Below are 115,343 nucleotides of genomic sequence, written 5' to 3' on the forward strand. Positions count from 1 at the left end.
GAGCACGAACACCCCCGCCACGAGCACCGGTGGCACCGCCGCCGACCGCACTGCCGTGACCGTACGGCCCGGCACTGACATCGACGGAGCCGGGGGCCGCTCAGGAGGGCCCGAACGGGTCGGAATCGCTCGAACGGGTGAATCAATCACAAATCGCTCGACAATCCTGCGCCGAGGGCTACGATCGTGGCCGATCGCTCTGCTGATCCTGCTCCTTGTCGCCCCATACAGTGCGCTTCCCGTCCCGGGACTGCTCGACGGCCCGCTCGGCAGCCCCGGGAGTCTCCAACTCATCGCCCTGTGCCTGCTCTACGGGGCCCTGGCCTCCGGGTACGACCTCCTGCTCGGCCGTACCGGACTGCTCTCCTTCGGCCACGCGCTCTACTTCGCGACCGGCCTCTACACCACCGACCTCGCCATGCTGGAGCTCCGGCTGCCGTTCGCGGCGGCGGCCGTCTTCGGCGTCGCCTGCACCGTCGCGCTGGCCCTGCTGCTCGGCTCGGTCAGCCTCCGCGTCACCGGCATCGGGTTCTCCATGGTCACCCTGGCCTTCGCGCAGGCCGGTTCGATCCTCGTCCAGCGCAACCCCGGCGGCCTGACCGGCGGCGAGGAGGGCCGGTCGGCGCCGGCCGACCGACTGCCGGCCGCCCTCCTGGGCATCGAGAACACCGCCAACCTCTACTGGATCGCCCTCGCCTACCTGGTCCTGACCCTCGCCGCCGTCCACTGGGCCGTCAGCTCCCCGGCCGGCCGGGTCTGGGAGGGCATCCGGGAGAACGAACGCCGGGTCGAGGTACTCGGACTGCGGCCCTACGGCTACAAGCTGATCGCCTTCGTGCTCGCCGGCGGCCTCGCCGGGGCGGGCGGGGTGGTCTACCTGCTGCTCACCGGCGGCGCGACCCCCCAGGCCGCCACGTCGGACGCGACCCTCTCGCTGCTGGTGATGGTCGTGCTCGGCGGATCCGGTACACGCTGGGGTCCGCTGCTCGGCGGGGTCATCTACACGTGGGCCGGCCACCGGCTCGGCGACCTCGCCAACTCCGCGGCCGTCGCCGACCTGCCGGCGATTCTGCGGGTCCCGCTCTCCCAGCCGCTCTTCCTGCTGGGCGGCCTCTTCGTCGCCGTGGTCTACGTACTGCCGGGCGGCCTGGCCAGGCTGCCCGCCCGGATCCGTGCGGCCCGCGCCACCCGTTCGGCCCGGCCCGCCGGCCGGTCCGCCGTTCCGCCCAGTGCCAGCCCCACCGGAGGTAGTCCCGCGTGAGCCAGTCCGAGAGCCCGTCGATACACCGGACGACCGACCGGTCGGCCCGGCCCGCACCGCCGTCCGAGCTGTCCGCGCCGTCCGGTGCCCCCGGCGGGCCGGCGGCCCCGGAACAGCTGGGCGTCCCGGTCCCCGGCGGGGAGCTGTCCGTGCTCCGCTGGCCGGCCACCGTGCCCGGCGCCCCGACCGTCGTGGCCGTGCACGGCATCACCGCCAACGGCCTCGCCTGGTTCGAGGTCGCCCGGCGGCTCGGCGGCCGGGCCACCCTGCTCGCACCGGACCTGCGCGGGCGCGGTGACAGCCGCGACCTCGGAGGGCCGTACGGACTTGCCCGCCACGCCGACGACGTGGCGGCCCTGATCACCGGGCTCGGTCTGGGGCCGACCGTCGTGGTCGGCCACTCCATGGGCGCGTGGGTGACGGCCCTGGCGGCCGTCCGCCACCCGGACCTGGTCAGCCGGGTGGTGCTGGTCGACGGCGCGGTCACCTTCCCGCTGCCCGAGGGCGTGAGCGAGCACGACGCCCTGGCCGCCGTGCTCGGGCCGGCGCTGGCCCGGCTGTCGATGACCTTCCCCGACCGGCAGGCGTACCGCGAGTTCTGGCAGCGGCATCCGGCCTTCTCCGCCGACTGGTCCGACGAGATCGACGCCTACACCCAGCGCGATCTCGTCGGCGACGAACCCGAGCTGCACTCCTCCTGCGTGCTGGCGGCGGTCGAGACCGACGGGTCGCAGGTCCTGCTGGACCGCGAGGCGGCCACCGCCGTGCACCGGCTGCCCTGCCCGGGCGAACTGATCCGGGCGGAGCGCGGCCTGCTCGACGAGCCGCAGGGCCTCTACGACGAGAAGCGGCTCGCCGCCGTCGGGCTGGATCACACCCACCCGGTCCCGGTGTCGGCGGTGCCGGACACCAACCACTACTCGATCCTCTGGGGCCGCGCGGGGGCCGAGGCGGTGGTCCGCGCTCTGCTCGGCACGGCCTCCACCGGCCCCGCCGACGGGTAGCCGCCGCGACGGGTTAGCCGGCCGCGCCCAGGAAGGACTCCCATCCGCCGGCCGGCGCCTGTCCGACGTTGAGGGTGCGCAGCTTGCGGAGGGTGGATTGGTCCTGGACGTCCAGCCACTCGACGAGCTGCTTGAAGGAGACCAGCCGGACGTCGGGCTTGCCCGCGATGGTCTTGAGCGTCTCCTCGACGGCGTCCATGTAGATGCCGCCGTTCCACTGCTCGAAGTGGTTGCCGATGAAGAACGGTGCACGGTTGCCGTTGTAGGCGCGGTCGAAGCCGGCCAGGTAGGCGTCCCGGGCCTGGGTGCGCCAGTCGTTGTACTTGGCCGGGTCCCCCTTGGTGCTGCCGGCGGACTGGTTGGCCAGGATGTTGTAGTCCATGGAGAGCACCTGGTAGGTGTGCCCGGGGAAGGGGATGCTCTGCAGCTGGAGGTCCCAGATCTTGCCGTCCTGCACCTTCTGGGGCCAGATCTGCAGGCCGCCCGAGGAGCTGGCGTCGTACTTCCACCCCAGGTTGGCGATGGTCGGCAGCAGGGCCTTCTGCCCCTCCAGGCAGGGGGTGCGGCCGCCGATCAGCTCCTTCTTGTAGTCGAAGGGGAGCGGGTCGACGTCGGTGAAGCCGGTGTTCGTCCGCCACTGGGTCACGAAGCCGACGGCCTGGTCTATCTCGCTCTGCCAGTCCTCGGGGGCCCACTTGTTGACGCCGTTGCCGTCCGAGCGGGTCGAGCAGAAGTGGCCGTTGAAGTGGGTGCCTATCTCATGGCCTGCCGACCAGGCCTGGCTGATGAGCTTGAGGGTGGCCTTCACCGCGCCGTCCGACAGATAGGGGATGTCGGAGGCGCCGACCGCGTGCTTCGGCGGGTGGTAGAGGTCCGCCTTGCCCTTGGGCAGGGCGTAGATGCCGGAGAGGAAGAAGGTCATCGAGGCCTTGTGTTCCTCGGCGAGCTTGAGGAACCGGGGGAACTGGCCGTCCTCGGTGCCACCGGCGCCGTCCCAGGAGAAGACCACGAACTGCGGCGGGCGCTCGCCCGGCTTGAGCTTCTCCGGCTTGGGCTGGTTCGGCTGGGGGCCGGTGTCGGAGGTCGAGCCGTCCCCGATCGGGGTGCCCTTGGCCGGGGTCGTGGTGGGGGACCCGGTGGCCGGTCCGGAACTCCCGGTGCCGGTCGTGGGGGCAGGGGCGGATCCGGTGGGATCGGTCGATCCCGAGCTGCCCCCGGAACACGCCGCCACCGCTCCGAGAGCCGCAGTCGCGGCGGTGGCTGTGAGCACGGTCCTGCGCGAGATGGCGGCCATCGTCTCCCCTGGGGTCCGGACCGGGTAATGGTCGCAACTCAGGCCGCGCCGGTCATATCGGACAATTGATTGATTATCCGTCGTTAGCATGTCACGCGAACGCGGAGGCCACCAAGGGCCCGAGGTTCGTCGGCACTGAACACGCCGGGTACGCCTGTGCGGGATCCGAAGGAATGTCTTCTGTTGCCGTCCTGTGACGCTTCGCCCGTTTCGCGGAGAGGGCGTTTCGAGGGCGCTGCCGTCGTGGTGTCAGCCGAGGGGGATGCGGCGACTGCGGCACGCGACCCGCGCGATGGCGGTACTCACCACGGTGGCGGCCGTGCAGGAGACCGCGAGGCTCAGCCAGGCGGTCTCGAACCAGTGGCTGTTGAGCCAGCCGAGGGTCACGATGTAGGCCGCCCAGATCAGCGCGGCCAGCGCCGACCACCGCAGGAAGCGGTGGGGGTGGGCGGGGGAGTGGCCGATGGCCAGGTCGAGGATGGTCCGCCCGGCCGGTACGAACCGGGCGACCACCACGATGGCGGCCGCCGCCCGGGTGGTGCGCCCGTCCAGGGCCTGCTGGACCCGTGCCACGCTGGCCGCCAGCTTCGGGCGGTGCTCCAGACGCCGGTTGACCATCGGCGCACCGCGGCGCGCGAGCTGGAGCAGCAGCAGATCGCCGAGGAAGGAGGCCGTGGCCACCCCGAGCCCGAGCAGTACGGGGGCGCCGTCTATCTGGGCCGTCTTGAGCACCGCGAGTATGACGAGGGTCCCGCTGGGGAGGAAGGGGAGGAAGGCGTCGCCGAGGACGGCGCAGAGCGCCAGGCCGCAGATCCATGAGGATCCGACCAGTGTCGCGATGTCCATGTCCTTACTCCCTCCAGGCTGCCCGGGGGAGCAGTGGTTGCAAGGGACAACGCTAGCGCCTCGACTATTCATGCCATGAAGCACCCCGGGGATGCGGTGGGCACAGGTGTCGGATCTCACATCGGCTCCGGCCCGGCCGGGACATGGCGCATCCCGTCCGGGCGGAACGTGGCACGAGCCCCCGGGGCGGGGTGCCGCTCCGAGGGCTCGCGGGGATCGGTCGGCGCTGGTCCAGCCCGACGATCTTGCTGGTGAGTGCGGATCCGGTTGGGTGATCCGCCTGAGCCCTAGCCTGCCGGATGGCGGCGGCCGACCGCGAGCCCCGGGCTGGCGACTTCCCGCGCTGGCGTGAAGTCGCCACGGGTGTTCGTCCGCTGGCTCTGCGTCAGCCTCTCCGTCCGCGGCCGGAGTCGCCCGCGGCGCACGGGAACGTGGTCGGGCTGTCGGGGGAGGACGGCCGGCAGCCGCCCGCGCGGCGGCCGGGCCGGACCGCCGTCCGGGGAACAAGGGGACCCGGGTGCGGGGTTGACCAGTGTCGGCACCGGCAGCGGCACCGACCGCCTCCGGTGGGCAGCGCCGGTGAACCGCACCGGCGGACGGTACCGACCACGGCCAGGAGGACGGACGGCATGACGACCGAGGACAGGCAGGAGAGCCGGCGGGAGAACGGGGCCGGCTCGCACGTCGCGGACGCGATCCGGGGCACCGCCAGGGGAACGGCGCCCGCCCCGCTGTCGATTCTCGACCTGGCCACCGTCGGGGTCGGCTACACACCCGCGCAGGCGCTCGCCGCGACCACCACCCTGGCCCGCAGCGCCGAACAGTGGGGTTTCCACCGCTTCTGGGTGGCCGAGCACCACGGCATGCCCGGTGTCGCCAGCTCCACGCCCGCCGTCCTGCTGGCCCACCTCGGGGCCCACACCACCACCCTGCGCCTCGGGTCCGGCGGTGTGATGCTGCCCAACCACGCCCCGCTGGCGATCGCCGAGCAGTTCGGCCTGCTGGAGGCGCTCCACCCCGGCCGGATCGACCTCGGCCTCGGCCGGGCCCCCGGCACCGACCAGGCCACCGCCCGGGCCCTGCGCCGGGGCCTCGGGGAGGGCGCCGACGACTTCCCCCGGCAGCTCGTCGAGCTGACCCACTTCCTCGACGGCAGCTTCCCCGCCGGGCACCCGTACGAGCGGCTCACCGCCGTTCCCAAGGGGGAGGGGCGGCCGCCGGTCTGGCTGCTCGGCTCCTCCGGATTCAGCGCCCAGCTGGCCGGCCGGCTCGGCCTGCCGTTCGCCTTCGCGCACCACTTCAGCAGTGCGAACACCCTCCCGGCCCTCGACCTCTACCGCTCGGAGTTCCGCCCCTCGGCCGTTCTCGACGAGCCGTACGCGCTGATCGGGGTGAGCGCGGTCGCGGCCGAGGACGAGGCCTCCGCCCGCCGCCTCGCCCGCTCCGCGGCGCTCGGCATGCTGCGTCTGCGCCAGGGCGATCCGGGCCCGATCCCCACCCCCGGGGAGGCCGAGTCCTACCCGTACAGCCCGGTGGAGGCGGACTTCGTCGACGACTGGCTGGGCAATGTCGTCCTGGGTGCCCCGGGCGACGTGGCCGACGGGCTGGAGGCGCTCCGCAAGCGGACCGGGGTGGACGAGCTGATGGTGACCTCGCACATCCACGGCAACGAGGCGCGGCTGCGGTCCTACGGGCTGATCGCCGAGGCCTACGGCCTGACCGCGGGCCGCACCGTGACCGCCTGAGGGAAGCTGCGACCGAGGCCGGGACGCCCCGGGTCAACGCTCGCCCGGGGTGTCCCGCCGATCCCGGTCCTCCCGGTCCTCCCGGTCCTCCCGGTCCTCCCGCTCCTCGCGGCCGTCGCGGAGTATCGCGGCGACCAGCTCCGCCTCGCCGGGGCGGGCGAAGTACCAGCCCTGGGCGGTGTCGCAGCCGGTGAGCCGCAGCCGTTCGGCCTGCGCGGCGCTCTCGATGCCCTCGGCGGTCACGGTCAGGCCGAGCGTGTGGGCCAGCTGCACCATCGCGCCGACGATCTGCTCGTCGGCGTCGCTCCGCCGCGAGCGGAGCTCGGGGAGCTCCGGCCGGCCGCCGGTCGGGGCCGGGTCGCGGAACCCCTCGATGAAGGTGCCGTCCAGCTTCAGCACGTGCACCGGGAGCCGGGAGAGGTAGGCCAGGTTCGAGTAGCCCGTCCCGAAGTCGTCGATCGCGATGCGCACGCCCATGTCGGCGAGCGCCTGGAGCGCCTGGAGCGGGCGTCCGCCGGGGCCGAGCAGCGCGCTCTCGGTGATCTCCAGCTGCAGCAGCCGCGCCGGCAGGCCGGTGCGGTCGAGGGCCTGGGCGACGTCGGCGACTACGTCGGAGTCCCAGATCTGGCGGGCGGCCAGGTTGACGCTCACGAAGGTCTCGGTCTCGGGGAACTCGGTGAGCCAGCGGCGCGCCTGGCGGCAGGACTCCTCCAGCACCCACTTGCCGAGCGGCACGATCGCCCCGGACTCCTCGGCGAGCGGGATGAAGCGGTCCGGCGAGAGCGTCCCGTAGCGGGGGTGGCGCCAGCGGACCAGGGCCTCGGCGCCGTGCACCGCGCCGTCGGCCAGGCCGACCAGCGGCTGGTACTCGATGGTGAACTCGCCGCGCTCCAGTGCCGGGCGCAGCGCGGTGGCGAGCAGCTGACGGGTCAGCTGGTGGGCGCCCCGGTCGGGGTCGTAGAGGGTCCAGCGGGCCCGGCCGTCGGCCTTGGACCAGTACAGGGTGGCGTCGGCGTCCTTGACCAGGTCGGTGGGGGTGGTCTCGTGCACGGAGCGTTCGACGACGCCGACGCTGGCGGTGACCACCAGCCGGTGGCCGGCCACGTCGAACGGGCGTTCCAGGGCGTCGAGGATCCGGGCGGCCAGGTCGGTGAGCTGGTCGCTGCCGCTGCTGTCGGTCACCAGGACGGCGAACTCGTCGCCGCCCATCCGCGCGACCAGCTGGGTGCCGTGCGCGGAGAAGCCTCGCCGCAGCCGGGTCGCGACGGCGATCAGCAGTTGGTCGCCGATGTGGTGGCCGAGGGCCTCGTTGATCGCGGCGAACCCGTCGAGATCCAGGTAGCAGACGCCGACCCTGGGCCCGACCCCGGCGCCGGCGCCGGCCCCGGGCCCGTCAGCCGCGACACCGTAGCCGTTGGCGGTCCCAGTGCTCCCAGCGCTCCCAGCACCCCCACTGCCCCCGCCCACCGGCCCCGTCGCCCGGTCGGGGGTGAGGCAGGCGGCGTCGAGGCGTTCGAAGAAGTACGTCCGGTTGGGCAGTCGGGTCAGCGGGTCGTGCAGGGCCTGGTACTCGAGGCGGTCGCCGAGCCGGCGCTGCTCGGTGATGTCCTCGACCAGGGCGAGCGTGTACAGCGGGCCGCCCTCGGCGTCCCGGATCAGCGAGACGGTCACCTTGCTCCAGACCGTCCGCCCCGCGCGGTGCTTGAGCTGCTTCTCGACCCGGAGCCGGTCGTGCTCGCCGTGGACGAGTGCGCGGAACAGCCGGCGCGGCATGCCCTCGGGGTCGACGATCTCGTGGATGTGGGTCCGTACCAGCTCGTCGACGGTGCGGCCGGTCAATGCGGCGAAGGCCGGGTTGACCTCGATGATCCGGTCCTCGGGGTCGATGAGGGCCATGCCGATGGCGGCGTCGGAGAAGGCGGCCCGCAGCCGGGACTCGCTGGCCCGCAGGGCGGCCAGCTGTCGGCCGTCGCCCTCGGTCACCGGCCGGCCGTTCGCACCGCCGCCGTCCGGCTCGTGATGGGTGCCGTCACCGAGCGGCGCCGAGCAGGTGGGGCAGCGGAGGTCGGTGTCGTCGACCGGGGTCTCCCGGGGGTCGGCCAGGGCGGCTCGGGCCGCGCCGTTGGCCGTGCCGTTGACCGGGGCGGGGTGGAGGGCGGGCGGCGGGAGGCGGCGTGGCCGCGGTTCCTCGTGCCGCACGCCTGGGTGGTGTGCGTCGGCCCCCTCGTTCTGGCCCGGCACGGCATGCTCCCGTCCGCTGCTGACGCTTGACGCTTGACGCTGGTCCGGCCGGCCACCCGACTTCGGCGGCCGGCTCCGCACTCTGCCGGACTCGCGGAGAAGGGACTCCGGTGCGGGACGCTCGGGACGGAGCGGCCGGGTGGGAGCCCGCCTGAGGAACCGTGAGGAACAGGGCGCTGCGGCCGATCATAGGACGCGATGGCAACGCGCGGTGACCGCCGCCAGGGTGATTCGTCTGGTTTGGGGTTAAGTGTGGTGATACATGCGGACGCCCCTGGTGCACATCACATGATGTGCACCAGGGGCGTGTGCTCCGGGAACGCGCCCTCGGGACCCGGTTCGGCGCCGACCGCGCGTTGTGCCTGCGCCGACGCCTGCGCCGACGCCTCTGCCGATGCCTGTGCTGAGGCCTGGGCCGGGGCCGGGGGCGGGACGCCCGGGGAGGTCAGCCGGCCAGATTGGCCGTGAGGGTGATGGTGGTGCCGGTCAGGGCCTGGCTCACCGGGCAGTTCGCCTTGGCGTCCTCGGCGGCCTTCACGAAGCCGGCCTCGTCCAGCCCGGGTACCACGCCGGTGACCGTCAGGTGGATGCCGGTGATGCCGGTGCCCGGCTGGAAGGTGACATCGGCCTGGGTGTCGAGCGTGGTGGGCGGGGTGCCCGCGCCGGTCAGGCCGTGCGAGAGGGCCATCGAGAAACAGGCGGAGTGCGCGGCGGCGATGAGCTCCTCCGGGCTGGTCTTGCCGTTCGGGGCCTCGGCGCGGGCCGGCCACGAGACCGGGTACTCGCCGATGCCGGACGACGCGAACGTCACCTGGCCCTTGCCGTCGACCAGGTTGCCTTCCCAAGCGGTGCGGGCGGTGCGGGTGGTTGCCACGATCGGTACCTCCGTTACTGAGGAACTGCTGATTCGTCACGTCCGGTTATGCCGCGGCCCAGCCTACGTGCAGGTCGGGGGCGTGCCACAAGTAGCGCACCGGTCCGCCGCGTCCGAAAATCCCCCGGCCGCCCGGGCGGGTCGGGCCGTCCGTGGACGGACCCCGGCAGCTCGGGACGCCGTCCGGCGGTCGGTCCGTGTGCCGTCCGTATCGTGGACGGTTAGGCCGAATGGTGCGGGCCCGTGCCGGGCGCCCTGTTAGATTGGCCCGGGCCCGGGCCCGGCCGCCGCGCGGTCGGGCGCACCACCGAGAGAGCCGCGGAGCCGCCCCGATGACGGACCACCCCACGACCCCCGATGCCGGACTGCCCGAGGGGGTCGACGACGCCGTGCGGGCCGAGCTGACCAGCCTGCGCGAGAGCATCGACAACATCGACGCCGCGGTGGTCCACATGCTGGCCGAGCGCTTCAAGGCCACCCAGCGGGTCGGCCGGCTCAAGGCCGAGCACAAGCTCCCGCCCGCCGACCCCGCCCGCGAGCGCACCCAGATCAAGCGCCTGCGGGAGCTGGCCGCCGGGGCGCACCTGGACCCGGTGTTCGCGGAGAAGTTCCTCAATTTCATCATCGCCGAGGTCATCCGCCACCACGAGGCCATCGCGAGCGACGCCGTGATCAGCGGGAACGCCTCCGCCTGACCGGCATCGACCGGCCGGGCCGGGAGTATCCGGGGGAGGTGTGCCCGGACCGGCGGGATGTCTGGCGCGGGTAAACACCCGATTTCGCCTCGATCCCCGGTTGGCGTAGCGTGCAGGTTCCCCCGCAGCCGGAGAGTGGAGCAGCGACGATGGCGGTGAACCTGCCCGATACGCACGGCGGCGACGCCGAGGCAGGGCCGGCCGCCCCGGTCGGGGGCCGGGCCGAGGCACGGCGGGCGCGCCGCGCGGCCGAGGGGCGCCGGAGCAGGCCGCCGAAGGACCGCCGGTCCGGCCGGCGGCCGCGGCCGTGGTGGATCGAGATCCCGGCGATGGCGGCGGTCGGCCTGGTGGTCGCGCTGCTGATCAAGACCTGTCTCTTCCAGGTGTTCACCATCCCCTCCGGTTCGATGGAGAACACCCTGCGGGTCGGTGACCGGGTCGGCGTGAACAAGCTGGCCCCGCTGACCGGCTGGGAGCCGGAGCCGGGCCAGCCGGTGGTGTTCAAGGACCCGGGGGACTGGCTGCCGCCGCAGCCGAGCGGCGGGAACCCCGTCGCCAACGCGCTGGGCTCGGTGCTCTCCTTCGTCGGCCTGGTGCCGCCCAAGGACGACAACTACCTGGTCAAGCGGGTCATCGCGACCGGCGGGCAGACCGTGCAGTGCTCGGGCACCACGCTGACCGTCGACGGCGCCAAGCTCGACGAGCCGTACCTGCACCCCGGGGACGACTCCTGCGCCGGGCTGGACTTCGGTCCGGTGACGGTGCCGCAGGGCTACGTCTGGGTCGAGGGCGACCACCGCAGCGACTCGGCGGACTCGCGCTACCACCAGCGCGGCCCCGGCGGCGGGGCCGTGCCGGTGGACAACGTGGTCGGCCCGGTGTCGGGCGTCGTGTGGCCGCTCGGCCACCTCGACTGGTTCGGCTGGGTCGGCCGCTGACCCCGGCCCGGACGACCGCACGTCGGCCCGCTCACCGCCCCGCACACCGGCCCGGCCGGTGCCCCGGGCAGCACCCCGGGCAACACCCCGCCCCCCGCACCGGGCAGGCCGGCTAGCGCCGGTCCCGCTCCCCGCCCCGGCGGCCCTCGGCCTCGGCGGCCCGGGCGAGCCGCTCGCCGAGCGCCGTCGCCCCGGCCGGCACCGGCGCGGCCGGGGCCGGCTCCGGCCCGGGCGCCTCGGCGGGCTTGCCGGCCTGGGCGGCGAACGCCCCGGCCAGCACCAGCAGGCCGCCGGCCATCTGCGGCAGGCCGAGGTGCTCGCCCAGCAGGACCCAGGCCAGCACGGTGGCCACGACGGCCTCCAGGTTGGCCACCACCCCGGCGACCGGCGGCGACAGGTGCTGGACGGCGACGACGCCGGTCAGATAGGCGAGCACGGTCGCGACCAGGACCATCCAGGCCGCCGGGAGCAGCGCGGGCACGGCGTGCCCGTTCATCACCACGTCCCCGCCGAGCTTGCCCCAGTCCGCCTCCCAGGGGCGGGTCAGGGCGGTGAGCACGATCGAGCCGATCAGCAGGCCGTAGGCGCTGACGGCGATCGGGTCGACCGGGCGCTCGCCCCGGCTGCCGGCGTCGGCGAGCACGAAGTAGCCGACCTGGCAGCAGGCCGCCCCCAGGGCGAACAGCACGCCGAGCGCGTCGAAGCTCAGCCCGTTCCAGGCCTCGACCACGCAGGCGAGTCCGGCGACCGCGACGCCGGCACCGATCGCCGAGCCCCGGCTGATCGGCCGGCGCTGGACGAACCGCACGTAGCCGATGAGCAGCGGCGGGCCGAGGTACTCGATGAGCAGGGCGACGCCGACCGGGATCCGGGAGATCGCCGCGAAGTAGCAGGCCTGGACGCCGGCCACGGCGAGCAGGCCGAAGCCGATCAGCAGGCCGGGCCGCCGCCGGACGGCCTCGCGGTGGCGGTAGGCCAGCGGCAGCAGCACGACGGCGGCGCCGGTGACCCGGAGCCAGACCACGTGGAGGGGGGAGAGCCCGGCCTCGATCAGTGGCTTGGCCGCGGTGCCGGAGCCGCCGAAGGCGAACGCGGAGACGAGGGCGAGGGTGAGACCGAGGGTCCGGCCGCGCGAGCGGCCGAGCAGGGGGTTGGAGCTGTGCACCGACGAATTGTGACAGTGTTACCGGTATTCGGTAAGGGGTCATTCCATCATTCGGTCCTGCCCGGTGCTGTGCGCGAGCGCCCGCTACCCGGCCGATCCGGCCCCGGCCCCGGCCAGCGCACTCGTCCCGCCGCCGGTGGCGTCCGTCCCGCTGCCGCCGCCGGATCCCGACCCCGATCCCGAGCCGGAACCGCCGGACCCGGTGCCCCCGGTCGGCGGCGGTGGCGTGGTCGGCCCGGTGGTGGGGCCGGTGCTCGGCCCCGTCGGCTTGGTCGGCTTGCTGCTCGGCGGCGGGGTGGCCGGCTGGGTCGGCGCGGTGTTCCCACCGCCGGACCCGGACCCGGACCCGGACCCTGACCCGGAACCGCCCGAGCCCGAGCCGCCGGACCCCGAGCCGCCGGTGCCGCCCGAAGGCTGCGGGGCGGTGGTCGGGCCGGTGGACGGCGCGGTGGACGGCTCCGAGCCCGCACCGCCGGAGGAGCCGGAACCGCCCGGGGACGACGCGCCGCCGGACGGCGTCGCGGACCCGTCGGGGGCGGTCGGCGGAGTGCTCGAAGGACCGGACGAGGAGCCCGAGGAGCCCGAGCCGCCGCGGGCGTCCTCCGCACCCGAGGGAGCGGGGAAGTCGCTGACCGGCTGGCCCTTCAGGGCGGCCTTCATGTAGGTGGTCCAGATCTGCGCGGGGTACTGGCCGCCCGCCGCGCCGTCGATCCCGCCGGTGCCACTCAGGCTGACCTGCGCGCCGGTGGTCGGATCCTGCCCGAACAGCGCGACCGAGGTGACCAGCTCCGGGGTGTACCCGATGAACCAGACCGACTTCTGGTCGTCCGTCGTACCGGTCTTGCCCGCGGCGGGCCGGCCCAGCGCCTTCGCGCGCCAGCCGGTGCCGCCCTGGTCGCTGACCACGCCCTGGAGCATCGCCGTGACCTCGCGCGCGGTCTGCTCGCTGATCGCCTGGGTGGTCTTGTGCGCGGGCAGCGCGACCGGCTCGCCCTCGTGGCTCACCGCCTGCACCAGCCACGGGGTGATCTGCTTGCCGCCGTTGTCCAGCGTGGCGTACACGCCCGCCAGGTCGAGCACGCTCGGGGTGGCGGTGCCCAGCGGGATCGACGGCACCGGGTCCAGCCCGGGGGTGTTGCCGGGCAGGCCGAGCGCGATCGCGGTCTCCCGCACCTTGGCCAGCCCGGTGTCCTGGGCGAGCTGGGCGAAGGCCGAGTTCACCGACCAGTCGGTGGCCTGCTGCAGGGTGATCTGGCCGTAGCTCTTGTCGCCCTCGTTCGGCGGTGCGTACGGGGTGCCCTTGCCGCCGCGGACCTTGCGGCCGCTGGTGCCGTCGTAGACGGTGCGCGGGGTGATGGTCTGGCCGGACTGCGTCTTGGCGTCGTTCTCCAGCGCCGCGGCCAGCGCGATCGCCTTGAACGTCGAGCCCGCCTGGTAGTCCCGCCGGGTCGCGTTGTCGACGTAGTGCTTGGTGTAGTCGACGCCGCCGTACAGGGCGACCACGGCACCGGTCTTCGGGTCCACGGAGACGGCGCCGGGCTGCGCGGCGGCGTCCTTCTTCCGCTTCTCCGGGTTCAGGGTGTCGTGCAGCTGGCCCTGGACGGCGTCCTCCAGGGCCTGCTGACGGGTCGGGTCGACGGTCAGCTTGATCGTGTAGCCGCCCCTGGCCAGCTCCGACTCGCTGATGATCTGGTTGCCGGTGAGGTACTCGGTCGCGGCGTTGACCAGGTAGCCGGCCTGGCCGGAGAGCCCGAGCTGCGCCTGCGGGTCCTTGACCTCGGGGAAGGTGGTGGCGGCCCGCTCCTCGGCGGAGAGCCAGCCCTCCTTCACCATGCCGTCGAGCACGTAGTTCCAGCGGTTGACGGCGTTCTGCTTGCCCGCCGGGGTGGCGGTGGCCACGTCGTAGGCGCTCGGGGCGTTCAGCAGCGCGGCCAGGTAGGCGCCCTGGGCGGCGTTCAGCTCGGAGGCGTCGACGCCGAAGTACTGCTGCGCGGCGGCCTGGATGCCGTACGCGCCGCGCCCGTAGTAGGAGGTGTTGAGGTAACTGGAGAGGATCTCGTCCTTGCTCTCGGTGGCGTCCACCTTGATCGCTATGAAGAGTTCCTTCACCTTGCGGGTGAGCGACTGCTTCTGGTTCAGGTACGTGTTCTTCACGTACTGCTGGGTGATCGTGGAGCCGCCCTGGGTGCCCTCGCCCTTGGCGGTCTTGAGGGCGGCGCGGACCAGGCCGGGTATGTTGACGGCGCCCTCGTGGTAGAAGTTGCGGTCCTCGGCGGCCAGCGTGGCGTGCTGCGCGGCCGGGGAGACCTTGTCCAGCCCGACGTTCTGCCGGTTGGTCTGGCCGGTCCGGGCGATCACCGAGCCGTCCTGGTAGAGCCAGGTGTTGCTCTGCGCGGTCGCGGCGGCGTGCGCGTCGGGCACCTTCACCAGGGCGATGCCGAGGGCGAAGAGGCCGACCCCGAGCAGCAGCGCGGTGGCGAAGCCGACCAGGGTCATCCGCCAGGTGGGGATCAGTCTGCGCCAGCCGGTGCGGCGGGGCCTGCGGGGTCGACGGGCCTTGGGTCTGCGGGTGCGCGGCGCGCCGCTCAGGGCGATACGGGACAAAGCGGCGGCCTCTCCTGCGGGCGGGCGGCTGCGCGGGCGACAGGAGGCACGGGGACCGTGCCGGCTCGCGCAGACGGGATCGTCGGCGGTCGGGGACCTTATGCCCCTTTTCCGGTTTACAGCCCAGAACGCGCCGAAGGTACCGGTTGGCTCCACGGCGTCGGGAAGCGAGACCGACATCACACACAAATCGGACGTCAATGGGCAGCGAAAAGCCGGAGAGCCCCTCGTGATGTACGAGAGGCTCCCCGGTGTCGGTGCGCCGCCAGGGACTCGAACCCCGGACCCGCTGATTAAGAGTCAGCTGCTCTAACCAACTGAGCTAGCGGCGCCTGCTGACGGGGGAAACAATACACGCTTCCGCGGGCTGCCTCGCGCCACCTGGGAAGTCACCGGGGTCGACCTGTCCGTTTTCGACCGGTTGGGGCGGGGTTTGCTGCCGGTTAGGGTGGAATCGTGCCCAGCTCCCACCCCGGTCGCCGGAGCGCTCGGCTCACCCCCGCCCCTGCCTCCGCCCCCGCCCCCGGCGTCACCCGCGCCGTCGCCGCCCTGCTGCTGCTCAGCGCGGTCGCGTACACCGCGTGGGTCCTGGAAGTGGTGCTCAGTACCGGGCTCGACCCGGTCCAGGCGTACCTCAGCGAGCTGGCCGCCGAGGACCAGCCGCTGGGCGGCCTCTTCCGGGCCACCGACCTGGTCGCCGGACTCGCGGTGCTGGCGGCCGCCGTCCTCGCCCTGGCCGCGTTCCACGGTCCGGTCCGGGTGCGCGCCGGATCCGGTGGCGGGCGGCCCTGGGCGGTGACCGGATGGGCCGCGCTCGCGCTGTTCGGCGCGGCCACCGCCGCCGACTCGCGACTGCCGCTGAGCTGCGCGCCCACCAGCGACGAGATGTGCGCCGCCCGCGAGACCGCCGGTCTCGTCCCGGCCACCCACACCGCCCACGCCGTGACCAGCAGCCTGGCGGTGCTCGGCGCGCTCGGCGGGCTGACCGCGCTCACCGTCGCCGCCCGGCGCCACGGCTGGTGGCCGCCGGTGCGCCGGTACGGGCCGTGGCTGCTGGGCGCCGAGCTGCTCGCCACCGGGTGGAGCCTCGGCGCGATCGCGGCCTTCGAGGCAGGCCGCGGCACCTGGGCGCTGGGCGCCGGCCAGCGGCTCCAGGTGCTGCTCGTCGCGCTCTGGCTGGCCCTGCTCGCGGCCGCCCTCCGCCCCGGCGCGAACTCCGGCGTGAACTCCGGCGCGGACTCCGGCGCGGACTCCGGGGAGGCCCACGCCGCCCCCTCGGCCGCCACCACCCGCCCCCGGCCCGACCGGCTGGATCCGCAGCCCGACCAGCGGGACCCGGTATGACCGGCGCGCACCCGTACCGCGAGCGCGGCGCCGACCCGGTCTTCCTGCGGATCGACGGCACCCCGCTGCACGTGCGCGTCGAGGGGCAGGGCCCGGTGTGCCTGCTCACCGGGGGGCTGGGCAGCAGCTGGTTCGACTGGGACCTCGTCGTTCCCTTCCTCGCCCCGTACCGCACCGTGGTCCGCTTCGACCGGCCCGGCTACGGCCTGAGCGCGCCCGAGCCGGCCGACCGGCCCCTGCCGACCGCCGTCGGCGAGGCGCGCCGGATCCGGGCCGTCCTGGACGCGCTCGCCCTGCCCGGGCCGTGCACGGTGGCCGGGCACTCGCTCGCGGCGTTCCACGTCGAGGCCTTCGCCCGGCTGTACCCGGAGCGGACGGCCGGGCTGGTCCTGCTGGACGGCAGCGTCGAACCCGAGCCGCGCCCGCGCCCGGCCCCCGGCCTGCGCGACCTCGCGGCGCGCGCCGCCGCCGGGGCGGCCACCGCCGCCGCCGTGCCGTACCTGCTCGGGCCCGCCGCGCGCCGGCTGGCCGCCCGGGCCACCACGGTGCGGCGCGAGGACCTCGCCCCGGCGCCGCTGGTCCGGCGCTGCTACCGCACCGGGCGCTCCCTGCGGGCGCTGCTCCGGGAGAACACCCGCTACCTGGACATGGCCGCCGAACTGGCCGGGCTGCGCCGCACCGACCCGTTGCCGGCGGACCTGCCGGTCACCGTGCTCGCCGCCGACGACGGCCTGCGCGGCCGGCGGACCGAGGAGTGGCTGACCGCGCAGCGGGAACTGGCCGCGCTGCTCGGCGCCGAGTACCGCAGCACCGCCCCGGCCGGGCACCTGGTGATGTTCGACCGCCCGGACGCGGTGGCCTCGGCGGTGCTGGACACGGCGCGCTGATCGGGCGGGAGCGGGCTCGGCCCCCGTCTCGGCCCGGCCTCGGCCTCCGCCCCCGTCGGAGTTGTCCGCCGCGATCACCCGTCGGACGGCCTGGGCGATCGGCAGGTTCCGGGCCGCCCGGCGCGCGGCGTTCCGGAGCGCGGTGTGCTCCCGGCCGGGATGGATCCGGCGGTCCATCCGGCCCGCCCGGAGCAGTCCCGTCGGCTGCCGGTCCCGCTCGCCCGTCCCGGGCGGCGCCCGCATCGGCCATTCCCGCAACGTCCCCGGCCCCGGTCCGGGCCGAGGTCGCGGCGACCCGGTCGGTGATCTCCTGCCCGGCGGCGGCCCGCACCGGCAGCAGCATTCCAGCCGGGCGAGCACGGCCGCGCCGATCCTGTCGTGCGCCCCGAGCGGCTGGAACCCGGTGATCCGCCGGCCGTCGACGGCGATCCGCCCGGTGAGCAGCAGCTCCGCGAGCACGGCGCCGGCGATCACCCGCTGGAAGGCGGCCGAGGAGACCCGCAGCCGCCCGCGCGCCGGGTCGGTGCGGAGCAGGAGCAACTCCTCCGGGAGTGGAGGACCCGACGGAGGCCCGCACCGTCCACCCTGGCGCCGGGAAACGCCGAAGGGCCCCCTCGCTGCTGCGAGAGGACCCTTCGACCGTCGGTGCGCCGCCAGGGACTCGAACCCCGGACCCGCTGATTAAGAGTCAGCTGCTCTAACCAACTGAGCTAGCGGCGCCTGCTGACCTGGAAGACATTACACGCGGTCGGGCCGATCCGCCGAATCGGCGCCGTCCGGTGGCTCTGGGTGACGAACGGGCCGGCCTCAGCGGCTCGCCGGGAGCCGGCTCAGGAAGACCTGGAAGGCGTCGGGCTGGACGGCGTTCACGCCGTCGAAGGGGTAGTTCATCTCCTTGATCACGATCAGCACCACGCAGATCATCGCGGTCATGGTCAGCACCATCGCGAGGTGCAGCCGGATGCTGGAGATGCCGAACACGAAGGCGAAGCCGATGGTCAGCACCGCGCCGGCGATCAGCGGGATCCAGAGCAGCGGCGGCACCGCGTCCTGGACCTGGGTGAGCCGGGCGCGGCGTTCGCTGGCCAGGCCCTCGACGTGCTGGAGGGCGTTCTGGAACTGCGCCTGCTGGCGGAAGTCGAGGGGTTGCAGGGCGTTGGTGGTGTCGCGGATCCGGTACACCAGTTCGGTGGTGTTCGGGTCGGTGCGGTGGTTGGCCATCAACTGCCACTCGGCCCCGATGACGTTGTGCGCGTACTGGAGGGTGAGGTTGGTCAGCTCGACGCCCGCGGGGCTGTCGAACTGCCGGGACGTCCAGTAGAGGCCGGCCAGTTGGTCGGCCTCGCGGAAGGTGGTGGCCCGGGCGGAGTCGGCGGCTTCCCAGACGACGATCACCACGAAGGCGAGCAGGACGGCGTAGAGGACGCCGACCATGGCGAAGATGGCCGCCGTCACCTCGTTGTGCGGTTCCCGGTCCTGGGTGGACACGAAGCGGGGCAGCAGCAGGAGCACCACGGTGACGATGGCCATCGAGCCGAACAGGATCGTCAGGTTGGACCAGGTCATAGCAGCAGTTGTCGCACGGCGGCCGGGGGCCCGCCAGGCGGGTGTCCGCTGTTCGGAGGCGCCCGGCCAGCGGGTTCCGTCACTCCTGCGGGAAGTGGCAGGCGGCCTGGTGATCGGCGCTCACCGGATCGGCGGCGGCCGCGAGCGGCGGCGCCTCGTTCGCGCAGCGGTCGCGCGCCGCCGCGTCGAGCCCGGGGTGGACGGGGCAGCGGGCCCGGAACGGGCAGCCGGTGTGCCGGACGGTGGGGGAGGGCGGGTCGCCGGCCAGCAGGACGCGGGCGCGGGCGCGTTCGGCGGCCGGGTCCGGCAGCGGGACGGCGGAGAGCAGGGCGCGGGTGTAGGGGTGCCGGGGCCGCTCGAAGACGGCGGACACCTCGCCCTGTTCGACCGTCCGTCCCAGGTACATCACGCTGACCCGGTCGGCGAGGTGCCGGATCACCGAGAGGTCGTGCGAGACGAAGAGGTAGGACAGGCCCAGTTCCGCCTTGAGCGACTGGAGCAGGTTGAGCACCCCGGCCTGGATCGAGACGTCCAGGGCGGAGACCGGCTCGTCGAGCACCAGCAGCCGGGGGCGGACGGCCAGCGCGCGGGCGATCGAGATCCGCTGCCGCTGCCCACCGGAGAACTGGTGCGGGTAGCGGACGGCGTGCGCAGGGTCGAGGCCGACCTGGCGCAGGAGTTCGGGCACCCGGCGGGCGATCTCGCCCTTCGCGGCCCGCTGGGCGCGCAGCGGTTCGGCGACGATGTCGCCGACCGGCATCCGGGGGTCGAGACTGGCCATCGGGTCCTGGAAGACGATCTGCAGACGGGACCGCATCCGGTGGGCCTCGGCGCGGGAGAGCCCGGCGGTGTCCCGGCCGAGCAGCTCGATCCGGCCGGACTCGGGGGCGGCCAGGCGCAGCAGTTCGAACAGGGTGGTGGACTTGCCGGAGCCGGACTCGCCGACCAGGCCGAGCGTCTCGCCCTCCCGGATCGACAGCTCGACGCCGTCCACCGCGTGGACCGAGCCGACCCGGCGCTTGAAGACGGTCCCCCTGAGCAGCGGGAAGGTCCTGGTGAGCCCGGTGACCTCGAGGACCGCCGGGCGCTGCGCCCGGGGGAGCGGCGGGCCGGCCGCCGCCGGGAGTTCCGGCACGGGGTACACCTCGCCGGGCGCGGGCCGCCGTTCGGCCAGCTCGCCGGCCCGGACGCAGGCGGCCAGGTGCCCGTCACCGGCCAGCGGCGGTTCCACCGTGCGGCAGCGGTCCTCGGCGAGCGGGCAGCGGGCGGCGAACGGGCAGCCGTCCGGCAGTTCGGCCATCGGCGCGGGCGTGCCGGGGATCGGGACCAGCGGTCCGCGCCGGCCGTCCAGCCGGGGGACGGCGCCGACCAGGCCGAGTGTGTACGGGTGGCGCGGCGCGGCGAACAGCTCGTCGACGCCGGCCGTCTCGACGACCCGCCCCGCGTACATCACGGCGACCCGGTCGGCCATTCCGGCGATCACCCCGAGGTCGTGGCTGACCAGGACGAGCGCGGCGCCGGTCTCCCGCCGGGCGGTGCGCAGCACGTCGAGCACCTGCGCCTGGATGGTGACGTCCAGGGCGGTGGTGGGTTCGTCGGCGAGCAGCACGTCGGGGTCGTTGGCGACGGCCATGGCGATCATGGCGCGCTGGCGCATGCCGCCGGAGAACTCGTGCGGGAAGCTGTCCAGGGCGCGGTCGGGGGTCGGGATGCCGACCAGGTCGAGCAGCTCGGCGGCCCGCCTGCGGGCGGCGGACCGGTCGAGGCCGGGCCGGTGGACGCGCAGCGCCTCGACGAGCTGCTCGCCGATCCGGTAGACGGGGGTGAAGGCGGAGAGCGGGTCCTGGAAGACCATCGCGATCCGCCGGCCGCGGACGGCGGCCAGTTCGCGCCCGGGCAGGCCGACCAGTTCCCGGCCGTCCAGCCGGACCGAGCCGCGGACCCGGGCGGTGCCGGGCAGCAGTCCGAGGACGGCCAGCGCGGTGACGGACTTGCCGGAGCCGGACTCGCCGACGATGCCGAGGGTCTCGCCGCGGCGCAGGGTGAGGTCGACGCCGCGCACGGCGGGGACGGGAGCGGTGCCGCGCGGACCGGTGAAGTCGACCCGTAGGTCGTGCACGTGCAGCAGCGGGGTGCCGGCGGGGGTGGTCGCGGTGCTGGTCGCGGCGGTGCTGGTCACGTGCGGGTCCTCTTCCTCGGGGCCCGGTCGCGGGCATCGCGGGCGTCGCGGGCGCCGTCACGGGCGTCACGGCCACCGGCACGGGTACGGCCACGACCACGGCCACGGGCGCGGCGGGGCCGTCGGGCGGCCTCGGCGGTGGGGTCGAGGGCGTCGCGCAGCCCGTCGCCGATCAGGTTGACGGCCAGCACGAAGAGGACCAGCAGCCCGGCGGCGAAGTAGAACAGCCAGGGGAAGACCGGCGCCTCGCTGGTACCGGCGGCGAGCAGGGTGCCGAGCGAGACGTCCGGCGCCTTGACGCCGAAGCCGAAGTAGGAGAGCGCGGTCTCGCTCATCACGGCGCCGCCGACCGCGATGGTGGCGTCGATGATGAGGAAGGACGCGACGTTCGGCAGCACGTGCCGGGTGATGATCCGCAGCGGGTGGACGCCCATGAACTGCGCGGCCCGGACGAACTCCCGCTCGCGCAGCGAGATCGTCATCGAGCGGACCACCCGGGCGGTGATCATCCAGTTGAACAGGGCGAGCAGCAGGACGAAGGCGAGCCAGCCGGAGCCCTTCAGCCGGGGCGAGACGATCGTGATGACCAGGAAGCTGGGGAAGACCAGCATCAGGTCGACCAGGAACATCAGCAGCCGGTCGGTCCAGCCGCCGAAGTAGCCGGCGCAGGCGCCCACCAGGGAGGCCAGCACGGTCGAGAAGAGTGCCACCAGCAGGCCGATGACCAGTGACTTCTGCAGGCCGCGCAGGGTCTGCGCGAAGACGTCCTGGCCGATCCCGTTGGTGCCGAACCAGTGTGTGGTGGAGGGCGGTTGGCGCAGCGCCCCGTAGTCGGGGGCGGCGTAGTCCCAGGGGGTGAGGTACGGGCCGCCGAAGGCCAGCAGGAACAGCAGCAGGACGACGACGGCGCCGGCCACCGCCCCGCGGGCGGCGAGCAGGCGGGCGAGCACGATCCGCCCCCGACCGGCCGTCCCGGGCGCGGGGGCGGCGGGAGAATCGGAGGCGGCGGGAGAATCGGAGGCGGCGGGAGAATCGGGCCCGGGCGGCTCGGCGGGTCCGGTGATCGCGGCGGTCACGGGGGCTCCTCCTCGGCTCAGGACCGCACGCGCGGATCGAGCGCGGCGTGCAGGGTGTCGGCGAGGAAACCGGAGGCGAGCACCACGACCGCCGCGAACAGGTTGACCGCGACGACCGCGTTGACGTCCTGCTCGTTGACGGACTGGATGAACCACTCGCCCATGCCGTGCCAGCCGAAGATGGTCTCGGTGAAGGCGGCACCGGTGAAGATGCCGAGGAAGCTGTAGGCGAACATCGTCGACATCGGGATGACCGCCGTCCGCAGCCCGTGCCTGATCAGCGCCCGGCCCCGGGTGAGGCCCTTGGCCTCGGCGGTGCGCAGGTAGTCCGAGCCGAGTACGTCGAGCATGGTGCCGCGCTGGTAGCGGCTGTAGGTGGCGAGGCCGCCGAGCGCCAGCGAGAGGGTCGGCAGCAGCAGGTGCAGCGCCCAGTCGGCGAGGTGCGCGCCGAGGCCGCCGGTGAGCCCGGGCGTCTCGTACCCGGTGAAGGGGACGACCTCGTGGCCGACGGCGTCCTTGGCGGCGATGGCGCCGTTCTTGAGGAAGAGCGCGACCAGGAAGACCGGGGTGGAGAGCAGGACGAAGGACAGCACGGTCAGCAGCCGGTCGGAGATCCGGTACTGGCGCACCGCGCTCCACGCCCCGGCGGCGACGCCGAGCACCATGCCGAGCAGGCTGCCGACCAGCAGGAGCCGCAGCGAGACCCAGATCCGGCGGCGGAAGTCGTCCATCACGGGGGTGTCGTGGATGGTGCGGCCGAGGTCGCCGTGCAGCAGCAGGCCGCCGGCCCAGCGGCCGAACCGCCGGACGACCGGGGTGCGGTCGTTCAGGTTGAGGTCGGTGAGCTGGCGCTCGACCGAGGCGGCGGCCGGGCGCGGCACCTTGGCCTCGAAGTAGGCGCGCGGCTGCAGGGCCGCGCCGGCCAGCGCGTACGCCAGGAAGACGGCGGCGACCAGCAGGACGGCGTAGTAGGCGAGCCGCTTGGTCAGGTAGCGGAGCATCAACGGCCGCCCGGGGCGGGGGCGGGGCCGACGCGTCTGGTGGGCATCGGAGGGTGGCCTTCGGGTCGGGGGCGAGGGTGCGGGCGGGACGCCGGGACGCCGGGACGCCGGGGGGCACGGAGAAGGGACGCGGAGGAGGGGCGGGAGAGCCCCGCACGGGCGGTCGGCCGAGATTCTTGACCGTGGTCAGGAAAGCGCCGGTCAGAGTGTGGCACCGGTGCGCGGCCGCGGTGTTGCGGCCGTGTTGCGCTCCGTTTCGCTTGGATCAGGTGTCAACTCTGCCCCCTGGTACTCGTTCTGATCGGCTGTTACGTTCGGTCCCCGGCACCGACTTGGCTGCCCACGCTCAAGCCTCGCCACACCTCGCGTCGCTCACCTCTCACCACTCGCCCGACATCACGGGGGGACCCTCATGGACGCTTCCGCCACGCCCGCGCGCCGACTCGGCCGCGCCGCCGCCCTCGCCCTCGCCGTGGCCCTGGCGGCCACCGCGTGCAGCTCGGGCGGCGGCGGTTCGGCGGACACGGCGGTCAGGAGCGAGGCGCCCGGGCAGGGGTCCATCGACATCAACGCCAAGCCGCTGGACCAGGTCCGCGACGGCGGCGAGGTCCGCTTCCCGCTCTACCAGTGGATCACCCAGTGGAACCCGTTCCAGGTGGACGGCCGCTACGGGGACGCGGTCGAGATCATGCGCACGCTGGAGCCGAGCCTCTTCAGCACCGACGAGACCGGCACCTTCAAGCCGGTCGCGGACTACCTGCTGGACGCCAAGGTCACCTCCGCCTCGCCGCAGGTGATCACCTACCGGCTGAACCCGAAGGCCAAGTGGTCGGACGGCAAGCCGCTGAGCTACCTCGACTTCAAGGCCGACTGGGAGGCCACCAACGGGAAGAAGGACGGCTACAACATCGCCGACTCGGCCGGCTACGAGCTGATCTCCGCCGTCGAGCAGGGCGCCGACCCGGCCGAGGTCAAGGTGACCTTCTCCGAGCCGTACGCCGACTGGCAGAGCCTGTTCCGCCCGCTGATCCCGGCGGCCGGGATCGCCACCGCCGACGACTTCAACAAGGGCTGGGTGGAGCGGATCCCGATCACCGCCGGCCCGCTGAAGATCGGCACCGCCGACAAGACCGCGCAGACCCTCACGCTCGTCCCGGACCCGAACTGGTGGGGCGCCAAGCCGAAGGCGGAGCGGATCACCTTCCGGGTGATGTCGCAGTCGGCGACCACCCAGGCCTTCCTCAACAACGAGATCGACTACGCCGCGGCCGGCACCGCCACCGCGTACGGGCAGCTCAAGGACGCCAAGGACACGGTGATCCGGTCCGCCAGCCCGTGGGACGAGGTGCACATCTCGTTCGGCGGCGGCGGTCCGCTGGCGGACGTGAAGGTCCGCCAGGCGCTCGGCCGGGCGCTGGACCGGGGCGCGCTCATCAAGATCGCCAACAACGGCGTGCCGGTGGAGTTCAAGCCGCTCGGCAACCACATCTTCATGCCCAACCAGACCGGCTACCGCGACAACTCCGGCGACTGGGCGAAGTTCGACCTGGCCGCCGCGAAGAAGCTGCTGGACGAGGCCGGCTGGAAGGAGGACGGCAGCGGCCGGCCCCGCACCAAGGACGGTCAGGCGCTGACCCTGCACTGGGTGCTCAACGAGTCCACCCCGCAGGCCCAGGTCGACCTCGCCACCGCGGCCCAGGCGATGTGGCTGGCGGCCGGCGTCAAGGTCGAGGTCGACAAGGTCGCGGCCAACGACTTCTTCACCAAGTACGTCAACCCCGGCAAGTGGGACATCGCCAGTTGGCGCAACACCGACTCGTTCCCGCTCTCCAGCAGCCTGACCAACTTCCGCCTGCCGCAGGGCGACAACGTCTTCGGCAACTACTCCAAGCTGGGCAGCGAGGAGATCGACGCGCTGCTGAAGAAGGCGGCCGGCACGATCGACCCGGTGGAGGCCGCGAAGCTCTACAACCAGGCGGACGCCCGGATCTGGGAACTCGGCCACACCTACGAGCTGTACCAGCGGCCGACCGTGGGGGCGGCCCGCAAGGGGCTCGCCAACTACGGCGCGTTCGGGCTGGCGAGCACGGACTACGCCAAGGTCGGCTGGGAGAAGTAACCGGGGACGGGGGCGGGACCGGCGGGGCGGCCCCCGGCGGTCGGGCGGGCGCACGGCGGGCACTGGCGAGCAGCGCGGTGATCACGAGGCGGGTGGTGCGGACACGGGAAGACCGGCGTCGCCGCCCCCGCTGTCCTGCCACCCGTCTTGACCTTCCGCGATGCCCGCAGGCCGCCCGTGCCGCAGGGCTCGTCCCCGGGCCCCGTCCGCTTCGAACCGGGGACGAATCTAGCGGGCGGTCCGGGCCGTCACGCCCCACGGCACGGGCGCGCCCGGAAACCCGCCGCGCTGTCACCCGGTTCGCGCACCGGGGCGTCAACTCTCGCTGACGCCGGGGCATATCGGGGCATAGTCGGGCAATCATCGCATCCGGCGGACACTTCGGTCGCTCGCGGGCCCTTCTCGGGCCCTTTCCGGACGTCCTCGGACGCTTCCCGGCGCCCTGTGGTGCGTGCGCGGCGCCCGGTGCGCTGCCAGATGCGGCGGGTTCGGCCCGCCCGTCCGGAGCCCGGAGACCGTCCATGACGAGCACGAGGGGCTGGGATCCACTGCGCGACGGCCGGCAGGCCTTCCTCCGGGGGTGTGGCCACGACCCGGTCTTCGGCTCGGCGGCGGCGGTCGGTTCAGCCGGCGCTGCTGCCGGTGGCCTCGGTGCCGGTGCTCGCCTGCACGGCGGCGGGCGGCTCCGGGGCCCTCGCGGTGGGCCTGGTGACGGGCCTGGTGACGGCGGCGACGGCGGCGGCCGGGGTGGCGCCGCACGCGAGGGACCGCTGAGCGGGGGCGGACGGATGGCGCTGCCCCGAGCCCTCCCGCGGCTGCCCGTCGCTGGGGTGCTCCTCGGCCCGGCCGTTCGTCCCGTTCGGCGGGCCCGGCCCGTTCGTCCCGCCCGCCCCGCCGCGGACCGGACCGTGGAGCGCCGACCCGTTGGACACCGACCCGTTGAGTGCTGACCCGTTGGACACCGACCCGTTCGCGCGGAGCGGGTCCAGCGGCGGCGGCCCCAGCAGGGTGCGCAGCACCTCGTCGCGCCCCGTGAGCCAGGACCGGTACACCGGGCTGGCCTGGGCGAGGTCCAGGTAGGCCGCCCGCAGCTCCTCGTACAGCGCCTCCCGGCCCGGCGGGCCGAGCGCGCGCGGCCGCCAGACCAGCAGCAGCCGCACGGCCAGCGGGTCGCCGTGCAGCCGGCGCACGACGGTGCCCGGTCCGGGCAGGGAGGTCGGCTGGCAGGGGCGGACCGCCTCCCCGGAGGCGACCAGTTCGGCGGCGGTGGTGTTGTCCCGCACCTGCACCACCCGGGGGTTGAGCCCGGCGGCGCGGAACACCCGGCGCATCGCGGCGTACTCGTGGTCGGCGGTGGGATCCACCATCCAGGTGTCCTCGGCGAGTTCGGCCAGCCGGACCACCGGCCGGGCGGCCGCCGGATGGCCGGCCGCGAGCGCGACGAACTGCGGCTCGCGGGCGAGCAGCACCCGGTGCTCGGCGTCCGGGGGCAGCCGCAGCGGGAAGCCCTCGCTCTCGTGCACGAAGGCGACGTCCAACTGGTCGGCGGCGATCATCCGGAGCAGGGCGTTGGCCGAGATGTCGATCTGGATCGTGGTGTCGGTCTCCGGCAGGCGATCGTGCAGCCGGCGCAGCCAGGCGGCCACCGCCCGGCTGCCGACGCTGCCGATCCGCAGCCGCCGGGCCCGCTCCCCACCGGCCGCCTCCCGCGCCTCCTGGCGGGCGGCGGCCACCAGTGCCGCCATCTCGGAGATCACCGGCCTGGCCCGGGACAGCACGGAGTGGCCGAGCGCGGTGGGCCGGCTGCCGGTCTGCTCCCGGGTGAACAGCGTGCCGCCGACGGCCCGTTCGATGCGGTGCAGCTGGGTGGTGAGCGACGGTTGGGTCATGCCGAGCTGCAGCGCTGCCTTGCGGAGGCTTCCGGTGTCGGCGATCGCGCACAGCACCCGCAGGTGTCTCACGTCGAGCTCCACATCGGGGAGCGTAACGGTCGAAACGGGTTGACGCCAGGGACATGACAGGCTGTCGGGTCGGCCGGTGCGCGGCCGGCGGCCCACCGCCGGGAATCGCCGGACCGATGGTCGGACGGACCGCCGGACCGATCGTCGGGTGGTGCGGTGATTGTTCCGGGCTATCGCCGGTTGACATCATCCGCCGGGCCGCCGGCCTGGCCGAAGCTCTGGGGCAGCAAGCATTCATCCGATGCCCGCGGCCCGGCCCCCACCGGCCGCGGCGCACTCGCGAATCGGAGCCCCACATGAACCGTGTCTCGCGCACGCTCTCCATCGCGCTCGGACTGGTCCTGGCCGCGGGAACGGCCGCCCTGCCGACCGCCGCCACCGCCGCCCCGGTGAGTGCCCCCGACGCCGGCGCCGTCCGGCACTACACCCCGGGCACCGCCGCGAAGGGCGCGGGCAAGGCGGACGACCGGGCGTTCTTCGAGGCCGTCATGAAGTCCGCGCGGGCCAAGCAGGCCGCCAACCCGTACCTGCTGGCCGTCACCGTGACCTACGACGCGAGCAACGCGCCGTCCTTCGCCTCGCAGATAGCCCAGAGCGCGCAGATCTGGAACGGCTCGGTCGCCAACGTCCGCCTCCAGCAGGGCTCCGGCGCCGACTTCGCCTACTACGAGGGCGACGACCCGGCCAACGGCTCCTACGCCAGCACCGACGGCCACGGCAACGGCTACATCTTCCTCGACTACACCCAGAACCAGCAGTACTCCTCGCTGCGCGTGACCGCGCACGAGACGGGGCACGTGCTGGGCCTGCCCGACCACTACTCGGGCCCGTGCAGCGAGCTGATGTCGGGCGGCGGCCCCGGCCCGTCGTGCACCAACCCGTACCCGAACAGCGCCGAGCGCAGCCGCGTCAACTCCCTGTGGCGGTACGGCCTGGCCGGCTGATCCGGCCCTTCGGCGGACCGCCCTCCCGGCGGCCTTCGACGCGCGCCGGCCGGACGACCCCCTCCGGCCGGGCGCGCGCCCATCCGCACCACCGCACCGCCCGCGGTACCTCCCGTACCGCCGCACCGACGTACCGACGTACCCCCGCCCCTCGACCCGTGAACGGGAGCCCCCACATGAACCGTGTCTCGCGCACGTTCTCCGCCGCCCTCGGCCTGGCGCTCGCCGCCGGCCTGGCCGCCCTGCCGACCAGCGCCGTCGCCGCCCCGACCCAGGGCTACACGGCGTCCGGCACCGCCTACGCCGGTTCGGCCGCCGAGGACGCCGACAACCAGGCGTTCTACGAGGCCGTCATGAAGTCCGCGCGGGCCAAGCAGGCCGCCAACCCGTACCTGCTGGCCGTCACCGTGACCTACGACGCCAGCAGCGCGCCGTCCTTCGCCTCGCAGATATCCCAGAGCGCGCAGATCTGGAACGGCTCGGTCGCCAACGTGCAGCTCCGGTCCGGCTCCGCCGCCGACTTCCGCTACTACGAGGGCAACGACTCGCGCGGCTCGTACGCCAGCACCGACGGTCACGGCCGCGGCTACATCTTCCTCGACTACGCGCAGAACCGGCAGTACAACTCGGTGCGGGTGACCGCCCACGAGACCGGCCACGTGCTCGGCCTGCCCGACCACTACTCCGGCCCGTGCAGTGAGCTGATGTCGGGCGGCGGCCCCGGCACCTCCTGCACCAACCCGTACCCGAACAGCACCGAGCGCAGCCGCGTCAACTCCCTCTGGCGGTAGCCCCCAGGGCCTGCCCCGCGCACCGCAGTGACGGCCCGGTCGCCGGAACCCCGGCGACCGGGCCGCCCCGTGTGCGTTCCCGCCCCTCGCGGCGTCCCCGAGCAGGGCCGGCGGTGCGCGCCCCACCGTGTCACCGCCGTGCCCGCTCGCGCCGGGATTGTCGGTGCCCCGTGCGAGCATGCGGACCAGGACCCGTCCGCCGCCGACCGCGAGGTGCCCCCGCCATGCCCCAGCACGTCCCCGACCGCCTGGAAGACCTGCCCTACGCCGACCACCTGACCGCGCACACCGGGCCGCTGCGCAGCGACGGGCGCTACGACACCGTCCACTTCGACGGCGGCGAGTACACCGACCAGTCGGGGGCCGGCGCGACCTTCCTGGAGTGCGCCCTCACCGGTGTCGCGCTGAGCGGCGTCAAGCTCCGCCAGGCCCGGTTCAACGAGGTCTGGGCGCAGGCCGGCCGCTGGGTGGCCTGCGACCTCGCCGACAGCGAGTGGCAGGACAGCGCAGTCACCGGCGGCGTCCTGGCCGGCATCGCCGCCCACGGTTCGGCGCTGCGCCGGGTGGTGTTCCGCGGCTGCAAGCTGGAGGCGGTCAACCTGCGCGCCGCCGTGCTGCGCGACGTCGTCTTCGAGGACTGCCTGCTGCGTGACGTCGACCTCGCCGACGCGAGGCTCACCGACGTCACCTTCCCCGGCTCCACCCTGGAGGAGGTCCGGCTGCGCGGCGCCACCCTGAGCAGGGTCGACCTGCGCGGCGCCGCCGCCCTCGGCCTGCCCGACGGCCACCAGGGCCTGCGCGGGGCCCTGATCAGCTCCACCCAACTCCTCGAACTGGCCCCGCAGTTCGCCCAGGCGCTGGGGATCACGGTGCAGGACGGCTGAGCCGGCCGTTCAACCGCCGGTCGTTCGGTGACGGCGGGGAGAACAGTCCGCCAACCCTGCCGCCCACCCCTGGTGGGCGCGTTCGGGGCGGGTGGAGGATGCTGCGCGATCGAGTGGGCCCCGACTTGTGTGCACAACATCGCCAGTGAAGGGACGGGCTGGGCTGATGGCCGAGCTGAGTCGTAGGAAGTTCGTGACGTTGTCCGGCGCCGCCGCCGCGGGTCTGGCCGTGGCCGGCGCCGGAACCACCGGCGCCGGGGCGGCCCCCGCCGCCGCACCGGCCACCGCGCCAGGCGCACCGGCCACCGCGCCGTCGGCCGCGCTGTCGCAGACCGGCACCCTCGCCGACGCGCGGCACATCGTGATCCTGATGCAGGAGAACCGCAGCTTCGACCACTACTTCGGCATGCTGCGCGGCGTGCGCGGCTTCGCCGACCGCTCCGCCGTCCAGATCGCCGGCGGCTACTCCGTCTTCAACCAGCCCAACGGCCTGCTGGCCCGCCAGTACCCGTGGCAGTTCAGCCTCACCAAGCCGGCCGGCGGCGCCGACCCGGAGCGCCTCGCCCAGTGCAACGGGGACCTCAGCCACGGTTGGAGCGACCAGCACAAGGCCTGGAACGGCGGCAAGCTGGACTCCTGGGTGGCGGCCAAGGGCAATGTCCGCACCCTGGGCTTCCTCACCCGTCAGGACATCCCGTTCCACTACGCGCTCGCCGAGAACTGGACCATCGCCGACGCCTACTTCTGCTCGGTGCTGAGCGCCACCGGCCCCAACCGCACCTACCACTGGTCCGGCCAGATCGACCCGTCCGGCGCCGCCGGCGGTCCGGCGTACGACGGCGGCGACGAGAAGGGCCTGCGCTGGCAGACCTACGCCGAGGCGCTGGAGAACGCCGGCGTCAGCTGGAAGGTCTACCAGAACGCCGCCGACAACTACGGCGACAACGCCTTGGCCTACTTCACCCAGTTCGCGAACGCGCCCGCCGGCAGCCCGCTCGCGGTCAAGGGCATGGGCTCCGTCCCCAGGGCCACCGGAAGGACCCCGGACGACATCGTCGCCGCGATCAAGGCCGACGTGCTGGCCGGCACCCTCCCGCAGGTCTCCTGGATCGTCCCCAACCAGGAGGTCTCCGAGCACCCGTACGCCACCCCGGCCGACGGCGCGCACTTCGTCCACAACGTGGTCGACGCGCTCAACGCCGACCCGGACGTCTTCAACTCCACGGTCCTGTTCCTCAACTACGACGAGAACGACGGCTTCTTCGACCACGTCCCGCCGCCCGCCGCCCCGGCCGGCACCCCGGGCGAGTTCTACAACGGCACCAACATCGGCCTCGGCTTCCGCGTCCCGCTGATCGCCGTCTCCCCGTGGACCCGCGGCGGCTGGGTCTCCTCCGAGGTCTTCGACCACACCTCGGTGCTGCGCTTCCTGGAGAAGTGGACGGCCGCCCTCGGCAAGCCCGCCACCTGCGTCAACATCAGCGACTGGCGCCGCCGGGTCTGCGGCGACCTCACCGGCCTGTTCGACTTCGCCAACCCGGTGTACGGCCTGCCGGCGCTGCCCGCCACGGCCGGCGCGGTGGTCGGCATGTCCACCTGCGGGCCGCTGCCCAACCCGGCCCCGGTCGACAACAAGCTGCCCGCCCAGGAGGCCGGCACCCGCCCGGCCCGCGCCGTTCCCTACCAGCCGAACGCCAACCTGGACCACCTGGAGTTCGGCTCGGCCGGCGCGATCAAGGTCTGGCTGAAGATGGCGAACGAGGGCGCCGAGGCGACGAAGTCCGCCCACTTCGCCGCGTACGCCAACGCCTACCGCGGCGGCGGCCCCTGGCAGTACACCGTCGACCCGGGCGGCAACCAGAGCGACTTCTTCAACTGCGGCACCGGCTACGGCAGCGGCCAGTACGACCTGAGCGTGGTCGGCCCCAACCGCTTCCTGCGCCGCTTCAAGGGCGACGCCACCAAGGCCGGCAAGAACGCGGCCGTCACCTGTTCGTACGCCGTGGAGCCGGGCACCGGCAGGCCGGCGGTGTACTTCAGGCTCGCCAACACCGGCGCCACCGCGCTGACCTTCACCATCACGTCCACCAACTACCGCACCGACGGACCCTGGACCTACCAGGTGCCGGCCGGCGGCAGCGTGAGCGACTTCTTCAACGCCGTCGCCTACACCAACGGCTGGTACGACTTCACCGTCACGGTGGACGCCGACAGCACCTGGTCGCAGCGGTTCACCGGCCACCTGGAGACCGGCGCCGCCAGCGTCAGCGGCTGAGCCCCGGCGCGCGCGTCACGGGCTCACAGGCCCCGGGGGAACCACGGATCGTGGACCTCCCGGGGCCCGTACGGCGTGAGCAGCGTGAGCGACAGCGGCGACGCCGCGTACTCGGCCAGCAGCACCGCGCCGTACCGGGTCTCCAGTTCGGCCTGCACCGGCACCCGCAGCCGGCTGAGCGCCCGCCGCAGGTGCAGCGCGTCGCGCCGGCTGACCGGCTGCGGCGCGCGCAGCACCAGCCGCAGCGGGCTCAGCGGGCCGGCCACCGGTTCGCCGGTGGCCAGCTCGTAGCCGATCGAGCCGATCGGGCCCCAGGCCAGCCGGTGGTCGGCGATCAGCTGCCCGGCGAGCGCGAGCACCGCCAGCGCGGGGATCGCCGCCACCCGCTCGGGCGACAGCAGGCAGAGCCGTCCCGGCAGCTGTTCGGGGCGCAGCGTGCGGGCCACCGCCGCCCGGGGCGCCAGGGCGTCCAGCCGCTGTCCGCGCCGGGGCCCGCGCACCGTCACCGGCAGCCAGGTCTCCGGCGCGGCCGACACGTCCCGGACGCAGCGCACGGGGTGCGGGGTGTCCACCGGCGCGCCCGCCACCGCCGGCGCCCGCCCGACCGTCACCCAGGGGTGCGCGCGCAGCACCTGCCGCGCCCAGTCCGGCAGCTCGCCGCCGCCGAGCGGGCGCAGCGAGCTGGGGCACTGCATCAGCAGCAGGTCGTGGACGCCGGGCAGCCGCCCGTCGAGCGCGGCCAGCGATCCGACCAGCCGGCGCGGTCCGCCGTGCAGTTCCTCACTCGGACGGGGGACGCGGGGGTGGGCGGCGACGGTCACGGCGGGCTCCAGGGGTGGGATCGGGACCGGCTGACGGCTTCCACCCTCCTCCCGCCCCACCGGGACGGCTACGGCCTTTCGGCGCCCGTGACCAGGGACCAACGACTCAACGGCCGCCGGCGACCCCGGCCGGGCAGCGGGTGCGGGCCGGGCGCGGCGGTGTGAGAGTGGGGGCAGTCCGGAATTCGCCCGGAGGAGGAGTCATGGGCATCTTCGACAGGTTCCGCCACAGGACGCAGCACACCGCCGAGGAGACCAGGTCCTCGCTCGGTGAGGGCGCCGAGCGGGACACCACCGCGATGACCGACGCCGCGCAGCGCGCGGCCCTGGCCCACGACGAGGCCGCCGACGCCTTCAGCGCCGAGACCGAGAAGGCCCGCGAGGCGCAGGAGGCCTCCGCGGTCGGCGACCGGGAGGCCGAGGAGCGCGCCCGCCAGGACATGACCTCCGAGGGCGACCCCTGGGGCTGAGCGCCGACCGGCCCGGCCCTCGACCGGTGCTGAGCGCCGACCGGTGCTGCCCGTCGACGGGCAGCACCGGTCGGCGCTCCCGCGCTCACCGCTCCCGGGGCGGCAGCGGCGGCCGCCGCAGGTCCGGGCGCGGCGTGTCCGGCGGCGGCGGAACGGCGGCCGGTACGTCGTCCAGCAGCTCCAGCGCCAGGCGCACCGCCGTGACCAGCTCCGGGTACCGCCCCGCGGCCCAGTCCCGGGGCGGGCGGACGACGTGCACGTCCGGCTCGACGCCCTGGTTCTCCACCGACCAGCCGAGCCCGCCGGTGAACCACGAGGCGTTCTTCGGCACCGAGATCTGCGTCCCGTCGCCGAGCTGGTGGCGCCCCGTCATGCCGACCACCCCGCCCCAGGTCCGGTTGCCGACCACCGGGCCGAGCCCGAGCAGCCGGATGGCGGCGATGACGACGTCGCCGTCCGAGCTGGTGGCCTCGTCGGCGAGCGCCACCACCGGCCCGCGCGGCGCGTCGCGCGGCCACCGCACGGGTTCCCGGCCGCGGCTGAAGTCCCAGGCCAGGACGCGGCGGGTGAGCTTCTCCAGGACCAGCTCGGAGACGTTGCCGCCGGCGTTGCCGCGCACGTCCAGGACCAGCGCGGGCTTGTCCAGCTCCCGCCGCACGTCGCGGTTGAACTGCGCCCAGCCGGAGCCGCCGAGGTCCGGGATGTGCAGGTAGCCGCACCGGCTGTCGCTGAACTCCCGGACCAGGGCGCGCCGTTTGGCCACCCAGTCCTGGTAGCGGATGGCCCGCTCGTCGGTGAGCGGGGTGACGGTGATCCGGCGCAGGGCGCCGTCCGGGCCGCCCCGGCGCAGGGTGAGTTCGACGCTGGTGCCGCCGGTCCCGGCGAGCAGCGGCAGCGGTCCGCGCACCGGGTCGACGGGCCGCCCGGCGACGGCGAGCAGCTCGTCGCCGTCGCGCACGCCGTGGGTGGCGAGCGGGGCGCGGGCGCGCGGGTCGGAGGACTCCCCGGGCAGGACCCGGTCGAACAGCCAGCGCCCGTCGGGGGAGCGGTGGGCGTTGGCGCCGAGCAGGCCGAGCGGCTGCTGGGCGAGCGCGGGCCCCTCGCCGCGCCGCGAGGGGGTGACGTAGGCGTGCGAGGTGCCGAGTTCGCCGAGCAGTTCGCGCAGCAGGTCGGCGAAGTCGTCGGGGCCGGCGATCCGCTCCAGCAGCGGCTCGTACTGGGCGACCAGGGCGGGCCAGTCCAGCCCGCTCATGCCCGCGTCCCAGAACTGGTCGCGCACGATCCGGGCGGCCTCGGCATAGGCCTGGCGCCACTCGGCGGCCGGGTGCACGGTGTGGGTGATCCGCCGCAGGTCGACGTTGCCGCCGGCGGACGGCGCGCCGACCGGGACGATCCGCAGGGTGCCGGCCGCGTAGACGGCCACCGAGCCGCCGTCGCCGGAGACCGCGTAGCCGTCGAGCCGGTCGGCGAGCGTGGAGCGGGAGCCGCGGGCCAGGTCGAAGTACTCCAGGGCGGGGCGGCCGGAGGTGTCGTCGGGGTTGGTGAAGGTCTGCCCGAGGACGCCGGAGATCGGCCAGCGCAGCCAGAGCAGTCCGCCGCGCACGGAGTCGGTGGCCGAGTACTTGCCGGCGAGCACCGGGAACGGGATCAGCCGTTCGCCGATGCCCTCGGCGTCCACCTGGACGGTGCCGTCGCCGCCGCCGTCGCCGTGCGGGGCGCCGTCCTCGTCGGGGGCGGCGAACGGGGAGGGCGTGTCGGCGGTGAGCGGGACGAGGTAGGGGCGGCAGCCGAGCGGGAAGGAGAGGTCGCCGGTGTGCACGTCGTGCACGGGGTCGAAGCCGCGCCAGGAGAGGAAGGCCAGGTAGCGGCCGTCCCGGGTGAAGACGGGCTGCTCGTCCTCGAAGCGGCCGTCGGTGACGTCGACGACCGGCGCGGGGGCGTCGGCGCGGGTGAGCCGGATGCGGCGCAGCGAGCGGCCGGCGGCCGGCTGGGACCAGGCGATCCAGTGCGAGTCGGGGGAGAAGCGGGCGCTGGTGACCGGTCCGTGGCCGGAGGAGGCGAGTTCGCGCACGGTGCCGTCGGCGGCGGTGACCAGCAGCAGCCGGCCGTCGGAGGTGGTGGCCGCGAGGCGGGCGCCGTCGGGGGCGGCGGTGAGTTCCAGGACGCGGCCGATCCGGCCGCCGGCGAGCCTGCGGTGGCCGTGCTGCGCGGGGGCGTGCTCGTGGCCGGGCAGCGGCACGATCTCGACCGCGTCCTCGCCCTCGGCGTCGGTGATCCAGGCGGCCTCGCCGGTGCGGCCGAGCACGACGGGCAGCCGGGTGCGCACGCCGGGGGTGTCGGCGAGCGCCCGGGCCGGGCCGTCGCGGTGGGTGAGCCAGTACTGGCTGCCGCGCACGGTGATCACCCCGGCGCGTCCGGTGGCGTCGCAGGCGAGGTCCTTGACGTGCGAGGCGGCGCTCACCTGGTAGGGGCGCCGGCCGGCCCGGGCGCCGCCGAGCGGCACGCGCAGCCGGCGCGGGGCGGGCGCGTCCAGGCCGTCGAGCAGCCAGAGGTCGCCGGCGTGCTGGTAGACGATCCGGACGCCGTCGGTGGCGGCCTCGCGGGCGTAGTAGGAGGCGTGGTCGGTGTGCCGGCGCAGGTCGGTGCCGTCGGGGCGGCAGGAGTAGAGGTTGCCGACGCCCTCGTGGTCGGAGAGGAAGGCGATCCGGTCGCCGTCGGCGGTGGTGACCGGCATGGGTGAGGCGAGGTGCCCGGGCAGCTCGGCGAGGATCCGCTCGCCGTCCACCCAGAGCCGGCCGGTGGCACCGCCCCGGTAGCGCTTCCAGGCGGCGGGCTCGTGCGGGGCGGCGCCGGTGAGCAGCACGGTGTGGGCCGGGCCGACCTGGGCGTCGCCGACCGGCCCCCAGGGCATCCGGCGGGCGGGGCGGCCGTCGGGGGGCAGGGCGTGCGCCCAGGTGTAGTGGCCGAAGGGCTCGTGGTAGGAGGTGACGGCGAGCAGCTCGCCGTCCGGCAGCCAGCCGCGCAGCCGGGTGTCCTGGCTGCCCCAGTGGCTGAGCCGGACGGCCTCGCCGCCGTCGACGGGGGCGGTCCAGACCTCGGGGGCGAGGCTCTGCCAGGCGGTCCAGGCGAGGGTGGCGCCGTCGGGGGAGAGCCGGGGGTGGCTGACCCGGGTGCGGTCGCAGGTGACCCGCCAGGCGCGGCCGGTGGCGGTGGCGCCGGTGTCCAGCGGGGCGATCCAGATGTCGTCCTCGGCGGTGAACGCCAACAGGCCCCCGCGCAGGTGGGGGTAGCGGAGGTAGCCGGGCGTCGTCACCCCTCCATGCTTCGACGGGGTGTCACGCGCGGCAACCGGAAGGCCTCCGCAGCCGCCTGCCCGGGGGCGTCGGCGGGGGCGTCGCAGGGGCTGTCACAGGGCCGTCGCAAGGCCGTCGCAGGGCCGGAACCGGTCTGGACCATTGACACCGTGCGGCCGAATCCACTTCAGTGGTCTAGTCCAACTTGTCTGCCCGGCCGCGCCGTTCCCCCACCATCGGTGCGCGCCCAGGCATGCCCGGACACCCCCACGACCGCGCCCTCCGCAAGGAGTCCCCCACATGCGCAGAACCCCTGTCTCCCCGGCCCCCGCGGCCCCCCGCCGTCGCTCGCGCACCGCGCTGGCCGCCGGTACCGCCTCGGCCGTCGCCGCGGCCACCATGGTCGGCCTCACCCTGGGCCTCGCGCCCAGCGCCTCGGCCGGCGAGTTCCTGGTCAACGGCGGCTTCGAGAGCGGTGCCCTCGGCCCGTGGAGCTGCACCGCCGGCACCGGCAGCGTCGTCACCGGCCAGGCCCACGGCGGCAGTTACGCCCTGGCCGCGGCCGCCTCGGCGAGCGACACCGCCCGCTGCGCGCAGACCGTCACGGTCGCGCCCAACACCACCTACACGCTCAGCGCCTACCTCAAGGGCTCCTACGTCTACCTCGGCGTGGACGGCGGCACCTCGTCCTGGACGCCCGGCACCGGCGGCGCCTACCAGAAGCTGAGCGTCAGCTTCACCACCGGCGCCACCCAGACCAGCGCCACCGTCTACACCCACGGCTGGTACGGCCAGGGCACCTACTACGCGGACGACGTCTCGCTGGACGGCCCCGGCGCGCCCAGCCCGACCGCCACGCCCACCGCCACGCCCACGGTCACGCCCACAGTCACCCCGACCGAGACGCCCACCGTGACCCCGACCGCCACGCCCACCGGCACGCCCACCACGCCGCCGCCCGGCTCCAAGTCCCTGACCGGCTACCTGCACGCCAGCTTCGCCAACGGCGCCGGTTACACCAAGATGGCCGACGTCCCCGACTCGTGGGACTTCATCAACCTCTCCTTCGGCGAGCCGACCTCGGTCACCTCCGGCGACATCCGGTTCAACCGCTGCCCGGTCACCGAGTGCCCGAGCGTCGAGTCCGACGCCGACTTCAAGGCCGCCATCGCCGCCAAGCGCGCCAAGGGCAAGAAGGTGGTGATCTCGATCGGCGGCCAGAACGGCCAGGTCCAGCTCACCACCACCGCCGCCCGGGACGCCTTCGTCAGCTCCGTCTCGGCGATCATCGACAAGTGGGGCCTGGACGGCCTGGACATCGACTTCGAGGGCCACTCGCTGTCGCTGCAGACCGGCGACACCGACTTCAAGAACCCGACCAGCCCGGTCGTCGTCAACCTGATCTCCGCGATCAAGACGCTCAAGGCCAAGTACGGCCCGAACTTCGTGCTGACCATGGCGCCGGAGACCTTCTTCGTCCAACTCGGCTACCAGTACTACGGTTCCGGCCCCTGGGGCGGCCAGGACCCGCGGGCCGGCGCCTACCTGCCGGTCATCCACGCCCTGCGCGACGACCTGACCCTGCTGCACGTCCAGGACTACAACTCCGGCTCCATCATGGGCCTGGACAACCAGTACCACTCGATGGGCGGTGCCGACTTCCACGTCGCGATGACCGACATGCTGCTCAAGGGCTTCCCGGTGGCGGGCAACGCCAACAACGTGTTCCCGGCGCTGCCCGCCTCCAAGGTCGCCATCGGCATGCCGGCCACCACCAACGCGGGCAACGGCTACGTCGCCCCGGCCGAGGTCAACAAGACCCTGGACTGCCTCACCAAGCTGGCCAACTGCGGCAGCTACGTCCCGAAGGCGGGCGCCCAGCCCGGCCTGCGCGGCCTGATGACCTGGTCGATCAACTGGGACCAGTTCGGCGGCCGGGAGTTCTCGAAGAACTTCGACTCCTACTTCCGCCGCTGACGGACCTGCCGGCCGCTGGGCGACGGGTCCCGGACCCGTCGCTCAGCGGTCCACCCGGACCACCGCCAGGTACTCGGCGATCGCGTCCCGGTTGCGGGTCAGGCAGGCGATCCGCGCGCTCATCCCCGCCAACTCCTCTTCCAGGGTGGCGATCATCTCCGGCGTGGCGTCCTCGAAGTGGATCGTCCGGGGCTTGCTGAGGCAGGGCAGGATCTGTTTGATGATCCGGGTCGGCAGCCCCGCGTCGAGCAGGCCCCGGATCTGCAGCACCCGGTCCACCGTCGTGCCGTCGTACGCGCGGTAGCCGTTCGCGCAGCGTCCGGCCGCGATCAGCCCCTGCTCCTCGTAGTAGCGCAGCAGCCGCCGGGACGCCCCGGTCCGCTCGGACAGCTCGCCGATCCGCATGTGCCCCACCTCACAGCCGGTCGCGTTGACCCTCACACCAATGTGAGGGTTTGAGCATAGCCGCCATGCGGACCACTTCCCGGACCACCGACCATCCCACCACCGCCACCGATCCCACTGATCCCGCCGACCCCGGCCGGCGGACGGGCCTGCCCCTGCCCGCCCTCCTCGCCCTCGCCACCGCCGTCTTCGTCACCGCCCTCACCGAGACCCTACCCGCTGGCGTCCTGCCCGCCATGAGCGCCGACCTCGGCGTGGGCGAGTCCGCGATGGGCCAGTCCGTCACCGTCTACGCCCTCGGCACCGCCCTCACCGCCGTCCCGCTCACCGCGGCCACCGCCGGCTGGGGCCGGCGGCGCCTGCTGCTCACCGCGATGCTCGGCTTCGCCGCCGCCAACACCGTCACCGCGCTGTCCACCGACTACCCGCTCACCATGGCCGCTCGGTTCGTCGCCGGGGTCGCCGCCGGCCTCGCCTGGGCCCTGCTCGCCGGATACGCCCGCCGGCTCGCGCCGCCCGAGCTCCAGGGCCGGGCCATCGCCGTCGCGATGACCGGAGCGCCGCTCGCCCTGTCGCTGGGCGTGCCCGCCGGGGCCTTCCTCGGCGAGGTGCTCGGGTGGTGGGTGGCCTTCCTGCTGATGACCGCGATCGCCCTCGGCGTGACCGGCTGGATCGCCGCGGCCGTCCCCGAGGTGCCCGGCCGGGCCCGCGGCGAGCGGACCCCGGTGCTGCGCGCCCTCGCCGTCCCCGGCGTCACCCCCGTGCTCGCCGTCACCTTCGTGTTCGTCCTCGCCCACACCGTCCTCTACACCTACATCGCGCCCTTCCTCGACCGGCGCGGCATGGGCGGCGCCACCGACGCGGTGCTGCTCGCCTTCGGCGTGGCCTCGCTGGCGGGCATCTGGTTCACCGGCGCGCAGATCCACCGCCGGCTGCGCGCGCTCACCGTCGCCTCGACCCTGCTGGTCGCCGCCGCCGCGGCGGTGCTCGGCCTGGCGACCGGCAGCGCCGCCGCCGTCTACGCCGCCGCCGTGCTCTGGGGGCTCGGCTGGGGCGGCGTCCCGACCCTGCTGCAGACCGCCGCCGGGAACGCGGGCGGCGAGCAGGCGGACGCGGCGCAGGCGATGCTGGTCACCCTGTGGAACGCGGCGATGGCCGGCGGGGGCGTGGCCGGCGGCCTGCTGCTCGACCGGCTCGGCACCGGCTCCTTCCCGTGGGCGGTGCTGCTCCTGCTGCTGCCCGTCCTCGGCGTCGTCCTCGCCGCCCGCACCCACGCCTTCCCCGGCCCCCGCCCCGGCGGCACCGGGTGACCGCAGTGCTCAGGACCCGCCCGGCGGGTCCCGGGGCGGCATCAGCCCGGCGCGGTAGGAGATGGCCACCGCCTGCGCCCGGTCTCGGGCGTCGATCTTCGCGAGGATCCGCTTCATGTGGGTCTTCACCGTCGACTCGGCGAGCACCAGCAGCGCGGCGATCTCCCGGTTGGAGCGCCCCTCGGCCGCCAGCCGCAGCACCTCCCGCTCGCGCGCCGTCAGCTGGGCCAGCCGGGTGTCCTCCGGCGGCGGCGGGGGCTGCACGCCGCCCCGGCCGACCACCTGGGCGACCAGGTCCCGGGTGACCGCCGGGTCCAGCACGGACTCGCCCGCGGCCAGGGTGTGCACCGCGTCGACGAGCCGCTCGGCCGAGGCCCGCTTCAGCAGGAAGCCGGCCGCCCCGGCCCGCAGCGCCCCCCACACGTAGTCGTCGTGGTGGAAGGTGGTCAGCACCAGCACCCGGGTGGGCAGCCCGGCGGCGGTGATCCGCCGGGTCGCCTCCACCCCGTCGACCCCGGGCATCCGGACGTCCATCAGCACCACGTCCGGCAGCAGCTCCCGGCAGCGGGCGACCGCCGCCAGCCCGTCCGCCGCCTGGCCGACCACCTCGATCCGGTCGTCGGTCTCCAACACCAGACGGACCCCGGCGCGCAGCAGCGCGTCGTCGTCGGCCACCACGACCCGCACCCGCCCGGCCGCCGGCCCCCGCACGGCCGTCACGGGACGGGCAGCTCGGCGCGCAGCCGGAACCCGCCCGGCTCGCCCGGTCCGTGCTCCACCCGGCCGCCGAGGACCGAGACCCGCTCCGCCACGCCCAGCAGCCCGCGGCCCGGCGTGTACCCGGCGGGGACGCCCCGCCCGTCGTCGCACACCTCGACGGTGAGCCGGCCGGCGGCGCACCGGACGGTGACCCCGACCGACCGGGCGCCCGCGTGCTTGACCGTGTTGGTGAGCGCCTCCTGGACGATCCGGAACGCCGACACGTCCAGGCTGCGCGGCACCCGGCGGGCGGCCGGGTCGATCCGCACCCGCACCCGCGGCCCGGCCCCGCCGAGCCGCTCGGCCAGCCGCTCCAGGTCGGCGATCCCGGGCTGCGGCGCCGCCCCCTCCGTCCCCTCCGCCTCGTCCCAGCCGCCCGCGCCGCGCCGCAGCAGACCGAGCACGCGGTCGAGGTCGTCGAGCGCCTCCCGCCCGGTGTGCTCCATCCCGCGGAGCAGCTCCCGGGTGCGCTCCGGCTCGCGGTCGAGCAGCCGGCGGGCGGCCCCGGCCTGGACCAGCACCACGTTCAGGGTGTGGCCCACCGAGTCGTGCAGCTCCCGGGCCAGCCGGGCCCGCTCCTCGGCGACCACCTCCCGGCGCAGCAGCAGCCGGGCGGCCTCGCGCTGCTCGCTCCGCCGGGCCGTCCCGTAGCCGACCGCCCAGCCGAGCAGCCAGAGGAACAGCACCCCGGCCGGGATGACCGGATAGGCCCGGCCGAGGTCGGCGAAGTACGCGGCCATCCCGAGCAGGGCCGCGAACGGGCCGAACCAGGCGCGCCGCCGGGGCGCGTACAGGCCGAGCGAGTAGAGGGCGACGAGGTCGGCGTACGGCGAGAGCGGGCTCGGCAGCACGAACAGCGCCTCCGCCGAGAGCGCGGCCGCCCCGACCAGGTACCCGGCCAGCGGCCTGGTGCGGCGCACCGCCAGCGGGCCGGCCACCGCCGCGCTCAGCGCGAGGGCGAGCGGCAGGCCGCCGTGCAGCCGGTCCGCCGCGCCGATCCGTTCGACCACCATGAGCAGCAGGAACACCCCGGCCAGGGCCGCGTCCCAGCGCCCGGCCGGCACCGCCCGGAGTGCGGGGACCGGACGCCGGGTCAGCGGGACCGCGGGGATCGCCCGGGTGTACGGCGGGGAACTCATGGCGGCTCCGGTGTCGGGGCAGTGGCCGCCGCGCGGTGGTGCGGGCGCACGGGCCGTACGGTAGCGGCGGCCGTCCGGCCCGCGCATCGCCCTGCTGGGGTATTGCGGACCCCCGTTCGGGGCAGGCCGCGGGACCTCGCCGGGCGGACGCGGGCGGGCCGCCGCGGTCCGTAGCGTCCGGACCGTGAACGCTCCGGACCCCCGCGCCCCGACCGGCGCCCCCGCCCCGACCACCGAATCCGCCCCGACCGCCGCCCGCGCCGCGCCGCGTCCCGGGCGGTCCGCCCGGGCCGGCTGGTGGACGGTCGCCGTGCTGGCCTTCGCCACCGCGCTGCTCACCGCCCGCTACCTGACCCTCGACCCGGACGTCTACCTCGACCGGCAGCGCGCCGTCTACCTGGCCCACCGCGTCCCGCTCACCCTGCACGTCGGCGGCGGGGTGCTGGCGATCCTGCTCGGCCCCTGGCAGTTCCTGCCCCGGCTGCGCGCCCGCCGCCCGGGCCCGCACCGGCTGACCGGCCGGCTCTACCTGCTCGCCGTGCTGGCCAGCGGCACCGGCGGCCTGCTGCTGGCGCCGTCCGGGATGGTCGGCCCCGTCGCTCCGATCGGCTTCACCGCGCTGGCCGTCCTGCTGCTGCTCTCCTCGGCCCTGGCCTGGCGGGCCGCGCTGCGCCGCGATCCCGCCCGGCACCGGGCCTGGGCCACCCGCTCCTTCGCCCTGATCCTCGCCGCCGCCACACTGCGGGTCTGGCTGCCGGTGATGGACCTCGCGGGCGTCCCGTTCGAGCAGGCCTACGCGACCGCCGCCTGGACCAGCTGGCTGATCAACCTGGTGGTGGCCGAGCACCTGATCGCCCGGATGCCCGGGCCCGCGCCGCGCCGCCGCCCGGGTGACCCGGAACCGGCCGCGGTGTCATGACGACCTATCATCCAGCAATGACCACCGCAGAGTTGATCCGCATCGTGTCCCGCTCCTCGCCGATGGCGCTCGCCCAGGTCGAGCGGGTCAGGGCCGAACTCGCCGCCCTGCACCCGGGGTTGCGCACCGAGGTGGTGCCGGTGACCACCTCCGGCGACCGCTGGATGGGCGATCTCGCCCGGCTCGGCGGCAAGGGCGCGTTCACCAAGGAGGTGGACGCCGCACTGCTCGCCGGCGAGGCGGACCTCGCCGTCCACTGCCTCAAGGACGTGCCGGCCGACCGCCCGCTGCCGGCCGGCACGGTGTTCGCCGCCCACCTGCGCCGCGACGACATCCGCGACGCGCTCGTCCACCCCGGCGGCCTGGCCCTGGACGAGCTGCCGGCCGGCACCCGGATCGGCACCTCCTCGGTCCGCCGCCGCGCCCAGCTCGCCGCCTCCCACCCCCACCTGGCGTGCGTGCCGATGCGCGGCAACGCCAACAGCCGGCTGGCCAAGCTCGCGGCGGGGGAGGCGGACGCGCTGCTGCTCGCGCTGTCCGGGCTGGAGCGGATCGGCGAGACCGCGCGGATCAGCGAGGTGCTGCCGCTCGACGTGATGTGCCCGCCGATCGGCGCCGGGATCCTCGCCCTGCAGTGCCGCGCCGAGGACACCCTCACCATCGACGCGGTCACCGGCCTCGGCGACCACCCGACCTGGCGCGAGGCGAGCGCCGAGCGGATGTTCCTGCACGTGCTCCAGGGCCACTGCAACTCGCCGATCGCCGGCTACGCCCGGGCCGAGGCGGACGGCCGGCTGTCGCTGCGCGGCCGGGTCTTCACCCCGGACGGCAAGCAGGTCCTGGACGCCCACGAGTGGGCCGGTTCGCTGAGCCCGGAGGACCTCGGCACCGCGGCCGCCCTGGCCCTCAAGCGGCAGGGCGCCTCCGAGCTGATCGCCGCCATCCCGCACTGAACGGGAGCCGGTCGGAGTCGGTCGACGCCGACCGGCTCCGGCCGGAAACGCCGGAAGGCCCCTCGCTCTCACGAGGGGCCTTCCGGCTGTCTGTGCGCCGCCAGGGACTCGAACCCCGGACCCGCTGATTAAGAGTCAGCTGCTCTAACCAACTGAGCTAGCGGCGCTTGCTGACGGGGAAGACATTACCTGGTCAGCGACCGAAACACACAATCGGCCCGGAGCCCCGCCCGGGACCGGTCAGGGGGTGAGCACGACCTTCCCCCGGACGTGGCCGGTGCCGACCAGCCGGTGCGCGTCGGCCGTCCGCCCCAGCGGGAAGGTGTCGGCGATCTCCAGCCGCAGCCCGCCCGCCTCCCAGAGGCCGACCAGCTCGGCCAGCCGGGCCGCCGTCCGCTGCCCCCGGATCCCCAGGACGCCCAGGCGCCGGGCCACCGGGTAGTCGACCACGGTGCCGATCCGCGCCCGGTCGGCGACCAGCTCGACGGAGGCCTCCAGCGCCCCGCGCCCGGCCGCGTCGAAGGCCGCGTCCACACCCTGCGGCGCCGCCGCCCGGACCCGCTCGACCAGTCCCTCGCCGTACGCGACCGGCATCGCGCCCAGCTCCCGCAGGTAGCCGTGGTTGCGCTCGCTCGCGGTGCCGACCACCGTGGCGCCCCAGGCCCGGGCCAGCTGGACGGCGACCGTGCCGACCCCGCCGGCGGCGCCGTGCACGAGCACGGTGTCGCCCTCGCCGACCTTCAGCTCGGTGAGCGCGAGGTGCGCGGTCTGCCCGGAGGCGGACAGCGCGCCCGCGTGCTCCCAGGGCATCCCGGCCGGCTTGCGCACCAGCTGCGCGGCGTCGGCCGCGACCAGCTCGGCGGCGCAGCCCAGCAGCCGGAAGCCCAGCACCTCGTCCCCGACCGCCCAGTCGTCGACGCCCTCCCCGAGCCGGTCCACCACCCCGGCGAACTCGTTGCCGGGGATCAGTCCGGGGGTGAGCTCGACGCCGGCCGGGGCCCGGCCCTCCCGGATCGCGAGGTCCACCGGCTGCACTCCGGCGGCGTAGACCCGGATCCGCACCTGGCCGGGGCCGGGGGAGGGGTCGGGTACCGCGGTCACCCGCAGCACCTCGGGGCCGCCGAACCGGGGGACGGTCACTGCCTTCATCGCGGGCACTCCTGTCGGGTCCTGTCTCGGGTCCTGTCTCGGGTCCCCCGATCCTGCGGGGTGAAGCGCCCTTGAGGTCAACCCCTCTCCGGCGTGTCGTCCCAGTTGAGCTCATTGTCAGATTTATCCTCGACGGCGGCCCGGGCCATGTCCGGGCCCGCGCACCCGTGCGATTCCGCCCGCCGTCGAGAGGACGTTCCCCGTGGGCCAGCTGCCCCTGCTCTTCCTGGTGCTGCTCGCCTCCGTGGTGACCATGCCGCTGGCCCGCCGCACCGGCGTGCCCCAACCGGTGCTGATGACCCTGCTGGGCATCGCCATGGCGCTGATCCCGCAGATCCCCGACATCTCCATCGACCCCGAGCTGATCCTGCCGCTGGTCCTGCCACCGCTGATCTTCGCCGTCGCCCGGCGCTCCTCGGTCCGCTACTTCAAGGCCAACATCCGCTCCATCCTGCTGCTCGCCGTCGCCCTGGTGGTGGTCACCACCGCCGCCGTGGCCGGCACCGTGCACTGGCTGCTGCCCGGACTGCCGATCGCCGCCGCCATCGCGCTCGGCGCCCTGGTCTCCCCGCCCGACCCGGTCGCCGCCGTCGCCGTGGCCGGCAGCGTCGGCCTGCCCCGCCGGCTGGTCGCCATCCTGGAGAGCGAGGGCCTGTTCAACGACGTCACCGCGATCGTCGTCTACTCGCTGGCCATCGACGCGGTGGTCGGCGGCGACTTCTCCGGCGGCCACGCCGTCCTGCGCTTCGTCCTCTCGGCGGTCCTCGCGGTCGTCATCGGCGTCGCCCTCGGCTGGGCCAACACCAAGCTCGCCGCGCTCCTGGAGGACCCCACCCAGCAGGTCGCGCTCAACCTGCTGGTGCCCTTCGCCGCCTACAGCCTGGCCGAGGAGGTCCACGGCTCCGGCGTGCTCGCCGTCGTCGTCTGCGGCCTCTACCTCGCCGAGCGGGCCGCCGACGCGGACGCCGTCGCCTACCGGCTGGTCGGCAACGCCTTCTGGGAGATCGTCGAGATCCTCATCACCGGTGTCGCCTTCGGCCTCATCGGCCTCGAACTGGCCACCGTCCTCAAGGAGGCCGGCTCCGGCTGGACCGGCATGCTGGGCGACGCCGCCGTGGTGATCGCCGTGGTCGTGGTGGTCCGGCTGCTCTGGCTGCTCCCGGCCGGCTGGCTCTCCCAGAAGCTGCGCTCCGGCTCGGAGGAGGACACCCCGATCAGCTGGCAGGAGAGCGTGCTGCTCTGGTGGTCCGGGATGCGCGGGGTCGCCACCGTCGCCCTGGCCCTCGCCATCCCGCTCACCCTGGACTCCGGCAAGGCCTTCCCGGAGCGCGGCCGGCTGGTCTTCATCGCCTTCAGCGTGGTGCTCTTCACCCTGCTGGTCCAGGGCCTCACCCTGCCCTGGCTGGCCAAGCGGTTCGAGCTCGACCTCGACCACGACCGGCACGAGCAGCAGGTCCGGCTCCTCTGGTGGCGGGCCGCCAAGGCCGGCCTGCGGCGGCTCGGCGAACTGGAGGAGACCGACCGGCTGCCCGCCGAGGTCGCCGACCGCCTGCGGGACCGTCAGCACGACCGGCTGGCCCGGCTCTGCCCCGAGAACTACGCCGAGGAGGAGGCCACCGAGGCGAAGCAGCGGCTCGCCCAGTGGCGCGCGGCGCACAGCGTCGAGCAGGAGATGATCGCCGCCTCCCGGCGCGAGATGGTGATCGCCCGCGCCGAACCCGGCGCCGACCCGGAACTCGTCGACCAGGTGCTGCGCGGCCTCGACCTGCGCTCCGAACGGCGGTGACGTCGGCGCCGACCTGACGGGACGTCCGGCCCACCCCGCGGCGGGTCGGGCGGACGTCCCGTGACGGCCGGACGGACACCCCGCGACGCGCTCGGGAACGGCGGGGGACCCGGCAGGTCGCCGGGATGCGGAATGTGCGTCCGAGGGTCCGGCGTTGCATAGGCTGGCCCCGGGCAAGGCCGTCAACGGAGTCGGCGCACCCCCAGTACCCGCACGACCTCGCGAAACCCTCCCGCCTGGCCCTGCCGGTATCTGCACCCAGACGAAACGAGGAGCCACCGATGTCGGAGACCCGCGCCGACGCCCGTACCCCGCTGGACCGCACCCCGCAGTGGGCCGCCCTCGCCAAGCACCGGGAGGAGTTCGGCGACACGCACCTGCGCGAGCTGTTCGCCGCCGACCCGGAGCGCGGCCGCCGCTACACCCTCCAGGTCGGCGACCTGTACGTCGACTACGCCAAGCAGCTCGTCACCGACGAGACCCTGGCGCTGCTGCGCGAGCTGGCCGCCGCCACCGGTGTCGCCGACCTGCGGGACGCCATGTTCCGCGGCGAGAAGATCAACACCACCGAGGACCGCGCCGTCCTGCACACCGCGCTGCGCGCCCCGCGCGGCGCCGTGGTCGAGGTCGACGGCGAGAACGTCGTCCCCGCCGTGCACGCCGTGCTCGACAAGATGGCCGCCTTCGCCGAGCAGGTCCGCGGCGGCGAGTGGCGCGGCCACACCGGCAAGCGGATCCGCACCGTCGTCAACATCGGCATCGGCGGCTCCGACCTCGGCCCCGCGATGGCCTACGAGGTGCTGCGCTCCTACGCCCGGCGGGACATCGACGTCCGCTTCGTCTCCAACGTGGACGGCGCCGACCTGCACGAGGCGGTCCGCGACCTGGACGCCGCCGAGACGCTCTTCGTCGTCGCCTCCAAGACCTTCACCACCATCGAGACCATCACCAACGCGGTCTCGGCCCGGAACTGGCTGCTCACCGAGCTGGGCGCGGACACCGACGCGGTCGCCAAGCACTTCGTCGCGCTCTCCACCAACGCCGAGGGCGTCGCCGACTTCGGCATCGACACCGCCAACATGTTCGAGTTCTGGGACTGGGTCGGCGGCCGCTACTCCTACGACTCGGCGATCGGCCTCTCGCTGATGATCGCCATCGGCCCGGACGCCTTCCGCGAGATGCTGGACGGCTTCCACCTGGTCGACGAGCACTTCCGCACCGCCCCGCCGGAGGAGAACGTCCCGCTGCTGCTCGGCCTGCTCGGGGTCTGGTACGGCGCCTTCTTCGACGCCCAGGCGCACGCCGTGCTGCCGTACTCGCACTATCTGTCGAAGTTCACCGCCTACCTCCAGCAGCTGGACATGGAGTCCAACGGCAAGTCGGTGGACCGCGACGGCCGCCCGGTGGGCTGGCAGACCGGCCCGGTGGTCTGGGGCACCCCCGGCACCAACGGCCAGCACGCCTACTACCAGCTGCTGCACCAGGGGACCAAGGTCATCCCGGCGGACTTCATCGGCTTCGCCGAGCCGGTCGCCGACCTGCTGCCCGGCCTGGTCGCCCAGCACGACCTGCTGCTCGCGAACTTCTTCGCCCAGACCCAGGCGCTGGCCTTCGGCAAGACGCCGGAGGAGGTCGCCGCCGAGGGCGTGCCGGCCGAGCTGGTCCCGCACAAGACCTTCCGGGGCAACCACCCGACCACCACCGTGCTGGCCGCCGGGCTGACCCCCTCGGTACTCGGCCAGCTGGTCGCCCTCTACGAGCACAAGGTGTTCGTCCAGGGAGCGGTCTGGAACATCGACTCCTTCGACCAGTGGGGCGTCGAGCTGGGCAAGGTGCTCGCCCGGCGGATCGAGCCGGTGCTGCTGACCGGCGAGGGCACGGAGGCGCTGGACAGCTCCACCGCCGCGCTGGTCGCCCGCTACCGCGAGCTGCGGGGCCGCTGACCCGCCGGGCCGGTCCGCGGGCCGCCCGCCTCGGCGGCCGGCCTGCGGACCGGCCCGCGCCGGCCCGTTTCGGGCGTGCCCGGAAACGCCGGAAGGCCCCTCGCTCTCACGAGGGGCCTTCCGGCTGTCTGTGCGCCGCCAGGGACTCGAACCCCGGACCCGCTGATTAAGAGTCAGCTGCTCTAACCAACTGAGCTAGCGGCGCCTGCTGACAGAGAAGACTGTAGCAGCGGGGCGCGGTCGGGCCAAAATCGAATACCCGCACCTCCCGGGCCCCGGGCCGGCCCGGCCGCCGGCCCGGGCGGCTCAGCGCGCGTCGACGGGTTCGCGGGCCGCCCGGACGCAGGCCCACAGGACGACGGAGGCCCCCGGCAGCCACGGCTCCCGGCTCTCCGGGGCGACGATCCACCGCCCCGGCCCGTGCCCGGGCGTATCCGGGCCGCCCGCCGGCCGCTGCAAGGGCGGCACCGTCACCGTGTCGCCCTTGCCGTGGCAGAGCAGCGGCGGCACGTCCCGGGCCCACTCCTCCCAGGCCAGCAGCCGGCGCAGCCGGGGCGCCGCCCCCGGCTGCACGAACAGCAGCGTCCGCGCCCGGACGGCCGCCACCGGCCCGCAGCCGGGCCCGGAGGCCCACAGCTCGTCCAGGACCCGGCGGCCGAACAGCGCCGGCATGCTGATCACGTCGAAGGCCCGGCCGCAGGGCAGCACCGAGGGCGCCCACGGGCGGGACTCCCAGAGGGCGCGCATGCTGCGCGGGTACTCGCTGGCGGAGGCGAGCCAGGCCTCTCCGGCCACGGTCACGTGCTCCACCGACTGATAGGTCCAGATGTCCACGGACAGCAGAGTGGGGTGTCCGGGGCATGTCCGGGAGGGAAAGTGTGGTTCGCCGGACAGCGGGGCGGGCGGGGGCGTACCCTTCTGCTTCCTCCGGCATATGCCAGGGGCGACGGACCCGGGTCGCGGGCGTCCGGGGGCGGATCAGTCCTCGTGCCGCCGGGGCTGGAGCAGGGTGCGGCCGTACTCGATCATCTTGGCCGCGTAGTCCGGGGTCCAGTCCGCCCGGCCGGCGATCTCGGCCTCGGACAGCGCGTCGAACCGGCGCGGATCGGCCAGCTGCGCGGCCGCGACCGCCTGGAAGTCGGTGGCCCGCTCGGCGGCCGCCCGGAAGGCCAGTGCCAGCTCGGTGGAGCGGCGCAGCAGCTCGGCCGGGTCGTCGATCGACTCCAGGTCGAAGAAACGCTCCGGCTCCGGTTCGGCGGCCTGCGGCTCGAACAGCAGCTGCACCGGGCGCTGCCGCCGGCCGGACGCCGCACCGGCGCCCGCGCCGGGACCGGCCGCCGCGGCGGGGCCGCTCTGGTCGGACGCCTGCGCATGGGAGTCGGGCATGGACGGACACCTCCGGGTGCTCGATGGGGGCGGGCGGCGGCTGTGACGGGTCGGGCGCCGCCCGGTCGTGGGCCGCCGTCCATTGTCTCGCGGCGGTGGCCGGTAACGGAACGGTGCGCGTCCGGGCGCTATTCCCGACCGGCGCGCCGGGGGCGCGCACAGGCTGGGCCGGCCGGCCGCGCGCCGGCCCGGCCCGCCGCACGCCCGTGGGGCGCCCGTGGGGCGCTTCGCCCGGCGTCCCGCCCCGGCCCGGCGTTCCGCCCCGGCGTCGTCAGGGCCGGCCGAGCCGCACCCGGTGCCCGGACAGGTGGTGCAGCACCCGATGGTTGGCCTCCCAGCCGTCGGGGAACGCCACCGGAACGTTCAACTGCACCGGTTCGGTGGCCGGATGCTCGTCCAGCAGCTCCGCGATCCCGGCCCGGGCCACCACGATGCAGGCGTGCCGGTGCCGGGAGGCCAGCACGCAGAGCCGGCCGGTCTCCAGGTGGAACGCGGTCGCGTCCGGCCGCCCCGACAGCGGGTGCAGCACCACCGTGACGTCGTACTCGCGCCCCTGCAGCCGGTTCGCGGTGTCCACCGTCACCGCCGGTCCGGCCGTCGGGTCCACCGGCACCCCCGCCTTGACCAGCGCGGCCCGCACCGCCGCCGCCTGGTCGCGGTGCGCCGTGCCGACCGCCACCCGGTCCGCGGTGAGCGGGGCCGAGCCCTGCTCGGAGTGCGCCGTCAGCCCGCGGTCCAGCAGCCGGCGCACGGTGGCCGCGACGGCCGCCACCGCCTGCGGATCGGTGCGCACGGTGTGCCGGGCCGGCAGCTCCAGCAGCGCCCAGCCGTGCTCGGCCGCCCGGTCGATCGCCGCGTCCACCGCCGAGCCGTCCGGCCGCACCGAGGCGGTCAGCGAGCGGTCCTCGGGGCCGGTGCCCGAGCGGAACGGCGTGAACGGGTAGAACGCCCCCGAGATCAGCGGCGCCGCGCTGGCCGGCAGCCGCCAGGACACCGGCAGCCGGTGCGGCTCGATCTGCGGGTTGTGCGCGAGCAGGGTGACCACCGCGCTGCTCGACGGGTCGTACGACAGCCCCGCCCACTGCTCGGTGCCGACCACGGTGAACGGGTCCAGCTGGCCCGGGTCGCCGACGAACAGGGCCCGCTCGAACAGTCGGGCCACCGCCAGCAGCGCGTCCGACCGCATCTGGTACGCCTCGTCGACGATCGCGTGCCGCCACGGCTGCTCGGCCCGCACCCACTGCCACTTGGCCGAGGTGGAGATCACCACGTCCAGCTCGGCCAGCTCGGCGACCTTGTCCGAGGGTGTGACATTGGCGTGCCGCAGCACCTCCGGCCCCGGGCGGGCGTCGGCCGCGTGCAGTCGGCCGATCGTCAGCTCCGGCGCCTTGACGGCCAGTCGGTCGACCAGGTCGTCCACCTGGCCGTTGGTCTGGGCGACGATCATCAGCCGCTCACCGGCCCCGACCAGCTCCCGGGCGGCGCGCACCACCAGGGTGGACTTGCCGGCGCCGGGCGGCGAGTCCACCACCACGCCGCGCGGGGCGCCGGCGGCGGGCCGGACGGTCGCCTCCAGGATCCGCGCCACCGCGGCGTCGGCGGCCGCGCCGGGGGGCTGGCCGGTGGGCTGCTCGGTGCTCATCGGGCGGATCACTCCCAGTCCTCGGCGGCGCCGGCCACGACCGGCAGCACGGTGACGACGGCACCGGGCGGTCCGCCGTGCGTCCACGGCGTGTCGTCCGGGTCGGGCAGCGGCGCGGCCTGCCGGACCGTCAGTTCGAACAGCGTGAAGGTGACCCGCTCGCCCGGCTCGGGCAGGCTCCCCGGCTCGGGCTCCTTCTTGCGCCCCATGCCGGACAGCATCCGCACGGTGATGGTGCCCGCCTCCGGGTCGGCCGCCGCGATCACGGCCTTCTGCGCCGGGCCCGCCCCGGCCTCCGGCGCCGCCGGCTCCCGGACCCGGTGCACCTCCCGGCCCAGGTCGGCGTGCGGGCGGTCGTCGGTGCGCACCGTCACCAGCGGACGCGGCTTGGGGGAGCGGCCGGTGGTGTCGTAGTCCGGCACTACCTCGGTCACCACCCCGCTGAACGCCTCCCCGGCGAGCCGGTGCTCGGCCATCGCCAGCGGGTCGTCCAGCGCCTCCTGGACGTCCAGCCGGGTCTGCTCGCGCTCGCGCTGGGCGAGCTTGCGGGCGGCCGTCACGGCGTCGTCGAGCCGCGGCTGCGGCGGCTCGCCGGCCGCCAGCCGGTCCCGGTGGCCGGTGTACGACCAGCGGTCGCCGGTCCACCGCTCGGGCAGGTGGCCGGCCGGGGGCAGGGCGCGCAGCAGGTCCAGGCCGTGCCAGACGTCGTGCCAGGTGGGCAGCAGTTCCTCGGACAGGACGGCGCGCAGCCGGCCGACGGCGACCCGTACGGCCTCCCGGGCCGCCTCGGCGTCCCCGGCGCCGGTGGCGCCCGTAGCGCCCGTGCCGTCGGCCTCGCGCAGGGCCGCCGCGGCCGCGTCGTAGCGGGCGATCGCCGGGGCCAGCACCTTGGTGTCGAACACCGGGTCGGTGGTCGGACCGGCCGGCGGATGGACCAGCCGGCCGTCGGCGCCGCGCCCGGTCTCCGCCAGCTCGGCCGCCTCCGCGCCGGTCAGCCCCTGCGGCGGAGTGTGCCAGGCCAGCCGGGCGGCCAGGTGCTGGTCCTCCAGGTGGCTCTGGCCGGTGGCCCAGTGCCGGGCCAGCAGGCCGGTCATCGGCAGCAGCAGGCTGGAGCCGGGCACCATGGCGCGTTCGGCGAGGTGGGTGAGCCAGCGGCCGAGCAGCGGCACCCGGGCGGGCGCCGGGAACGGGCCCGGGTCCTCGTCCTCGGCGGTGCGGCGGAACCGGGTCGAGCGGCCGAGCAGCGCCAGATGCCGCACGCCCCCGCTGTTCGGCACGATCAGCTGCGGCGCGTCCGCGCACAGCTCGCGGACGACCGGGGTCTTCTCGCCGCTCTCCGGGTCCTTCTCGGAGCCCTCGATCAGCTCGACCTCGGCGCCGAAGGACTCCAGGTAGGGCAGCAGATCGGCGGCCAGGTCGGCCAGGAAGTCCGACCGCAGGGTGCGGTTGAGCGGCTGCGGCACGATGTGCAGCGTCGGCGCGTCCCGGTCGGTGCCCAGCAGCACGGCCAGCGGCGCGCCGTCCTCGCCGGCCGAGGTCAGCGGGACCAACACCAACGGGCGCTCGGACAGGTGCCGGTGGCGGACGGTGGCCAGCGGCTCGGCCCGGCCGCTGCGCACGGCCTCCAGCCGGGCCAGGGTGGACAGCAGGCTCACCGCTCGGCCCCCGCACCGGCCGGCGCGGGCCGGCCGAGCGCCTCGGCGCGCAGCGCGGCGGCGTAGGCCAGCCGGGCGGCGGCCTCGTCGGCCCCGTCGCCCTCGGCGTCCCCGTCGGCGTCCCCGTCGGCGGCCTCGGCGCCGGTCCGCGCGGCCCCGCCCGGGCCGGTGCGGGCCACGGTCAGCGCCTCGGTCACCGTGCGGATGCTGCCCAGCTCGCCCCGCACCCCCCGGCCGAGCTGCTCGACCCGGTCCCCGCAGCGGGCCTGGGCGCGGCAGTGGAAGCCGAGTTCGCAGGTGGAGAGGCAGTCCGGGCTGTAGGCGGCGGGCACCGCCCCGACCGTCTTGTCCAGCTCCTCGGCGGACCGGACGGGGGCGCCGTCCGGAGCGGGGGAGAGGTCCAGGTCCGCCCCCGGCGGCAGGAGCGCCAGCAGCCGCTCGATGCCGGTCATCCGGCTGAGCTGGCGGCGGGTGGTGGCCAGTTCCCGGCGCACGTCCACCGGCACGGCGGTCGGCCGGCTGCCGAAGTCCTCGGGGCAGACCAGCAGCACGCTGGTGCGGGGGCTGCCCGGCAGCCGCTGCTCGGCGTACGGGTCCGGGTCCACCGGCCGCCCGGCCAGCGCCGCGGCGGCCTCCTGGAGGGCCAGCACGTAGACGGCGGCCTGCCGGGCGGCGGCGCCCACCTTGCCCGGGTCCGCGCTGCCGTCCAGCACCGGGAAGGACTTGATCTCCACGACGGTGCAGCGGCCGCCGTGCACCACGACGGCGTCCGGCTCCAGGTAGGCGGTGGAGCCCGCCACGTCCAGCCGCAGCATCGGGTGGTCGAGGAGGGTCCAGGCGTGCTCCTCGGCGGCCGCCTCCGCGAGCGCGGCCGCCGTCCGGTCGGCCCGCACCGCCGGACCGGAGGAGCGGAGCAGGTCCGGCACGAGCAGCGGGCCGCCCTCGTCGGACAGGCCGAGCCGGCCGCGCAGCGGCTCCAGCAGCGCCGCGTAGCCGTTCTCCTTCAGCCGGGCCTCGAACACGACGCCGCGCGCCAGCGCGAACGGCGACCGGCCGAAGGGGGCGGGGCGGCCGAGCCGGGCGGCCAGCGCCGACTTGTCCACCCCGGCGGCGTCCAGCACGGCGCGGCGATGGCACCCCGGATTGGCGGCCAGGGCGGCGAGGGCTCGGGCGTTCAGACTGCGCTGCGGCGCCGGTCCGCGCAGCTCGGCGAGCCGCTGGGCGAGCGGCTCCGCCGGCCCGCGGAGCGGGGCGTTCGTCGAGACGTTCATGGTGCGGCCCAGTGTCGCATCCGGCTCCGACAATCCGCCCCGAACGGGCCGTTGGCGGCGCATCCGCAGGTACCGGACCCGTCCGGCCCGTCACCCGCCGTCCGTCACCCGCCGTCTGCCGCCCGCCGTCTGCCGCCCCGCCGCCCCGTCACCCGCCGCCCCGCCGCGGGAGCGGAGACCGGGATCGTGGCAGGCCCACCCGTGGGGGATCATGGAGTCCGGCGCTCGATGGCGAGGCCGACCGTCGACACCGCCCCGAGCGCGAGGAGCCTGCCCATGCCCGCCCGAATCCTGCTGGTCCGCCACGGTGAGACCGACTGGTCGGCCACCGGCCGCCACACCGGCCGCACCGACATCCCGCTGACCGAGGAGGGCCGGGCGATGGCCCTGGCGCTCGGCGAGCGGCTCGCCGCGGCGCCCTGGAACGGCCTGCCCGACGCCCTCGTCTACACCAGCCCGCTCGGCCGCGCCAAGGAGACCTGCGAGCTGGCCGGCTTCGGCGACCGGGCCGTGGAGCGCCCCGAACTCCTGGAGTGGGACTACGGCCGGTACGAGGGCCGCACCGGCGCCGACATCCGCGCCACCGACGAGCCCGGCTGGCTGATCTGGCGCGACGGCGTCCCCGGTGGCGAGAAGCTCTCCGACGTCGCCGCCCGGGTCGACGCGCTGCTCGCCGACCTCAACACCCGGCACGGCGTGCCGGACCCGGACACCACGGTCATGCACTGCGCCGACTGCGACGTCGTGCTGTTCGCCCACGGCCACCTGCTGCGCATCCTGACCGCCCGCTGGCTCGGCCTGCCGCCCGAGTACGCCCAGCGGTTCAAGCTCGGCACCGCCGCGCTCTGCGTCCTGTCCTGGGAGTACGGCGCGCCGGCCGTCGAGCTGTGGAACGACCAGGGCCACCTGGAGACCCTGCGCCGCTGACCCGCCGGGCGGCCGGCCGCCCGGCGCCCGCTCAGGCGGCCGTCGTCGCCGCGTCGTACTCCTCCAGGAACCGCCCCACCTCCGGCACCCGCCGGTGCTCGCACAGCCGCTGCGCGGTGTCCGCGAGCATGGAGCGGATCCGCGCCGAGCGGACGTCGCCGAACAGCGCGACGGCGGCCGACCCGTGCTCGGCCGCGCCCGCCAAGTCCCCCCGGCCGAGCCGGTCGTGGGCGAGTTCGGCGGTGTAGAGCACCCGGTTGCGGACGAAGTGCGGCTGCTGGAGCGCTATGGCCAGCCGGGCGTGCTCGCTGGCCCGGTCCCAGTCCCCGAGCGCGGACCAGCACTGGGCCTGGAGCCCGGCGAGCTCGGCCTCGCCGAAGAACGACATCCACTCCGGGTCGGCCGGGCAGGGGCCCTGCTCGAACAGCCGGCGGGCCCGGGTGATCGCCCGCTCGCAGGCGCCGCGGTCCCGCAGCAGCGCCCAGCCGCCGGCCTCGCGCATCGTGAGCAGGGCGAGCAGCCGGGGCGAGTCGAGGTGCCGGGCGGCGGACTGCCCGGCCTGGGCGGCGCGCAGCGCCTCGCGGGGGCGGCCGGCGTCCCGGGCGAGGAAGGCGCTGTTGGAGAAGACGTGCGCCTCCAGCGCGGAGTCGTCGGCCATCCGCGCGGTGGCCAGTGCCTCCGCGTAGTACGAGCGGGCGTCCCCGAGCCGGTTCGAGTCGTGGGCCAACCAGCCCACCGAGATGGCCAGTTCGCCGGCTCCGGCCTGGAGCCTGCGCTCGGTGTCGGTGGAGTACTCGCAGGCGTCGAGCAGGAGGTAGGCCTCCCGCAGGGAGCGGCCGGCCTGCTCGAACAGGGCGTCGGCGCCGTGCGCGTCGTCGGCCAGCCGGATGTCCCGGACGGCCTGCTCCACGCCGAGCGCCTCGGCCGCGCCGACCTTGCGGGGCGGCGGGACGGGGCCGGGGCGGCCGGGCAGGACGGTGCCGCCCGGCGCCGGGCGGGTGGCGGCCTCGCCGTGGGGGGCGGGGGCCGCGGCGGCCGGACCGGGCCGGTCGATGCCGATCACGGAGGCCAGTGCGGCAGGGCCGCCGGCCAGGAACGTACGGCGACGCACGTCGTCGTTCTCCTCGTCACAGGGGTGCGGTTCGTCGGGCCCCCCGGGCGCCGTCGCGAACCCCGGCACCGGAACCCCGACCGGTGGGGGTGGTTCCGCGTACGGCGAGGCAGCGTACGGGAGTTGGGTGGAGAGCGGCGAGCGCGGGGCGGGCAGGGGCGGGAACGGCGGATGGAGGGGCGGTGGCGCCCCGGCGCCCCGGTCGGGACCGCCCCGCGGTCCGCCGCCCCCGCCGTCGGGCGGCCGGCGGCGCACCGCGGTGCGGGGGACGAAGCCGAGGTCGGTGAGCGAGCGGTCCGGCCACATGTGCCGGAACACCCGCTCGTACGCGTAGTTGGGACAGCGGATCTCGCCGGACTCGACCCGCCCGACGTACCGGGCGTCGCAGGAGACGTGCTCGCCGATCTCGCGGGCCGCCCGGCGCACGACCACGGCGAACTCGCCCGGTGAGCGGTCGCCGCGCAGGGCGCGCATCGCGGTGTTGGGGGACGGGCGGTTCGGCTCGGCCGGTGGGGTGGCTGCCATGGTGCGCTCCGTGGTGGTGCGGGTGGCGGTGCGAGGGTCGGGCGGCGGTGGGACGGCGGGGACGCCCGGCCGCGGGTGGGTCCGATGGGGCCCGGTGGACGGCCGGGCGGCACGACAGTACCGGGAGTCACTGCACGGACACAGCGAGTTTGTGGACGATGTGCCACCAATTGCGGGCAAAACGGGCATAGTTGCCGGGATCTGCCATGAAATGCCATGCCTTGCTGTAAGGCGCCCCGTGGCCTGCCGCACGGGCCCGGCGTTGTCCTGGTACGTGGAAGCCCCCGCCGCCGTCCCCCGTCCGCTCCCCTGGCGGCACCCCCACCCGGGACGGCACGGCTTCCGGTACGACGAGGTGACAGGAGGGCCCATGCCGGCCACTGGAGTACCGCAGTTCCGCCGTCCGGCCGTCGGCGGGGTGCTCGACGGAGCGGCCCCCGCCCTGCTGCCCGAGTCGGCCGACGACCGCGGCCCCGGCCGGTCCCCGTCCGGCGGCGGCCTCGTCCGCCGTCCGCGCGCCGACGCGGACGCCGTCCTGGTCGCCACCTTCGACACCGTGACGGTCGCCCTGCGGCACGGCCTGGAGGCGGTCGACATCCTGCGGTTGCGCCGGGCCTGCGGCGCGGTGCTGCAGAGCCGCAACGGCGCCACCGTCTCCTTCCTCGTCCCGGTCGGCACCTCGGCGACCTGGCACCTGCCCGGCAGCTCCTGTACGGCCGGCGCCCAACTGCTGCCCGCCACCGACCCGCGCTGGGTGATGCCCCCGGCGGGCGCCGACTGCACCGCCCGCCCCACCGACCCCTGGGTCCTCCGCTCCGCCCTCTGCGAGGCCGCCTGCACCCTCACCGCGGGCGGCCTCGGCCCGTCCTGACCCCGGCCTGTCCTGCTCCGCCTCCGCCTCCGCCCTCGCTGAGCTGCGGGGCTGCTCCGGGGGCGCTTCCGGGCGGCGGCGATAATGGCGGGTATGGGACGAAGCAACCGAGCCGGCCGCACCGCGGACCGGGGCCGCACCGCCGCGGAGAGCGACCCGCCCGCCGCCACCGGCCCCGGCGGCCGCACCCACGCCCAGGGCCCGCTCACCCGCGCCGTCGACTCCGGCCTCGCCGAGCTCCGCCCCGACCGCGACCGCCCCGCCGCCTGGTCGCTGCTGATCGACGGCGCTCCCCAGTCCCTGGTCGACCTCGCCGACCCCACCCACCTGGGCTTCGAGTACCAGCGCCGGCTCGGCCACCTCGTCGACCTCGCCGCCCCGCCCGGCCGCCCGATCACCGTCCTGCACCTCGGCGGCGGCGCCCTCACCCTGGCCCGCTACGTCGCGGCCACCCGCCCGCGCTCGCGCCAGCAGGTCGCCGAGATCGACACCGCGCTCACCGAACTGGTCCGCGCCGAACTCCCGCTGGACCGCGGCTGGCAGGTCAAGGTGCGCGGCGCGGACGCCCGCGGCGTGCTGGAGCGCACCCCCGAGGGCACCGTCGACCTGGTGATCGCCGACGTCTTCTCCGGCGCCCGGGTGCCCGCCCACTGCACCACCGTCGAGTTCACCGCGCTGGCCGCCCGGGCCCTCGCCCCCGGCGGCCGGTACGCCGTCAACATCGCCGACGGCTCCGCGCTGCCGTTCGCCCGCTGCCAGGTGGCCACCCTCGGCGCGGTCTTCCCCGAACTCTGCCTGGTCGCCGACCCCGCGGTGCTGCGCGGCAAGCGCTTCGGCAACCTCGTCCTGGCCGCCGCGCACACCCCGCTCCCGCTGGCCGAACTGACCCGCCGGGTGGCCTCGGACGCCGCCCACGGCCGGGTCGAACACGGCCGCGCCCTGGTCGACTTCGCCGCCGGCGCCGCCCCGGCCACCGACGCCACCGCCGGCCCGTCCCCGGCCCCGCCCCCCGGGGTGTTCCGGTAGGGCGTGTCTGACCATTCCCGCCGGGCGTGCGACGCCATGGCACGCACGCCTCCAGCCCTCGGCCGGGAGGTACCCCCACGCCGCGTTGTCGTCGGTCGCCGATGGCCCCCAGCCTGGCGGCCGGGAGGTGCCCCCACCGCATGGACTCCGCCCCCAGCCTGGCGGCCGGGGGTGCCCCCACCTCCGCCTTGCGATGCACGCACCCATGGGGGCACCTCCCGGCCGGAGGCTGGGGGAGCCGCACGCCGATCCGACGCGAATGGTCAGACACGCCCTGGGCCGGTTTCCGCCGGGCCGACTTCCGCCGGGCCGATTTCCGGTGCACCATGTCCGGGTCCCGGACGACCCGACCAGGAGGAGCACCCGCCATGCTGATCCGACCGGCCCGGCCGAGCGAGGCGGCGGCGCTCAGCGCCCTGGCCCTGCGCTCCAAGGCGCACTGGGGCTACGACGCGGCGTTCATCGAGGCCTGCCGGGCCGAACTCACCCTCGACCCGGACCGGATCGGGCCCGACCGCACGGCCGTCGCGGAGGAGGACGGCCGGGTGCTGGGCTTCGTCACCCTCGCCGGGGCGCCCCCGGAGGGCGAACTGGGCATGCTCTTCGTCGAACCGGCCGTCATCGGCCGCGGCGTCGGCCGCCGCCTGATGGGGCACCTGCGAGCCGAGGCCGCGGCCCTCGGCTTCGAGCGCATCACCGTCGACGCCGACCCGAACGCCGAACCCTTCTACCTGGCCATGGGCGCCGTCCGCACCGGCACGACCCCCTCCGGATCCGTCCCCGGGCGCGAACTGCCGCTGCTCACCCTCCACGTGCCCACCCCCGACTCGTGACCCCCGCCCGGCCGGGGCCGCTCAGTGGCCCTTCGGCAGGCCCCGGTGCTTGTACATCGCGGCGCCGGTCAGCAGCAGCCCGGCCGTGATCGGGGCGAGGACGGCGGTCGCGGTGCCCGCGGTGTCGTGGGCGACGGTGACGGCGGCCGTCCTGGTCGCGGTCCCGGCGGGCCGGGCCGGCGGGCCGGGCGCCGGAACGCCGGGCGCGGCGGCCGCGCGGTCCCGGCCGTCCGTCGGTCCGCTGCCGCCGCCCGCCGGGGCCGGATTCCCGGCCGCGGGACGCTCGGGCCGGTCCTGCGGGGCGGGCGCCGGGGGCGGGGCGGCGGGGCCGTGCGGGGAGCCGCCCGGCCGGTCCGGCCGGGTGGTGTCGGCGGGCCGGGCGGAGGAGCCCGACGGCCCGTCGGGCGTCTCGACGCCGGCCGCCCGCACCTCGGCGGGGCGGAGCTGGGCGGGCACGGTGTCCAACAGCCCGGAGGCGATCGCGAACGCGTCCGGCACGGCGGCCCGCTGCCCCGGCAGGGGGAGGCCGCCGGCCCTGATCCGGTCCTGGAGCGCCCGGCCGATCGAGCCGGTCGCGGCGTCCAGCCCCGGCACGAGGACACCTGCCGCGACCTCCGGTACGGCGTCGGTGAGCCCGTCGAGCAGCCCGTCGGACGGGCCCGGCCCGGTCCGCTCCGCCGGGTCGTCGGACGCCGCCGCGCCGCCGGTCAGAGCCCGGCCGACGGTCCGGCCGACCGGCTCCGGGAGTGGTTCGGCGCCGGCCGCGCAGGCGGCGGGAGCGCCGAACCCCCAGAGCTGCGCGAGGAGCGCCCAGCCCGCCGCGACGGCCCGCGGCCGGGACAGCCACCGCCGGGCCGCGCGCCACCCGCCGCCGACGGTCCGTCGGGCGGGTTCCGGGCCCCTGGTCGCGTGTTTGGCTCGCACGTGAATCGAGAACGAGCGGGCGGACCGTGAGGACACGGCCGCCGTCACGGACAGTCATCGCGGTGGGTCATCGCGGACGGTCGGCGCGGACCTGCGAGGTGCTCCCGCGCCGTGCCCGCTCAGGAGTTGGGGCGCAGCGTCCAGAGGACCGTCATGACGCCGGTCACCGCACCGTCGGCGCGGGTGATCTCGACGGTCACCGGGAACTCCGGGCGCTCACCCTTGTCGAGCTCGGCGACGATGTCGGCGGCCGGCCGGCCGAGCACGGCGGTGGCCGTGACGGCGCCCATGGCGAGCTTCTTGTAGGCGATCTCGGCGCTCACCGCCAGCGGCACCGCGCGCGACAGCTGGTCGCCGAAGGCGCCCAGCACGATGCAGCCGCTGGCCGACTCGGCGAGGGTGAACATCGCGCCGGCGTGCGGGCCGCCCACGTGGTTGTGGTACTCGGGCTGGTCGGGCAGCCGCAGCACGGCGCGCTCCGGGGTGGTCTCCAGGTACTCGAGCTTGAGCGTCCGGGCCATCGGGACGGTGGAGTCGAGGAGCTGGCCGATCGAAGGAGTGGTCATGGCGGCAACGTTACTAGCCGGTAGCTTCCGGCGGCAGGGCCGCGACCGGGGAAAAGGAATGAGACGCGGGCCACGGCGTGACGCACAGCACACCATTGGCGCCCGGCCGCCGCCGATCTGAGGGAACGCGAAAAAGCCCGAGGGGCCGGTTCCTTGACGAAACCGGCCCCTCGGGGCGATGGGGTGAGTGACGGGACTCGAACCCGCGGCCACCTGGACCACAACCAGGTGCTCTACCAACTGAGCTACACCCACCATCTGTCCAGACCGTTCCCGCTCTTCGGCGTTCCCGTTCCGACAGGAAGAACTCTACAGGATCCGGAAGGGTGCTCGCGCCAGGGTTTCGTTCCCCCGCGCGAGCACCTCCGTCGCCTCCGGGCTCAGTCCGTCGGCGCCTGGTACTTCTCCGCGATCGCGCGCGCGGTGTCGGTGTCCGGGCCGGGCTGCGGGACGAACACCGCCTCGCGGTAGTAGCGCAGTTCGTCGATGCTCTCGCGGATGTCGGCGAGCGCCCGGTGGTTCCCGCCCTTCTGCGGGCTGTTGTAGTACGCCTTCGGGTACCAGCGCCGGGCCAGCTCCTTGATCGAGGAGACGTCCACGATCCGGTAGTGCAGGTGGTTCTCCAGCGCGGGCATGTCCCGGCTCAGGAACCCGCGGTCGGTGGCCACCGAGTTCCCGCACAGCGGCGTGCGGCCGGCCTCCGGCACGTGCTCGCGCACGTACGCCAGGACCAGCGCCTCCGCCTCGGCCAGGGTGACCCCGTGCTCCAGCTCCTCCAGCAGCCCGGAGGAGGTGTGCATCGCCCGCACCACCTCGGGCATGTTCGCCAGCGCCTCGGCGGGCGGGCGGATGATGACGTCCACACCCTCGCCGAGGATGTTCAGCTCCGAGTCCGTCACCAGTGCCGCGACCTCGACCAGGGCGTCCCGGTCGAGGTCGAGGCCTGTCATTTCACAGTCGATCCATACCAAACGGTCATTCACGCCACTCACCCTACGGCGCGATCACGCGCCGCGGGCACCGATGGAGCCGAGCGCGGCGCCGGGGCGCGGCCCTCGGAGCCGTGCTCGTCCTGGGCGTGGCCGTCCGCCTCCCGGGCCTCCCGGCCGGGATGGCCGACGGGGTGCGCCGGGCGGACGTCCCGCCCGGACCGCGCCTCACGGGCCTCCCGGGCCTCCGCCGCGGTGCCCCGTGCGGCCTGCGGACGGAGCTGGCCCGCCCGGGCCTGCCGGGCCCGGACCTCCGACGCCCCGTCCTGCGGCCGGTCGGCCGCGCTCCGGTGCCCCTGGCCCTGCCCGCGTGCCCCCGGCTGCGGGATCCCGTCCTCGGCGGCCGCGTGCTCCGCCGTCCTGGACGGGCGGCCCGCGCCGGGCCCGGGCTGCGCCGGGACCATCGACGGACGCGCCGGACCGCGACCGGCCCCCGGCTGCCCGGGGTGCGCCTGGTGCCCGGCCGCCTGGTGCGGGTACGGTTGCCCGGCCCGCGCGTGGACGCCCGGTCCGGACGGCTGCCCGTGCTGGCCCGGGTACGCCGCACCCGGCCCGCCCGGGTATCCCGCGGCGGCCAGCCCGTGCCCGCCGTGCTGACCCGGGAGCGACCCGCCCGCCGAGCCGGCCGCGGCCGACGACGCGACCGCCCCGGCCGTCCGCAGGTCGCCGCCCGCCGGCGAGGCCGGCGCCGGAGCGGCCGCCCCGGGCCGCCGGGCCCGGTAGCTCGTCCGGTACGCGGCCGGCGAGACCCCGAGCTGGCGCCGGAAGTGCCCGCGCAGCGCCACCGGCGACCGGAAGCCGCAGCGGCGGGCGACGTCGTCCACCGACAGCTCCGAGGTCTCCAGCAGCCGCTGCGCCTGCAGCACCCGCTGGGTGATCAGCCACTGCAGCGGGGCGCTGCCGGTGAGCGTGCGGAACCTCCGGTCGAAGGTCCGCCGGCTCATGTAGGCGCGGGCCGCCAGCACCTCGACGTCGAACTGCTGGTTGAGGTTCTCCAGCGCCCAGGTCACGACCTCGGCGAGCGGGTCGTTGCCGATCTCCTCCGGTAAAGACTGATCGATGTACTGGGCCTGTCCTCCGCCGCCGCGTCGGCTCGGCACCACCAGTCGGCGGGCGAGCGCGTTGGCCGCCTCGGCGCCGTGGTCGCTGCGGACCACGTGCAGGCACAGGTCGATGCCGGCGGCGGTACCGGCCGAGGTGAGCACGTCGCCGTCGTCGACGAACAGCTCGCGCGGGTCGACGTGCACCCGCGGGTAGCGCTTGGCCAGGGTGGGCGCGTACATCCAGTGCGTGGTCGCCGGGCGGCCGTCCAGCAGGCCGGCGGCGGCGAGGACGAACGCGCCGGTGCACAGACCGATGATCCGCGCGCCCTCGTGGTGCGCCTTGCGCAGCGCGGTGATCGCCTCGACCGGTGGCGGCTGCGAGATCGAGCGCCACGCCGGGACGACGATGGTGCCGGCCCGGGCCAGTGCCTCCAGCCCGTACGGGGCGGAGAGGGTGAGGCCGCCGGTGGTGGCGAGCGGGCCGTCCTCGCCGGCGCAGACCAGCAGGCGGTAGCGCGGCACCCCGGCGTCCTGGCGGTCGACGCCGAAGACGGAGAGCGGGATCGAGCTCTCGAAGATCGGTCCGCCGCCGAAGATCAGGACGGCGACGGTCTCGCGGCGGCGGCGGCCGGAGAGCTTGCGGGGTGCGGCGGCCATCACGGTCGCCGAGGCGCCGTTGAAGCCGGCGGAACCGCCGTGGCCGCCGGAACCGTGGGCCGCCGGGCCGTGGCCGCCGATGCCGTGCCCGACGGCGCCGAGGCCGAGCGGTCCGGCGGGGAGCCCGCCGACGGCCGCGGGGCCCGACAGTCCGGGGAGGGCCGGTCCGAGGCCGGTGCCGGGAGCCCCCGGCGCGAAGGCCGCGTAGCCGTTCTCGGGTCCGGCATGGCCGCCGGGGTGTCCGCCGGAATGGCCGGTAACCGACGCCCCGACCCGCCCGTCCGAGCCGTTTCCGTACCCGCCGGAGTGGCTGACGGGCGGTCGGCTGACGTGGCGTCCGCTGTGTTCAGGGGGCGCCGGGAAGGACGGGGAACCCGTGGCCTGCGGGGCGCCCGGACCGCCTGTGACACCCGGTGCGGACGGGGTGCCCGGGACGGACGGGGCCGCAGGGGAATAGGAGGAGTAGGAGGCGGTGCCGGAGTGACGGGTGTTGGCGGTGGAGGCCTGGGAGCCGGCGCTTCTCGCGGAACGACCCGCGATACCGGCCACGGCCTGGCCGCTGTCAGGACCCGCGTCGCTCCTGCTCACCCTGCTCAAGGCGCTCAAGCCCCCTCGGTGGTGTGGTGTGGTGGTGCGGCACTGCTGGCCAAGATCGAATCTATCGGGTGGACCGTTGCCGTTGTGACAAGTTCACCATCCGACGCTATGTCGACATGGCAATTTGGCGTGATGCATTCGATCACGAAGCGTGGCACCCGTCGACCCTTCTGGGAAGAGGGTCGGGGCAACGGTGGCTGGTTGTCGCGGGGCGGGTCCTGGGGCGTCCGGCTCCGATGCGCCCGGCCGGTGCGCCTGGGCTGCGGATATGCCCAAGGGCGGGGGAGCCGCGCGAGATTGACTGAAAATAGGCGGTGCACAAGAGGGCGCACGGCCACCCGGCGTGCGCCTCCCAGGCTTCATCCGGCCAGTGCCGGGGCTGGGGGCCGGTGACCGGCCGCACCGCCGGCCACCGGCGCAGATCCCCGGCCGGCTCTTACCGGCCAAGGGCGATGTCGAGGTACGGCGGCCCGGCAGGTTCGGGCGGCGGGGTGTCGCGCCACGGCGCTCACGCGGTGTGCGAACTGGGCACAGGGGTGCCGGAACTGACGACGCCGATCACGGCGAAAGGGTTGCGCGGCGTACGGTCCGGATCCGGATCCTTCGCCGCGGGCGCGCTCCCACGGCCGTTGCGCTGGTGACACGCTGACGGAAGGTGAGCCGTACGGGCGCCCGCGCCGGCCTCGCGTCGGTCTCGTGGTGCTGGAGGGCCGGGCAGGGCGGGGACGGACCGTCGTGACTGTTGGGACTGCCGTGACCACTGGGCCTGGCGGGGTGGTCCGAGGGGCGGGCGCGTGCCGCATGCACCGTGTCCGCGCCCGCACGGCCGCTGCGCGACGCTCGTCCGTGCCGGGAGCGCCACCGTGGGTTCCATCGGGACGGAGCGGGCGGCGGCATCCTCGGCAAACCCGCCGGACCGGTTTCGGACAGCCGGTCCGGTCCCGGAGGCCGGTGAAGCACTTCCCGTGGCGAGCACGGCTGAAGGCGCGCATCCACCGCCAGCGGCGGACGTACGGCACGGCGTGCCGTCGCGCGCGCTGCTCTGCGCCGTTCCTCTCCGTTCCGCCCCCGGTCCGGCCTGCGCCCCGCTCGCAGCCGGCCCGCCGATCACCCCGGGGCGGCTGCCGTCCGGACCGCGGCGAGCCCGCGCTCGCGGGGGCGCGGAACGCCCGCGCCACCCGTCGCCCCCGCCAGGCGCGCGACCGCAACGCCGCCGCAGGCGGCACGGCGCGGCGCATCCGCGCCTCGAGCGAAGGACTCCGGGCAGGCCGCCGGAATGCCACGGGCGGCCAGCACCTGGCCGACCGCCTCCGGCAGGCCGGCTGCCTTGAGCGTCGGCCGGTAGGCCGGCTCGGCCCACGGACGGCCGTGGTGCAGCCAGACGCTCCGCAGCCCGGCCAGCTCCGCGCCGGCGATGTCCGCCGGGGCGTGGTCGCCGATCATCCAGGTCTGCGCGGCCCAGTCCCCGGTCGGCGCGAAGCCGCACCGCTGCGCCGCGATCTCGAAGATCAGCGGGTCCGGCTTGAGGCAGTCGGCCTCCTCGGAGATCACCCAGCCGTCGACCATCGGCCCGAGCCCGGTCCGCCGGATCTTCTCCAGCTGCGGCCCGGTGCTGCCGTTGCTGACGATGCCGAGCGTCCACCCGGCGGCGCGCGCCGCCCGCAGCGCGTCGATGTTGCGGGCCGGGCAGTGGATGTAGGAGTTGATGCCGTGCCGGTAGTGGGTGAAGAGTCGGTCGAGCGACTCGTCGAGGCCGTAGCGGCGTCGGGCGGCGGACAGTACGGTGCTGCGCGGTACGTAGCCGCCGCCGTCGATGGTGACGAGCCAGTCGACGTCTGCGGGCGGCAGCGCCCGCTCGGTCAGAAAATCCTGAGCCCAGGCCCGGAATGCGGCGTCCCTGGGGAGCAGCGTGTTGTCGAGGTCGAGCAGGAGCAGGGGCATGTCGAGCATGGTGCCAGCGGCCGCGCCTATGCACCTGGCAAATGCCAGACGGCGTCCCGAACCCGTGCCCCTTGGCTGAAACGGGTGCCGGGGCGGCGGCGCACCCCGCGCCGGCCCACCTCCTGCCCGTCGGCCTCGCCGCCCGCCCCCACCAGCCGCTTCACTGCCCGGTGACGGTCCGCAACGGATCGTCATCGATCCATGACAGTCCGGTCACGGTGTCCCGGGATCCTGTTGCGTCGCCCGGTCCGCTCAGTCAAGCTCCAGGGAACCTCCTTCGGCGGAGGGGCGCCTCCGCACCCGGTCGAGGGGCGCACCGCCGTCGGCGCGCGCATCCCTCGTTCGCGGGAAGAGTGCGTCCTCGGGGCCGCGCGGCTGGGCTGCGTGTCCGGCCCGTCGTACTCTGAAAGGAACAGGTCACAAACGGTGGTGCTCGGCGCAGACCGACGACTTCCCGTGGGCGGGCCTGCCGCCCGGGCAGCGTTGTCCTCTCCTGTCGGCCCATCTCCTTCGAAGAGCCTTGTGCCATGGCTGGTTCTGAGCCCTCCCGACCGGTGGAGCCGGGCGAGGACGCCCGGGGCGGTGGCTTCACCCGCCCCCTTCGCCACCTTGCGCGCCGGGGCCGCCCCGGCTCAGGCTCCCGCCAGCGGCGGGACGACCGGCGCTCCGATGTCCCGGAGCCCCCGGTGACGGGCCGGCCGGGACCGGGCGCCGAGCGCCCGAGCGCCCCCGGCCTGCCCGGCGCGAGCGGGGCGGCCGGCGAACCGGCGCTCCGTGAGGCGCCCGCCCAAGCCTGCGACCCGGCCTTCCAGCACGGCGTGGTGGTGGGCTTCGACGGCTCGCTGTCCAGCGAACGCGCCCTCGCCTACGCGGTGGGCATGGCCCGTCGCTCCCAGTGCGGCCTGGTGATCGTGCACGTGGCCAACCGCCTGCCCGCCACCGTCTGGGCGGGCTGCGAACCACCGGTCTTCGTCGACCTCCCCGACCACCGGACGGAGGTGCTCGGCCTGGAACTCGCCTGCGCGGACTTCCTCGCCGGGGTGCCCTGGATCCTGGTCGAGCGGGGCGGCGACATCTCCCACGAGATCGAGGAGGTCGGCCGCGAGTTCGCCGCCGACGCGATCGTGGTCGGCACGACGCGCGGCCTGCTCGGCAAGATGTTCGGCTCGGTCTCCGGCCGCCTCGCCCGCCGGGCCAACCGCCCGGTGATCGTGATTCCCTGACGGTCGATCCGGTTCACCGGCCCCGTCCCGGTGGCCGGGACGGGGCGGGCGGTGTGGGCTGTTCGAGCTATCCACGCCGACGGCGCGCGGTGCCGCCCGCTCCGCCGTGTGGGTGCGGCAAAGAATGACAAGGTGATCGATGGGTCAACCTCGCCACCGAGTCGTTCCCCGGACTGTTCCCCACGCCGTCTTCCCGGCCGCCCCTTCCGTCGTGCCGTCGCGCTCCTCGCCCTCCTCCTCGTCCCGGCCCCGGCCGGGCTGGCCGACGCTCCCCGGGCCTCGGCGCTCCACCCGGCGGGCGGCGAGGCCCGGGGAGCGGTCCGGCTGGAGGTCCGCACCAACGGCGCGACCGGTGTCGATGTCCGGGTCCGCGCCGACGAACAGCTGCTCCGCGTCTATCGGTTGACGAACCAGGCCGAGTACCCGCTCACCGTCACGACCGTCACGGACGCCCAGGTCTCCGGAGCGGCGGTGGTCTGCGGGAACCTGCAACCGTTCACGCTCCCGCCGCTGGGCGTGGTCGAGTGCTCGGCCACCCTGCCGGCCCGGAGCGGACGGCAGCGGACCGAGGTCCGGGCCGAGGCCACCGCCCCGAAGGGCATGCCGAAGGCCGTCGCGACCGCGGAGGCCGGCTATCAGGGGCTGGTCGCCGGGATCACCCTCACTCGGGTCGGTGTCCCCACGGGCACCGGCGTGGTGGTCCGCGCCGACCGGACCGCGCGCCGAGAGCTGATCTCCGCTCAGGCTCCGGCTGTCGGAGCTCCTTTCCTCGATGAGTCGATGTTCGCCGGTCGCCGTTCGCTGCCGATGGTGGTCGGCGGCGACATCCGGCTCCGGTACCGGGTGGACGCCGTCGGCGACTCGCCGATCAGTGCGGTCAGCGTGGTCGACCACCTCCCGGGGGTGGGGCCGGTCAGCTGCACCGGACAGTCCGCCGGCGGACTGCTGGAACTCGGCCGCCCTCTGGACTGCACCGCCTCCGGGGAGGCCGTGCCCGGTCGGCACACCGCCGTGGCCAGGGCCGAGGGCCTGGCGGTGGACGGCGCGGTCGGCCAGGACGGCCGTCCACTGGCCCCCCTGCCGGTCGCCGCCGAGGCCCCCGGTGACTACGAGGGCGAGGCCCCCGTCCCCGCGCCGCCCGGCGGGGCCGCCAACCCCGCCGGCCCGCCGCCGGGCACCGCCCCGGGCGCGGCGGCCAACGCCGCCGGTGCCAACGCGCCACCACCCGGCCCGGCGGCCGCAGCACCTCCCGGTGCCGCCGCCAACCCGGCAGCCGCTGCCGCCGCCGGGCCGGCTGCCCCGGTACCAGGCACGGCTGCTGCCGCTGCCGCTGCGGCCGCAGCGGCAGGCTCCGCAGTGCCGTACCGCCCGGGCACCAGCATCTTCGGGCTTCCCGCAAGCCCGTTCCAGGCAGTGGCTGCCGCCGGAGCCGCCGCAGCTGCCGGCGGGGCAGGAGCAGGGGCGGGAGCTGCCGGTGCCGTTGGAGCGGCCGCCGGGGCTGGAGGCGCTGGTGCCGCCGGGGCCGCAGCTGCGGCCGGAGCGGCCGGAGGTGCCGCTGGAGCAGCGGCCGGGGCAGCCGGGGCAGCCGCAGCCGGTGGAGCCGCCGGTGGCGCGGGGGCCGGCGGGGCGGCTGCCGGAGCCGCCGGGGCCGCCGGGGCCGGAGCAGCCGGAGCCGGTGCGGCGGCGCAGGGAGCCGCGGCGGGTGGCGCTTCGGGCGGTGCGGGTGCCGGTTCCGGCTCTGCGGGGTCGGGTCAGCCCGGTCAGCCAGGTCAGTCCGGTAGCCCGAACCCGCGGGGGAACGCGGCCTCGGCCGCTCAGATCCCGGACGACACGCCGTTCGACTGGGACGACGACTGGGGCGCCGACGAGGTGCTGATGCTGTTGTTGTCGATCGTGCTTCCCGTCCTTGTCGTGCTGGCCGCCGCCCTGTCGGTGCGGCAGCGTCGGAACGATGGTCCTGGAGGTGGCGGTGGCGAGTGAACGTCGGGGGAGTGGTCGGTAGATGTGGGTCAATGTCGTGGCGGCACTGGCCGGCGCAGCGCTCGCTCTGGCCATCGGTGCACTGGTCGGCCGGTCCCGAGGCTCCCGCGAGGGTGCGACCAACCCGTCCGCGATCGGCTTCGCGGGCGCGGCGGTGCTCGGCTTCTTCGCGCTCTTCACCGGCTTCGCCATCGCCGGCTCGTGGCAGCAGCTCAACACCGCCCGCCAGCACACCTACGAGGAGTCCCGGGCGCTCACCGAGGTGTACTGGTCGGCACGACTGTTGCCGGGCCCGGACCGCCCGGTGGTGCAGCAACGCGTGCGCGCGTACACGCATCAGGTGATCACGGACGAGTGGGAGCAGATGGGCGATGGACACGGCAGCGCCGAGGCCTGGGCGGCGGCCGACCGGATCCGGACCTCGGTGGACGCGGTGCGCAGCCAGAACGTGTCCGAACTCGCCGCCAAGGCAGATGTGTTGAGGAGTCTCACGGACGTTTACGCGCGGCGGAACGCCCGGCTGGCCGATATCCGTGCGCAGGTGCCGGCCCTGGCGCTGGGAGGTCTGGTGGTGGGGTCGGTGTTCGTGCTGGCGACGCCGCCGGTGGTCGGACTGACCGCCACCGGGCGCAACCTGGTGCTGATGGGGTTCGTGGGGGCCTCGGTCGCGTTCGCGGTCAGCCTGGTGTTCCAGCTCAGCGGCCCGTTCGACGGCGCCGTCAAGGTCGCGCCGACGGCGTTCGAACTCGCGCTGGCCCGGTACGACCAGATCGACTCGGGCAGCCCGGTGTGATTCCTTCCTTCTTGTGATCTCGCGACCGTCCCGGCCTGCCGGTTCGCCGAGCCGGACGGGTCGGCGAACCGGCGGGTGCGGCCTACGGCAACCTCAGGAGACACCGAGCTCTCGCGCGATGAGCATCCGCTGGACCTCCGAGGTGCCTTCGCCGATTTCCAGGATCTTGCAGTCCCGCCAGAAGCGGGCGACGGGGAATTCGTTCATGAAGCCGTACCCGCCGTGGATCTGGGTCGCCTCGCGGGCGTTGTCGACGGCGGCCTCCGACGAGTACAGCTTGGCGATCGCGGCCTCCTTCTTGAACGGTTCCGAGTGCAGCAGCCGGGACGCGGCGTCCCGCCAGGCGAGGCGGGCGGTGTGGGCGCGCATCTCCATGTCGGCGAGCTTGAACTGGATGGCCTGGTTGGCGCCGATCGGCCGGCCGAAGGCGCGGCGCGTACCGGCGTACGAGACGGACTGGTCGACGCAACCCTGGGCCAGGCCGGTGGCCAGGGCGGCGATCGCGATGCGGCCCTCGTCGAGGATCCGCAGGAACTGGGCGTAGCCGCGACCTCGCTCGCCCAGGAGGTTGGCCGCGGGGACGCGGCAGTCGGTAAAGGACAGTTCGCGGGTGTCGGATGCGTTCCATCCGACCTTCGAGTACTTCTTCGACACCTGGAACCCGGGGGTCCCGGTGGGCACGATGATGGAGGAGATTTCCCGCCGTGGCGAGGAGAATTCGCCCTCTTCACTCGAACGAGCGATCGGTTCGGTGAGGGCGGTGACGGTGACCAGACCGGTGATGTCGGTGCCGGAGTTGGTGATGAAGCACTTGGTGCCGTTGATCACCCACTCGTCGGTGGCCTCGTCGTAGCGCGCGGTGGTCCGGGTCGCTCCGGCGTCCGAGCCGCCCTCGGGCTCGGTCAGCCCGAACGCGCCGAGCAGCTCGCCCGAGGTCAGCCGGGGCAGCCACTCGCGCTTCTGCTCCTCCGTGCCGAAGCGGTAGATCGGCATCGCGCCGAGCGAGACCGCCGCCTCCAGGGTGATCGCGACCGAGGAGTCGACCCGGGCCAGCTCCTCCAGCGCCAGGCAGAGCGCGAAGTAGTCGCCGCCCATGCCGCCGTACTCCTCCGGGAACGGCAGGCCGAACAGGCCCATCCGCCCCATCTCCCGCACGATCTCGTAGGGGAACTCGCCCTGCTCGTAGTACTCGCCGATCTTCGGCGCCACCACGTCCTGGGCGAATTCGGCCACGGTGCGCCGCAGTTCCTCGTGCTCGGTGTTCAACCGGTGGTCGAGCATGGTGATCCTCCTGGGGCCCCGCCGGGTGGGCGCGGGCGTGGTCGGGACGACCGCCGCCGGTGCTGGTGTGACGGGCGGGCGGTGTGATGAGCAGACGGATGTGCGGGGCGGGCCGTCGCACGGGACGGTCGGTGCGGGTCAGTCCGGTGATCCGGTGGGCGTGCTGCCGAGCAGGGCCTGGACCGTGCGGGAGGGGCTCGGCCGGCCGAGCCGGCGCGCCATCCAGCCACTGGTGGCGACGAGGGCGCGCAGGTCGACGCCGGTCCGGACGCCGAGTCCGTGCAGCATCCACACCAGGTCCTCGGTGGCGAGGTTGCCGGTGGCGCTTTTGGCGTAGGGGCAGCCGCCCAGCCCGCCGGCCGAGGCGTCCACGGTGGTGACCCCGGAGCGCAGCGCCGCCAGCGTGTTGCTGAGGGCCTGGCCGTAGGTGTCGTGGAAGTGCACGGCGAGCCGGCCCGTCGGCACCCCCGCCGCGGCGAACCCGTCGAGCAGGGCGGTGACCTGGCCGGGGGTGGCCACGCCGATGGTGTCGCCGAGGCTCAGCTCGGCGCAGCCCATCTCCAGCAGCCGCACCCCGAAGCGGACCACCTGGGCGACCGGGACCGGGCCCTCCCAGGGGTCGCCGAAGCACATCGAGAGGTAGCCGCGGACCGGGACCCCGGCCGCCGCGGCCCGCTCCACCACAGGGCGGAACATCGCCATCGCCTCGTCCGCCGAGCGGTTGAGGTTGCGCCGGGCGAAGGTCTCGGTGGCGCTGGCGAACACCGCGACGTCGGTGGCGTGGTGGGCGAGCGCGCGGTCCAGGCCGCGCTCGTTGGGCACCAGCACCGGCAGGCGCAGGCCCGGGTGGCGCTCCGGCAGGCCGGTGAGTCGGGGCATCAGCTCCTCGGCGTCGGCGAGCTGGGGTACCCATTTCGGGTGAACGAAGCTGGTGGCCTCGACGGTGCGCAGGCCCGCTGCCGCGAGCCGGCCGATGAACTCGGCCTTGACCTCGACGGGGACGAGCGTGCCCTCGTTCTGCAGCCCGTCGCGCGGGCCGACCTCGTGGATCCGCACCTCCTCGGGCAGGCCGGGGGCGCGGACCGGGTCCGGCAGGCCCAGATCGAGGGCGTCGGGTTCACGGGCGGGGGCGGCGCCTCTCGGCGCGGCGGCGGTCACGACCGCACCGCCGCGGTGGCCTCGGCGGGGGCGTCCGCGGTGGTCTCGGCGGGGGTCACCACGACCAGCAGTTCCTCCATCGCCACGGTGGCGCCGGCGGTGGCCCGCAGCTCGCTCACCGTGCCGTCGTGCGGGGCGGCGATCACGTGTTCCATCTTCATGGCCTCCAGGACGAGCAGCGGCTGGCCCTTGCGGACCGCCTCCCCGGCCGTGGTCTTCACGACCGTGACGGTGCCCGGCATCGGCGCGGTCAGGCCGCCGTGGTGGGCGCCGCCGGCGGCGGTGCTCGCGCCGACCGCGTCGTGGGTGTGCACCGGCCAGGCGTCGCCGTCGATTCCGAGCCAGGTCACCGGGCCGGCGGTGGGTGCGACGGGGCCGTCGGCGGCGAGCGCGAAGCTGGTCCGCAGGCCGTCGACGGTCAGGTGGAGTCGGTCCTCGGTGCGGCCCGCCCGGGCCCGGTGGACCGGTCCGGCGTCGAGCCGGATCTCGACCTCCAGGGCGCTGTCGGACGGATTGTCAGTGGCGTCCGTTACGTTGCCCGCAGTGATCGATCGGACGCGCACCGACACCGGATCCTGGCCGGGGGTACGGAGTCGGTGGGTGGTCCAGGCCGGGTCGCCGCCCAGGCGCCAGCCGGAGGGAAGGGAGAACGGGTCGGTCCAGCCGTCGGCGTCGGCGGCTGGCGCGAGGTCCAGGTGCCGCGCCAGCGCGGCCGCGTAGTAGAGGAGGTGGGCGGGCGCCGGTGGCTCCGGCGGCAGGGCGTCGGAGGGTTCGGCGGGCGGCGTGGTGCCGGCGGCCGGGGAGTACGGCGAGGCGAGCAGCCCGGGCTGCTGCTGCGCCGTCTGCTCGACCAGGCCGGTGTCGAGCCGGCCGGCGGCGACCTCCGGGTGGGCGAGCAGCCGTCGCAGGAAGCCGGTGTTGGTGGTGACGCCGAGGATCCGGGTGTCGGCCAGCGCGGCGCGCAGGCGCCGCAGCGCGGTCGGACGGTCGGGGCCGTAGGCGATGACCTTGGCGAGCATGGGGTCGTAGGAGCTGGTGATCACGGTCCCGGGGGCGACTCCGGAGTCCACCCGGACGCCTTCGCCCCGAGGTTCGTCGAGGAGCAGGATGCGTCCGCCGGTGGGCAGGAAGTCCCGTTCCGGGTCCTCGGCGCAGATCCGGGCCTCGATGGCGTGGCCCTGGAAGGAGATGTCGGACTGGGTGAAGGAGAGGGGCTCGTCGGCGGCGGTCCGCAGCTGCCACTCGACCAGGTCCAGCCGCCGGGGCCGGTCGGCGGCGGGTCCGGTGGCGGGGCCGGCGGTGTCGGCCACGGCGACGGCGACGGCGAGCTCGGTGACGGGGTGTTCCACCTGGAGACGGGTGTTCATCTCCATGAAGAAGAAGTCCCGCACGCCCTCGTCGGTGGCGGGGGAGTCCGGGTCGATGCCGGGGACGATGAACTCCACGGTGCCGGCGCCGGTGTAGCCGCAGGACTCGGCGGCGCGGACGGCCGCGGCGCCCATCGCCGCCCGGGTCTCGGCGTTGAGCAGGACGGAGGGAGCCTCTTCGATCAGCTTCTGGTGGCGGCGCTGCAGGCTGCACTCGCGCTCGCCGAGGTGGACGGTGGTGCCGTGGGCGTCGGCCAGCACCTGGACCTCGATGTGGCGCGGCCGGTCGATCCAGCGTTCCAGCAGCAGGGTGTCGTCGCCGAAGGCGGTGCGGGCGACGCGCCGGGCCGCGGCGATCTCGGTCGGCAGGTCGGCCGGGTCGCGGACCAGGCGCATGCCCTTGCCGCCGCCGCCGGCGGACGGCTTGAGCAGCACGGGGTAGCCGATCTCCTCGGCGGCCGCGACGAGTTCCTCGTCGCTGGGCGCGGTGGCCCGGCTGCCCGGAACCACCGGCACGCCGGCGGCCCGCACGGCCTCCTTGGCGTTGATCTTGTCACCCATCAGCTCGACCGCGGCGGGAGGAGGTCCGATGAAGACGAGGCCGGCGTCGGCGCAGGCGCGGGCGAAGGAGGCGTTCTCGGCGAGGAAGCCGTAGCCGGGGTGGACGGCCTGGGCGCCGGTCCGGCGGGCGGCGGCGAGGATCTGGTCGGTCCGCAGGTAGGTCTCGGCGGCGGAGCTGTCGCTGCGGTCGGCCGGGCCGAGCCGGACCGCGACGTCGGCCTCGCGGACGTGCGGAGCGTCGGCGTCGGCGTCGCTGAACACGGCGACCGAGCGCACGCCGAGCCGCCGCAGGGTGCGGATCACCCGGACGGCGATCTCGCCGCGGTTGGCGACCAGAACTGTGTCGAACATGGGAGGCGTTCCTCCGGGTCGAGGGGAGCCGTACGAAGGAGGTGGTGGCACCGGGTGGGTGCCGGGCACCGGGGAGCCGGCGGAGCGGGTGGGCCGCCGCCCGGAGAGGAGCGCTACATGCGGAAGACGCCGAACGGGCCGGGCGCCGGGAGCGGGGCGTTGGCGCAGGCGGTGAGCGCCAGGCCGAGCACGGTCCGGGTGTCCGCCGGGTCGATCACCCCGTCGTCCCAGAGCCGGGCGGTGGCGTAGTAGGCGTTGCCCTGGCGCTCGTACTGCTCGCGCACGGGGCGCTTGAACTCCTCCTCCGCCTCGGCGGGCCACTGCTCGCCGTGCGCCTCCAGCTGGTCACGGCGGACGGTGGCCAGCACCGAGGCGGCCTGCTCGCCGCCCATCACGGAGATCTTGGCGTTCGGCCACATCCACAGGAAGCGGGGTGAGTAGGCCCGGCCGCACATCGAGTAGTTACCGGCTCCGTACGAGCCGCCGATCACCACCGTCAGCTTCGGGACGCGGGTGCAGGCGACGGCGTTGACCATCTTGGCGCCGTGCTTGGCGATGCCGCCCGCCTCGTACTGCCGGCCGACCATGAACCCGGTGATGTTCTGCAGGAAGAGGAGGGGGATGCCCCGCTGATCGCACAGCTCGATGAAGTGGGCGCCCTTGAGGGCGGACTCGGCGAACAGCACGCCGTTGTTGGCGACGATGCCGACGGGGTGGCCGTGGATCCGGGCGAACCCGGTCACCAGGGTCGCGCCGTACTCGGCCTTGAACTCGGCGAACCGGCTGCCGTCGACCAGCCGGGCGATCACCTCGCGCACGTCGTAGGGCGTGCGCGGGTCGACCGGGACGGCCCCGTAGAGGCCGGCCGGGTCGACGGCCGGCGGCTCGGCCGGGGTGAGCGGCCACGGGCGGGCCGGGCGCGGGCCGAGCCCGGCGACGATGGTGCGGACGATCGACAGGGCGTGGGCGTCGTCCTCGGCCAGGTGGTCCGTGACGCCGGAGGTCCGTGAGTGCAGGTCGCCGCCGCCGAGCTCCTCGGCCGTGACCACCTCGCCGGTCGCCGCCTTCACCAGCGGCGGTCCGCCGAGGAAGATGGTGCCCTGGTTGCGGACGATGACGGCCTGGTCGCTCATCGCCGGGACGTACGCGCCGCCGGCCGTGCAGGAGCCGAGCACGGCGGCGATCTGCGGGATGCCCGCGGCCGAGAGGCGTGCCTGGTTGTAGAAGATCCGGCCGAAGTGGTCGCGGTCCGGGAAGACCTCGTCCTGCATCGGGAGGAAGGCGCCGCCGGAGTCGACCAGGTAGATGCAGGGGAGCCGGTTCTCCAGCGCGACCTCCTGGGCGCGCAGGTGCTTCTTGACCGTCATCGGGTAGTAGGTGCCGCCCTTGACGGTGGCGTCGTTGGCGACCACGACCACCTCGCGCCCGGCGACCCGGCCGATGCCGGCGATCACCCCGGCGGCCGGGGCGGCGCCCTCGTACATCCCGTCGGCCGCCAGCGGGGCCAGCTCGAGGAAGGGGGAGGCCGGGTCGAGCAGGGTGTCCACCCGGTCGCGGGGGAGCAGCTTGCCGCGCGCGGTGTGGCGGGCACGGGCCTTGGCGCCGCCGCCGAGCGAGGCCGCACCGAGCTTCTCGCGCAGTTCGGCGACCAGGGCCCGGTGGGCGGCGGTGTTCGTCCGGTACGCCTCGGAACCGGGGTCGACGGCCGTGCCGAGCCGGGGTGCCGGTGCGGCGGCGCCCGGGGTGCCGGCCGCCGCGCTGCCGTTGATGCCGGTGGGTGCGCCGGCGGTGGAGATGACCATTCCAAGAGCTCCCTTGCCCTCGGCGGCAGGTGGGCCGACGGGGCTGGTGAGCCCGCGACCCCCACACGTTAATGAACGTTAACTTCCGTCGCCCAGGTTAACGACCGATAACCCCACTGTCTACGATGGGCCGCATGCCGAATGTCCCGCCCGCCTCCGGGCTCCCGCGCCGCGACCAGATCCGCAAGGAGGCCGCCCGGTTGTTCGCGGCCCGGGGCTTCCTGGGCGTCGGCGTGGACGAGATCGGCAAGGCCGTCGGGATCAGCGGCCCCGGGCTCTACCGGCACTTCGCCGGCAAGGACGCGATGCTCGCCGACCTGCTCGTCGGCATCAGCGAGCGGCTGCTGGAGGAGGGGCGCCGCCGGGCGGGCGGCAGCGAGGGGCCGGCCGCCGCGCTGGACGCGCTGGTCGGCGGCCACGTCGACTTCGCGCTCGACGACCGCGACCTGATCACCCTGCACGACCGTGAGCTGCTCAACCTCCGCGAGGAGGACCGCCGGACCGTCCGCCGTCTCCAGCGCGCCTACGTGGAACTCTGGGTCGACGTGGTCCGCCAGGCCTACCCGCCGCTCGCGGCCCCGTCCGCCGAGCCGGTCGCCCGGGCGTCCGTGCACGCCGTCTTCGGGCTGATCAACTCCACCCCGCACAGTCACGGGCCCAGCCCCGCCCAGGGCGACGAGCGGGCCGGTCTCCCGCGCGACGCGATGGCCGCACTGCTGCACAACCTGGCGCACGGGGCCTTCTCGGCGGCCGCCGATGCCGCCGGGGCGGAGGCCCGCGCCGCCGCGCGGGCCTGAGCGCCCGCATCCCGCCGGGCCGGTTGCGCCGTCCGGGGGACGACGTCCGCAGGGCGTCCGAAGGTCGACCGACCGGCCGGCCGGGGGCCGATTCCCTGCCGGTCCGGGTCGGCGTCGGCTCGGCCCGGCGGCCTAGGACCAAGGAAGGTCGGCGCCCTGCGCCGGTGGGCGGTGGGCGGTTCCCGGTCCGTCGGCGACCCTGGTAGGGAGCGCGCCGGTCCGGTCCGCCGGGAATCACCGCAGGTTGCGGGCTGTTGCCCCTCCCGTCGGGCCGGGATCCCCGGCTCGCCCTGGCCTGAAAATCCATGGCGGCCACCCGACGGAATGGTTAGCATCCCTAAATATGCCTGAGACTCACGGATCTACGGTGGAGCTTTCCCCGAGCGGCACCCGAACCGACACCCCGGGCGGGTCCGGGAACGGGCACGCCCGACCGGGCCCGGGCCCGGACCCCACGACCACCGCCGGCACCGGCCCCGGCCCCGAAGCTGAAGGCGGTGAAGGCGGCGGTACCGACGGCCAGGGCTGGCTCCGGCGGCTGCTCGGCTACTGCTGGCGCTCCCGACGCAGCGTGCTGCTCGCCTTCGGCGCCTCGCTGCTCGGCATGGCCGTCACCGCCCTGGTGCCCCTGGTCACCAAGGTGATCATCGACGACGTCATCAGCGCGCACACCCGCCCGCTCGCCCCGTGGGCCGTGGTCCTGCTGCTGGCCGCCGCCGTGGTGTTCGGCTGCACCCAGGTCCGCCGCTACTACGGCGGGCAGCTCGCCGTCGACGTCCAGCACGACCTGCGCGCCGACCTCTTCCGTTCGCTCGGCAGACTCGACGGCCACCGCCAGGACCGCCTGGACACCGGCCAGGTGGTCGGCCGCGCGACCTCCGACCTCCAACTGGTCAACGGGCTGCTCTCGATGCTGCCCATGATGACCGGCTACCTGATCATGTTCGCCATGTCGCTGGGCGTCATGGTCTGGCTCTCGCCGCCGCTCACCCTGGTCGCCCTGGTGATGGCCCCGGCGCTCTGGTGGGTCTCGACGCTCAGCCGCAAACGGCTCTTCCCCGCCACCTGGGCGGCCCAGCAGGAGGCCGCGGCCGTCGCCGGCGTGGTCGACGAGGCGATCGGCGGCGTCCGGGTGGTCAAGGGCTTCGGCCAGGAGGCCCAGGAACTGGACAAGCTGGAGGCGGCCTCGCGCCGGCTCTTCGCGGCCCGGCTCCGCTCGATCCGGCTCAACAGCCGCTACAACCCCGCCATGCAGGCCATCCCGGCGCTCGCCCAGGTGGCGGTGCTCGCCTTCGGCGGTTGGCTGGCGGTCGACGGCCAGGTCTCGCTCGGCACCTTCGTCGCCTTCTCCACCTACGTGGCGCAGATGACCGGCCCGGTCCGGATGTTGACCATGGTCATCACGGTCGGCCAGCAGGCCCGGGCCGGCGTCGAGCGCGTGCTCCAGCTGATCGACGAGCGCCCGCTGGTCCAGGAGCGTCCGGACGCCGTCACGCTCGACCTCACCCTCGCCCCCGCACCGGCCCCCGCCCCGGAGTCGGCCATCGCTTCCGACGCCCTGGCCTCCGCGGCGAACGGGACCGCGCCGGTTGGTCCGCGCGTGGTCGGCCCGCTCACCACCGAGGTGGCGCTGGAGTTCGACCGGGTCGGCTTCCGTTACGACCCCGAGCACCCCTCGCCCGTCCTGCACGGCCTCAGCCTCCGTCTCGCCCCCGGCGAGACCCTGGCCCTGGTCGGCGCGTCCGGCTCGGGCAAGTCCACGGTCGCGCAACTGGTGCCGCGGTTCTACGACCCGGCGTCCGGCGCCGTCCGCCTCTACGGCCACGACCTGCGCGACCTGACCCTCGACTCGGTCCGGGCGGCCGTCGGCACCGTGCCCGAGGAGAGCTTCCTCTTCTCCGAGACGGTCCGCACCAACATCGCCTACGGGCGCCCGGACGCCACCGACGAGCAGATCGTCGCCGCCGCCCGCGCCGCCCAGGCCGACGAGTTCGTGCGGGCCCTGCCCGAGGGCTACGAGACCAAGGTCGGCGAACAGGGCCTCACCCTCTCCGGCGGCCAGCGCCAGCGCATAGCCCTGGCCCGGGCGATCCTCACCGACCCCCGCATCCTGCTCCTGGACGACGCCACCTCGGCGGTCGACCCGCAGATCGAGGCGGAGATCCACGACGCGCTGCGCTCGGTCATGGCCGGCCGCACCACGCTGCTGATCGCCCACCGCCGCTCCACCCTCCAGCTGGCCGACCGGATCGCCGTCCTCGACCACGGCCGTCTGCTGGACCTCGGCACGCACGAGGAACTCGAAGCCCGATGTCCCCGGTACCGGGCCCTGATCACCGACCCCGAGGCCGGCCGCGCCCCCGGCGCCCGCGCCGCGTCGGCCCCGGCGGACCCCTCGCACCAGACCGGCCAGACCGACCAGGCGGACCAGACGGAGCAGGCCGCCCAGGCGGCCCCGGCGGCCGCAGCGGACACGAAGGACCCCGCCGCCGCGCCGCCCACCCGCCCCGCGATGCCCACCCCGGCCCTGGCCAAGGCGGCCCGCACCGCCGCACCCGACCTGCTCGCCAAGGTCACCGCCCTCCCGCCGGCCGCCGACATTCCGGCGATCCCCCGCGCCGAGGCCGAGCGGGGCGACCCCGACTTCAGCCTCCGCCGCCTGCTGCGCCCCTTCCGCGCACCGCTCGCCCTGGCCCTGCTGCTGGTCTCCCTGGACGCGGGCGCCGGCCTGGTCCTGCCGATCCTGATCCGGCACGGCATCGACGACGGCGTCAGCAAGGGCGTCATGACCGGTGTCGCCGTCGCCTCGCTCGCCGCCCTGGCGGTCGTCCTGCTCGACTGGCTGGTGCAGAGCGCCGAGAACCGGGTCAGCGGCCGCACCGGCGAACGGGTGCTCTACTCGCTCCGGCTCAAGATCTTCGCCCACCTCAACCGGCTCGGCCTCGACTACTACGAGCGCGAGCTGTCCGGCCGGATCATGACCCGGATGACCACCGACCTGGACTCGCTCACCTCGTTCCTGCAGACCGGCGTGGTCACGGCCGTCGTCAGCCTGCTGACCTTCCTCGGCATCCTCGCCGCACTGCTGGTGATCGACGCCGGGCTCGCCCTGGCGGTCTTCGCGGTGCTGCCGCTGCTGGTGGTGGCCACCCTGGTGTTCCGCCGGAAGTCCAAGGCCCAGTACGAGATCTCCCGGGACCTCATCAGCACGGTCAACGCCGACCTGCAGGAGAACGTGGCCGGCATGCGGATCGTCCAGGCCTTCCGCCGGCTGGACACCAACACGGACCGCTTCGTCGCCCGCGGCATCGCCTACCGGGACGCCCGGGTCCGGGCCCAGCTCTACATCTCGCTGTACTTCCCGTTCGTGCAGTTCCTCTCCAGCGTGGCCGGCGCGCTGGTGCTGATCGTCGGCGCGTCCCGGGTGGACGCCGGGACGCTCACCGTCGGCGCGCTGGTCGCGTACCTGCTCTACATCGACCTGTTCTTCGCCCCGGTCAACCAGCTCTCCCAGGTGTTCGACGGCTACCAGCAGGCGGCGGTGGGCCTGGGCCGGACCCGTGACCTGCTGCGCACCCCGACCAGTACCGCGCAGGCCGCCGACCCGGTGCCCGTCCCGGCCGGACTGCGCGGCGAGATCGAGTTCGACCGCGTCGGCTTCGCCTACAACGGCGGCGCGGACGGCGCCCCGGACGTCCTCACCGACGTCAGCCTGCGGATCCCCGCCGGGCAGACGGTGGCGCTGGTCGGCGAGACGGGGGCGGGCAAGTCGACCCTGGTCAAGCTGGTCGCCCGGTTCTACGACGCGACCGCCGGCACCGTGCGGGTCGACGGCGTGGACCTGACCCGCTACGACCTCGCGCAGTACCGGCACCGGCTCGGCGTGGTGCCGCAGGAGGCCTACCTGTTCGCCGGGACGGTGCGCGAGGCGATCGCGTACGGCCGGCCCGACGCCTCACCGGCCGAGGTGGAGGCGGCGGCCCGGGCGGTCGGCGCGCACGACATGATCGTCCGGCTCTCCGGCGGCTACGAGCACGAGGTCGCGGGCCGGGGCCGGAACCTCTCGGCCGGCCAGCGCCAGCTGATCGCGCTGGCCCGGGCCGAGCTGGTCGATCCGGACATCCTGCTGCTGGACGAGGCCACCGCGGCGCTCGACCTGGCCACCGAGGCGGCGGTCAACCACGCCGCGGACCGGCTCAGCGGCGGCCGGACCACCCTGGTCATCGCCCACCGGCTGACCACCGCCGAGCGCGCCGACCGGGTCGTGGTCCTGGACCACGGCCGGGTGGTCGAGGACGGCACGCACAGCGAACTGCTCGCCCGGGGCGGGGCGTACAGCCGGCTCTGGCAGGCGTTCGTGGCGGACGGTCACGGCCGGAGCGGCGACGCTCCCGTACCGGCCTCCGACATGATCGTCGGATAGCCGCACCGAACGGTGGACGGGGCGTCGGGCGTCGGGCGTCGGAACCGGCGCCCGACGCCCCGTCACCGTGCCGCGCCCACGCCGATCCGGTTCACGCCGCGAGCAGTGCGATCAGCAGCCCCGAGGGGTCGGTCCCCCGGGGCAGCTCGCTCACCTGTCCGTCCCCGACCTCGACCACCCGCCAACCGGAGCCGTCGGCCCGCTCGGCGAGGTCGGTGGTGACGAAGCGGCAGCCCAGCGCCCGCACCAGCGGCCGGACCACGGACAGGTCGGGAGCCGCCGGGCAGCCGGGCAGGTCCGGGTGCGGCCCGACCAGCACCGGCTCGCCGTCCAGCCACCACACCCGGGCCTCCACCGCCCGCCGCCGCCCTTCCCGCCGCCGCCCTTCCCGGCCCGCCTCCCGGCCCGCGTCGCGACCCCCGCCCGGGGCGTCCTCGGAACCGGCGCCGGACGGCGCGGCGCGGGTGTCCCACACCACCCGGGTGAACTCCTCGAACCGCCGCAGCACCACACCGCCCGCCAGGTGCTCGGCCTGCAGTTCCACGAACCGCGCGACCACCCGCCCGACGGCCGGCAGATCCGCCAGGTCCGGGATGTAGCAGGCCTCGTCCCACGCGTCCTTGCGGGACTTCACGTAGTCCTTGACGATCGCCGGCCCCTGCCCGCCGAGCCGGGCGACGGCCGGTGCCAACCGCTCCGCACCGGGCGGCTCGATCCCGGCCCCCGCCCCGGCCGTGCCCGCTCCGGTCCCCGCGCCCGGCAGCGGCAGCCAGACGCTCTGCGGCGTGGCCCCCTCGAACACCTCGTACCAGCCCGGCAGCTCGTGCGCCGAGGCATACCCGGGCGGGCTGGTCAGCAGCTGCCCGCCGCGCTCCGACAGGGCGGCGGCGAAGTCCGCGTAGCGAGGGGAGGGAAGCATCCATCCCCGGTACCAGAGCGGTCCGCGCCCCGCCGGCACGCCGCGGACGGCCGCGCGGGCGTCCCCGGCGAGCAGCGCGTCGTGGCCGACCAGGTGGTGCTCGCCGCCCAGGTCGCGCAGCAGCCTGGCCTCCCAGGCGAACTGCGGGTCGACCCGGCGCGGGTCCAGCGGATGGGAGGGGAGGAGAAAAGCGGGTGCGGGCATGGGCGCCAGGGTACGGCCGGCGACCGGCCGTCGGACCGTCAAAACCCCGACGTCACAGGCCTGGACCCGCACGGACGGGCCTGTTCGGGAACCCGCCCGGCAGTCCGCCCCGGCCGCCCCGCCGACCGGACCCGCCAGGCCCGGTGGAATCCGCTCGACGCCCGCAGCGGCCCACTGCGAGAGTGACCCGATGCGAAACCTGTGGCGCAACGCGCGAAGGATCCCGCGGCAGGCCGCCCGCACGGTCGTCCTGGACGAAGGGGGATCCGTCTTCCTCCTGCGCTCGGACAACAGCGAGGTCGGCGTGCACTGGACCATGCCGGGCGGCGGCATCGAGCCCGGCGAGACCCCGTGGACGGGCGCGCGCCGCGAGCTCTGGGAGGAGACCGGCTGGTCCGACCTCGAACCCGGCCCGCTGCTCTGCACCTGGGAGCACGACTTCACCTGGCACGGCACGCCCGTCCGCCAGCACGAGCACATCTACCTCACCAGCGGCCCGCACCGCGGCCCGGTCGGCGACGTCAGCGCGATGCACGCCGCCGACAAGATCCTCGACTGGCGCTGGTGGACCCCGGAGGACCTCGCCGCCGAGGACGCGGACGCCCTCTGGCCGCCCCGGCTGCCCGAACTGCTGGCGGCCGTGCGGGAGGGCTGGCTCGCCGACCGCCGCGCACCCGAGCCCGTGGACCTCGGCTACGTCCCGAACGCGAGGCCCGCCCACCCCTGACCCGCGTCCACCCCTGACCCGCGTCCGCCCCTGACCCGCGCCCGGCCCGGGGCGACCCCCGGCCTCGGACACGCCTCAAACCGTCCGGCGCCCGCCGCGCCGACCCGCCCGCCCGGGCGGACCGGCCTGCCAGTCCCGCAGCTCCAGCTCCCGGTCGTGCAGCGCGGCGGGATTGATCACGACGGAGAGCTGCGCCCCGGCCAGCCGCTCGAAGGCGAGGCCGGTGGCGCTCAGCAGGTGCTCGGTCGGTACCGAGACGGCGATCGCGGGTCGCCAGGCCGGCAGCACCATCAGACAGGTCCCCCGGCCGAGCCGGACGAGTTCGGCGGCGGCCCGGACGGCGGGCCGTTCCTCGGGACGCCCGGACGCCCCCGTGGGTCCGGGGCGTCCCCCCGCCTCCGGCTGCGGGGTACCGCTGATCAGGACGCCCAGCGGTGCCTCGGGGCCCGCCGCCGTCCGCGCACCGGTTGCGGTCCGGCCGCCGTCGGTGCGCGGCCCGGGGACGGACGGCACGTCCGCAGCCGGCAGCGGGCCGGGGCGCGCGGTGTCCGGCCGGAGGGCACCGGCCGCCTGCGGGTGCATCCGACGCAGCCGGCGCGAGGGCGCCGGCCGGCGGGTGACGACGGTGCGCAGTTCCTCCTGGGCCGCCCGCAGCACGGGGACGGTCCGGTCCTGGACGGCCGGCGGCTGCTGGAGCCGGACGAAGACCTCGCCGCCACCGCCGCCGTCACCGCCGTCCGCGCGCTCCGGTCCGGCCACGCCGTCCGACCGGCCCGCCGACCCGCCGGTCCGGTTTCCGCCCCCGCTGCCACCGCCGCGCGGCCGCGGCACGGAACCGCCCGGCAGGACCCCGGCCGTGCCGGCCGCCCGGCCGTCGGCCCCCGCCGCCGCGATCGAGCAGCGGGTCGCACCGCCCACCGGCGCGGCGGTCGCCGCACCGTCCGCGACGGCCCCCGCGGCCCCGTCCGTCCGGGCGGGAGCGGGCGGCGCGAGCGGTGTGGCCGACGGGAGCCGGTCGGCGTCGGTCTGGTCGAGCGTGGTCATTGGCACGGGCCCTTCGGGGTTCGGTGCCGTTGATCCTCCCGCACCGGGCGATCTGCTCCAAGCGCCTTTCCGCCCCGTGTGCCCCACGCCACCGTCTCGTCCCGTCCGTCCCGCCCGCCCCACGTCCTGACACCACCTCGGCCCGGGACGGCGTGCCCTGCCGGAAGCGCAGGTCAGGCGCCGGGCGCCACGAAGCCCTTGAGGTCGGCCAGGACGACGTTGGCCGCGGCCACGCCGAGCCCGAGGAACCAGGTCTCGTCCGGGACCGGCCGGGCCTGCCCGGACTTGACCGCGCCGAGCGTCTTCCACAGCGCCCCGCCGAGCACCGCGTCCTGGTTGGTGGAGCTGGGCGTGCCGTAGACGCCGTAGAAGACCCAGTCGGCGTCCGCCTTGTCGATCTGCTCGGGGCTGATCTCCACCGCGAGCTCCTTGACCTGCTCGATCTTGGGCTGCGGCAGCTGGGCGTCGGTGAGGATGGTGCCGATGAAGGACAGCTCCGCGTAGAGGCGGGTCTTGCCGGGCATGAAGCGCAGCGGCGTGATGGTCGGCCGCTTGTCGCCGAGCTTGGCGCCGATCGCCGCGGCGGACGCCTGGTAGGCGTCCAGCTGGGCCCTGGCCTCCGCCTCCAGACCGAACGGGGTCGCGTTGAGCAGGAAGTTCTGCTTCCACGGGTAGCCGGGGCGCAGCGAGAAGACGGTCGGCGCGATCTTGGAGAGCTGCGCGTACTGGTCCTGGGCGCGCAGCTGGCTGCCGAGGATCAGGTCGGGCTTGAGCGCGGCGATGGCCTCGAGGTTGAGGCTGTTGATGGTGCCGACGTTGGCGGGGTTGCCGGCCTTGTCCCCGAGGTAGGACGGCATGGTCTTGGAGCCGTCGGTGTGGACGACGCCGACCGGCTGGATGCCGAGCGAGACGACGTTGTCGAGCTCGCCGGTGTCGAGGACCACGACCCGGGTCGGCTTGGCGGGGATGACGCTCTCGCCCATCGCGTGCCGGACGGTCCGGGGGTAGACGCCGGGGGCGGCGTCGGTGCCGAAGGCCTTCATCTTCTCGATCACGGTGGCGTAGTCGTCGCCGCCCTGCTTGACCGACTTCTGGTCCGGCGAGGAGCCGCCGGAGGGCTTGGCCGTCCCGTCGCCGGAGCCGCCGGACCCTGACCCGGAACCCGAACCGGAACCGTCCGAGCTGCCGCAGGCGGTGAGCAGGCCGCCGAGGCCGAGCACGGCACCGCCGGTGAGGGCCGCGGTGAGCAGGTTCCGGCGGGTGGGGCGGAGGGTGGTCGGGCGGCCGGAGGTGGGGGACACGCGGCACTCCTTCGGGGACGGGGGTCGAGTTAGGTGAGGCAAACCTATCCGACGCCCCCCCGGTGGGCTGTCCGTCGCATCGTCCGAGGGTGCGGAAGCCGGTCCCGAAACGTCTCAAACCATGGCATATCCGGCAAATCAATTCGGTAACGACCCTTAGAAATAAAGGTACACGCCTTAACAGCCCATGCATCATCGGCCAACGATCGGCTGCCGCCAGGCAAATCGAAGGGAGTGTCCGAGATCACCCGAGGTTGGCCTACTCAACCTTCGGTACCCGCACCTAGGGTGCGCTGGTGTTTGATCAGCAGCTCTCAGAGCACGGAAGCAGCGGCCGGGCAACGGCGCCCGCCGCTCCGCAGGGTGCCCCGGTCAGTGGCGCCAGTGGTGGAGCCCCCGGCACTGCGCCGGAGGCAACGGGGGCGACGGGGGCAGCGGGGGACAAGGGCCTACGGGGCAACTCCGTCGGCCTGCTGAGCAGCGTGGTCCTGGGCGTCTCCACGGTCGCCCCGGTCTACTGCCTGACCGCCACCCTGGGCCCGACGGTCACCGCCGTCGGCGTCCAGATGCCCGCGGTCTTCCTGGCCGGCTTCCTGCCGATGCTGCTCGTCGCGTTCGCGTACAAGGAGCTGAACAAGGACTTCCCGGACTGCGGCACGTCCTTCACCTGGACGGTCAAGGCCTTCGGCCCCCGGATCGGCTGGATGGCCGGCTGGGGCCTGACGGTCGCCACGATCATCGTGCTGTCCAACCTCGCCGGGGTGGCCACCGACTTCCTGTACCTCATGCTCGGCGAGATGACCGGCAGCGGCGCCGTCGCGGACCTCAACGACAACAAGGCCGTTCACCTGGCCACCGTCGTCGCGCTGATCGCCGCCGCCACCGCGATGAGCTATCGCGGTATGACGGCCACCAAGTGGTTCCAGTACAGCCTGGTCGGCCTCCAGCTCGCCGTGCTGCTGCTGTTCTCCGCCATCGCCATCATCAAGGCCGCCGCCGGCGACCTGCCCGACTCGGTCGGCTTCTCCGCCTCCTGGCTCAACCCGTTCGAAGTGAGCTCGTTCAGCGCGTTCACCGCGGGCCTGTCCCTGTCGATCTTCATGTACTGGGGCTGGGACACCTGCCTCACCATGAACGAGGAGACCAGCGGCAGCGCCAAGACCCCGGGCCGGGCCGCGATGATCTCGATGGTCACCCTGGTGGGCTCCTACCTGCTGGTCGCGATCGCCGCCCAGATGTTCGCCGGCGTCGGCACCACCGGCACCGGCCTCGGCAACCCCGACACCGCCGACAACGTGTTCGCCGCCCTGGCCCGCCCGGTGCTCGGCTCCCCGTGGAGCATCCTGCTCTTCGTGGCCGTCGTCGCCAGCGCCGCCGCCAGCCTGCAGACCACGTTCATCCCGGTCGCCCGCACCCTGCTCGCGATGAGCGCCTACCGGGCCGTGCCGCCGCGCTTCGGCACCGTCCACCCGCGCCACCGCACCCCCGGCTTCGCCACCGTCGCCGCCGGCATCGCCACCGCCGCCTTCTACGTCGGCATGAGCGTGATCAGCGAGAACGTCGTCCAGGACACCATCCTGGCCCTCGGTCTGATGATCTGCTTCTACTACGCGCTGACCGCCTTCGCCTGCGTCTGGTACTTCCGCCGCTCGCTCCGCAACGGCCTGCGCGACCTGGTCGTCAAGGGCATCGCGCCGCTGCTCGGCGGCATCCTGCTCAGCGGCGTCTTCCTGCAGACCCTCACCGACGCCTGGGACCCGGACTACGGCAGCGGCGTGGTGTTCGGCATCGGCTCCGTGTTCGTCATCGGCGTCGGCATCCTGCTGCTCGGCGCGGTGCTCATGGTCGTCTACGGCGTGTACCGGCCCGCGTTCTTCCGCGGCGAGACGCTCCGCAAGGACACGCCCGCCCTCGTCGTCGAGGACTGACGGCGACCGGGGAGCCGACCGGCGGGCCCATGCGGCCGGCCGCTATCCTCGAACCCATGAAGCGCTTCGCAGGTCTCAGCTGGTGGCCGTCCTAGGACGGCCACCAGCCACGCCTGACCAGGGCCGTCCGGGATGGACGGCCCTGTTGCGTTTCTCCGACGGGACGGGCCCCGAGCCCCGGACGGCCGCCACCACCGCCGTACCGAGGAGAAACCCGTGACCACGACCACCGACCCCGCCGACCGGCCCGACCCCGCCGACCGGCGGCCGGACCTGACCGAGCTCGACGAGAGCGTCCGCGGCAACCCGGCCGCCCACCGCGTCCTCACCGGAGACCGCCCCACCGGCCCGCTCCACCTCGGCCACTACTTCGGCAGCCTGCGCAACCGCGTCCGCCTCCAGCGCCTGGGCGTCGAGATGTTCGTGGTCATCCCCGACTACCAGGTCATCACCGACCGGGACGTCGCGGACCGCCTCGCCGAGCACACCGAGAACCTCGTCCTGGACTACCTCGCCACCGGCATCGACGCCGACCGCGCCACGATCTTCACCCACAGCTCCGTCCCCGCCCTCAACCAGCTGCTGCTGCCCTTCCTCAGCCTGGTCAGCGCCGCCGAACTCCACCGCAACCCCACCGTCAAGGACGAGATCGCCCACTCCAGCCAGGCCGCCGTCAACGGACTGATGCTCACCTACCCCGTCCACCAGGCCGCCGACATCCTCTTCTGCAAGGCCGACCTGGTCCCCGTCGGCAAGGACCAGCTGCCCCACCTGGAGGTCGCCCGCACCGTCGCCCGGCGGTTCAACGAGCGCTACCCGCGCCCCGACGGCACGACCGTCTTCCCCCGCCCTCGGGCCCTGCTGGACGCCGCCCCGCTGCTGCTCGGCACCGACGGCGGCAAGATGAGCAAGAGCCGCGGCAACTCCATCCCGCTCGGCGCCGACGAGGACACCACCGCGCGGCTCCTCAAGGGAGCCAAGACCGACGCCGACCGACGCATCGGCTACGACCCCGCAGGCCGCCCCGAGGTCTCCAACCTCCTCCTGCTCGCCGCCCTCTGCCAGGACCGCACCCCCGAGGAGGTCGCCGAGGAGATCGGCGACGGCGGCGCGGCCGCGCTCAAGCGCACGGTCACCGAGGCCGTCAACGAACACTTCCGCCCGATCCGCGCCCGCCGCACCGAACTCGCCGCCGACCGCGGCCACCTCCGCGACATCCTGCGCGCCGGGTCCGAACGCGCCAACGCGATCGCCGACGCCACCCTCGCCGAAGTGCGCGAGGTCATGGGATCGCTGTGAACGCGACAGGGGCATAACCTCTCGGGGCCGGTCCCGCGTCCGGCCCCGAGACCCGCTCCACCCCAGCCCGCTCCGCCCCGGAAGGAACCCGGCCATGGACCAGCACCCGACCACGCCCGGCCGAGGACTGACCCGCCCGCCGCACCTCCGCCCCGGGGACCACGTCGCCGTGGTCGCCACCAGCGGCCCCATCGACCCCCGGCGGCTCGCCGCCGGCGCCGCCCTGCTGCGCTCCTGGGACCTGCGCGTCACCGTCGCCCCGCACGTCCTCGACACCCACCCCGTCCTCGGCCACCTCGCCGGCACCGACGCCGACCGCGCCGCCGACCTCCAGGCCGCCTGGCTCGACCCCACCGTCGACGCCGTCATCTGCGCGCGCGGCGGCTACGGCGTCCACCGCATGGTCGACCTCCTCGACTGGGACGCCCTGCGCGCCGTCCGGCCCAAGGTGCTGATCGGCTACAGCGACGTGTCCTCCCTGCACGAGGCCTTCGCGCAGCGCCTCGGCCTCGCCACCCTCTACGGTCCGATGAGCGCCACCGCGACCTTCCTGGAGGACGGCCCCACCGCCGAACACCTGCGCCGCACCCTCTTCGACCCCGCCGCCACGACCGTCCTCACCTCGGCCACCGCCACCGCCCTGGTCCCCGGCCGGGCCCGCGGCATCACCGCCGGCGGCTGCACCCACGTCCTCGCCGCCGAACGCGGCACCCCCGCCGCCCGCCCCTCCTACGCTGGCAGCCTGCTGATCCTGGAGGACGTCAACGAGCACCCCTACCAGCTCGACCGCCTCCTCACCCAGCTCCTGCGCTCCGGCGCCTTCGACGGCGTCACCGGCATCGCCCTCGGCTCCTGGGAAGGCTGCGGCCCGCTCGACCGGGTCCGGGACGTCATGCTCGACCGCCTCGGACCGCTCGGCGTACCGATCATCTGGGAACTGGGATTCGGCCACGGCCCGTCCACCCTCACCGTCCCGCTCGGCGTCCCCGCCCTGCTCGACGCCGACGCCGGCACCCTCACCATGGACCTTCCCGCCCTCGCCGAACGCTGAGTAGGGTTCGTCCATGAACGCGGACCGCTCCACGGGGATCGTGACCGACCTCGACGCGGACAGCCTCGCGGCCCTCGCCCTCGGCCTGCTGCGCGGCCCCGGCAGCAATGCCCGCACGATCCTGGGACTCGCCGGCCCACCCGGTGCCGGCAAGTCCACCCTGGCGCGGCACCTCGTCGCCGAGGTCGACCGCCAGGAGGGCCCGGGCAGTGCCGCCCACCTCCCGCTCGACGGCTTCCACCTCTCCGCCGCCCAGCTCGACCGCCTCGGCCTCGGCCACCGCAAGGGCGCGCCCGGCACCTTCGACGCCCACGGCTACATCGCCCTGCTGCGCCGGGTCGCGACCGATCGCTTCCAGGACATCTACGTCCCTGACTTCGACCGCGGCCTCGACGAGCCGGTGGCAGCCCGGCATGTCGTCCACCCGCACACCCGACTCGTCATCACCGAGGGCAACTACCTCGCCGCCGCCGACCACCCCTGGCCCGAGGCCCGGAACCTGCTGCGCGAACTCTGGTACGTCGAGACCGACGACGACGTCCGCGAGGCCCGCCTCCTCGACCGCCATCGCACCGGCGGACGCGACGAGGCCGCCGCCCGCCACTGGGTCACCGGCAACGACCACCCCAACGGCGAGTACGTGAAAGCAGGCCGCGCGGCCTGCACCCGCATCGTCCGCGTAGGCCGTTTGCCTTCGCACCCGAATGGGCGTAGTGTTCTCTAGTCGCTCGGCAGGGAGCACCGGACACGCGTCTGCGCGGACGGTCCCGGAGCGGCCAATTCTCTGAAACACCACCTCTTCCCGGTTACGGGCCGAGGCGTGTCGTCATCTGTTTCGACACGTTCCGGCTCAGGGTTTATTCGGTGTGCCTGCTTTTAGGGATTGCGGCCGGATTCGCTTTTCGGAGCGGGGATCGGCTAGAGTTTGAAACGTCGGACGGGGCGTCAAGCCGCAGAAGACGCCAGCGAGTTGGATGAAGGAAGCGCCGGGAACGGCACGGAAAACATCTGGTAAGCTGGAAACACGAAAGAACGAAGCGCCCGGAGGGCCGGTGTGAAAGCCGCCTGATGGAAGCGTCCGTTCCTTGAGAACTCAACAGCGTGCCAAAAGTCAACGCCAGATATGTTGACATCCCCGGCCTCGGACTTGTTTCGGGGTTGGAGATTCCTTTTGAAATAACACTAGCGAGGACGCAGTGCGCGGGATCACCTAATTCCGGTGGTTGCCGTGCCGCTCAACGCGGGTGTGAACCCGATTACGGGTAATCATTCACGGAGAGTTTGATCCTGGCTCAGGACGAACGCTGGCGGCGTGCTTAACACATGCAAGTCGAACGGTGAAGCCCTTCGGGGTGGATCAGTGGCGAACGGGTGAGTAACACGTGGGCAATCTGCCCTGCACTCTGGGACAAGCCCTGGAAACGGGGTCTAATACCGGATATGACCTGGGACCGCATGGTCCTGGGTGTAAAGCTCCGGCGGTGCAGGATGAGCCCGCGGCCTATCAGCTTGTTGGTGGGGTAATGGCCTACCAAGGCGACGACGGGTAGCCGGCCTGAGAGGGCGACCGGCCACACTGGGACTGAGACACGGCCCAGACTCCTACGGGAGGCAGCAGTGGGGAATATTGCACAATGGGCGAAAGCCTGATGCAGCGACGCCGCGTGAGGGATGACGGCCTTCGGGTTGTAAACCTCTTTCAGCAGGGAAGAAGCGCAAGTGACGGTACCTGCAGAAGAAGCACCGGCTAACTACGTGCCAGCAGCCGCGGTAATACGTAGGGTGCGAGCGTTGTCCGGAATTATTGGGCGTAAAGAGCTCGTAGGCGGCCTGTCGCGTCGGATGTGAAAGCCCGGGGCTTAACCCCGGGTCTGCATTCGATACGGGCAGGCTAGAGTGTGGTAGGGGAGATCGGAATTCCTGGTGTAGCGGTGAAATGCGCAGATATCAGGAGGAACACCGGTGGCGAAGGCGGATCTCTGGGCCATTACTGACGCTGAGGAGCGAAAGCGTGGGGAGCGAACAGGATTAGATACCCTGGTAGTCCACGCCGTAAACGTTGGGAACTAGGTGTTGGCGACATTCCACGTCGTCGGTGCCGCAGCTAACGCATTAAGTTCCCCGCCTGGGGAGTACGGCCGCAAGGCTAAAACTCAAAGGAATTGACGGGGACCGCACAAGCAGCGGAGCATGTGGCTTAATTCGACGCAACGCGAAGAACCTTACCAAGGCTTGACATATACCGGAAACGGCTAGAGATAGTCGCCCCCTTGTGGTCGGTATACAGGTGGTGCATGGTTGTCGTCAGCTCGTGTCGTGAGATGTTGGGTTAAGTCCCGCAACGAGCGCAACCCTTGTTCTGTGTTGCCAGCATGCCTTTCGGGGTGATGGGGACTCACAGGAGACTGCCGGGGTCAACTCGGAGGAAGGTGGGGACGACGTCAAATCATCATGCCCCTTATGTCTTGGGCTGCACACGTGCTACAATGGTCGGTACAAAGGGCTGCGATGCCGTGAGGCGGAGCGAATCCCAAAAAGCCGGCCTCAGTTCGGATTGGGGTCTGCAACTCGACCCCATGAAGTTGGAGTTGCTAGTAATCGCAGATCAGCATGCTGCGGTGAATACGTTCCCGGGCCTTGTACACACCGCCCGTCACGTCACGAAAGTCGGTAACACCCGAAGCCGGTGGCCTAACCCGTAAGGGGAGGAGCCGTCGAAGGTGGGACCAGCGATTGGGACGAAGTCGTAACAAGGTAGCCGTACCGGAAGGTGCGGCTGGATCACCTCCTTTCTAAGGAGCAATATGCCGCTTGCAGGCGAATGTCCTGCACGGTTGCTCATGGGTGGAACGTTGACTATTCGGCACAGGAAGAGATCAGAAGGTAGTACTGCTTCGGCGTGGAACGCTTCTGGGATTGACTGTGTCGGGCACGTTGTTGGGTCCTGAGGGAACGGAAACGTACCTCAGTGATGCCGGTCCCATGCTTTGTCGGGTGGGTGTCTGGTCGTTGTTTGAGAACTGCACAGTGGACGCGAGCATCTGTGGCCAAGTTTTTAAGGGCGCACGGTGGATGCCTTGGCACCAGGAACCGATGAAGGACGTGGGAGGCCACGATAGTCCCCGGGGAGCCGTCAACCAGGCTTTGATCCGGGGGTTTCCGAATGGGGAAACCCGGCAGTCGTCATGGGCTGTCACCCGCTGCTGAACACATAGGCAGTGTGGAGGGAACGCGGGGAAGTGAAACATCTCAGTACCCGCAGGAAGAGAAAACAACCGTGATTCCGGGAGTAGTGGCGAGCGAAACCGGATGAGGCTAAACCATGAGCGTGTGAGACCCGGCAGGGGTTGCGCTGATGGGGTCGTGGGATTTTTCTTGATCGGTCTGCCGGCCGGTCGGCGAGTCAGAAACCGTATGGATAGTCGAAGGACATGCGAAAGGTCCGGCGTAGAGGGTAAGACCCCCGTAGGCGAAATCTGTACGGCTCGTTTGAAGAACTCCCAAGTAGCACGGGGCCCGAGAAATCCCGTGTGAATCTGGCGGGACCACCCGCTAAGCCTAAATATTCCCTGGTGACCGATAGCGGATAGTACCGTGAGGGAATGGTGAAAAGTACCGCGGGAGCGGAGTGAAATAGTACCTGAAACCGTGTGCCTACAAGCCGTGGGAGCGTCGTTGTGGTCTTCGGACCATGGCCGTGACTGCGTGCCTTTTGAAGAATGAGCCTGCGAGTTTGCGGTGTGTAGCGAGGTTAACCCGTGTGGGGTAGCCGTAGCGAAAGCGAGTCCGAATAGGGCGGTTGAGTTGCATGCCCAAGACCCGAAGCGGAGTGATCTAGCCATGGGCAGGTTGAAGCGGAGGTAAGACTTCGTGGAGGACCGAACCCACCAGGGTTGAAAACCTGGGGGATGACCTGTGGTTAGGGGTGAAAGGCCAATCAAACTCCGTGATAGCTGGTTCTCCCCGAAATGCATTTAGGTGCAGCGTCACGTGTTTCTTGCCGGAGGTAGAGCACTGGATAGGCGATGGGCCTCACCGGGTTACTGACCTTAGCCAAACTCCGAATGCCGGTAAGTGAGAGCGTGGCAGTGAGACTGTGGGGGATAAGCTCCATGGTCGAGAGGGAAACAGCCCAGAACACCGACTAAGGTCCCTAAGCGTGTGCTAAGTGGGAAAGGATGTGGAGTCGCAGAGACAACCAGGAGGTTGGCTTAGAAGCAGCCACCCTTGAAAGAGTGCGTAATAGCTCACTGGTCAAGTGATTCCGCGCCGACAATGTAGCGGGGCTCAAGCACATCACCGAAGTCGTGTCATTGCAGCATGAAGGGCCAACGCCTGCTGTGATGGGTAGGGGAGCGTCGTGTGCCGGGTGAAGCGGCGGTGGAAACCAGTCGTGGACGGTATACGAGTGAGAATGCAGGCATGAGTAGCGATACAAGAGTGGGAAACTCTTGCGCCGATTGACCAAGGGTTCCTGGGTCAAGCTGATCTGCCCAGGGTAAGTCGGGACCTAAGGCGAGGCCGACAGGCGTAGTCGATGGACAACGGGTTGATATTCCCGTACCCGCTTTGAAGCGCCAACGCTGAACCGAGTGATGCTAAGCCCGTGAAACCGGCCCGGAGTCTTCGGACAAAGGGACGTGGTGGAGCCGGCGATCCAACCTCGTATTAGGTGAGCGATGGGGTGACGCAGGAAGGTAGTCCAGCCCGGGCGGTGGTTGTCCCGGGGTAAGGGTGTAGGCCGTGAGGTAGGCAAATCCGCCTCACATTAAGGCTGAGACCTGATGCCGAGCCGATTGTGGTGAAGTGGATGATCCTATGCTGTCGAGAAAAGCCTCTAGCGAGTTTCATGGCGGCCCGTACCCCAAACCGACTCAGGTGGTCAGGTAGAGAATACCGAGGCGTTCGGGTGAACTATGGTTAAGGAACTCGGCAAAATGCCCCCGTAACTTCGGGAGAAGGGGGGCCATTCCTGGTGACGAGTCTTGCACTCCGAGCTGGGGGTGGCCGCAGAGACCAGCGAGAAGCGACTGTTTACTAAAAACACAGGTCCGTGCGAAGCCGTAAGGCGATGTATACGGACTGACGCCTGCCCGGTGCTGGAACGTTAAGGGGACCGGTTAGCTCCATTTCGGTGGGGCGAAGCTGAGAACTTAAGCGCCAGTAAACGGCGGTGGTAACTATAACCATCCTAAGGTAGCGAAATTCCTTGTCGGGTAAGTTCCGACCTGCACGAATGGCGTAACGACTTCTCGACTGTCTCAACCATAGGCCCGGTGAAATTGCATTACGAGTAAAGATGCTCGTTTCGCGCAGCAGGACGGAAAGACCCCGGGACCTTTACTATAGCTTGATATTGGTGTTCGGTTCGGCTTGTGTAGGATAGGTGGGAGACTTTGAAGCCGTGACGCCAGTCATGGTGGAGTCGTCGTTGAAATACCACTCTGGTCGTGCTGGATGTCTAACCTGGGTCCGTGATCCGGATCAGGGACAGTGTCTGGTGGGTAGTTTAACTGGGGCGGTTGCCTCCTAAAGAGTAACGGAGGCGCCCAAAGGTTCCCTCAGCCTGGTTGGCAATCAGGTGTTGAGTGTAAGTGCACAAGGGAGCTTGACTGTGAGACTGACGGGTCGAGCAGGTACGAAAGTAGGGACTAGTGATCCGGCGGTGGCTTGTGGAAGCGCCGTCGCTCAACGGATAAAAGGTACCCCGGGGATAACAGGCTGATCTTCCCCAAGAGTCCATATCGACGGGATGGTTTGGCACCTCGATGTCGGCTCGTCGCATCCTGGGGCTGGAGTAGGTCCCAAGGGTTGGGCTGTTCGCCCATTAAAGCGGTACGCGAGCTGGGTTTAGAACGTCGTGAGACAGTTCGGTCCCTATCCGCTGTGCGCGTAGGAGTGTTGAGAAGGGCTGTCCCTAGTACGAGAGGACCGGGACGGACGAACCTCTGGTGTGCCAGTTGTTCTGCCAAGGGCATGGCTGGTTGGCTACGTTCGGGAGGGATAACCGCTGAAAGCATCTAAGCGGGAAGCCTGCTTCGAGATGAGCACTCCCACCTCCTTGAGAGGGTAAGGCTCCCAGTAGACGACTGGGTTGATAGGCCGGATATGGAAGCCCTGTGAGGGGTGGAGTTGACCGGTACTAATAGGCCGAGGGCTTGTCCTCAGTTGCTCGCGTCCACTGTGTTGTTCTGAAACAACGACCCCCACACGTCTGGTCACGGTGTGGGTGCGGTTGACAGTTTCATAGTGTTTCGGTGGTCATAGCGTGAGGGAAACGCCCGGTTACATTCCGAACCCGGAAGCTAAGCCTTACAGCGCCGATGGTACTGCAGGGGGGACCCTGTGGGAGAGTAGGACGCCGCCGAACAATCATTCCAAAAAGACCCCCTCCGGTTCAGGAGGGGGTCTTTTTGCGTTAACGTCTCCCCACCACATCGGAGCTCGGTGGAGAGGCGCGAACCGTTGCAGAACCTGACCCTGACCTGGCAGTCCGCCGGGGGCACCGCGGTTGCTCTCTACGGCTGCGCGTACGCGGCCGCCCGGGTGCGGCGGACGGGTCTCTCGGCGATCCTCCGGGAGGCCGGCACCCTCCTCGCGCTGTTCTCGCTCTGGCAGCTCGTCGGGCGGCTCTCACTGATGAGTACCGAGCACGCGCTGGACCGGGCACGCTGGATCCACCGGACGGAGCTGGCGGTCGGCCTGCCCGACGAGGCCTCCTGGCAGGCCGCGGTGACGCCGTACCCGCCGTTGGTGAAGCTGGCGAACTACTACTACGCGTCGATGCACTTCACCGTGATGATCGCGGTGCTGGTCTGGGTCTTCCTCAGACATCGCGAGCGGTACGCGTGGGTGCGGACCACGGTGGTCATCACGACGGCGGTCTGCCTGGCCGTCCAGTTCCTCCCGGTGGCGCCGCCCCGGATGCTGCCGGAGAACGGGTTCGTCGACGTCGCGGCGGAGTACGGGCAGTCGGTGTACGGCGGCGCGGTCGGCGGGGTGGTCAAGGCGGCGCAGCTGTCGGCGATGCCGTCGGTGCACGTGGCCTGGTGCGTGCTGGTGGCGGTCGCGGTGGTGCGGGTGTCGAGGAGTCCGTTGCGCTGGCTGATCGTGCTGCACCCGGTGCTGACCATCACGGTCGTGGTGGTGACGGCCAACCACTTCTGGGCGGACGGGCTGGTCGCGGTGGCGATCCTGCTGCTGGCCTACGCGGCGCAGAGCGCTGTCGCCCGGTGGCGGGCCCGGCGGGCGGGGGAGGTCCGGCCGGCGGAGGAGCGGGAGCGGCTGGCGGTCCGGGGCTGAGCATCCGCGTGGGGGAACGGCGTGGGGGGAACAGCACATGGCATGCCGGTGGGCCGGGCCCCGTGGGGGTGGGGTCCGGCCCACTGGTGCACCCGCCGTTACTTGAGAGGCAGGGCGTCACGGCCCCACGCGCTGTTGGTCAGCGACGCGGTGGCCCAGTACCAGGCCGCCAGTCCGGAGGCGGCGGCGATCCAGCCGGCCGCCTTGGCGAGGCCGCCGGAGGTGTTGAACGTGGCGATCGCGGAGAGCACCAGGGAGACCGTCAGCAGGCCGTAGACGGCCCGGCCGAGCAGACCGGCGTTCCAGGCGGCGGCGGTCAGGGTGAGGGCGAGCAGGGCCCACAGGAGCAGGAACAGGCCGGCCGCGTTCTTGCCGGCGCCGGAGGCCGTGGACCAGGTGGCCCAGAAGGCGCCGAGGCTCGTGAAGGCGGTGCCGGTGAAGCCCTCGCCGCCGCGGAACTGCCAGAGGCCCGCGACGAACAGGGTGAGGCCGCCGAGGATGTGCGCGAGGTGGGCCGAGTTCCCGGCGGCGGTGCCGCTGAGCACGCCGGTGGAGAGAAGGCCGTAGGCGAGCAGGGTCAGGCCGAGTGCGAGGTAACCGAGGTTACCGGCGTCGGCGCCGGAGGAGCGGGCGTTCAGTGCCCCGGTAGCTTCGTTGCTCACCGGAGGCTCCTTTCACTCATGGGCGCGCGCAGGGCGCAGTGAACGCGGGTGAGTGTCGATGAGGTGAAGGCGCGTGACCGCTCCGGGCGCGCACGGCTGGAGCGTGCGACGGCTGCGGTCGGAATGCTGGGCCAGCGGGAGAGCCGCTGGTCACGTCCCCTCCGGGGGATTCCCCGGTGAGATCGGTGTACCCAGGGTGAGCGGGCTTGTACCCTTGTGAATCGCACATTTTGCGACGGTCCCCGACATGATTCGTTCAGGGACGGACATCGGTGCGACAGCCGTCGCCCCGATGTGCTCAGACGGTCCGCTGGGTCGGGACGCGCAGGGTGAGGATCGCCATGTCGTCGGACGGCGGCTCCGGGGCGAACCGCTCGACGGCCCGCTGCACGCGCAGCGCGACCGCTCCGGCCGTCAGCCCGGTGCAGCCGGTGAGGACCTCGGCGAGGCCGTCGTCGCCGAGCATCCGCCGGCCCTCGCGGCGTTCGGTGACGCCGTCGGTGACGCAGAGCAGGACTTCGCCGGGGTTGAGCACCAGGTGCTCGGCGGTGAGGTCGAGGTCGTCCATGACGCCGAGCAGCGGCTGCGGGGTGGCGGCCCGGTCGACCCGTCCGTCGGTGCGCAGGCGCAGCGGCAGCGGGTGGCCGGCGCAGACCAGGGAGAGTTCGGTGCTGCCGTCCGGACGGGGCGTCAGTTCGCCGTACAGCAGGGTGAGGAAGCGGCTGCGCGCGCCCTCGTCCAGGATGGCGGTGTTGAGCCGGCTGAGCACCTGCGGGGCGTCCAGGCCCTCGCGGGCGAGCAGCCGCAGCGAGTGCCGGGCGAGGCCGGTGACCGAGGCGGCCTCCGGGCCGGTGCCGCAGACGTCGCCGATGGCGAAGCCGTAGGTGCCCTCGCGGATCGGGAAGAGGTCGTAGAAGTCGCCGCCGACCTCGTTGCCCTCGCCGGCGGCCTGGTAGTAGACGTCCACTTCGACGCCCGGGATGTCGGGCAGCTCCGGGGGCAGCAGGCTGCGCTGCAGGGCCTGGCTGGTGGCGGTGCGCTCGGAGTACAGGCGCGAGTTGTCGAGGGCGAGGGCGGCCCGGCGGGAGAGGTCCTCGGCGAGTTCCAGGACCTCCTGGCGGAAGCGCACGCCGGCCGGGGTGCCGAGGGCGAGCAGGCCGATCACCCGGTTGCGGGCCGTCAGCGGCAGGACGACGGTCTCGCCGAGCAGGCCGGTGAGGCCGGGTTCGTCGGTGAAGCCGTGGCCGTCGGCGGTCTCGGTGGGGGCGGTCCAGAAGCGGGTGCCGTGGGTGGGGCCGGAATCCGGGGCGGGCGTCTTGTCGAGCAGGGCGCGCAGCGGGTCGATGCGGTCCTCGTCCTCGTGCAGGACGAAGGCGAGCGAGGCGGGCGCGCCGTGGTCGCCGTTGGTGTAGACGGCGCACCAGGAGGCGAGGGTGGGGACGGCCATCTGGGCCATCAGGGCGAGCGTCTGCTCGTGTTCGAGGGTGCCGGCGAGCAGGTCGGAGGCCTCGACCAGGAAGGAGAGCGAGCCGCGGCGCAGCCGTTCGAGTTCGGCGAGCCGGGTGGACTCGACGGCCAGGGCGAGCCGGTCGGCGGCGAACTGCAGGCGCAGCGCGTCCTCGTTGTCGTAGCGGCCGGGGGCGCCGGTGGCGATGCCGAGCGAGCCGATCAGCCGGCCCTCGACCTTGAGCGGGACGGTGAGCAGGGAGCGCAGTCCGCTGTCGTCGAGGACGGGCAGGCCGGTGGGCCGGGTGGTGAGGTCCTCGTGGACGGAGGGGAGGCGGGGCGAGTCGTAGCGGTTGCCGGTGTCGACCGGGAAGCGGCTGTGCGGGCGCGGCGCGGCGGGCAGTCCGGTGCTGGCGCGCAGTTCGAACTCGGCCTCGTCGTCGGTGGTGAGCAGCAGGTAGGCGGCGTCGGCGTCGAGCAGGTCGCGGGCGCGTTCGACGGTGTGCTGGAGCAGGGTGTCGAGGTCCTCGCCGGTGCTGAGGCCGGCCAGCAGGTCGAGCCGGCCGGCGGGTTCGCCGCGGTCGCCGGGCAGGGCGCGGGCGGGGGAGCGCAGGACGGCGCGGTCGTCGTCGAGGACGAGCAGGCAGAGGGTGGTCGGGGTGCCGTCGGTGTCGCGCAGCCGGACCTGGACGCCGTACACGTCGGCCTCGGTGCCGTCGGCGCGGCGCAGCGCGTAGCCGCCCTCCCAGCGGGCGAGCCGCAGGACGGCGGCGAGGCCGAGGCCGTTGTCGGCGGGCTGCGGCCAGACGGCGAGGTCGGCCCAGGGGCGGCCGAGCACGGTGTCGGCGGGGTGCTGGAAGAGGGCCTCGGCGTCGGGGTTCCAGGCGAGTACCCGGCCGTCGTCGTCGAGCTGGACGACGGCGACGTGGACCGGGCCGTGGGTGCGGGGCAGTTCGCCGCCGGGCGCGGCGGGCAGGGCGTAGCGGGTGCCGGCGGTGTGCGCGGGCAGGGCGAGCCGGAACCAGACGGTCTTGCGGCCGGAGCCGTACTCGACGCCCCAGCGTTCGGCGAGCGCGGCGCACATCAGCAGCCCGCGGCCGCCCTCGCCGTCGGCGTCGGCGTAGTGGTCGGATGCGGTGGTGGGGACGTCGGCGAAGCGCGGCAGGCCGCGTTCGGGGTGGTGGTCGGTGACCTCGATCCGCACGGTGCCGTCCTCGCGCAGACAGCACACCTCGGCGGCGGTGCCGGCGTGCACGACCGCGTTGGTGACGAGTTCGCTGACCAGGACCACGGCGTCGTCGACGACCTCGGGCAGGCCCCAGCCCAGCAGGGCGTCCCGGACGAAGGAACGGGCGGCACCGGCCGACCGGCCCACGGGTTCGAAGGTGGCGGCTGCGCGCGCGGTGACCACGTTGCCACGTCTCCTCTGCTCTGGCCCTGGCTGTCCGGGGTGCGGCGCCGAAGCCCGGTGCGCGCCGGCGGGGTGGGCGGCGGCGCCGGGGGCGGTTGTGGCCCGGTGCAGCGCTCCACCCTACTTTCCGCTTGGTTCCCCGTGGGGGCGGGGAGTCGAAACAGGCACCGGAGGGTGATTCTGCCCACCCGTTTCGGGCGGGCGGGTGCCAACCGAGCGCAACCGCGTTTGTCCCGGGCGCGAGTGCTGCCAGACTGGGGGGTCCGTGATGTCCGGTCCGAGCAGTACGGTCGTCGCGGGTTCCGGTGGGCCTGACCGTCCGCCGGGACGGTAGCGCCGGGACGGCGCTGCGCGGCGGGCCCCGGCGGGGCGCGTGTGCGGGGCGCCGGACAGTTCACGATCTGGGAGGGGCCCGTTGAGTTCGGCCACCAAGGACGCAACCGGTACGACGCCGCCCGCTCAGCGTGGCGGGCGCCCCGGGGCCGCGCCGCGGAGCGCGGCCGGCCGGCGTGTCAACCACAGCCGCGGCGCCGAGCCGGCCGAGCTGCGCAAGCTGCTGGCCGCGTTGACGGCGATGCGGGACGGAAACTTCCGGCGTCGGCTGACGGTACCCGGGGACGGTCCGCTGGCGGAGATCGCCGCGGTGTTCAACGAGGTGGCGGAGCGCAACCAGCACCTGACGGGCGAGCTGGCCCGGGTGCGGCGGGCGGTGGGCCGCGAGGGCCGGTTGAACGAGCGGCTGGAGACGGGTGCCGGCGAGGGCGCCTGGATGGCGGCGGTCGACAACTGCAACGCGCTGATCGACGACCTGGCGCGGCCGATGGCCGAGGTGGGCCGGGTGCTGACGTCGATCGCCGAGGGCGACCTGGACCAGAAGATGGAGCTGCGCTCGCTGCACAGCAACGGGGTGAGCCACCCGCTGCGCGGCGAGTACCTGAAGATCGGCCGGACCGTCAACGGGCTGGTGGACCAGCTGTCGGAGTTCACCGACGAGGTGACCCGGGTGGCCCGCGAGGTCGGCACCGAGGGCAAGCTGGGCGGCCAGGCGAAGGTCCGCAGCGTGTCCGGCAGCTGGAAGGACCTCGGGGACTCGGTCAACACCATGGCCGGCCGGCTGACCGCGCAGGTGCGCAACATCGCGCAGGTGACCACCGCGGTGGCCAAGGGCGACCTGTCCCGCAAGGTGACGGTCGAGGTGGCCGGCGAGATGCTGGAGCTGAAGAACACCGTCAACACGATGGTGGACCAGCTGAACGGCTTCGCGGCGCAGGTGACCCGGGTGGCCCGGGACGTGGGCACGGAGGGTCGGCTGGGCGGCCAGGCGCAGGTGCCGGGTGTCGCCGGTGTCTGGCGGGACCTCACCGATTCGGTGAACTTCATGGCGGACAACCTGACGGGCCAGGTCCGCAGCATCGCCCAGGTGACCACGGCGGTGGCGCGCGGCGACCTCTCGCAGAAGATCGAGGTGGACGCGCGCGGGGAGATCCTGGAGCTGAAGAACACCATCAACACGATGGTCGACCAGCTCTCCGGCTTCGCCGAGCAGGTGACCCGGGTGGCCCGTCAGGTGGGCACCGAGGGGCGCCTGGGCGGGCAGGCGCAGGTGCCGTGGGCGGCCGGTGTCTGGCGGGACCTCACCGACAACGTCAACTTCATGGCGAACAACCTCACCGACCAGGTGCGGAACATCGCCCAGGTGACCACCGCCGTCGCGCGCGGCGACCTCTCGCAGAAGATCCAGGTGGACGCCCGCGGGGAGATCCTGGAGCTGAAGAACACCATCAACACGATGGTCGACCAGCTGGGCGCCTTCGCGGACGAGGTGACCCGGGTGGCCAGGGACGTCGGCACCGAGGGCATCCTCGGCGGCCAGGCGAGCGTGCCGGGGGTGTCCGGCACCTGGAAGGACCTGGCCAACAGCGTCAACCTGATGGCCAACAACCTGACCAGTCAGGTCCGCAACATCGCCGAGGTGACCACGGCGGTCGCCCGGGGCGACGTCTCGAAGAAGATCACCGTCGACGCCCGGGGCGAGATCCTGGAGCTGGTCACCACCGTGAACACCATGGTGGACCAGCTGTCGGCGTTCGCCGACGAGGTCACCCGGGTGGCGCGCGAGGTGGGCACCGAGGGGAACCTGGGCGGCCAGGCCCGGGTGCGCGGGGTGTCGGGCATCTGGAAGGACCTGACCGACAACGTCAACTTCATGGCGTCGAACCTGACCAGCCAGGTGCGGAACATCGCCGAGGTGGCGGCCGCGGTGGCCTCGGGCGACCTCTCCAAGAAGATCACCATCGAGGCCCAGGGCGAGGTCGCCGGGCTGGCCGGGACCCTCAACACCATGGTCGACCAGCTGTCGGCGTTCGCGGTCGAGGTGACCCGGGTGGCCCGCGAGGTGGGGACCGACGGCACCCTGGGCGGCCAGGCGAGCGTGCCGGGCGTGGCCGGGATCTGGAAGGACCTGACCGACAACGTCAACCTGATGGCCAACAACCTCACCGGTCAGGTGCGGAACATCGCGCTGGTGATCACGGCGGTGGCCCGCGGCGATCTGTCGCAGAAGATCGACGTCGACGCGCGCGGCGAGTTCCTGGAGCTCAAGACCAGCATCAACACCATGGTCGACCAGCTGTCGGCGTTCGCCGACGAGGTCACCCGGGTCGCCCGCGAGGTGGGCACCGACGGACGGCTCGGCGGCCAGGCGCGGGTGCCGGGCGTGGACGGCACCTGGCAGGACCTGACCGAGTCCGTCAACGAGCTGGCCAACAACCTCACCCGGCAGGTGCGCGCGATCGCGCAGGTCGCCACCGCCGTGACCAGGGGCGACCTGTCGCTGCGGATCGACGTGGACGCCGCCGGCGAGCTCGACGAGCTCAAGGACAACATCAACCAGATGATCGCCAACCTGCGCGAGACCACCCGCACCAACCAGGAGCAGGACTGGCTGAAGACCAACCTGGCGCGGATCTCCGGCCTGCTGCAGGGCCGGCGCGATCTGGAGGCGGTGGCCTCGCTGATCATGACCGAGCTCACCCCGGTGGTCTCGGCGCAGCACGGCGCCTTCTTCCTCGCCCAGCCGGCCGGCCGCACCGCCGAGCTGATCACCGAGGACGACGACGAGAACGACACCGTGCTGCGGCTGATCGGCAGCTACGGCTACCAGCGGCGGGCGATGCCGACCACCTTCCGGCCCGGCGAGTCGCTGATCGGCCAGGCAGCGGTGGAGAAGCGGGCGATCATCCTCAAGGAGGCGCCGCCCGGGTACCTGAAGATCGCCTCCGGCCTGGGCGAGGCCTCGCCGGCCCACATCGTGGTGCTGCCGGTGCTGTTCGAGGGCCGGCTGCTGGGCGTGATCGAGCTGGCCACCTTCAGCTCGTTCACCACGGTCGCGCTGGACTTCCTCAACCAGATCGCCGACCTCATCGGCGTCACCGTCAACACCATCAGCGTCAACACCAAGACGGAGGGCCTGCTGCTGGAGTCCCAGCGGCTGACCGCCGAACTCTCGATGCGCTCGGCCGAGCTGGAGGCGCGTCAGGAGGAGCTGGAGCGCACCAACGAGGAGTTGCAGGAGAAGGCCGAGCAGCTCGCCCAGCAGAACCGTGACATCGAGATCAAGAACAGCGAGATCGAGGAGGCCCGGCAGGTCCTGGAGGAGCGCGCCGAGCAGCTCGCGCTGGCTTCCCGGTACAAGAGCGAGTTCCTCGCCAACATGTCGCACGAGCTGCGCACCCCGCTGAACTCGCTGCTGATCCTCGCCAAGCTGCTGTCGGACAACAACGAGGGCAACCTGTCGCCCAAGCAGGTCGAGTTCGCCGACACCATCCACGGCGCCGGGTCCGACCTGCTCCAGCTGATCAACGACATCCTGGACCTGTCCAAGGTCGAGGCGGGCAAGATGGACGTCCGTCCGGCCCGGATCGCCTTGGTCCAGCTGGTCGACTACGTCGAGGCGACCTTCCAGCCGGTCGCGCTGGACAAGAACCTGGAGTTCGCGGTGCGGGTCTCGCCGGCCCTGCCGGTCACCCTGCACACCGACGAGCAGCGGCTCCAGCAGGTGTTGCGCAACCTCATCTCCAACGCGGTGAAGTTCACCGACACCGGTGCCGTCGACTTCTCGATCAGCCCGGCCGGCCCGGGCGTGCCGCAGTACGTGCGCGAGCAGCTGCTGGAGGCGGGCGCGATCAAGGGCCCGGACGACCCGCTGATCTCCTTCGCGGTCTCCGACACCGGGATCGGCATCCCCGGCAACAAGCTGCGGGAGATCTTCGAGCCGTTCCGGCAGGCCGACGGCACCACCAGCCGCAAGTACGGCGGCACCGGCCTCGGGCTGTCGATCAGCCGGGAGATCGCCCGGCTGCTCGGCGGCGAGATCCACGCGGAGAGCGAGCTGGGCAAGGGCTCGACGTTCACCCTGTACCTGCCGCTGCGGGCCGAGGCGCCGGACGCCGCCGGGCAGGCCGCGGCCGTACTGCGGGCCGCGGTGGGGGTGACCCCGGTCGGGACGCCGGTGCCGGTGGGCGAGAGCCCGGCCGACCACTGGGCCCAGGAGGTGCGCGAGCTGGTCGAGGTCCGCCGCCGGGGCGCCGTCGAGCGCCGCCGCGCGGCGGCCCTGGACGCCCCGCGCCCGGAGGGCCGCTGGGGTGCGGGCCGGCCCGTCGAGGGCCGTGGGGCCGGGGGCCGGAGCGCGGAGGGCCGGGCGCCCGAGGCCGCGCCGGCGGCCCGCCCGTCCGGACGCCCGGAGACCCGCTTCGACGGCGAGCAGGTGCTGATCGTCGACGACGACGTCCGCAACGTGTTCGCCCTCACCAGCGTGCTGGAGCAGCACGGCCTGACCGTGCTGTACGCCGAGAACGGCCGCGAGGGCATCGAGATGCTGGAGCAGCACGAGAACGTCGCGCTGGTCCTGATGGACATCATGATGCCGGAGATGGACGGCTACGCGACCACGGAGGCGATCCGCCGGATGCCCCAGTTCGCCGGGCTGCCGATCATCGCGCTGACCGCCAAGGCGATGAAGGGCGACAAGGAGAAGTCCCTGGAGGCGGGCGCCACCGACCACATCACCAAGCCGGTGGAGACCGACCACCTGCTGTCGGTGATGCACGAGTGGCTCACCGTCCGGAAGTCCTGAGGGCCCCCGGCGTGGGCCCGGTAGGGCCCGACCCGGCCGAGTCGGGACCGATCGGATGACGGGGCGTGAATCCCGGAGTACGCTCCGGGATTCACGCCGGTGGGTGGGCGGTTTGCTGGCGGGGAGGGCCGGGAACCGGGTAGGGTCACCGATCGTTGCGAACAGTGACCGGGTGGCGACTCGCTGGTGAGCGTACGCCGGTGCACTGACTGCGCGCCGCTCCGGATCCGGACACGACGGAGCGATGTGCCGGGCGAGGGGGTGCGGCTAGCATGACCGGGGTAGTGGTGGGCAGTACGCGGGTGCCTTCCCCAGGTAGGCAGGCGACAGGAGGGCGCGTCGTGATGCAGAAGGCGAAGATCCTCCTGGTCGACGACCGGCCGGAGAACCTGCTGGCGCTGGAGGCGATCCTCTCGGCGCTGGACCAGACCCTGGTCCGGGCGGCGTCCGGCGAGGAGGCGCTCAAGGCGCTGCTGACGGACGACTTCGCGGTGATCCTGCTGGACGTCCAGATGCCCGGGATGGACGGCTTCGAGACCGCCGCCCACATCAAGCGCCGCGAGCGCACCCGGGACATCCCGATCATCTTCCTCACCGCGATCAACCACGGCCCGCACCACACCTTCCGCGGCTACGCGGCCGGCGCGGTCGACTACATCTCCAAGCCCTTCGACCCCTGGGTGCTGCGGGCCAAGGTCTCGGTCTTCGTCGACCTCTACATGAAGAACTGCCAGCTGAAGGAGCAGGCCGCGCTGCTGCGGCTGCAGCTGGAGGCGAGCGGCAACGAGCCGGCCATCGGCGGCGCGCTGCTGGGCGAGCTGTCGGCCCGGCTGGCGGCCGTCGAGGAGCAGGCCGAGTCGCTCACCAAGCAGCTGGACGGCACCGAGGACGGCGGGGTGGCGGCCACCGCGGCGCACCTGGAGCGCAAGCTGGCCGGCCTGCGGCGCGCGCTGGACGCGCTGCGCCCCGGCACGGACTGAGCGCGCTGCGGATTACCCCGTCCGGGTGAACCGGGGCGGGATGACGGTGTGTCGGCGACACGTCCCGGGGCCCCGGGCGCACGACGTGGGCACAGGTCGGGTGCCCCGGTAGGCTGCTGACCCATGGCCACACGTACGCCCGGAAGCGCGGCACGCAACTCGAGTCCGGGACCGTCCAAGAAGGCCGCGGCGAAGGCTCCGGCCAAGCCGCCCGCCAAGAAGGCGGCCGCGAAGAAGGCCGCCCCGGCGAAGAAGACGGCGGCCAAGGCGGCCGCTCCGCCCCCCGCGCCCCGGCCGATACTCTTCCGCGCCGTACGCGCCGTCTGGCTCGGCATGGCGCACGGCATGGGCGCGGTCTTCCGGGGCTTCGGCGACGGCGCGAAGAACCTGGACCCGGCGCACCGCAAGGACGGCGTCGGCCTACTGCTGCTGGCGCTGGCCCTGGTCACCGCCGCCGGCACCTGGTTCAGCCCGCAGGGCTGGCTGGGCGAGGCGGCCACCAACGTGGTCTCCGGCCTGTTCGGGCGGCTCGACGTGCTGGTGCCGTTCCTGCTCGCCGCCGTCGCGATCCGGCTGATGCGCCACCCGGAGCTGCCGGAGGCCAACGGCCGGATCATGATCGGCCTGACCACCCTGCTGGTCGGCGTGCTCGGCCTGGTCCACATCGGCTGCGGCGCGCCCGTGATGGGCAGCGGCGCGACCCGGATAAGGACCGCCGGCGGGATCATCGGCTGGGCTGCGTCCACCCCGATGATGGCCGCCGCCGGGCCGGCCCTCGCGGTGCCGCTGCTCCTGCTGCTGGCCTTCTTCGGCCTGCTGGTCACCACCGCCACCCCGGTCAACCGGATCCCCGAGCGGATGCGCGCGATCGGCGTCCGGCTGGGCGTGGTCGAGCCCGGCCCGCAGGACGCCGCCGAGGGGCGTGCGCCGGAGCGCGAACTCTCCAACGAACCCCCCGAGGACGCCGACCCCTCCGCGCTGCCGTTCACGGTGGACACGGACAGTGACGACCCCTCGGACGAGGTGGCCGCCCGCCGGCGCCGCCGCAAGCGCAAGGGGCCCGACGAGGAGCCCGCCGCCGAGCCGGACATGTTCGCCAAGGAGGCGCTGGACCCGTACACCACCCGGAACCTCGCCGCCGGCGCCGCCGCCGACCTGGACGGCGCGCTGGTCTACGGCGTGCCCGCCTCCTCGGCGGTGGCGGACATGATGCACCAGGTGCAGGACCGCACCGCCCCGCCGGAGGAGGCCGCCGTCCCGGCCGCCCGTACCGGCGATGCCGGCCCCGGCGCCGCCGAGGAGCACGGCCCCGCGCCGGTCCGGATGGAGCAGCTCCAACTCGCGGAGGGCCTCACCTACGCCCTGCCCTCGCTCGACCTGCTGGAGCGCGGCGGCCCGGCCAAGGCCCGCAGCGCCCTCAACGACGAGGTGGTGGCCCAGCTCACCGGTACCTTGACCGAGTTCAAGGTGGACGCCCGGGTGACCGGCTTCACCCGCGGCCCGACGGTCACCCGCTACGAGGTCGAGCTCGGCCCGGCGGTCAAGGTCGAGCGGATCACCGCGCTCGCCAAGAACATCGCGTACGCGGTGGCCAGCCCGGACGTGCGGATCATCAGCCCGATCCCGGGCAAGTCCGCGGTCGGCATCGAGATCCCGAACCGGGACCGCGAGATGGTCAACCTCGGCGACCTGCTGCGCTCGCGCACCGCCGCCGAGGACACCCACCCGATGGTCGTCGGCATGGGCAAGGACGTCGAGGGCCACACCGTGATGGCCAACCTCGCCAAGATGCCGCACATCCTGGTGGCCGGCGCGACCGGCGCCGGCAAGTCGTCCTGCATCAACTGCCTGATCACCTCGATCCTCGCCCGGTCGACCCCGGACGAGGTGCGGATGGTGCTGGTCGACCCCAAGCGGGTCGAGCTGACCGCCTACGAGGGCATCCCGCACCTCATCACGCCGATCATCACCAACCCGAAGAAGGCCGCCGAGGCCCTCCAGTGGGTGGTCCGCGAGATGGACATGCGCTACGACGACCTCGCCGCGTTCGGCTTCCGGCACGTGGACGACTTCAACGCGGCGGTCCGGGCCGGCACCGTCACCCCGCCGCTCGGCAGCGAGCGCGAACTGAGGCCGTACCCGTACCTGCTGGTGATCGTCGACGAGCTGGCCGACCTCATGATGGTCGCCCCGCGCGACGTCGAGGACTCGGTGGTCCGGATCACCCAGCTCGCCCGCGCGGCCGGCATCCACCTGGTGCTGGCCACCCAGCGGCCCTCGGTCGACGTGGTCACCGGTCTGATCAAGGCCAACGTGCCGTCCCGCCTCGCCTTCGCCACCTCGGCGATGGCCGACTCCCGGGTCATCCTGGACCAGCCCGGCGCCGAGAAGCTGATCGGCAAGGGCGACGCGCTGTTCCTGCCGATGGGCGCCAGCAAGCCGATCCGCATGCAGGGCGCCTTCGTCACCGAGGCCGAGATCGCCGCCGTGGTGAAGCACTGCAAGGACCAGCTGTCCGCCGTCTACCGGGACGACGTGATGGTCGGCGGCGGAGCGAAGAAGGAGATCGACGAGGAGATCGGCGACGACCTGGAGCTGCTGATCCAGGCGGCCGAGCTGGTCGTCTCCACCCAGTTCGGCTCCACCTCGATGCTCCAGCGCAAGCTGCGGGTCGGCTTCGCCAAGGCCGGGCGGCTGATGGACCTCATGGAGTCGCGCGGCATCGTCGGGCCGAGCGAGGGCTCCAAGGCCCGCGACGTCCTGGTGAAGCCGGACGAGCTGGACGGGGTGATCGTCTCCATCCGCGGATGAGGCCGGCCCGCGCCGACGGGTGTTCGCCCGTTCGGACGGGGGTAGGCGGCCGGTGCGGAACCGGTCGGGTGCGCACCGCGTCCCATGAGCGACACCGGACGCGCGGGCGGCGGTGCGGGGGCCCCGGAGACGGCGGCCCGCCGCACTGACGGGCGGTCAGTGCACGCTCGTCCCCGGAGCGGGGCGGCCGAGCGCATTCGGGCCTGTTCCGCTTGAGAAACGATCCGCCCACGCCCCTAGACTGTTCCCCAGCAGGTGGCCAACCGCTCGAAAGGCGTGCACCGTGACCATCGGCAAGTCCCCCGACCGCGAGAACGCCCCGTCCTCCGCCCGGCCCGCCGGCGCCGCAAAACCGGCGGCCGATGCCCCGAGCATCGGCCGGGTGCTGGCCGCCGCCCGGATCGGGGCCGCACTCACGGTGGACCAGGTGAGCGGCGCCACCCGGGTCCGGGTGCCGATCGTGCACGCCATCGAGGAGGACGACTTCGGCCGGTGCGGCGGCGACTTCTACGCCCGCGGCCACATCCGCGCGATCGCCCAGCTGGTCGGCGTCGACGGCGAGGAGCTGGTGGCCCGCTACGACGCCGCGCACGGCGGCTCACCGGCCTCCAAGCGGCCCACCGAGCTGATCGAGAGCGGCCCGATCAAGGTCCCCGGCCGGGGCCGCCCGAACTGGACGATCGCGATGGTCACCGCGATCGTCGTGGTGGTCGGGGTGATCGGCTTCAACCTGGTGAGCGGGAAGGCCGGCACCGGCACCACCGGCTCGGCCAGCGCTCCGCTGCCCGCCGGCGCCGGCACCGGCTCGGTCGCCCCGGCGGCCCCCGCGACCACCCCGGCCGTGCAGCCGCCCGCCCCGGCGCCCAGCGCCCCCGCGATCGCCGCCGCCCCGGCCGACAAGGTCACCGTGAAGCTGGTCGCCGAGAAGGACACCAGCTGGGTCTCGGCGGTGGACGGCACCGGGAAGTCGCTGTTCCAGAACAACATCGAGGAAGGCCAGGACCAGACCTTCACCGACCCCAAGCAGATCAAGCTGGTGATCGGCAACGCGGGCGCCGTGCACGTGTACGTCAACGGCAAGGACCTCGGTCCGGCGGGCAAGAACGGCCAGGTGGTGCACGTCACGTACACCCCCGGCGACCCGCAGGCGGGCTGATCGCGGGGGCCGGCCGCCCCGGGGCGGAACCGGCCGGAGGGGGCGCGCGGCCTCCGGGGCGAACGGCTCCGGCGGGCGCGCGTTAATCTTGGCCCTATGCCTGAACGCCGTACTGTCGCCCTTGTCACGCTCGGATGCGCCCGCAACGAGGTGGACTCCGAGGAACTCGCCGGGCGACTGGAAGCCGACGGCTGGTTGCTCGTGGACGACGCCGCCGAAGCCGACGTCGCCGTCGTCAACACCTGCGGCTTCGTCGAGGCCGCCAAGAAGGACTCCGTCGACGCCCTGCTGGAGGCCAACGACCTCAAGGACCACGGCCGCACGCAGGCCGTGGTCGCGGTCGGCTGCATGGCCGAGCGCTACGGCAAGGAGCTGGCCGACGCCCTGCCCGAGGCCGACGGCGTGCTCGGCTTCGACGACTACGCCGACATCTCCGACCGCCTGCAGACCATCCTGTCCGGCGGCCACCACGCGCCGCACATCCCGCGCGACCGCCGCAAGCTGCTGCCGCTGAGCCCGGTCGAGCGCCAGGCCGCCGCGGCCGAGGTCGCCGTGCCGGGCCACGGCGCCCCCGAGGACCTGCCGGAGGGCGTCGCGCCCGCCTCCGGGCCGCGCACCCTGCGCAAGCGCCTGGACGACAGCCCGGTCGCCTCGGTCAAGCTCGCCTCCGGCTGCGACCGGCGCTGCTCGTTCTGCGCCATCCCGGCCTTCCGCGGCTCCTTCATCTCCCGCCGGCCCTCCGACGTGCTGCACGAGGCCCAGTGGCTGGCCGGGGAGGGCGTCCGCGAGGTCGTCCTGGTCAGCGAGAACAACACCTCGTACGGCAAGGACCTCGGCGACATCCGGCTGCTGGAGACGCTGCTCGGCGAGATCGCCGCGATCGAGGGCGTCGAGCGGGTCCGGGTCTCCTACCTGCAGCCCGCCGAGATGCGCCCCGGGCTGATCGACGCGATGACCGGCACCGAGGGCGTGCTGCCCTACTTCGACCTGTCGTTCCAGCACTCCGCGCCGGCCGTGCTGCGCCGGATGCGCCGCTTCGGCTCCACCGACCAGTTCCTGGAGCTGCTCGGCACCATCCGCGACAAGGCCCCGCAGGCCGGCGCCCGGTCCAACTTCATCGTCGGCTTCCCCGGCGAGAGCGAGGAGGACTTCGCCGAGCTGGAGCGGTTCGTCACGCACGCCGGGCTGGACGCGATCGGCGTCTTCGGCTACTCCGACGAGGACGGCACCGAGGCCGCCACCTACGGCGACAAGCTGTCCGAGGACGTGGTCGCCGACCGGCTGGCCCGGCTCAGCCGGCTCGCCGAGGAGATGACCGCCCAGCGGGCCGAGCAGCGGATCGGCACCGAGGTCGAGGTGCTGGTCGAGTCGGTCGACGGCGACCTGGTCGAGGGCCGCGCCGCCCACCAGGCGCCCGAGACGGACGGCCTCACCACGCTCACCGGCGTCGAGGACCCCGAGGTCGGGCGGTTCTACCGGGCCCGGGTGGTCGCCAGCGAGGGCGTCGACCTGGTCGCCGAGGCGCTGGAGCAGGTGCGGGTCCGCCGGGCACCGGGAGCCGGGGAATGACCCAGGGGCCCGGCGCCCCGACCGCGGCCCACCCGGGCAGACCGGCGGCCGCGGTGCCCCCGGCGCCGGGGATCTGGAACATCGCGAACGTGCTGACCATGGTCCGGCTGCTGCTGGTCCCGGTCTTCGTCGCCCTGCTCTTCGCCGAGGGCGGCCACGACCCCAAGTGGCGCTCGGTGGCCTGGGCCTCCTTCGCGATCGCGATGATCACCGACCTGTTCGACGGCGAGCTGGCCCGGCGCAAGGGCCTGGTCACCGACTTCGGCAAGATCGCCGACCCGATCGCCGACAAGGCGATCATGGGCGCGGCGCTGATCAGCCTCTCGGTGCTGGGGGACCTGCCGTGGTGGATCACCGTGGTGATCCTCGCCCGCGAGCTCGGCATCACGCTGATGCGGTTCTGGGTGATCCGCTTCGGGGTGATCCCGGCCAGCCGGGGCGGCAAGCTCAAGACGCTCACCCAGGGCATCGCCGTCGGCATGTACGTCCTGGAGCTGACCGGCTGGCTGGCCACCGCCCGGGCCGTGCTGATGGGCGTCGCCGTGCTGCTGACCGTCGGCACCGCGCTGGACTACGTGGGGCAGGCCGTGCGGCTGCGCCGGGAGGGCCTGGCGGCGCGACGCCCGCGCGGGTGAAACGGCGCGGATTCCGGCCGCCGGCCGTCCCCGCGGCCCACAATGGCGGGTACTCCGGGGCGGGCCCGGGGGGGAGCGCGAGGGAGGGACGTCGGGATGGGTGCTGGATCCGAGGCCGGCGCGGAGCACGGAGCGGCCGGGTCCGGGCCGGCCGACCACGGGCCGGCCGACTACGGGTTGGCCGAGCGGGCGCACACCGCGCTGCGGGCCCAGGGCGGCACGGTGGCCGTCGCGGAGTCGCTGACCGGCGGACTGCTGGCGGCCGCGCTGGTGGACGTCCCCGGGGCGTCCGCGACCTTCCGCGGGTCGGTGACCGCCTACGCGACCGAGCTGAAGGCCTCGGTGCTCGGTGTCGACGAGGGGCTGCTGGACGTCCACGGCCCGGTCCACCCGGTGGTGGCCCGGCAGATGGCCGAGGGCGTGCGCAAGTTGCTCGGCGCGACGTACGGGGTGGCGACGACCGGGGTGGCCGGCCCGGAGCCGCAGGACGGGCAGCCGGTCGGCACCGTACACCTCGCCGTCGCCGGTCCGGGGGGAACTCTGGTCAGTTCGCCACGGTTGTCGGGAGAGCGTGCCACAATCCGTCACAGGGCGGTGACCGCCGCTCTGGAGCTGCTCGTCGGGCGGCTCCCGTCCGGTACGCCCGCGCACTGAGTCGTCGTCCGCACCGTCGTCGCCGTCCGCCCGTCAGCCACCTGTCAGCCACCCGTCACCCGGTCCCCGGTGTCCTCCGGGGGCCGCCCGCCGGGATCTCCGTCCAACCGGGATCTGCCGAACTGGCGTGCGGGCATCGCACATCTGGAGGATCGTGTTACATCGGAGGGCCTGGTTGGGCAGAAACCAGGTGGCGAACGAGTGGCGGGGCGGTGGCCGGGTGCCGCCCGGAGGGTACGACGCGGTGCCCGCCGACCCGGATGCGACACCGAAACAGGGGAGGGGACAGCCTTGCAGCCCAGAGTGAACACGACCATGGTCCCCGCACGCGAAGCGGGCAAGGCGGTACGGTGGGGGCGTGACATCTCGATCCGCAGTCCGAGGAGGGAGGCACCGATGATCCTGCTCCGTCGCCTACTGGGCGATGTACTGCGTCGGCAGCGCCAGCGCCAGGGCCGCACACTCCGCGAGGTGTCGGCGGCCGCCAGGGTTTCGCTCGGCTACCTCTCCGAGGTCGAGCGGGGACAGAAGGAGGCCTCCTCGGAGCTGCTCTCCGCCATCTGCGACGCACTCGACGTCCGGATGTCCGAGGTCATGCGCGAGGTCAGCGACGAACTGTCGCTCGCCGAACTTGCGGCGATGGCCACCCTCTCCGAAGGTGAACTGCTGAGGCCGGTGCTCGAACCGGTTCCGCTGCCGGCTCCCGGCACCGACCGGGCGAACATGTCGCCCAAGGCCGCCGCGATGGACGTGGTCGCCGCCTGACCTGGCCTCGGTACGGGCCCCATCCGG

The 115,343-nt window shown here is 73.7% G+C and carries 78 protein-coding genes, 5 tRNA genes, 3 rRNA genes and 3 pseudogenes (1 of these 89 cut by a window edge); 46 read left to right on the forward strand and 43 right to left on the reverse strand.

Annotated elements, in window-relative coordinates:
• From ACFCLZ_RS24945 to ACFCLZ_RS24955, 3 genes are all read left to right on the forward strand, one after another.
• Positions 1-2: a 2-nt sliver of a branched-chain amino acid ABC transporter permease gene (locus tag ACFCLZ_RS24945; protein WP_380279414.1), read on the forward strand. The gene continues 865 nt to the left of window position 1, outside the view; a 2-nt sliver of its 867-nt coding sequence is all that appears in the window; its start codon lies beyond the left edge, outside the window; only part of the stop codon is in view: it crosses the left edge, with 2 bases visible at positions 1-2.
• Between the two features lie 161 nt (positions 3-163).
• Positions 164-1,261: a branched-chain amino acid ABC transporter permease gene (locus tag ACFCLZ_RS24950; RefSeq protein WP_380286274.1), complete on the forward strand. Its 1,098-nt coding sequence runs from the start codon at positions 164-166 to the stop codon at positions 1,259-1,261.
• Positions 1,262-1,329: 68 nt separating this feature from the next.
• Positions 1,330-2,265 carry an alpha/beta fold hydrolase gene (locus ACFCLZ_RS24955; protein WP_380286275.1) on the forward strand — a complete coding sequence of 312 codons (936 nt, stop codon included), beginning with the start codon at positions 1,330-1,332 and terminating at the stop codon, positions 2,263-2,265.
• 13 nt (positions 2,266-2,278) lie between these two features.
• Here the strand turns inward: ACFCLZ_RS24955 and ACFCLZ_RS24960 are convergent, their stop codons facing one another.
• Positions 2,279-3,559: a hypothetical protein gene (locus ACFCLZ_RS24960; protein ID WP_380279416.1), complete on the reverse strand. Its 1,281-nt coding sequence runs from the start codon at positions 3,557-3,559 to the stop codon at positions 2,279-2,281.
• Positions 3,560-3,808: 249 nt separating this feature from the next.
• Positions 3,809-4,405: a DedA family protein gene (locus ACFCLZ_RS24965; protein WP_380279418.1), complete on the reverse strand. Its 597-nt coding sequence runs from the start codon at positions 4,403-4,405 to the stop codon at positions 3,809-3,811.
• Between the two features lie 629 nt (positions 4,406-5,034).
• Between ACFCLZ_RS24965 and ACFCLZ_RS24970 the strand changes: the two genes are divergently transcribed.
• Positions 5,035-6,150, forward strand: a complete 1,116-nt coding sequence (locus tag ACFCLZ_RS24970) for an LLM class flavin-dependent oxidoreductase (protein ID WP_380279420.1) — start codon at positions 5,035-5,037, stop codon at positions 6,148-6,150.
• Positions 6,151-6,183: 33 nt separating this feature from the next.
• Here ACFCLZ_RS24970 and ACFCLZ_RS24975 read toward each other — a convergent pair whose 3' ends face one another.
• Together ACFCLZ_RS24975 and ACFCLZ_RS24980 are read right to left on the reverse strand one after the other, a co-directional pair.
• Positions 6,184-8,349: a putative bifunctional diguanylate cyclase/phosphodiesterase gene (locus tag ACFCLZ_RS24975; RefSeq protein ID WP_380279422.1), complete on the reverse strand. Its 2,166-nt coding sequence runs from the start codon at positions 8,347-8,349 to the stop codon at positions 6,184-6,186.
• Between the two features lie 487 nt (positions 8,350-8,836).
• Positions 8,837-9,265 (reverse strand): OsmC family protein, encoded by a 429-nt coding sequence (locus ACFCLZ_RS24980; protein WP_380279424.1) that lies wholly within the window; start codon positions 9,263-9,265, stop codon positions 8,837-8,839.
• A gap of 332 nt (positions 9,266-9,597) precedes the next feature.
• On the opposite strand from ACFCLZ_RS24980, the gene ACFCLZ_RS24985 reads away from it, so the two are divergent.
• Positions 9,598-9,960, forward strand: a complete 363-nt coding sequence (locus ACFCLZ_RS24985; protein ID WP_380279426.1) for a chorismate mutase — start codon at positions 9,598-9,600, stop codon at positions 9,958-9,960.
• A gap of 149 nt (positions 9,961-10,109) precedes the next feature.
• A complete protein-coding gene (gene lepB / locus ACFCLZ_RS24990; RefSeq protein WP_380279428.1) occupies positions 10,110-10,898 on the forward strand; it encodes a signal peptidase I in 789 nt (262 codons plus the stop codon).
• 112 nt (positions 10,899-11,010) lie between these two features.
• Here the strand turns inward: lepB and ACFCLZ_RS24995 are convergent, their stop codons facing one another.
• The 3 genes from ACFCLZ_RS24995 to ACFCLZ_RS25005 form a co-directional block, all read right to left on the reverse strand.
• A complete protein-coding gene (locus ACFCLZ_RS24995) occupies positions 11,011-12,063 on the reverse strand; it encodes a DMT family transporter (protein ID WP_380279430.1) in 1,053 nt (350 codons plus the stop codon).
• Positions 12,064-12,147: 84 nt separating this feature from the next.
• On the reverse strand, positions 12,148-14,667 hold the full coding sequence (locus ACFCLZ_RS25000) for a transglycosylase domain-containing protein (RefSeq protein ID WP_380279432.1): 2,520 nt from the start codon (positions 14,665-14,667) through the stop codon (positions 12,148-12,150).
• Between the two features lie 258 nt (positions 14,668-14,925).
• A tRNA-Lys gene (locus tag ACFCLZ_RS25005) sits at positions 14,926-14,999 on the reverse strand.
• Between the two features lie 124 nt (positions 15,000-15,123).
• Between ACFCLZ_RS25005 and ACFCLZ_RS25010 the strand changes: the two genes are divergently transcribed.
• Both ACFCLZ_RS25010 and ACFCLZ_RS25015 read left to right on the forward strand, forming a co-directional pair.
• Complete coding sequence (locus ACFCLZ_RS25010) at positions 15,124-16,011, forward strand: DUF998 domain-containing protein (RefSeq protein WP_380279434.1); 888 nt, start codon at positions 15,124-15,126, stop codon at positions 16,009-16,011.
• Positions 16,008-16,898 (forward strand): alpha/beta fold hydrolase, encoded by an 891-nt coding sequence (locus tag ACFCLZ_RS25015; protein WP_380279435.1) that lies wholly within the window; start codon positions 16,008-16,010, stop codon positions 16,896-16,898. The genes ACFCLZ_RS25010 and ACFCLZ_RS25015 overlap by 4 nt, the downstream gene beginning before the upstream one ends.
• A gap of 354 nt (positions 16,899-17,252) precedes the next feature.
• On the opposite strand, the pseudogene ACFCLZ_RS25020 reads toward ACFCLZ_RS25015, so the two are convergent.
• From ACFCLZ_RS25020 to ACFCLZ_RS25045, 6 genes and pseudogenes are all read right to left on the reverse strand, one after another.
• Positions 17,253-17,438 (reverse strand): annotated as a pseudogene (locus tag ACFCLZ_RS25020) (GPP34 family phosphoprotein); the annotation flags it as partial.
• 106 nt (positions 17,439-17,544) lie between these two features.
• A tRNA-Lys gene (locus ACFCLZ_RS25025) sits at positions 17,545-17,618 on the reverse strand.
• Between the two features lie 87 nt (positions 17,619-17,705).
• Positions 17,706-18,464, reverse strand: a complete 759-nt coding sequence (locus ACFCLZ_RS25030) for a DUF4239 domain-containing protein (RefSeq protein ID WP_380279437.1) — start codon at positions 18,462-18,464, stop codon at positions 17,706-17,708.
• A gap of 79 nt (positions 18,465-18,543) precedes the next feature.
• The gene (locus ACFCLZ_RS25035) at positions 18,544-20,643 is read right to left on the reverse strand and encodes a dipeptide ABC transporter ATP-binding protein (RefSeq protein ID WP_380279439.1); all 2,100 of its coding nucleotides are present in this window, start codon (positions 20,641-20,643) and stop codon (positions 18,544-18,546) included.
• Positions 20,640-21,593 (reverse strand): ABC transporter permease, encoded by a 954-nt coding sequence (locus ACFCLZ_RS25040; protein WP_380286276.1) that lies wholly within the window; start codon positions 21,591-21,593, stop codon positions 20,640-20,642. The genes ACFCLZ_RS25035 and ACFCLZ_RS25040 overlap by 4 nt, the downstream gene beginning before the upstream one ends.
• 143 nt (positions 21,594-21,736) lie before the next feature.
• On the reverse strand, positions 21,737-22,720 hold the full coding sequence (locus tag ACFCLZ_RS25045; protein WP_380279441.1) for an ABC transporter permease: 984 nt from the start codon (positions 22,718-22,720) through the stop codon (positions 21,737-21,739).
• A gap of 412 nt (positions 22,721-23,132) precedes the next feature.
• On the opposite strand from ACFCLZ_RS25045, the gene ACFCLZ_RS25050 reads away from it, so the two are divergent.
• Complete coding sequence (locus tag ACFCLZ_RS25050; protein ID WP_380279443.1) at positions 23,133-24,839, forward strand: ABC transporter family substrate-binding protein; 1,707 nt, start codon at positions 23,133-23,135, stop codon at positions 24,837-24,839.
• Positions 24,840-25,834: 995 nt separating this feature from the next.
• On the opposite strand, the pseudogene ACFCLZ_RS25055 reads toward ACFCLZ_RS25050, so the two are convergent.
• A pseudogene (locus tag ACFCLZ_RS25055) lies at positions 25,835-26,800 on the reverse strand (LysR family transcriptional regulator); the annotation flags it as partial.
• A 296-nt stretch (positions 26,801-27,096) separates the two neighbouring features.
• Here ACFCLZ_RS25055 and snpA (ACFCLZ_RS25060) point away from each other — a divergent pair.
• From snpA (ACFCLZ_RS25060) to ACFCLZ_RS25075, 4 genes are all read left to right on the forward strand, one after another.
• Complete coding sequence (gene snpA / locus ACFCLZ_RS25060; RefSeq protein WP_380279445.1) at positions 27,097-27,744, forward strand: snapalysin; 648 nt, start codon at positions 27,097-27,099, stop codon at positions 27,742-27,744.
• A gap of 176 nt (positions 27,745-27,920) precedes the next feature.
• On the forward strand, positions 27,921-28,535 hold the full coding sequence (gene snpA, locus ACFCLZ_RS25065; protein ID WP_380279447.1) for a snapalysin: 615 nt from the start codon (positions 27,921-27,923) through the stop codon (positions 28,533-28,535).
• A gap of 224 nt (positions 28,536-28,759) precedes the next feature.
• Positions 28,760-29,419 (forward strand): pentapeptide repeat-containing protein, encoded by a 660-nt coding sequence (locus tag ACFCLZ_RS25070; RefSeq protein WP_380279449.1) that lies wholly within the window; start codon positions 28,760-28,762, stop codon positions 29,417-29,419.
• 166 nt (positions 29,420-29,585) lie between these two features.
• Positions 29,586-31,694, forward strand: coding sequence for a phosphocholine-specific phospholipase C (locus tag ACFCLZ_RS25075; protein WP_380279450.1), 2,109 nt, complete (start codon positions 29,586-29,588; stop codon positions 31,692-31,694).
• Positions 31,695-31,717: 23 nt separating this feature from the next.
• Here ACFCLZ_RS25075 and ACFCLZ_RS25080 read toward each other — a convergent pair whose 3' ends face one another.
• Positions 31,718-32,515, reverse strand: coding sequence for a phosphoribosyl-dephospho-CoA transferase MdcG domain-containing protein (locus tag ACFCLZ_RS25080; RefSeq protein WP_380279452.1), 798 nt, complete (start codon positions 32,513-32,515; stop codon positions 31,718-31,720).
• Positions 32,516-32,718: 203 nt separating this feature from the next.
• Here ACFCLZ_RS25080 and ACFCLZ_RS25085 point away from each other — a divergent pair, with 203 nt between their 5' ends.
• Entirely contained in the window at positions 32,719-32,985 is a 267-nt protein-coding gene (locus ACFCLZ_RS25085; protein WP_380279454.1) for a hypothetical protein, read from the forward strand.
• Positions 32,986-33,070: 85 nt separating this feature from the next.
• Here ACFCLZ_RS25085 and ACFCLZ_RS25090 read toward each other — a convergent pair whose 3' ends face one another.
• Entirely contained in the window at positions 33,071-36,298 is a 3,228-nt protein-coding gene (locus tag ACFCLZ_RS25090; RefSeq protein WP_380279456.1) for a S41 family peptidase, read from the reverse strand.
• Between the two features lie 280 nt (positions 36,299-36,578).
• Between ACFCLZ_RS25090 and ACFCLZ_RS25095 the strand changes: the two genes are divergently transcribed.
• Positions 36,579-38,255: a chitinase gene (locus ACFCLZ_RS25095; RefSeq protein ID WP_380279458.1), complete on the forward strand. Its 1,677-nt coding sequence runs from the start codon at positions 36,579-36,581 to the stop codon at positions 38,253-38,255.
• Positions 38,256-38,297: 42 nt separating this feature from the next.
• Here the strand turns inward: ACFCLZ_RS25095 and ACFCLZ_RS25100 are convergent, their stop codons facing one another.
• Positions 38,298-38,660, reverse strand: a complete 363-nt coding sequence (locus ACFCLZ_RS25100) for a MerR family transcriptional regulator (protein WP_380279460.1) — start codon at positions 38,658-38,660, stop codon at positions 38,298-38,300.
• A 65-nt stretch (positions 38,661-38,725) separates the two neighbouring features.
• Between ACFCLZ_RS25100 and ACFCLZ_RS25105 the strand changes: the two genes are divergently transcribed.
• Positions 38,726-39,970: an MFS transporter gene (locus ACFCLZ_RS25105; protein ID WP_380279462.1), complete on the forward strand. Its 1,245-nt coding sequence runs from the start codon at positions 38,726-38,728 to the stop codon at positions 39,968-39,970.
• A 9-nt stretch (positions 39,971-39,979) separates the two neighbouring features.
• On the opposite strand, the gene ACFCLZ_RS25110 is transcribed toward ACFCLZ_RS25105, so the two are convergent.
• Positions 39,980-40,681 carry a response regulator gene (locus tag ACFCLZ_RS25110; protein WP_380286277.1) on the reverse strand — a complete coding sequence of 234 codons (702 nt, stop codon included), beginning with the start codon at positions 40,679-40,681 and terminating at the stop codon, positions 39,980-39,982.
• Positions 40,682-40,686: 5 nt separating this feature from the next.
• Complete coding sequence (locus tag ACFCLZ_RS25115; RefSeq protein ID WP_380279463.1) at positions 40,687-41,868, reverse strand: sensor histidine kinase; 1,182 nt, start codon at positions 41,866-41,868, stop codon at positions 40,687-40,689.
• 184 nt (positions 41,869-42,052) lie between these two features.
• Here ACFCLZ_RS25115 and ACFCLZ_RS25120 point away from each other — a divergent pair, with 184 nt between their 5' ends.
• Together ACFCLZ_RS25120 and hemC are read left to right on the forward strand one after the other, a co-directional pair.
• Positions 42,053-42,787, forward strand: coding sequence for a DUF2306 domain-containing protein (locus tag ACFCLZ_RS25120; RefSeq protein WP_380279464.1), 735 nt, complete (start codon positions 42,053-42,055; stop codon positions 42,785-42,787).
• 17 nt (positions 42,788-42,804) lie between these two features.
• On the forward strand, positions 42,805-43,740 hold the full coding sequence (hemC, locus tag ACFCLZ_RS25125; RefSeq protein ID WP_380279466.1) for a hydroxymethylbilane synthase: 936 nt from the start codon (positions 42,805-42,807) through the stop codon (positions 43,738-43,740).
• A gap of 93 nt (positions 43,741-43,833) precedes the next feature.
• Here the strand turns inward: hemC and ACFCLZ_RS25130 are convergent.
• Positions 43,834-43,907 (reverse strand) — tRNA-Lys (locus ACFCLZ_RS25130).
• Between the two features lie 73 nt (positions 43,908-43,980).
• Entirely contained in the window at positions 43,981-44,889 is a 909-nt protein-coding gene (locus ACFCLZ_RS25135; RefSeq protein WP_380279468.1) for an NADP-dependent oxidoreductase, read from the reverse strand.
• Between the two features lie 202 nt (positions 44,890-45,091).
• On the opposite strand from ACFCLZ_RS25135, the gene ACFCLZ_RS25140 reads away from it, so the two are divergent.
• Both ACFCLZ_RS25140 and pgi read left to right on the forward strand, forming a co-directional pair.
• Positions 45,092-46,675: a Na+/H+ antiporter gene (locus ACFCLZ_RS25140; RefSeq protein ID WP_380279470.1), complete on the forward strand. Its 1,584-nt coding sequence runs from the start codon at positions 45,092-45,094 to the stop codon at positions 46,673-46,675.
• A 281-nt stretch (positions 46,676-46,956) separates the two neighbouring features.
• Positions 46,957-48,618, forward strand: coding sequence for a glucose-6-phosphate isomerase (pgi, locus tag ACFCLZ_RS25145; RefSeq protein ID WP_380279472.1), 1,662 nt, complete (start codon positions 46,957-46,959; stop codon positions 48,616-48,618).
• Positions 48,619-48,749: 131 nt separating this feature from the next.
• On the opposite strand, the gene ACFCLZ_RS25150 is transcribed toward pgi, so the two are convergent.
• From ACFCLZ_RS25150 to ACFCLZ_RS25175, 6 genes are all read right to left on the reverse strand, one after another.
• Positions 48,750-48,823 (reverse strand) — tRNA-Lys (locus tag ACFCLZ_RS25150).
• A 101-nt stretch (positions 48,824-48,924) separates the two neighbouring features.
• Positions 48,925-49,452: a bifunctional DNA primase/polymerase gene (locus ACFCLZ_RS25155; RefSeq protein ID WP_380279474.1), complete on the reverse strand. Its 528-nt coding sequence runs from the start codon at positions 49,450-49,452 to the stop codon at positions 48,925-48,927.
• Between the two features lie 144 nt (positions 49,453-49,596).
• Positions 49,597-50,004: a hypothetical protein gene (locus tag ACFCLZ_RS25160; protein WP_380279476.1), complete on the reverse strand. Its 408-nt coding sequence runs from the start codon at positions 50,002-50,004 to the stop codon at positions 49,597-49,599.
• A gap of 271 nt (positions 50,005-50,275) precedes the next feature.
• Positions 50,276-51,646: an AAA family ATPase gene (locus ACFCLZ_RS25165; protein ID WP_380279478.1), complete on the reverse strand. Its 1,371-nt coding sequence runs from the start codon at positions 51,644-51,646 to the stop codon at positions 50,276-50,278.
• 8 nt (positions 51,647-51,654) lie between these two features.
• Positions 51,655-53,301: a hypothetical protein gene (locus ACFCLZ_RS25170; protein WP_380279480.1), complete on the reverse strand. Its 1,647-nt coding sequence runs from the start codon at positions 53,299-53,301 to the stop codon at positions 51,655-51,657.
• Positions 53,298-54,572, reverse strand: coding sequence for a hypothetical protein (locus ACFCLZ_RS25175; protein WP_380279482.1), 1,275 nt, complete (start codon positions 54,570-54,572; stop codon positions 53,298-53,300). Before ACFCLZ_RS25175 ends, ACFCLZ_RS25170 begins: the two co-directional genes overlap by 4 nt.
• 276 nt (positions 54,573-54,848) lie before the next feature.
• Between ACFCLZ_RS25175 and ACFCLZ_RS25180 the strand changes: the two genes are divergently transcribed.
• On the forward strand, positions 54,849-55,499 hold the full coding sequence (locus tag ACFCLZ_RS25180) for a histidine phosphatase family protein (protein ID WP_380279484.1): 651 nt from the start codon (positions 54,849-54,851) through the stop codon (positions 55,497-55,499).
• Between the two features lie 31 nt (positions 55,500-55,530).
• Here the strand turns inward: ACFCLZ_RS25180 and ACFCLZ_RS25185 are convergent, their stop codons facing one another.
• Complete coding sequence (locus tag ACFCLZ_RS25185; protein ID WP_380279486.1) at positions 55,531-57,135, reverse strand: tetratricopeptide repeat protein; 1,605 nt, start codon at positions 57,133-57,135, stop codon at positions 55,531-55,533.
• Positions 57,136-57,505: 370 nt separating this feature from the next.
• Here ACFCLZ_RS25185 and ACFCLZ_RS25190 point away from each other — a divergent pair, with 370 nt between their 5' ends.
• The 3 genes from ACFCLZ_RS25190 (at position 57,506) to ACFCLZ_RS25200 (ending at position 59,865) form a co-directional block, all read left to right on the forward strand.
• Entirely contained in the window at positions 57,506-58,006 is a 501-nt protein-coding gene (locus ACFCLZ_RS25190) for a hypothetical protein (protein WP_380279488.1), read from the forward strand.
• Positions 58,007-58,099: 93 nt separating this feature from the next.
• Positions 58,100-59,032, forward strand: a complete 933-nt coding sequence (locus ACFCLZ_RS25195; RefSeq protein WP_380279490.1) for a spermidine synthase — start codon at positions 58,100-58,102, stop codon at positions 59,030-59,032.
• 368 nt (positions 59,033-59,400) lie between these two features.
• Positions 59,401-59,865, forward strand: coding sequence for a GNAT family N-acetyltransferase (locus ACFCLZ_RS25200; RefSeq protein WP_380279492.1), 465 nt, complete (start codon positions 59,401-59,403; stop codon positions 59,863-59,865).
• 21 nt (positions 59,866-59,886) lie between these two features.
• Here the strand turns inward: ACFCLZ_RS25200 and ACFCLZ_RS25205 are convergent, their stop codons facing one another.
• The 6 genes and pseudogenes from ACFCLZ_RS25205 to ACFCLZ_RS25230 all read right to left on the reverse strand — a co-directional run bounded on the left by ACFCLZ_RS25205 (position 59,887) and on the right by ACFCLZ_RS25230 (position 66,582).
• Positions 59,887-60,789: a hypothetical protein gene (locus ACFCLZ_RS25205; RefSeq protein WP_380279494.1), complete on the reverse strand. Its 903-nt coding sequence runs from the start codon at positions 60,787-60,789 to the stop codon at positions 59,887-59,889.
• A 119-nt stretch (positions 60,790-60,908) separates the two neighbouring features.
• Complete coding sequence (locus ACFCLZ_RS25210; RefSeq protein ID WP_380279496.1) at positions 60,909-61,355, reverse strand: DUF4442 domain-containing protein; 447 nt, start codon at positions 61,353-61,355, stop codon at positions 60,909-60,911.
• Between the two features lie 179 nt (positions 61,356-61,534).
• Positions 61,535-61,610: transfer RNA gene (locus tag ACFCLZ_RS25215), tRNA-His, on the reverse strand.
• 125 nt (positions 61,611-61,735) lie between these two features.
• Positions 61,736-62,338, reverse strand: a complete 603-nt coding sequence (gene orn, locus ACFCLZ_RS25220; RefSeq protein ID WP_380279498.1) for an oligoribonuclease — start codon at positions 62,336-62,338, stop codon at positions 61,736-61,738.
• Positions 62,339-62,859: 521 nt separating this feature from the next.
• Positions 62,860-64,044 (reverse strand): annotated as a pseudogene (locus ACFCLZ_RS25225) (helix-turn-helix domain-containing protein); the annotation flags it as partial.
• Between the two features lie 1,704 nt (positions 64,045-65,748).
• Entirely contained in the window at positions 65,749-66,582 is an 834-nt protein-coding gene (locus ACFCLZ_RS25230; protein ID WP_380279500.1) for an HAD family hydrolase, read from the reverse strand.
• A 734-nt stretch (positions 66,583-67,316) separates the two neighbouring features.
• On the opposite strand from ACFCLZ_RS25230, the gene ACFCLZ_RS25235 reads away from it, so the two are divergent.
• From ACFCLZ_RS25235 to ACFCLZ_RS25245, 3 genes are all read left to right on the forward strand, one after another.
• Positions 67,317-67,805: a universal stress protein gene (locus tag ACFCLZ_RS25235; RefSeq protein ID WP_380286278.1), complete on the forward strand. Its 489-nt coding sequence runs from the start codon at positions 67,317-67,319 to the stop codon at positions 67,803-67,805.
• Positions 67,806-67,937: 132 nt separating this feature from the next.
• Positions 67,938-69,785 (forward strand): hypothetical protein, encoded by a 1,848-nt coding sequence (locus ACFCLZ_RS25240; RefSeq protein ID WP_380279502.1) that lies wholly within the window; start codon positions 67,938-67,940, stop codon positions 69,783-69,785.
• A gap of 22 nt (positions 69,786-69,807) precedes the next feature.
• Positions 69,808-70,578 (forward strand): hypothetical protein, encoded by a 771-nt coding sequence (locus tag ACFCLZ_RS25245; protein ID WP_380279504.1) that lies wholly within the window; start codon positions 69,808-69,810, stop codon positions 70,576-70,578.
• 93 nt (positions 70,579-70,671) lie between these two features.
• On the opposite strand, the gene ACFCLZ_RS25250 is transcribed toward ACFCLZ_RS25245, so the two are convergent.
• The 4 genes from ACFCLZ_RS25250 to ACFCLZ_RS25265 all read right to left on the reverse strand — a co-directional run bounded on the left by ACFCLZ_RS25250 (position 70,672) and on the right by ACFCLZ_RS25265 (position 77,098).
• On the reverse strand, positions 70,672-71,859 hold the full coding sequence (locus tag ACFCLZ_RS25250) for an acyl-CoA dehydrogenase family protein (protein ID WP_380279506.1): 1,188 nt from the start codon (positions 71,857-71,859) through the stop codon (positions 70,672-70,674).
• 138 nt (positions 71,860-71,997) lie between these two features.
• A complete protein-coding gene (locus ACFCLZ_RS25255; protein WP_380279508.1) occupies positions 71,998-73,017 on the reverse strand; it encodes a hydroxymethylglutaryl-CoA lyase in 1,020 nt (339 codons plus the stop codon).
• Complete coding sequence (locus ACFCLZ_RS25260) at positions 73,014-75,296, reverse strand: biotin carboxylase N-terminal domain-containing protein (protein ID WP_380279510.1); 2,283 nt, start codon at positions 75,294-75,296, stop codon at positions 73,014-73,016. Before ACFCLZ_RS25260 ends, ACFCLZ_RS25255 begins: the two co-directional genes overlap by 4 nt.
• A gap of 113 nt (positions 75,297-75,409) precedes the next feature.
• Complete coding sequence (locus tag ACFCLZ_RS25265) at positions 75,410-77,098, reverse strand: carboxyl transferase domain-containing protein (RefSeq protein WP_380279512.1); 1,689 nt, start codon at positions 77,096-77,098, stop codon at positions 75,410-75,412.
• 134 nt (positions 77,099-77,232) lie between these two features.
• Here ACFCLZ_RS25265 and ACFCLZ_RS25270 point away from each other — a divergent pair, with 134 nt between their 5' ends.
• Positions 77,233-77,895: a TetR/AcrR family transcriptional regulator gene (locus ACFCLZ_RS25270; protein ID WP_380279514.1), complete on the forward strand. Its 663-nt coding sequence runs from the start codon at positions 77,233-77,235 to the stop codon at positions 77,893-77,895.
• A 538-nt stretch (positions 77,896-78,433) separates the two neighbouring features.
• Entirely contained in the window at positions 78,434-82,318 is a 3,885-nt protein-coding gene (locus tag ACFCLZ_RS25275; RefSeq protein ID WP_380286279.1) for an ABC transporter ATP-binding protein, read from the forward strand.
• Between the two features lie 91 nt (positions 82,319-82,409).
• Here ACFCLZ_RS25275 and ACFCLZ_RS25280 read toward each other — a convergent pair whose 3' ends face one another.
• Positions 82,410-83,441, reverse strand: coding sequence for an ATP-grasp domain-containing protein (locus ACFCLZ_RS25280; RefSeq protein WP_380279516.1), 1,032 nt, complete (start codon positions 83,439-83,441; stop codon positions 82,410-82,412).
• 190 nt (positions 83,442-83,631) lie between these two features.
• On the opposite strand from ACFCLZ_RS25280, the gene ACFCLZ_RS25285 reads away from it, so the two are divergent.
• Entirely contained in the window at positions 83,632-84,168 is a 537-nt protein-coding gene (locus ACFCLZ_RS25285; protein WP_380279517.1) for an NUDIX hydrolase, read from the forward strand.
• Positions 84,169-84,243: 75 nt separating this feature from the next.
• Here the strand turns inward: ACFCLZ_RS25285 and ACFCLZ_RS25290 are convergent, their stop codons facing one another.
• Positions 84,244-85,212, reverse strand: a complete 969-nt coding sequence (locus tag ACFCLZ_RS25290; protein ID WP_380279518.1) for a hypothetical protein — start codon at positions 85,210-85,212, stop codon at positions 84,244-84,246.
• 173 nt (positions 85,213-85,385) lie between these two features.
• Positions 85,386-86,513: an ABC transporter substrate-binding protein gene (locus ACFCLZ_RS25295; RefSeq protein ID WP_380279520.1), complete on the reverse strand. Its 1,128-nt coding sequence runs from the start codon at positions 86,511-86,513 to the stop codon at positions 85,386-85,388.
• 296 nt (positions 86,514-86,809) lie between these two features.
• Between ACFCLZ_RS25295 and ACFCLZ_RS25300 the strand changes: the two genes are divergently transcribed.
• The 8 genes from ACFCLZ_RS25300 (at position 86,810) to ACFCLZ_RS25335 (ending at position 98,093) form a co-directional block, all read left to right on the forward strand.
• Positions 86,810-88,441: an APC family permease gene (locus tag ACFCLZ_RS25300; protein WP_380279522.1), complete on the forward strand. Its 1,632-nt coding sequence runs from the start codon at positions 86,810-86,812 to the stop codon at positions 88,439-88,441.
• A gap of 273 nt (positions 88,442-88,714) precedes the next feature.
• Positions 88,715-89,740, forward strand: a complete 1,026-nt coding sequence (gene trpS, locus ACFCLZ_RS25305; protein ID WP_380286280.1) for a tryptophan--tRNA ligase — start codon at positions 88,715-88,717, stop codon at positions 89,738-89,740.
• A 94-nt stretch (positions 89,741-89,834) separates the two neighbouring features.
• Positions 89,835-90,791: an LD-carboxypeptidase gene (locus tag ACFCLZ_RS25310; RefSeq protein WP_380279523.1), complete on the forward strand. Its 957-nt coding sequence runs from the start codon at positions 89,835-89,837 to the stop codon at positions 90,789-90,791.
• Between the two features lie 13 nt (positions 90,792-90,804).
• Complete coding sequence (locus tag ACFCLZ_RS25315; protein WP_380279525.1) at positions 90,805-91,515, forward strand: nucleoside/nucleotide kinase family protein; 711 nt, start codon at positions 90,805-90,807, stop codon at positions 91,513-91,515.
• A gap of 545 nt (positions 91,516-92,060) precedes the next feature.
• Positions 92,061-93,583 (forward strand): 16S ribosomal RNA (locus tag ACFCLZ_RS25320).
• A gap of 253 nt (positions 93,584-93,836) precedes the next feature.
• Positions 93,837-96,957: ribosomal RNA gene (locus tag ACFCLZ_RS25325) — 23S ribosomal RNA — on the forward strand.
• Positions 96,958-97,044: 87 nt separating this feature from the next.
• A 5S ribosomal RNA gene (rrf, locus tag ACFCLZ_RS25330) occupies positions 97,045-97,161 on the forward strand.
• Together the 16S, 23S and 5S rRNA genes form the textbook arrangement of a ribosomal RNA operon.
• A gap of 95 nt (positions 97,162-97,256) precedes the next feature.
• On the forward strand, positions 97,257-98,093 hold the full coding sequence (locus ACFCLZ_RS25335) for a phosphatase PAP2 family protein (protein WP_380279527.1): 837 nt from the start codon (positions 97,257-97,259) through the stop codon (positions 98,091-98,093).
• A 98-nt stretch (positions 98,094-98,191) separates the two neighbouring features.
• Here the strand turns inward: ACFCLZ_RS25335 and ACFCLZ_RS25340 are convergent, their stop codons facing one another.
• Positions 98,192-98,755, reverse strand: coding sequence for an acetate uptake transporter (locus tag ACFCLZ_RS25340; RefSeq protein WP_380279528.1), 564 nt, complete (start codon positions 98,753-98,755; stop codon positions 98,192-98,194).
• Positions 98,756-99,053: 298 nt separating this feature from the next.
• Positions 99,054-101,612, reverse strand: a complete 2,559-nt coding sequence (locus ACFCLZ_RS25345; RefSeq protein ID WP_380279529.1) for a SpoIIE family protein phosphatase — start codon at positions 101,610-101,612, stop codon at positions 99,054-99,056.
• A 574-nt stretch (positions 101,613-102,186) separates the two neighbouring features.
• Here ACFCLZ_RS25345 and ACFCLZ_RS25350 point away from each other — a divergent pair.
• From ACFCLZ_RS25350 to ACFCLZ_RS25385, 8 genes are all read left to right on the forward strand, one after another.
• Positions 102,187-106,746, forward strand: a complete 4,560-nt coding sequence (locus tag ACFCLZ_RS25350; RefSeq protein WP_380286281.1) for a HAMP domain-containing protein — start codon at positions 102,187-102,189, stop codon at positions 106,744-106,746.
• Positions 106,747-107,087: 341 nt separating this feature from the next.
• A complete protein-coding gene (locus ACFCLZ_RS25355; protein WP_380279531.1) occupies positions 107,088-107,726 on the forward strand; it encodes a response regulator in 639 nt (212 codons plus the stop codon).
• A 123-nt stretch (positions 107,727-107,849) separates the two neighbouring features.
• The gene (locus tag ACFCLZ_RS25360) at positions 107,850-110,537 is read left to right on the forward strand and encodes a DNA translocase FtsK (RefSeq protein WP_380279533.1); all 2,688 of its coding nucleotides are present in this window, start codon (positions 107,850-107,852) and stop codon (positions 110,535-110,537) included.
• A gap of 283 nt (positions 110,538-110,820) precedes the next feature.
• On the forward strand, positions 110,821-111,693 hold the full coding sequence (locus ACFCLZ_RS25365; RefSeq protein ID WP_380279534.1) for a helix-turn-helix domain-containing protein: 873 nt from the start codon (positions 110,821-110,823) through the stop codon (positions 111,691-111,693).
• A 96-nt stretch (positions 111,694-111,789) separates the two neighbouring features.
• Positions 111,790-113,262 carry a 30S ribosomal protein S12 methylthiotransferase RimO gene (gene rimO, locus ACFCLZ_RS25370; RefSeq protein WP_380279536.1) on the forward strand — a complete coding sequence of 491 codons (1,473 nt, stop codon included), beginning with the start codon at positions 111,790-111,792 and terminating at the stop codon, positions 113,260-113,262.
• Positions 113,259-113,897: a CDP-diacylglycerol--glycerol-3-phosphate 3-phosphatidyltransferase gene (pgsA, locus tag ACFCLZ_RS25375; RefSeq protein ID WP_380279538.1), complete on the forward strand. Its 639-nt coding sequence runs from the start codon at positions 113,259-113,261 to the stop codon at positions 113,895-113,897. Before rimO ends, pgsA begins: the two co-directional genes overlap by 4 nt.
• Positions 113,898-113,993: 96 nt before the next feature.
• Positions 113,994-114,551 (forward strand): CinA family protein, encoded by a 558-nt coding sequence (locus ACFCLZ_RS25380; protein ID WP_380279540.1) that lies wholly within the window; start codon positions 113,994-113,996, stop codon positions 114,549-114,551.
• A gap of 396 nt (positions 114,552-114,947) precedes the next feature.
• Entirely contained in the window at positions 114,948-115,316 is a 369-nt protein-coding gene (locus ACFCLZ_RS25385) for a helix-turn-helix transcriptional regulator (protein WP_350551437.1), read from the forward strand.
• Positions 115,317-115,343: the final 27 nt, after the last annotated feature.

The sequence above is a fragment of the Kitasatospora purpeofusca genome (genome assembly GCF_042691725.1).
Lineage (GTDB): Bacteria > Actinomycetota > Actinomycetes > Streptomycetales > Streptomycetaceae > Kitasatospora > Kitasatospora purpeofusca_B.

Excerpts from the sequence above, each read along its gene's own strand:
- ACFCLZ_RS24960 (WP_380279416.1), bottom strand. The coding sequence starts at position 3,559 with ATGGCCGCCATCTCGCGCAGGACCGTGCTCACAGCCACCGCCGCGACT.
- ACFCLZ_RS24965 (WP_380279418.1), bottom strand. The coding sequence starts at position 4,405 with ATGGACATCGCGACACTGGTCGGATCCTCATGGATCTGCGGCCTGGCG.
- ACFCLZ_RS24970 (WP_380279420.1), top strand. The coding sequence starts at position 5,035 with ATGACGACCGAGGACAGGCAGGAGAGCCGGCGGGAGAACGGGGCCGGC.
- ACFCLZ_RS24985 (WP_380279426.1), top strand. The coding sequence starts at position 9,598 with ATGACGGACCACCCCACGACCCCCGATGCCGGACTGCCCGAGGGGGTC.
- lepB (WP_380279428.1), top strand. The coding sequence starts at position 10,110 with ATGGCGGTGAACCTGCCCGATACGCACGGCGGCGACGCCGAGGCAGGG.
- ACFCLZ_RS25015 (WP_380279435.1), top strand. The coding sequence starts at position 16,008 with ATGACCGGCGCGCACCCGTACCGCGAGCGCGGCGCCGACCCGGTCTTC.
- ACFCLZ_RS25030 (WP_380279437.1), bottom strand. The coding sequence starts at position 18,464 with ATGACCTGGTCCAACCTGACGATCCTGTTCGGCTCGATGGCCATCGTC.
- ACFCLZ_RS25045 (WP_380279441.1), bottom strand. The coding sequence starts at position 22,720 with ATGCTCCGCTACCTGACCAAGCGGCTCGCCTACTACGCCGTCCTGCTG.
- ACFCLZ_RS25050 (WP_380279443.1), top strand. The coding sequence starts at position 23,133 with ATGGACGCTTCCGCCACGCCCGCGCGCCGACTCGGCCGCGCCGCCGCC.
- snpA (WP_380279445.1), top strand. The coding sequence starts at position 27,097 with ATGAACCGTGTCTCGCGCACGCTCTCCATCGCGCTCGGACTGGTCCTG.
- snpA (WP_380279447.1), top strand. The coding sequence starts at position 27,921 with ATGAACCGTGTCTCGCGCACGTTCTCCGCCGCCCTCGGCCTGGCGCTC.
- ACFCLZ_RS25070 (WP_380279449.1), top strand. The coding sequence starts at position 28,760 with ATGCCCCAGCACGTCCCCGACCGCCTGGAAGACCTGCCCTACGCCGAC.
- ACFCLZ_RS25075 (WP_380279450.1), top strand. The coding sequence starts at position 29,586 with ATGGCCGAGCTGAGTCGTAGGAAGTTCGTGACGTTGTCCGGCGCCGCC.
- ACFCLZ_RS25085 (WP_380279454.1), top strand. The coding sequence starts at position 32,719 with ATGGGCATCTTCGACAGGTTCCGCCACAGGACGCAGCACACCGCCGAG.
- ACFCLZ_RS25095 (WP_380279458.1), top strand. The coding sequence starts at position 36,579 with ATGCGCAGAACCCCTGTCTCCCCGGCCCCCGCGGCCCCCCGCCGTCGC.
- ACFCLZ_RS25100 (WP_380279460.1), bottom strand. The coding sequence starts at position 38,660 with ATGCGGATCGGCGAGCTGTCCGAGCGGACCGGGGCGTCCCGGCGGCTG.
- ACFCLZ_RS25105 (WP_380279462.1), top strand. The coding sequence starts at position 38,726 with ATGCGGACCACTTCCCGGACCACCGACCATCCCACCACCGCCACCGAT.
- ACFCLZ_RS25115 (WP_380279463.1), bottom strand. The coding sequence starts at position 41,868 with ATGAGTTCCCCGCCGTACACCCGGGCGATCCCCGCGGTCCCGCTGACC.
- hemC (WP_380279466.1), top strand. The coding sequence starts at position 42,805 with ATGACCACCGCAGAGTTGATCCGCATCGTGTCCCGCTCCTCGCCGATG.
- ACFCLZ_RS25135 (WP_380279468.1), bottom strand. The coding sequence starts at position 44,889 with ATGAAGGCAGTGACCGTCCCCCGGTTCGGCGGCCCCGAGGTGCTGCGG.
- pgi (WP_380279472.1), top strand. The coding sequence starts at position 46,957 with ATGTCGGAGACCCGCGCCGACGCCCGTACCCCGCTGGACCGCACCCCG.
- ACFCLZ_RS25160 (WP_380279476.1), bottom strand. The coding sequence starts at position 50,004 with ATGCCCGACTCCCATGCGCAGGCGTCCGACCAGAGCGGCCCCGCCGCG.
- ACFCLZ_RS25165 (WP_380279478.1), bottom strand. The coding sequence starts at position 51,646 with ATGAGCACCGAGCAGCCCACCGGCCAGCCCCCCGGCGCGGCCGCCGAC.
- ACFCLZ_RS25175 (WP_380279482.1), bottom strand. The coding sequence starts at position 54,572 with ATGAACGTCTCGACGAACGCCCCGCTCCGCGGGCCGGCGGAGCCGCTC.
- ACFCLZ_RS25180 (WP_380279484.1), top strand. The coding sequence starts at position 54,849 with ATGCCCGCCCGAATCCTGCTGGTCCGCCACGGTGAGACCGACTGGTCG.
- ACFCLZ_RS25185 (WP_380279486.1), bottom strand. The coding sequence starts at position 57,135 with ATGGCAGCCACCCCACCGGCCGAGCCGAACCGCCCGTCCCCCAACACC.
- ACFCLZ_RS25190 (WP_380279488.1), top strand. The coding sequence starts at position 57,506 with ATGCCGGCCACTGGAGTACCGCAGTTCCGCCGTCCGGCCGTCGGCGGG.
- ACFCLZ_RS25195 (WP_380279490.1), top strand. The coding sequence starts at position 58,100 with ATGGGACGAAGCAACCGAGCCGGCCGCACCGCGGACCGGGGCCGCACC.
- ACFCLZ_RS25200 (WP_380279492.1), top strand. The coding sequence starts at position 59,401 with ATGCTGATCCGACCGGCCCGGCCGAGCGAGGCGGCGGCGCTCAGCGCC.
- ACFCLZ_RS25210 (WP_380279496.1), bottom strand. The coding sequence starts at position 61,355 with ATGACCACTCCTTCGATCGGCCAGCTCCTCGACTCCACCGTCCCGATG.
- ACFCLZ_RS25230 (WP_380279500.1), bottom strand. The coding sequence starts at position 66,582 with ATGCCCCTGCTCCTGCTCGACCTCGACAACACGCTGCTCCCCAGGGAC.
- ACFCLZ_RS25245 (WP_380279504.1), top strand. The coding sequence starts at position 69,808 with ATGTGGGTCAATGTCGTGGCGGCACTGGCCGGCGCAGCGCTCGCTCTG.
- ACFCLZ_RS25250 (WP_380279506.1), bottom strand. The coding sequence starts at position 71,859 with ATGCTCGACCACCGGTTGAACACCGAGCACGAGGAACTGCGGCGCACC.
- ACFCLZ_RS25260 (WP_380279510.1), bottom strand. The coding sequence starts at position 75,296 with ATGTTCGACACAGTTCTGGTCGCCAACCGCGGCGAGATCGCCGTCCGG.
- ACFCLZ_RS25265 (WP_380279512.1), bottom strand. The coding sequence starts at position 77,098 with ATGGTCATCTCCACCGCCGGCGCACCCACCGGCATCAACGGCAGCGCG.
- ACFCLZ_RS25270 (WP_380279514.1), top strand. The coding sequence starts at position 77,233 with ATGCCGAATGTCCCGCCCGCCTCCGGGCTCCCGCGCCGCGACCAGATC.
- ACFCLZ_RS25280 (WP_380279516.1), bottom strand. The coding sequence starts at position 83,441 with ATGCCCGCACCCGCTTTTCTCCTCCCCTCCCATCCGCTGGACCCGCGC.
- ACFCLZ_RS25285 (WP_380279517.1), top strand. The coding sequence starts at position 83,632 with ATGCGAAACCTGTGGCGCAACGCGCGAAGGATCCCGCGGCAGGCCGCC.
- ACFCLZ_RS25290 (WP_380279518.1), bottom strand. The coding sequence starts at position 85,212 with ATGACCACGCTCGACCAGACCGACGCCGACCGGCTCCCGTCGGCCACA.
- ACFCLZ_RS25310 (WP_380279523.1), top strand. The coding sequence starts at position 89,835 with ATGGACCAGCACCCGACCACGCCCGGCCGAGGACTGACCCGCCCGCCG.
- ACFCLZ_RS25315 (WP_380279525.1), top strand. The coding sequence starts at position 90,805 with ATGAACGCGGACCGCTCCACGGGGATCGTGACCGACCTCGACGCGGAC.
- ACFCLZ_RS25350 (WP_380286281.1), top strand. The coding sequence starts at position 102,187 with ATGCGGGACGGAAACTTCCGGCGTCGGCTGACGGTACCCGGGGACGGT.
- ACFCLZ_RS25360 (WP_380279533.1), top strand. The coding sequence starts at position 107,850 with ATGGCCACACGTACGCCCGGAAGCGCGGCACGCAACTCGAGTCCGGGA.
- rimO (WP_380279536.1), top strand. The coding sequence starts at position 111,790 with ATGCCTGAACGCCGTACTGTCGCCCTTGTCACGCTCGGATGCGCCCGC.
- pgsA (WP_380279538.1), top strand. The coding sequence starts at position 113,259 with ATGACCCAGGGGCCCGGCGCCCCGACCGCGGCCCACCCGGGCAGACCG.
- ACFCLZ_RS25380 (WP_380279540.1), top strand. The coding sequence starts at position 113,994 with ATGGGTGCTGGATCCGAGGCCGGCGCGGAGCACGGAGCGGCCGGGTCC.
- ACFCLZ_RS25385 (WP_350551437.1), top strand. The coding sequence starts at position 114,948 with ATGATCCTGCTCCGTCGCCTACTGGGCGATGTACTGCGTCGGCAGCGC.